This is a genomic window from Pseudomonas sp. NPDC088322 (assembly GCF_044740745.1).
GTDB classification, from domain to species: Bacteria; Pseudomonadota; Gammaproteobacteria; order Pseudomonadales; family Pseudomonadaceae; genus Aquipseudomonas; species Aquipseudomonas shirazensis.
This window is the reverse complement of record NZ_JBIURK010000004.1, coordinates 401,396-516,342: the sequence shown is the minus strand read 5'-3', so window position 1 is coordinate 516,342 and position 114,947 is coordinate 401,396. Positions and strand designations below refer to the sequence as shown.

General features: G+C 62.2%; 100 protein-coding genes (2 of these 100 running past the window's edge). 46 read left to right on the top strand and 54 right to left on the bottom strand.

Annotated features, from left to right (window positions below; all coding sequences use genetic code 11):
• Positions 1–976 carry the beginning of a TonB-dependent siderophore receptor gene (locus ACIOAU_RS13110; protein ID WP_150572396.1) on the bottom strand. It extends 1,265 nt beyond the left edge of the window, so 976 of the gene's 2,241 nt are visible here — the first part of the coding sequence; it begins with the start codon at positions 974–976; the stop codon falls past the left edge of the window.
• 289 nt (positions 977–1,265) lie between these two features.
• On the opposite strand from ACIOAU_RS13110, the gene ACIOAU_RS13105 reads away from it, so the two are divergent.
• The gene (locus ACIOAU_RS13105) at positions 1,266–1,586 is read left to right on the top strand and encodes a transcriptional regulator (RefSeq protein WP_188036404.1); all 321 of its coding nucleotides are present in this window, start codon (positions 1,266–1,268) and stop codon (positions 1,584–1,586) included.
• On the top strand, positions 1,573–1,890 hold the full coding sequence (locus tag ACIOAU_RS13100; RefSeq protein ID WP_150570764.1) for a DNA-binding transcriptional regulator: 318 nt from the start codon (positions 1,573–1,575) through the stop codon (positions 1,888–1,890). Before ACIOAU_RS13105 ends, ACIOAU_RS13100 begins: the two co-directional genes overlap by 14 nt.
• Positions 1,891–2,006: 116 nt before the next feature.
• On the opposite strand, the gene ACIOAU_RS13095 is transcribed toward ACIOAU_RS13100, so the two are convergent.
• Positions 2,007–3,947, bottom strand: a complete 1,941-nt coding sequence (locus tag ACIOAU_RS13095; RefSeq protein WP_401182395.1) for a methyl-accepting chemotaxis protein — start codon at positions 3,945–3,947, stop codon at positions 2,007–2,009.
• A gap of 250 nt (positions 3,948–4,197) precedes the next feature.
• On the opposite strand from ACIOAU_RS13095, the gene ACIOAU_RS13090 reads away from it, so the two are divergent.
• Positions 4,198–5,478, top strand: coding sequence for a Y-family DNA polymerase (locus ACIOAU_RS13090; protein ID WP_401182392.1), 1,281 nt, complete (start codon positions 4,198–4,200; stop codon positions 5,476–5,478).
• A 2-nt stretch (positions 5,479–5,480) separates the two neighbouring features.
• Here the strand turns inward: ACIOAU_RS13090 and ACIOAU_RS13085 are convergent, their stop codons facing one another.
• Positions 5,481–5,912, bottom strand: coding sequence for a LexA family transcriptional regulator (locus ACIOAU_RS13085; protein ID WP_101321117.1), 432 nt, complete (start codon positions 5,910–5,912; stop codon positions 5,481–5,483).
• A gap of 102 nt (positions 5,913–6,014) precedes the next feature.
• Here ACIOAU_RS13085 and ACIOAU_RS13080 point away from each other — a divergent pair, with 102 nt between their 5' ends.
• The gene (locus ACIOAU_RS13080; RefSeq protein WP_401182389.1) at positions 6,015–6,719 is read left to right on the top strand and encodes an SOS response-associated peptidase family protein; all 705 of its coding nucleotides are present in this window, start codon (positions 6,015–6,017) and stop codon (positions 6,717–6,719) included.
• A gap of 41 nt (positions 6,720–6,760) precedes the next feature.
• Here ACIOAU_RS13080 and ACIOAU_RS13075 read toward each other — a convergent pair whose 3' ends face one another.
• From ACIOAU_RS13075 to ACIOAU_RS13050, 6 genes are all read right to left on the bottom strand, one after another.
• The gene (locus tag ACIOAU_RS13075; protein WP_101321121.1) at positions 6,761–6,970 is read right to left on the bottom strand and encodes a formate dehydrogenase subunit delta; all 210 of its coding nucleotides are present in this window, start codon (positions 6,968–6,970) and stop codon (positions 6,761–6,763) included.
• Complete coding sequence (gene fdhF, locus ACIOAU_RS13070; RefSeq protein WP_401182386.1) at positions 6,967–9,852, bottom strand: formate dehydrogenase subunit alpha; 2,886 nt, start codon at positions 9,850–9,852, stop codon at positions 6,967–6,969. Before fdhF ends, ACIOAU_RS13075 begins: the two co-directional genes overlap by 4 nt.
• Positions 9,849–11,402, bottom strand: coding sequence for an NADH-quinone oxidoreductase subunit NuoF (locus ACIOAU_RS13065; protein WP_101321125.1), 1,554 nt, complete (start codon positions 11,400–11,402; stop codon positions 9,849–9,851). The genes fdhF and ACIOAU_RS13065 overlap by 4 nt, the downstream gene beginning before the upstream one ends.
• On the bottom strand, positions 11,396–11,881 hold the full coding sequence (locus ACIOAU_RS13060; protein ID WP_150570755.1) for a formate dehydrogenase subunit gamma: 486 nt from the start codon (positions 11,879–11,881) through the stop codon (positions 11,396–11,398). The genes ACIOAU_RS13065 and ACIOAU_RS13060 overlap by 7 nt, the downstream gene beginning before the upstream one ends.
• Before the next feature lie 321 nt (positions 11,882–12,202).
• Positions 12,203–12,490 carry a DUF3077 domain-containing protein gene (locus tag ACIOAU_RS13055; RefSeq protein WP_188036408.1) on the bottom strand — a complete coding sequence of 96 codons (288 nt, stop codon included), beginning with the start codon at positions 12,488–12,490 and terminating at the stop codon, positions 12,203–12,205.
• Positions 12,491–12,514: 24 nt separating this feature from the next.
• On the bottom strand, positions 12,515–12,769 hold the full coding sequence (locus ACIOAU_RS13050) for a hypothetical protein (RefSeq protein ID WP_101321129.1): 255 nt from the start codon (positions 12,767–12,769) through the stop codon (positions 12,515–12,517).
• Between the two features lie 1,045 nt (positions 12,770–13,814).
• On the opposite strand from ACIOAU_RS13050, the gene ACIOAU_RS13045 reads away from it, so the two are divergent.
• From ACIOAU_RS13045 to ACIOAU_RS13030, 4 genes are all read left to right on the top strand, one after another.
• A complete protein-coding gene (locus ACIOAU_RS13045) occupies positions 13,815–14,378 on the top strand; it encodes a type 1 glutamine amidotransferase domain-containing protein (protein WP_401182382.1) in 564 nt (187 codons plus the stop codon).
• 405 nt (positions 14,379–14,783) lie between these two features.
• Positions 14,784–15,794, top strand: a complete 1,011-nt coding sequence (gene dusA, locus ACIOAU_RS13040) for a tRNA dihydrouridine(20/20a) synthase DusA (protein ID WP_401182379.1) — start codon at positions 14,784–14,786, stop codon at positions 15,792–15,794.
• 244 nt (positions 15,795–16,038) lie between these two features.
• Positions 16,039–16,965 (top strand): transaldolase, encoded by a 927-nt coding sequence (tal, locus tag ACIOAU_RS13035; RefSeq protein WP_401182376.1) that lies wholly within the window; start codon positions 16,039–16,041, stop codon positions 16,963–16,965.
• Between the two features lie 102 nt (positions 16,966–17,067).
• Entirely contained in the window at positions 17,068–18,945 is a 1,878-nt protein-coding gene (locus ACIOAU_RS13030) for an alkaline phosphatase D family protein (RefSeq protein WP_401182373.1), read from the top strand.
• Positions 18,946–18,979: 34 nt separating this feature from the next.
• Here the strand turns inward: ACIOAU_RS13030 and rssC are convergent, their stop codons facing one another.
• The 3 genes from rssC to ACIOAU_RS13015 form a co-directional block, all read right to left on the bottom strand.
• Positions 18,980–19,462 (bottom strand): anti-sigma factor antagonist RssC, encoded by a 483-nt coding sequence (rssC, locus tag ACIOAU_RS13025; RefSeq protein ID WP_101321154.1) that lies wholly within the window; start codon positions 19,460–19,462, stop codon positions 18,980–18,982.
• Positions 19,459–20,643: a two-component system response regulator RssB gene (gene rssB / locus ACIOAU_RS13020; protein ID WP_101321156.1), complete on the bottom strand. Its 1,185-nt coding sequence runs from the start codon at positions 20,641–20,643 to the stop codon at positions 19,459–19,461. The genes rssC and rssB overlap by 4 nt, the downstream gene beginning before the upstream one ends.
• Before the next feature lie 319 nt (positions 20,644–20,962).
• Positions 20,963–21,670, bottom strand: coding sequence for a VacJ family lipoprotein (locus tag ACIOAU_RS13015; protein ID WP_101321158.1), 708 nt, complete (start codon positions 21,668–21,670; stop codon positions 20,963–20,965).
• 190 nt (positions 21,671–21,860) lie between these two features.
• On the opposite strand from ACIOAU_RS13015, the gene ACIOAU_RS13010 reads away from it, so the two are divergent.
• Together ACIOAU_RS13010 and ACIOAU_RS13005 are read left to right on the top strand one after the other, a co-directional pair.
• Complete coding sequence (locus ACIOAU_RS13010) at positions 21,861–22,418, top strand: phosphonoacetaldehyde phosphonohydrolase-related protein (protein WP_101321161.1); 558 nt, start codon at positions 21,861–21,863, stop codon at positions 22,416–22,418.
• 122 nt (positions 22,419–22,540) lie between these two features.
• Entirely contained in the window at positions 22,541–22,804 is a 264-nt protein-coding gene (locus ACIOAU_RS13005; RefSeq protein WP_101321164.1) for a DUF4404 family protein, read from the top strand.
• 46 nt (positions 22,805–22,850) lie between these two features.
• Here the strand turns inward: ACIOAU_RS13005 and queF are convergent, their stop codons facing one another.
• Together queF and ACIOAU_RS12995 are read right to left on the bottom strand one after the other, a co-directional pair.
• A complete protein-coding gene (gene queF / locus ACIOAU_RS13000) occupies positions 22,851–23,681 on the bottom strand; it encodes an NADPH-dependent 7-cyano-7-deazaguanine reductase QueF (RefSeq protein WP_101321166.1) in 831 nt (276 codons plus the stop codon).
• 66 nt (positions 23,682–23,747) lie between these two features.
• On the bottom strand, positions 23,748–24,239 hold the full coding sequence (locus ACIOAU_RS12995) for a plastocyanin/azurin family copper-binding protein (protein WP_401182367.1): 492 nt from the start codon (positions 24,237–24,239) through the stop codon (positions 23,748–23,750).
• Between the two features lie 151 nt (positions 24,240–24,390).
• Between ACIOAU_RS12995 and ACIOAU_RS12990 the strand changes: the two genes are divergently transcribed.
• Together ACIOAU_RS12990 and ACIOAU_RS12985 are read left to right on the top strand one after the other, a co-directional pair.
• Entirely contained in the window at positions 24,391–25,071 is a 681-nt protein-coding gene (locus ACIOAU_RS12990; protein WP_401182364.1) for a heavy metal response regulator transcription factor, read from the top strand.
• Positions 25,068–26,471 carry a heavy metal sensor histidine kinase gene (locus ACIOAU_RS12985; RefSeq protein WP_401182558.1) on the top strand — a complete coding sequence of 468 codons (1,404 nt, stop codon included), beginning with the start codon at positions 25,068–25,070 and terminating at the stop codon, positions 26,469–26,471. Before ACIOAU_RS12990 ends, ACIOAU_RS12985 begins: the two co-directional genes overlap by 4 nt.
• Here ACIOAU_RS12985 and ACIOAU_RS12980 read toward each other — a convergent pair.
• From ACIOAU_RS12980 to ACIOAU_RS12970, 3 genes are all read right to left on the bottom strand, one after another.
• Entirely contained in the window at positions 26,449–27,693 is a 1,245-nt protein-coding gene (locus tag ACIOAU_RS12980; RefSeq protein WP_401182361.1) for a lipoprotein-releasing ABC transporter permease subunit, read from the bottom strand. The two genes, ACIOAU_RS12985 and ACIOAU_RS12980, sit on opposite strands and share 23 nt — an antisense overlap.
• A gap of 61 nt (positions 27,694–27,754) precedes the next feature.
• Positions 27,755–28,438: a lipoprotein-releasing ABC transporter ATP-binding protein LolD gene (gene lolD / locus ACIOAU_RS12975; RefSeq protein WP_178080783.1), complete on the bottom strand. Its 684-nt coding sequence runs from the start codon at positions 28,436–28,438 to the stop codon at positions 27,755–27,757.
• A 7-nt stretch (positions 28,439–28,445) separates the two neighbouring features.
• Positions 28,446–29,696 (bottom strand): lipoprotein-releasing ABC transporter permease subunit, encoded by a 1,251-nt coding sequence (locus ACIOAU_RS12970; protein ID WP_101321174.1) that lies wholly within the window; start codon positions 29,694–29,696, stop codon positions 28,446–28,448.
• Positions 29,697–29,789: 93 nt separating this feature from the next.
• Here ACIOAU_RS12970 and ACIOAU_RS12965 point away from each other — a divergent pair, with 93 nt between their 5' ends.
• On the top strand, positions 29,790–30,374 hold the full coding sequence (locus ACIOAU_RS12965) for a PilZ domain-containing protein (RefSeq protein ID WP_101321176.1): 585 nt from the start codon (positions 29,790–29,792) through the stop codon (positions 30,372–30,374).
• A 31-nt stretch (positions 30,375–30,405) separates the two neighbouring features.
• Positions 30,406–31,122: a glycerophosphodiester phosphodiesterase gene (locus tag ACIOAU_RS12960; protein WP_181107918.1), complete on the top strand. Its 717-nt coding sequence runs from the start codon at positions 30,406–30,408 to the stop codon at positions 31,120–31,122.
• A gap of 48 nt (positions 31,123–31,170) precedes the next feature.
• On the opposite strand, the gene sthA is transcribed toward ACIOAU_RS12960, so the two are convergent.
• Both sthA and ACIOAU_RS12950 read right to left on the bottom strand, forming a co-directional pair.
• Positions 31,171–32,565, bottom strand: a complete 1,395-nt coding sequence (sthA, locus tag ACIOAU_RS12955) for a Si-specific NAD(P)(+) transhydrogenase (RefSeq protein ID WP_101321180.1) — start codon at positions 32,563–32,565, stop codon at positions 31,171–31,173.
• Between the two features lie 338 nt (positions 32,566–32,903).
• Positions 32,904–34,367 (bottom strand): glyceraldehyde-3-phosphate dehydrogenase, encoded by a 1,464-nt coding sequence (locus tag ACIOAU_RS12950; RefSeq protein WP_101321182.1) that lies wholly within the window; start codon positions 34,365–34,367, stop codon positions 32,904–32,906.
• 168 nt (positions 34,368–34,535) lie between these two features.
• On the opposite strand from ACIOAU_RS12950, the gene mfd reads away from it, so the two are divergent.
• From mfd to ACIOAU_RS12935, 3 genes are read left to right on the top strand one after another with little or no spacing between them, the layout of a single operon-like run.
• Positions 34,536–37,985, top strand: a complete 3,450-nt coding sequence (gene mfd / locus ACIOAU_RS12945) for a transcription-repair coupling factor (protein ID WP_401182354.1) — start codon at positions 34,536–34,538, stop codon at positions 37,983–37,985.
• 10 nt (positions 37,986–37,995) lie between these two features.
• The gene (locus tag ACIOAU_RS12940; RefSeq protein WP_103438022.1) at positions 37,996–38,568 is read left to right on the top strand and encodes a CsiV family protein; all 573 of its coding nucleotides are present in this window, start codon (positions 37,996–37,998) and stop codon (positions 38,566–38,568) included.
• Positions 38,569–38,572: 4 nt separating this feature from the next.
• On the top strand, positions 38,573–41,872 hold the full coding sequence (locus ACIOAU_RS12935; RefSeq protein WP_401182351.1) for an SNF2-related protein: 3,300 nt from the start codon (positions 38,573–38,575) through the stop codon (positions 41,870–41,872).
• Between the two features lie 43 nt (positions 41,873–41,915).
• On the opposite strand, the gene nagZ is transcribed toward ACIOAU_RS12935, so the two are convergent.
• Positions 41,916–42,914 carry a beta-N-acetylhexosaminidase gene (gene nagZ, locus ACIOAU_RS12930; protein WP_220634181.1) on the bottom strand — a complete coding sequence of 333 codons (999 nt, stop codon included), beginning with the start codon at positions 42,912–42,914 and terminating at the stop codon, positions 41,916–41,918.
• Positions 42,915–42,995: 81 nt separating this feature from the next.
• A complete protein-coding gene (locus tag ACIOAU_RS12925) occupies positions 42,996–43,709 on the bottom strand; it encodes a TetR/AcrR family transcriptional regulator (protein WP_101321193.1) in 714 nt (237 codons plus the stop codon).
• A gap of 235 nt (positions 43,710–43,944) precedes the next feature.
• Here ACIOAU_RS12925 and lexA point away from each other — a divergent pair, with 235 nt between their 5' ends.
• Together lexA and sulA are read left to right on the top strand one after the other, a co-directional pair.
• A complete protein-coding gene (gene lexA, locus ACIOAU_RS12920) occupies positions 43,945–44,553 on the top strand; it encodes a transcriptional repressor LexA (RefSeq protein ID WP_101321195.1) in 609 nt (202 codons plus the stop codon).
• A 13-nt stretch (positions 44,554–44,566) separates the two neighbouring features.
• Positions 44,567–45,046 carry an SOS-induced cell division inhibitor SulA gene (gene sulA / locus ACIOAU_RS12915; protein ID WP_101321197.1) on the top strand — a complete coding sequence of 160 codons (480 nt, stop codon included), beginning with the start codon at positions 44,567–44,569 and terminating at the stop codon, positions 45,044–45,046.
• A 51-nt stretch (positions 45,047–45,097) separates the two neighbouring features.
• Here sulA and ACIOAU_RS12910 read toward each other — a convergent pair whose 3' ends face one another.
• The 7 genes from ACIOAU_RS12910 to ACIOAU_RS12880 all read right to left on the bottom strand — a co-directional run bounded on the left by ACIOAU_RS12910 (position 45,098) and on the right by ACIOAU_RS12880 (position 53,412).
• Positions 45,098–45,331 carry a hypothetical protein gene (locus ACIOAU_RS12910; RefSeq protein ID WP_101321200.1) on the bottom strand — a complete coding sequence of 78 codons (234 nt, stop codon included), beginning with the start codon at positions 45,329–45,331 and terminating at the stop codon, positions 45,098–45,100.
• Positions 45,332–45,381: 50 nt separating this feature from the next.
• A complete protein-coding gene (locus ACIOAU_RS12905; RefSeq protein ID WP_101321202.1) occupies positions 45,382–45,903 on the bottom strand; it encodes a DUF6586 family protein in 522 nt (173 codons plus the stop codon).
• Positions 45,904–46,075: 172 nt separating this feature from the next.
• Positions 46,076–48,688: a type I DNA topoisomerase gene (topA, locus tag ACIOAU_RS12900; protein ID WP_401182344.1), complete on the bottom strand. Its 2,613-nt coding sequence runs from the start codon at positions 48,686–48,688 to the stop codon at positions 46,076–46,078.
• 101 nt (positions 48,689–48,789) lie between these two features.
• A complete protein-coding gene (locus ACIOAU_RS12895; RefSeq protein WP_101321206.1) occupies positions 48,790–49,041 on the bottom strand; it encodes a DUF1653 domain-containing protein in 252 nt (83 codons plus the stop codon).
• 77 nt (positions 49,042–49,118) lie between these two features.
• Positions 49,119–50,294, bottom strand: coding sequence for an acetyl-CoA C-acyltransferase FadA (fadA, locus tag ACIOAU_RS12890; RefSeq protein WP_101321208.1), 1,176 nt, complete (start codon positions 50,292–50,294; stop codon positions 49,119–49,121).
• Positions 50,295–50,325: 31 nt separating this feature from the next.
• Positions 50,326–52,473 carry a fatty acid oxidation complex subunit alpha FadB gene (gene fadB / locus ACIOAU_RS12885; protein WP_188036424.1) on the bottom strand — a complete coding sequence of 716 codons (2,148 nt, stop codon included), beginning with the start codon at positions 52,471–52,473 and terminating at the stop codon, positions 50,326–50,328.
• Between the two features lie 501 nt (positions 52,474–52,974).
• Entirely contained in the window at positions 52,975–53,412 is a 438-nt protein-coding gene (locus ACIOAU_RS12880) for a hypothetical protein (protein ID WP_401182340.1), read from the bottom strand.
• Between the two features lie 109 nt (positions 53,413–53,521).
• Between ACIOAU_RS12880 and ACIOAU_RS12875 the strand changes: the two genes are divergently transcribed.
• Positions 53,522–53,962, top strand: coding sequence for a universal stress protein (locus tag ACIOAU_RS12875; protein ID WP_101321214.1), 441 nt, complete (start codon positions 53,522–53,524; stop codon positions 53,960–53,962).
• 49 nt (positions 53,963–54,011) lie between these two features.
• Here ACIOAU_RS12875 and ACIOAU_RS12870 read toward each other — a convergent pair whose 3' ends face one another.
• Complete coding sequence (locus ACIOAU_RS12870; protein ID WP_101321216.1) at positions 54,012–55,937, bottom strand: ATP-binding cassette domain-containing protein; 1,926 nt, start codon at positions 55,935–55,937, stop codon at positions 54,012–54,014.
• Positions 55,938–56,153: 216 nt separating this feature from the next.
• Between ACIOAU_RS12870 and ACIOAU_RS12865 the strand changes: the two genes are divergently transcribed.
• On the top strand, positions 56,154–58,082 hold the full coding sequence (locus tag ACIOAU_RS12865; RefSeq protein ID WP_181107910.1) for a transglycosylase SLT domain-containing protein: 1,929 nt from the start codon (positions 56,154–56,156) through the stop codon (positions 58,080–58,082).
• A gap of 59 nt (positions 58,083–58,141) precedes the next feature.
• Here the strand turns inward: ACIOAU_RS12865 and ACIOAU_RS12860 are convergent, their stop codons facing one another.
• Positions 58,142–58,945 carry an MOSC domain-containing protein gene (locus ACIOAU_RS12860; protein WP_150570739.1) on the bottom strand — a complete coding sequence of 268 codons (804 nt, stop codon included), beginning with the start codon at positions 58,943–58,945 and terminating at the stop codon, positions 58,142–58,144.
• 63 nt (positions 58,946–59,008) lie between these two features.
• Positions 59,009–59,944 (bottom strand): chemotaxis protein CheV, encoded by a 936-nt coding sequence (locus ACIOAU_RS12855; RefSeq protein WP_101321223.1) that lies wholly within the window; start codon positions 59,942–59,944, stop codon positions 59,009–59,011.
• 344 nt (positions 59,945–60,288) lie between these two features.
• Here ACIOAU_RS12855 and ACIOAU_RS12850 point away from each other — a divergent pair, with 344 nt between their 5' ends.
• The 3 genes from ACIOAU_RS12850 (at position 60,289) to ACIOAU_RS12840 (ending at position 62,650) form a co-directional block, all read left to right on the top strand.
• Positions 60,289–60,729, top strand: coding sequence for a histidine kinase (locus ACIOAU_RS12850; protein ID WP_150570738.1), 441 nt, complete (start codon positions 60,289–60,291; stop codon positions 60,727–60,729).
• Between the two features lie 375 nt (positions 60,730–61,104).
• On the top strand, positions 61,105–62,001 hold the full coding sequence (locus ACIOAU_RS12845; protein ID WP_150572375.1) for a sensor histidine kinase: 897 nt from the start codon (positions 61,105–61,107) through the stop codon (positions 61,999–62,001).
• The gene (locus ACIOAU_RS12840) at positions 61,991–62,650 is read left to right on the top strand and encodes a response regulator transcription factor (protein WP_101321230.1); all 660 of its coding nucleotides are present in this window, start codon (positions 61,991–61,993) and stop codon (positions 62,648–62,650) included. The genes ACIOAU_RS12845 and ACIOAU_RS12840 overlap by 11 nt, the downstream gene beginning before the upstream one ends.
• On the opposite strand, the gene yegS is transcribed toward ACIOAU_RS12840, so the two are convergent.
• On the bottom strand, positions 62,634–63,521 hold the full coding sequence (gene yegS / locus ACIOAU_RS12835) for a lipid kinase YegS (RefSeq protein ID WP_101321232.1): 888 nt from the start codon (positions 63,519–63,521) through the stop codon (positions 62,634–62,636). The two genes, ACIOAU_RS12840 and yegS, sit on opposite strands and share 17 nt — an antisense overlap.
• Before the next feature lie 291 nt (positions 63,522–63,812).
• Between yegS and ACIOAU_RS12830 the strand changes: the two genes are divergently transcribed.
• On the top strand, positions 63,813–65,270 hold the full coding sequence (locus ACIOAU_RS12830) for a mannose-1-phosphate guanylyltransferase/mannose-6-phosphate isomerase (RefSeq protein WP_220634076.1): 1,458 nt from the start codon (positions 63,813–63,815) through the stop codon (positions 65,268–65,270).
• Positions 65,271–65,327: 57 nt separating this feature from the next.
• Entirely contained in the window at positions 65,328–66,575 is a 1,248-nt protein-coding gene (locus ACIOAU_RS12825; RefSeq protein ID WP_150570735.1) for a glycosyltransferase family 4 protein, read from the top strand.
• Here ACIOAU_RS12825 and glp read toward each other — a convergent pair.
• Together glp and moaB are read right to left on the bottom strand one after the other, a co-directional pair.
• Positions 66,564–67,751, bottom strand: a complete 1,188-nt coding sequence (gene glp / locus ACIOAU_RS12820; RefSeq protein ID WP_401182554.1) for a gephyrin-like molybdotransferase Glp — start codon at positions 67,749–67,751, stop codon at positions 66,564–66,566. The genes ACIOAU_RS12825 and glp overlap by 12 nt on opposite strands.
• Before the next feature lie 22 nt (positions 67,752–67,773).
• Positions 67,774–68,313 carry a molybdenum cofactor biosynthesis protein B gene (gene moaB / locus ACIOAU_RS12815; RefSeq protein ID WP_101321240.1) on the bottom strand — a complete coding sequence of 180 codons (540 nt, stop codon included), beginning with the start codon at positions 68,311–68,313 and terminating at the stop codon, positions 67,774–67,776.
• A gap of 182 nt (positions 68,314–68,495) precedes the next feature.
• On the opposite strand from moaB, the gene ACIOAU_RS12810 reads away from it, so the two are divergent.
• Positions 68,496–68,717: a YgdI/YgdR family lipoprotein gene (locus ACIOAU_RS12810; protein WP_150570734.1), complete on the top strand. Its 222-nt coding sequence runs from the start codon at positions 68,496–68,498 to the stop codon at positions 68,715–68,717.
• 164 nt (positions 68,718–68,881) lie between these two features.
• Here the strand turns inward: ACIOAU_RS12810 and ACIOAU_RS12805 are convergent, their stop codons facing one another.
• Together ACIOAU_RS12805 and ACIOAU_RS12800 are read right to left on the bottom strand one after the other, a co-directional pair.
• Positions 68,882–70,498, bottom strand: coding sequence for a methyl-accepting chemotaxis protein (locus tag ACIOAU_RS12805; RefSeq protein WP_401182330.1), 1,617 nt, complete (start codon positions 70,496–70,498; stop codon positions 68,882–68,884).
• 192 nt (positions 70,499–70,690) lie between these two features.
• Positions 70,691–72,454, bottom strand: a complete 1,764-nt coding sequence (locus tag ACIOAU_RS12800; protein ID WP_401182327.1) for an ABC transporter transmembrane domain-containing protein — start codon at positions 72,452–72,454, stop codon at positions 70,691–70,693.
• Between the two features lie 266 nt (positions 72,455–72,720).
• Here ACIOAU_RS12800 and ACIOAU_RS12795 point away from each other — a divergent pair, with 266 nt between their 5' ends.
• Entirely contained in the window at positions 72,721–72,888 is a 168-nt protein-coding gene (locus ACIOAU_RS12795; RefSeq protein WP_178080784.1) for a PA1571 family protein, read from the top strand.
• Positions 72,889–72,977: 89 nt separating this feature from the next.
• Here ACIOAU_RS12795 and pdxB read toward each other — a convergent pair whose 3' ends face one another.
• The 5 genes from pdxB to ACIOAU_RS12770 form a co-directional block, all read right to left on the bottom strand.
• Positions 72,978–74,120, bottom strand: a complete 1,143-nt coding sequence (gene pdxB / locus ACIOAU_RS12790; protein WP_220634079.1) for a 4-phosphoerythronate dehydrogenase PdxB — start codon at positions 74,118–74,120, stop codon at positions 72,978–72,980.
• Between the two features lie 60 nt (positions 74,121–74,180).
• Positions 74,181–74,423: a sulfurtransferase TusA gene (gene tusA / locus ACIOAU_RS12785; protein WP_101321253.1), complete on the bottom strand. Its 243-nt coding sequence runs from the start codon at positions 74,421–74,423 to the stop codon at positions 74,181–74,183.
• Between the two features lie 75 nt (positions 74,424–74,498).
• Positions 74,499–75,902 carry an aspartate aminotransferase family protein gene (locus ACIOAU_RS12780; protein ID WP_181087653.1) on the bottom strand — a complete coding sequence of 468 codons (1,404 nt, stop codon included), beginning with the start codon at positions 75,900–75,902 and terminating at the stop codon, positions 74,499–74,501.
• Between the two features lie 114 nt (positions 75,903–76,016).
• Positions 76,017–77,339: an ATP-binding protein gene (locus ACIOAU_RS12775; RefSeq protein WP_103438045.1), complete on the bottom strand. Its 1,323-nt coding sequence runs from the start codon at positions 77,337–77,339 to the stop codon at positions 76,017–76,019.
• Complete coding sequence (locus tag ACIOAU_RS12770; RefSeq protein ID WP_101321259.1) at positions 77,336–78,010, bottom strand: response regulator transcription factor; 675 nt, start codon at positions 78,008–78,010, stop codon at positions 77,336–77,338. Before ACIOAU_RS12770 ends, ACIOAU_RS12775 begins: the two co-directional genes overlap by 4 nt.
• A gap of 182 nt (positions 78,011–78,192) precedes the next feature.
• On the opposite strand from ACIOAU_RS12770, the gene dsbD reads away from it, so the two are divergent.
• The 3 genes from dsbD to dsbG are packed head-to-tail and all read left to right on the top strand — an operon-like array spanning position 78,193 to position 81,501.
• Entirely contained in the window at positions 78,193–79,905 is a 1,713-nt protein-coding gene (dsbD, locus tag ACIOAU_RS12765; RefSeq protein ID WP_401182321.1) for a protein-disulfide reductase DsbD, read from the top strand.
• Positions 79,905–80,741, top strand: a complete 837-nt coding sequence (locus ACIOAU_RS12760; RefSeq protein ID WP_101321261.1) for a TlpA disulfide reductase family protein — start codon at positions 79,905–79,907, stop codon at positions 80,739–80,741. The genes dsbD and ACIOAU_RS12760 overlap by 1 nt, the downstream gene beginning before the upstream one ends.
• Position 80,742: 1 nt before the next feature.
• Positions 80,743–81,501 (top strand): thiol:disulfide interchange protein DsbG, encoded by a 759-nt coding sequence (gene dsbG, locus ACIOAU_RS12755; RefSeq protein WP_401182318.1) that lies wholly within the window; start codon positions 80,743–80,745, stop codon positions 81,499–81,501.
• 13 nt (positions 81,502–81,514) lie between these two features.
• Here the strand turns inward: dsbG and rlmM are convergent, their stop codons facing one another.
• Entirely contained in the window at positions 81,515–82,591 is a 1,077-nt protein-coding gene (rlmM, locus tag ACIOAU_RS12750) for a 23S rRNA (cytidine(2498)-2'-O)-methyltransferase RlmM (protein ID WP_401182315.1), read from the bottom strand.
• 243 nt (positions 82,592–82,834) lie between these two features.
• Here rlmM and acnA point away from each other — a divergent pair, with 243 nt between their 5' ends.
• The gene (acnA, locus tag ACIOAU_RS12745; RefSeq protein ID WP_220634082.1) at positions 82,835–85,576 is read left to right on the top strand and encodes an aconitate hydratase AcnA; all 2,742 of its coding nucleotides are present in this window, start codon (positions 82,835–82,837) and stop codon (positions 85,574–85,576) included.
• A 123-nt stretch (positions 85,577–85,699) separates the two neighbouring features.
• Positions 85,700–87,265: a PAS domain-containing methyl-accepting chemotaxis protein gene (locus ACIOAU_RS12740; RefSeq protein WP_150570726.1), complete on the top strand. Its 1,566-nt coding sequence runs from the start codon at positions 85,700–85,702 to the stop codon at positions 87,263–87,265.
• Positions 87,266–87,312: 47 nt separating this feature from the next.
• Here ACIOAU_RS12740 and ACIOAU_RS12735 read toward each other — a convergent pair whose 3' ends face one another.
• The 5 genes from ACIOAU_RS12735 to ACIOAU_RS12715 form a co-directional block, all read right to left on the bottom strand.
• Complete coding sequence (locus ACIOAU_RS12735; RefSeq protein ID WP_401182310.1) at positions 87,313–88,197, bottom strand: pseudouridine synthase; 885 nt, start codon at positions 88,195–88,197, stop codon at positions 87,313–87,315.
• 50 nt (positions 88,198–88,247) lie between these two features.
• Positions 88,248–88,553 (bottom strand): transcriptional regulator, encoded by a 306-nt coding sequence (locus tag ACIOAU_RS12730; protein ID WP_101321275.1) that lies wholly within the window; start codon positions 88,551–88,553, stop codon positions 88,248–88,250.
• A gap of 72 nt (positions 88,554–88,625) precedes the next feature.
• Positions 88,626–89,057 (bottom strand): D-Ala-D-Ala carboxypeptidase family metallohydrolase, encoded by a 432-nt coding sequence (locus ACIOAU_RS12725; protein ID WP_150573147.1) that lies wholly within the window; start codon positions 89,055–89,057, stop codon positions 88,626–88,628.
• A gap of 110 nt (positions 89,058–89,167) precedes the next feature.
• On the bottom strand, positions 89,168–89,404 hold the full coding sequence (locus tag ACIOAU_RS12720) for a glutaredoxin family protein (protein ID WP_101321279.1): 237 nt from the start codon (positions 89,402–89,404) through the stop codon (positions 89,168–89,170).
• 56 nt (positions 89,405–89,460) lie between these two features.
• Complete coding sequence (locus tag ACIOAU_RS12715) at positions 89,461–90,669, bottom strand: ammonium transporter (protein ID WP_401182305.1); 1,209 nt, start codon at positions 90,667–90,669, stop codon at positions 89,461–89,463.
• A 313-nt stretch (positions 90,670–90,982) separates the two neighbouring features.
• Between ACIOAU_RS12715 and ACIOAU_RS12710 the strand changes: the two genes are divergently transcribed.
• The 6 genes from ACIOAU_RS12710 to ACIOAU_RS12685 all read left to right on the top strand — a co-directional run bounded on the left by ACIOAU_RS12710 (position 90,983) and on the right by ACIOAU_RS12685 (position 97,958).
• Positions 90,983–91,297 carry a YqjD family protein gene (locus ACIOAU_RS12710; protein ID WP_101321284.1) on the top strand — a complete coding sequence of 105 codons (315 nt, stop codon included), beginning with the start codon at positions 90,983–90,985 and terminating at the stop codon, positions 91,295–91,297.
• Positions 91,298–91,306: 9 nt separating this feature from the next.
• A complete protein-coding gene (locus ACIOAU_RS12705) occupies positions 91,307–91,678 on the top strand; it encodes a phage holin family protein (protein ID WP_188036435.1) in 372 nt (123 codons plus the stop codon).
• The gene (locus ACIOAU_RS12700; protein WP_101321288.1) at positions 91,675–92,004 is read left to right on the top strand and encodes a hypothetical protein; all 330 of its coding nucleotides are present in this window, start codon (positions 91,675–91,677) and stop codon (positions 92,002–92,004) included. The genes ACIOAU_RS12705 and ACIOAU_RS12700 overlap by 4 nt, the downstream gene beginning before the upstream one ends.
• Positions 92,005–92,081: 77 nt before the next feature.
• Complete coding sequence (locus ACIOAU_RS12695) at positions 92,082–93,413, top strand: deoxyguanosinetriphosphate triphosphohydrolase (protein WP_101321290.1); 1,332 nt, start codon at positions 92,082–92,084, stop codon at positions 93,411–93,413.
• A 316-nt stretch (positions 93,414–93,729) separates the two neighbouring features.
• Positions 93,730–94,350 (top strand): response regulator transcription factor, encoded by a 621-nt coding sequence (locus tag ACIOAU_RS12690; RefSeq protein ID WP_101321292.1) that lies wholly within the window; start codon positions 93,730–93,732, stop codon positions 94,348–94,350.
• Positions 94,350–97,958, top strand: coding sequence for a response regulator (locus ACIOAU_RS12685; protein WP_401182551.1), 3,609 nt, complete (start codon positions 94,350–94,352; stop codon positions 97,956–97,958). The genes ACIOAU_RS12690 and ACIOAU_RS12685 overlap by 1 nt, the downstream gene beginning before the upstream one ends.
• Before the next feature lie 51 nt (positions 97,959–98,009).
• On the opposite strand, the gene ACIOAU_RS12680 is transcribed toward ACIOAU_RS12685, so the two are convergent.
• Positions 98,010–98,354, bottom strand: a complete 345-nt coding sequence (locus ACIOAU_RS12680) for a YggL family protein (RefSeq protein ID WP_101321297.1) — start codon at positions 98,352–98,354, stop codon at positions 98,010–98,012.
• 184 nt (positions 98,355–98,538) lie between these two features.
• Between ACIOAU_RS12680 and dacB the strand changes: the two genes are divergently transcribed.
• Positions 98,539–99,999 (top strand): D-alanyl-D-alanine carboxypeptidase/D-alanyl-D-alanine-endopeptidase, encoded by a 1,461-nt coding sequence (gene dacB, locus ACIOAU_RS12675; RefSeq protein WP_101321299.1) that lies wholly within the window; start codon positions 98,539–98,541, stop codon positions 99,997–99,999.
• Positions 100,000–100,064: 65 nt separating this feature from the next.
• Here the strand turns inward: dacB and ACIOAU_RS12670 are convergent, their stop codons facing one another.
• Both ACIOAU_RS12670 and rlmKL read right to left on the bottom strand, forming a co-directional pair.
• Positions 100,065–102,422 (bottom strand): diguanylate cyclase, encoded by a 2,358-nt coding sequence (locus ACIOAU_RS12670; RefSeq protein WP_401182298.1) that lies wholly within the window; start codon positions 102,420–102,422, stop codon positions 100,065–100,067.
• A gap of 101 nt (positions 102,423–102,523) precedes the next feature.
• Complete coding sequence (gene rlmKL, locus ACIOAU_RS12665; RefSeq protein WP_150570718.1) at positions 102,524–104,725, bottom strand: bifunctional 23S rRNA (guanine(2069)-N(7))-methyltransferase RlmK/23S rRNA (guanine(2445)-N(2))-methyltransferase RlmL; 2,202 nt, start codon at positions 104,723–104,725, stop codon at positions 102,524–102,526.
• Positions 104,726–105,271: 546 nt separating this feature from the next.
• On the opposite strand from rlmKL, the gene rmf reads away from it, so the two are divergent.
• Positions 105,272–105,487 carry a ribosome modulation factor gene (gene rmf / locus ACIOAU_RS12660; RefSeq protein WP_101321305.1) on the top strand — a complete coding sequence of 72 codons (216 nt, stop codon included), beginning with the start codon at positions 105,272–105,274 and terminating at the stop codon, positions 105,485–105,487.
• A 97-nt stretch (positions 105,488–105,584) separates the two neighbouring features.
• Here the strand turns inward: rmf and ACIOAU_RS12655 are convergent, their stop codons facing one another.
• Positions 105,585–106,610 (bottom strand): quinone-dependent dihydroorotate dehydrogenase, encoded by a 1,026-nt coding sequence (locus ACIOAU_RS12655; RefSeq protein WP_101321307.1) that lies wholly within the window; start codon positions 106,608–106,610, stop codon positions 105,585–105,587.
• Positions 106,611–106,748: 138 nt separating this feature from the next.
• Between ACIOAU_RS12655 and ACIOAU_RS12650 the strand changes: the two genes are divergently transcribed.
• From ACIOAU_RS12650 to cobA, 5 genes are all read left to right on the top strand, one after another.
• Positions 106,749–107,963, top strand: a complete 1,215-nt coding sequence (locus ACIOAU_RS12650) for a CmpA/NrtA family ABC transporter substrate-binding protein (RefSeq protein WP_401182292.1) — start codon at positions 106,749–106,751, stop codon at positions 107,961–107,963.
• An 11-nt stretch (positions 107,964–107,974) separates the two neighbouring features.
• Positions 107,975–108,550, top strand: a complete 576-nt coding sequence (locus tag ACIOAU_RS12645; RefSeq protein ID WP_101323076.1) for an ANTAR domain-containing response regulator — start codon at positions 107,975–107,977, stop codon at positions 108,548–108,550.
• A 193-nt stretch (positions 108,551–108,743) separates the two neighbouring features.
• The gene (locus ACIOAU_RS12640) at positions 108,744–109,955 is read left to right on the top strand and encodes a NarK/NasA family nitrate transporter (protein WP_101321311.1); all 1,212 of its coding nucleotides are present in this window, start codon (positions 108,744–108,746) and stop codon (positions 109,953–109,955) included.
• A 9-nt stretch (positions 109,956–109,964) separates the two neighbouring features.
• Entirely contained in the window at positions 109,965–111,635 is a 1,671-nt protein-coding gene (locus ACIOAU_RS12635; protein WP_401182288.1) for a protein kinase, read from the top strand.
• A gap of 26 nt (positions 111,636–111,661) precedes the next feature.
• Positions 111,662–112,411, top strand: coding sequence for a uroporphyrinogen-III C-methyltransferase (cobA, locus tag ACIOAU_RS12630; RefSeq protein ID WP_150570715.1), 750 nt, complete (start codon positions 111,662–111,664; stop codon positions 112,409–112,411).
• Between the two features lie 75 nt (positions 112,412–112,486).
• Here the strand turns inward: cobA and ACIOAU_RS12625 are convergent, their stop codons facing one another.
• The 3 genes from ACIOAU_RS12625 to ACIOAU_RS12615 all read right to left on the bottom strand — a co-directional run.
• Positions 112,487–113,521 (bottom strand): OmpA family protein, encoded by a 1,035-nt coding sequence (locus ACIOAU_RS12625; RefSeq protein ID WP_101321317.1) that lies wholly within the window; start codon positions 113,519–113,521, stop codon positions 112,487–112,489.
• Positions 113,522–113,631: 110 nt separating this feature from the next.
• Positions 113,632–114,198 (bottom strand): RNA polymerase sigma factor SigX, encoded by a 567-nt coding sequence (gene sigX / locus ACIOAU_RS12620; protein WP_101321319.1) that lies wholly within the window; start codon positions 114,196–114,198, stop codon positions 113,632–113,634.
• Positions 114,199–114,311: 113 nt separating this feature from the next.
• Positions 114,312–114,947, bottom strand: the 3' portion of a protein-coding gene (locus ACIOAU_RS12615; RefSeq protein WP_150570714.1) for a mechanosensitive ion channel family protein. 189 nt of this gene lie beyond the right edge of the window; 636 of the gene's 825 nt are visible here — the last part of the coding sequence; its start codon lies off the right edge, out of view; the stop codon is at positions 114,312–114,314.

Below are 114,947 nucleotides of genomic sequence, written 5' to 3'. Positions count from 1 at the left end.
TCAGGTCGTAGGTGCTGCGCTGCATGATGTTGGTCTCCTTGCCGTACAGGCTGGAGATCAGATCAACGTTGCCGCCGCCGTTGCTGTTCATGGTGTCGCCGGCGTAGATGTTGCCTTGGCGGCTGTAACCGCTGCTCATCTCGAGGCGATGCTCGTCGTTGAGCTTCCAGCTCAGCAGGCCATTGATGTCTTTGTTGCGCACACCTTCGCGGCCGCCCACGAGGGCACTGTTGGCCGCGTCGGCATTGATGTCGAGGTCATCGGCATCGGTCTTGGCCAGGCCGCCGAACAGACGGAAGCCAAGGTTTTCGGTCAGGCCACCGCTGAGGTTGAAGTTGGTCCGCCGGCTCATGCCCTCGGCGCTGTCTTCCGGCAGCTGGGTGTAGACGTTGACGTTGCCCTTGAACTCATCGGTCGGGCGCTTGGTGATGATGTTGACCACCCCACCCATGGCACCGGAGCCGTAACGCGCCGCCGCCGGGCCACGCAGGATCTCGATGCGCTCGACCGCTTCGGCCGGCACCCAGTTGGTCTCGCCACGGGTATCGCGGTCACCGTTCCAGCCGTAGCGCACGGCGTTGCGCGCATTGGACGGCTTGCCGTCGATCAGGATCAGGGTGTTTTCCGGGCCCATGCCACGCAGGTCGATCTGGCGGTTGTTGCCACGCGCGCCGCTGGCGCTGTTGCCGGTCAGATTGACCCCAGGCTCGCGGCGGATGATGTCGGACAGGTCATTGGCGGGCGGGCGGCGCTTGATGTCTTCTTCGGTAATGATCGACGAACCGAGCGCCTGACGCGCCTCACGTTCGGCGGTAACCAGAGTGTCCTGGATGATCAGTGCATTGCTGTCTAGCGGGACGTCCAGCACCTCGGCGTCTTGCTGCTCGTCGGCGTGAGCCGGCGCGACCAGCAGTGCTGGTGTAGCCAAGGCAACAAAAGCCAGGGCCAGGCCATTGGGTGAGGTTCTGGATTGCATCGACACATCTCCTGATCATGGGCAAATGCCAACCCCGACCAGGAAACCGAAGAGCCCACACCCTCCGGCCTCTCAAGCAGTACTTGGGGGGCCAATAGGGATGTGGAATATAACGATTCTCAAATGACTTTAAATCTTATTTACGAAATTTACAGATTGGGTGGGGAACTTGCGCAGGTTGCCGGCCTGCTGCGATCCAAGGCCGAGCAACTGCTCGATACAACATCGACCTTCCCTCGCCAGTGTTGTACCTCCCACTATCCCTACGTCAAAGACGTAGGGATGAGGTATGCTGACCATTATCGAATCGCCGCTTTTCTCCAGGCAGTGGCCGGATTACTGGACCGCCGAAGAGCATGGAGCTTTTATGGCGTACCTTGCTGCGGATCCAGAAGCTGGCGTCGTGATCGCCGGTTCTGGTGGGTGTCGCAAGGTGCGCTGGAGCATGGATGGGCAAGGGAAACGGGGCGCGGTCAGAGTCATCTACACGGCCCAACTCGCTGACGGTGCACTGGTTACACTGCTCGTGTACTGCAAAAGCGCTGTAGAAAATATACCTGCGCATGTGCTGCGCAAGATCATGAAGGAGCTGGACCATGCCGTTGAGTGAGACAGAGCTCATGCTTCGCGACGCCAAGCGCGACATCGGCGAAGAATTACTGCAGTCGATCCGCGATGTGAAAGCCGGCCGCTACGGCGCAGTGCATCAGGTTGAAGTGACTGAAGCCGCTGAGGCGCGTAACAAGACGGGGCTATCGCAGCTTAAATTCGCAGAACTGCTGGGTGTTTCGATTCGAACCCTTCAGGAGTGGGAGCAAGGGCGTCGAGCGCCTTCTGGTGCGGCTCGCTCGCTGCTATATATCGCGGCCTCTCGCCCGGACGTGTTTCGAGAGGTGCTGCAGAATCGCCACTGATACCCTGCCACGTGAAACCCCTTGGCGGGGCGGCAATCCAGTCGAAAGGGGCTGCACAGCAGCCCCGAAACCCAAATGGTTGCCCTAATCATCAAGCCAATGTACGGCCCTAGCTGTCAGGACTTGAATCGCCCAACCAACCCATTCAACTCCTGCGACAGCTGCGACAACCGCCCGGAGTCAGCCTGCGCCGAACTGGCCAGGCCCTCGACCAGCTGCGCTTCGTCATAGATCTGCTGAATATGCCGGTTGATCTCTTCGGCAACGCTGTGCTGCTCCTCCGCCGCTGCGGAAATCTGCAGGTTCTGGTCGCGAATTTCATTGACCGACAACTGAATCCCTTCAAAGCTGTCGCGCGCACTCTCGATCGACGACACGCTGGCCCGCGACAGATCCAGGCAGCTGTCCATCTTCTCCGAGACCTCTGCAGTCTTGCTGCCGAGGGTATTGAGCAGCAGGTCGATTTCGCCCGTGGAGTCAGCGGTACGCTTGGCCAGCGCGCGCACTTCATCGGCCACCACGGCAAAGCCGCGGCCCTGATCACCGGCGCGGGCAGCTTCGATCGCAGCGTTCAACGCCAGCAGGTTGGTCTGCTCGGCAATGGCGCGGATGGTGCCGAGGATCTGGTTGATGCTGCGACTGCCCTGCTCCAGCTCGACCATCGCCTGAGACGACTCGCTCAAGCGCATGCCGAGGCGGTTGACGTTGGCGGTGGTCTGCTCGATCTGCTGCTTGCCCTCAGCGACACGGCGGTGGCCGTTTTCGGCAGCATCGGCAGCGCTGCTGCACGAGCGCGCAACTTCGTTGGCGGTGGCGACCATCTCGTTGAATGCAGTGGACACCAGTTCGACTGCTTCGCGCTGACGCCCGGCGGCTTCGTTCATATTGCTCGCCACCTCGCTATTGACCCGCGAAGCGTCCTCAAGATTGCTCGACGCAGCGCCGATGCGCTGGATCAGCTGGCGAATCGCCGCAAGGAACTTGTTGAACCAGCCGGCCAGCTCAGCCGTTTCATCCTTGCCCTGCACCTGCAGATCTCGGCGCAGGTCACCCTCGCCTTCGGCGATCGACTGCAAGCCGGTGCTGACCTGGCCGATGGGCTTGACGATCAGCCTGGAGAACGCCGCCGCGATCACCGCAAATACCAGCGCCAGCAAGATGACGATGACTGCCGTGAGATAGCTCATGCGCGTGGCCGCAGCCATCACTTCCTGCTTCTCGATCAGGCCGACAAAGCGCCAGCCCAGGCCTGGAGAAGTCCATACGTTGGCCATGTAGTTGACGCCATCGATCTCGACTTCAGTCGAGCCCTGCGCGGTCGCTGCCAGATGCGCGTAAGGCTCGCCAAGGTCCTTGAGCTGCTTGAAACTGTGGCTGGCGTCGCGTGGGTCGACCAGCACCGTGCCGTCTTCGACCAGCATCACGTAGCCGCTGTTGCCGAGCTTGATGCTCTTGATCAGCTCGGTGAGGTTTTTCAGCGAGACGCTGACGACGAACACACCCTTGGGCTTGCCGGCGTCATCGAGCAATGCCCGCGCAGTGCCGACCAGCGCCACATCGTCCTTGTCGTAGTAATAGGCAGCGGTGCGCACGGTCTTGTTCGGGCTGGCCATGGCCGCCTTGTACCAGGGCCGCGTGCGCGGATCGTAGTTGGCAAGCTTGGGATCATCCGGCCATTTCGCGTAACTGCCGTCTTCCAGGCCGATGGACAGAATCGCCGCGGCCGGGTGAGTCGAACCATAGCGGGCGAATTGATCGATGACCTGCTGCGCCGCAGCCGGCATTGGCTGACTGGCGGCGTCGGTACTGGTGTACTGTTTTAAAGTACTTACTGAAGTGTATACAGGATCAGCGGACAGTTGATCGACGTTTTGCGTAGTTGCATCAAAGAACTGACGCATGTTGCCGTCTATCTGACGGATTTCCCGCGTGCTGCCATCGACAAACTGTTCAAGTGCATCGGCGCGGATATTCAGCACCGATATAACCCCGACCACGCTGACTGGGATAAAGGCTACCGAGACGAAGGCAAGGATCAATTTGGTTTTTATTTTCACTGTCACGACCATCCATGTAGGGCGGGGGCAAATGGCCGCTGCTGGGCAGTAGTGGCGACCTGCTACTCACACTGTTTCGGCCGCACGGATCTATATCTTTAGCTAATCTCCTGTACACAATTAAACCGGCGATTGGTGTTGATCCATCAGTCAACTTTACCAACGTCGCCGGGCCGGCGGTCGCGGCCAACTTGACCGTCCCAGACCGCAGCTGTTTACTGTATGCATATACAGCAAAAAGCCAGCCGCCATGCCAGCCGCCACCTCACCCGTATTCGCCCTGATCGACTGCAACAGCTTCTACGCCAGCTGCGAACGGGTGTTCCGCCCCGACCTGGTACGCACGCCGATCGTGGTATTGAGCAACAACGACGGTTGCGTCATTGCCCGCAGCGCCGAGGCCAAGCAATGGGTAAAGATGGGCCAGCCGTACTTTCAAGTGCGGGATGTGCTGCGCCGTCACGGCGTGGTGGCGTTCTCCTCCAATTACGCGCTGTATGGCGACATGAGCCAGCGAGTAATGACGGTGATCGAAGGCATGGTCCCGGCCACCGAGGTGTACTCGATCGATGAAGCCTTCGCCGACCTCAGCGGCGTGCCTGGCGATCTCGAGCAACTGGGCCGCGACATTCGCGAGCGTGTTCTCAAGCACACCGGCATTCCCGTCGGGGTCGGCATCGCCGGTACCAAGACCCTGGCCAAGCTGGCCAATCACGCGGCCAAGCGCTGGACCGCGCAAACCGGCGGAGTCTACGACATGCGCGACCCGGTACGGCGCGACTGGGTGCTGAAAAAGTGCCAGGCCTCAGACGTCTGGGGTATCGGCCCGCGCCTGGCGGCGCACCTGACCGCGCTGAACATCCGCAGCGCCTGGGACCTGGCTCAGGCCGACCCGTGGAGCCTGCGCAAGCAGTTCAGCGTGGTAGTTGAAAAAACCGCCCGCGAGCTGTCCGGCACGCCCTGCCTGGAACTGCAGGCGCAGGAGCCGCCGCGCCAGGAAATCTGCTGCAGCCGCATGTTCGGCGAGCGGGTCAGCGAGTTGCAGCCGATCAGGCAGGCGGTGGCGACCTACGTCATGCGCGCCACCCAGAAACTGCGCGCGCAACGCTCGCTGGCGCGCAAGCTGCGGGTGAGCATCCGCACCGGCATGTTCAACCCCGAAGAAGCCAAGTACGCCAGCGGCGTAGTGGTGCAACTGCCCTACCCCACCGACGACGTACGGCTGCTTACGCGCATGGCGCTGGAGGCGGTAGACACGATCTTTCGCCCAGGCTTTCGCTACAGTAAGGCCGAGGTGTTGTTGATGGACCTGTGCCAACCGGGGGAGTTTTCAGATGACCTGTTCGCCCCCAGACAATCGCCGACTTGTGATCGCCTGATGCAGGTGATGGATGACATCAACGGGCGCTGGGGCTCGGGCACCATGCGCGCGGCCAGTGTGCCAGCGGCACCGGATTGGGAGATGCGCCGCGAGTTGATGAGCCAGAGTTTCACCACCCAATTCAATGCTCTCTGGCGTGCCCGATCTTGAACTCAAGCCTTGGGATCGTGGCTGCGCACGCTGAAGGTGACCACGCCCCAGATCGCCAGCTCGTCGCCCTCGAGGATATGCCGCGGGGCAAAGCGCGGGTTGTCCGAGCGCAGCACCACCTGCCGGCCGACCCTGTGCAGCCGCTTGCACAATGGCTCGCCATTGACGGCGGCGATCACCACATGGCCGTGCTGGGCTTCGATCGAGCGATCGACCAGCACCAGGTCGCCATCGAAGATGCCCGCGTCCTGCATGCTGTCGCCGTCTATTCTCACCAGGTACATATGCGGCGCGCGCAGGTTGAACAGCTCGTCCAGCGAGATCGGCTGCTCCATGTGGTCCGCCGCAGGCGAGGGAAAGCCTGCCGGCACGCTGAACAGATAGCGTGACAGCGCGCCTGCGCCGGCTGCGATGGGGCCAAGGATGGTAGTCATGGGGCACGCCTTGCAATTAAACTGTACGGATATACAGTTAATCGGGCGCCACGGCTTTGGTCAATTTCGGCGTAGGAAATTTCGACAAGTGGGAGACCTGCAATGTGCGGACGCTTTGTTCAGTCGCAAGGCCTGGCCGATTATCTGCGTGAGCTGGACGCCGAGCAGGATGTCATCAGTGGCTACGACAACGTGCCGATCGACCGCTACAACGTCGCCCCGGGCAGCCGTGTACTGATCCTGCACAACGCCGACGGCCTGCGCATCGACCCGTGTCATTGGGGCTGGGCGCCGTTCTGGGCCACCGGCAAACGCCCAGCGCCGATCAATGCACGGGTCGAGACGGTGACTACCGGCAAGTTCTTTCAACCGCTGTGGCCGCAAGGCCGGGCACTGGTGATGGCCGATGGTTGGTATGAATGGGTGGTCGACCCGGCCGACCCCAAGCGCAAGCAGCCGTATTTCATCCGTTTGAAAAGCCGGGCGCCTATTTTCATGGCAGCGTTGGCGCAGGTGCAAGCCGGGCTTGAGCCGAACGAGGGCGATGGCTTCGTGATCATCACCGCGGCCAGTGATGAGGGCATGCTCGATATCCACGACCGCCGCCCATTGGTGCTGGCGCCGGAACAGGCACGGGCCTGGCTCGACCCGCAACTACCCGCCGAGCAGGCTGAACGGCTGGCCCGTGAGCAGTGCTTGCCGGTGGCTGATTTCGAGTGGTTTGCGGTCAGCAAAGACGTAGGCAACATGCGCAATGAAGGTGCCCAGTTGCTGGTGCTGGAAACAGTGCAAGGAACGCTGTTCTAGGCAGAACGCAGCGGCTGGACGCCGCTGCCTGCCTCCTCTGGTCAACCCTCCGCGAGGGCCTCACGCACCAGATCGTCCACGCCTTCGTCGGGATGTGCCTGCATCCACTCGACGATCTGTTTGCGCATCAGCGGGGTCCAGAAGCTGTGAATATGCTGGCGTACCCCCTGCACCGCCAGCGTCCGGTTGGGCTCGCTGTCAAAGTAGTGGGCGATCTGGTTGGCCATCTTGACCAGGCTGTCGACACTCATCGGCGTACCTCGGCAGTTTCCTGTTGCTCGCTGTTGCGCCGCTCCTGCAGCAGGCGCCGTTGTTCGTCACTGAACGCCTGATAACGCTGCTGCCATTGCGACGGCTGCGATACACGCACCACTTCTACCGCCGTAACCTTGTACTCGGGGCAGTTGGTGGCCCAGTCGGAGTTGTCGGTGGTGATGACGTTGGCGCCCGACTCGGGGAAGTGGAAGGTGGTGTACACCACCCCCGGCGCAACCCGGGTACTGACCTGAGCACGCAGCACCGTCTGCCCGGCGCGGCTGCCAATACCGACCCAATCGCCTTCGACAATGCCGCGGCTTTCGGCGTCGCTTGGGTGAATCTCAAGCCGGTCCTGAGCATGCCAGGCGACGTTTTCGGTACGCCGTGTCTGCGCGCCGACGTTGTACTGGCTGAGGATGCGGCCAGTGGTCAGCAGCAGCGGATAACGGCTGTTGACCTTCTCGTCGGTGGGCACGTAGCCAGTCAGCATGAAGCGGCCCTTGCCGCGCACGAACTGGTCGATGTGCATGGTCGGCGTGCCGTCTGGCGCGGCTTCGTTGCACGGCCATTGCAGGCTGCCGTGACGCTCCAGCTCGCTGTAGCTGACGCTGTGGAAGCTCGGTGTCAGCCGGGCGATCTCGTCCATGATCTCTGACGGATGACGGTAGTTCATCGGGTAGCCGAGGGCGTTGGCCAAGGCCATGGTGCCTTCCCAGTCAGCCTTGCCGGCCAACGGCTGCATGACCTTGCGCACCCGCGAAATACGCCGTTCGGCGTTGGTGAAGGTGCCGTCCTTTTCAAGGAACGAGCTGCCCGGCAGGAATACATGGGCAAACTTGGCCGTCTCGTTGAGGAAGATATCCTGCACCACCACGCATTCCATCGCCCGCAGCGCGGCCGTCACGTGCTGGGTGTTGGGATCGCTCTGGGCGATGTCTTCGCCTTGGCAGTACAGCGCCTTGAAGCTGCCATCCAGCGCCGCCTCGAACATGTTGGGGATGCGCAGGCCTGGGTCAGGCTGCAGGGTCACACCCCAGGCCTGCTCGAACTCGGCACGCACGGTGGCGTTGGAGATGTGCCGATAACCCGGCAGCTCATGCGGGAACGAGCCCATGTCACACGAGCCCTGGACGTTGTTCTGCCCACGCAGCGGGTTCACCCCTACCCCTTCACGGCCGATGTTGCCAGTAGCCATAGCCAGGTTGGCGATGCCCATCACTGCGGTGCTGCCTTGGCTGTGCTCGGTCACGCCGAGGCCGTAGTAGATGGCTGCGTTGCCAGCGCCAGCATACAGCCTGGCTGCCGCACGGATCTGCTCGGCTGGTACGCCACAGGTCGGGCCAAGGGCTTCGGGGGAGTTCTCCGGCAGGCTGACAAAGTCGCGCCAGCGAGCGAACTCCGGCCCTTCACAGCGGGCATCGATAAAGCCCTGATCAAGTAGCCCTTCGGTAACGATCACATGGGCAAGTGCGTTGAGCATGGCCACGTTGGTGCCGGGGCGCAGTTGCAGGTGCAGCTCGGCGCGGGCATGCGGCGAGTCGACCAGATCGATCCGCCGAGGGTCGATGACGATTAGTTTGGCGCCTTCACGCAGGCGGCGTTTGAGCTGCGAGCCGAACACCGGGTGCGCGTCGGTTGGGTTGGCACCGATCACCAGGATCACGTCGGCCTGCATCACCGAGTCAAAGCTCTGGGTGCCAGCGGATTCGCCCAAGGTCTGCTTGAGGCCATAACCGGTCGGCGAATGACAGACCCGTGCACAGGTGTCGACGTTGTTGTTGCCAAACGCCGTGCGCACCAGTTTCTGCACCAGATAGGCTTCTTCGTTGGTGCAGCGGCTGGAGGTGATGCCGCCGATCGAGTCGCGCCCGTACTTGAGCTGAATGCGGCGCAGCTCGCTGGCTGCGTAGGTGACCGCCTCGTCCCAGCTGACCTCTTGCCACGGATCGTCGATGTGCTTGCGGATCATTGGTTTGGTGATGCGGTCCGGGTGGGTCGCATAACCCCAGGCGAAGCGGCCTTTGACACAGGCATGGCCGTGGTTGGCGCCGCCGTTCTTGTCCGGGACCATGCGCACCAGCTGGTCGCCTTTCATCTCGGCGCGGAACGAGCAGCCCACGCCGCAATAGGCGCAGGTGGTGATCACCGCACGTTCTGGCTGGCCAAGTTCGACCAGGCTTTTTTCAGTCAGGGTTGCGGTTGGGCAGGCCTGCACGCAGGCGCCGCACGACACGCACTCGGAGGTGAGGAAGTCGCTACCGCCAGCCGCCGCCACTCGCGAGTCGAAACCGCGACCGGTGATGGTCAGAGCAAAGGTGCCCTGAATGTCTTCACAGGCGCGCACACAACGGCTGCAGACAATGCACTTGCTCGGTTCGTAATTGAAATATGGGTTGGACAGGTCCTTGGCGTCGGCAAGGTGGTTGGCGCCTTCGTAGCCATAACGCACCTCACGCAGGCCAACCTGGCCGGCCACGGTCTGCAACTCGCAGTTGCCGTTGGCCGAGCAGGTCAGGCAGTCCAGCGGGTGGTCAGAGATGTACAGCTCCATCACATTGCGGCGCAGGTCGGCCAGGCGTGGCGTCTGCGTGCGCACCACCATGCCCTCGGTGACCGGTGTGGTGCACGACGCCGGGTAACCGCGCATGCCGTCGACTTCGACCATGCACATGCGGCACGAGCCAAAGGCTTCGAGGGTATCGGTGGCACACAGTTTGGGGATGTTGGTGCCGAGCAACGCAGCGGCGCGCATCACTGAGGTGCCAGCGGGCACGCTGATGTCGCGGCCGTCGATACTCAGGCTGATCTGCACCTGGCTTTCACGCGCGGGGGTGCCGAGGTCGGCATCACTGGCAGGGTCGAAATAATTGATCATTGGGCGGCCTCCGGGCTGGCCAGACCGAAGTCGGCAGGGAAGTGCTTGAGGGCGCTGGCCACGGGGTATGAAGTCATCCCGCCCATGGCGCATAGCGAGCCGTATTGCATGGTGTCGCACAGGTCGTGCAGCAGGTTGGCCTGGTCGGCGCGGTAGGCCGGGTCGCTGCTGGCGATCAAGCGGTCGACCACCTCCATGCCACGGGTCGAGCCGATCCGGCACGGGGTGCACTTGCCGCAGGATTCTTCAGCGCAGAACTGCAAGGCAAAGCGCGCCATGTTGGCCATGTTCAGGGTGTCATCGGCGACGACCACACCGCCGTGGCCGATCATCGCGCCAAGCGCGGCGAACGCTTCGTAGTCCAGCGGCGTATCGAACTGGCTCGGCGGCACCCAAGCGCCCAATGGGCCGCCGACCTGAGCGGCTTTCAGCGGACGCCCGCTGGCAGTGCCACCGCCGTAGCCTTCGACCAGCTCGCGCAAGGTCAAGCCAAATGCGCGTTCGACCAAACCGCCATAGCGCACATTGCCCGCCAGCTGGAACGGCAAGGTGCCCAGCGAACGGCCCATGCCGAAGTCGCGATAGAACTGCGCGCCCTTGGCCATGATGATCGGCACCGAGGCCAGGGTGAGCACGTTGTGCACCAGCGTCGGCTGACCGAACAGGCCTTCGAGCGCCGGCAGTGGCGGCTTGGCGCGGACGATGCCGCGCTTGCCTTCGAGAGATTCGAGCAGAGCGGTTTCTTCACCGCAGATATACGCGCCAGCGCCGACCCGCACCTCCAGGTCGAACGCCACACCGCTGCCGGTGGTATCCAGATAGCCCGCCTCTCGGGCCAACAACACCGCCTCGTTGAGCGCGTGGACCGCATCCGGATATTCCGAACGCACGTAGATGTAGCCCTTGCTGGCACCCACCGCCAGGCCGGCAATGATCATGCCTTCGATCAGCAGAAACGGATCGCCCTCCATCAGCATGCGGTCGGCAAACGTCCCCGAGTCGCCCTCGTCGGCGTTGCATACCACGTACTTCTGCACCGCCGGAGCATCGCGCACCGTGCGCCATTTGATCCCCGCCGGAAACGCCGCGCCGCCCCGCCCGCGCAGGCCGGAATCGAGCACTGCCGCGACCACCTCTGCCTGCTCCAGCAACGCAGCCTTGGCCAGGCCTTCGAAGCCGCCGTGGTTGCGGTAATCCTCCAGCGACAGCGGCCGGGTGATACCGGCACGGGCGAACAGTAAACGCTGCTGACTGCTCAGATACGGGATCTGCTCGACCAGGCCCAGCGCCAGCGGATGCTCAGCCGGCGCCGCCGTCAACGCCTCGAACAGGCCCGCGACATCTTCGGCAGCCACCGGCCCAAAGCCCTGCCGGCCCTCAGCGGTTTCCACCTCAAGCAACGGTTCCAGCCAGTACAGCCCGCGCGAGCTGGTGCGCTGAATCTGTACCTCGACCTGCCGCCGTTGCGCCTCGGCGCTGAGCGCGTCGGCCAGTTGATCGGCGCCCACTGCACGCGCCACCGAGTCGCAGGGAACAAAGAGCTTCAGCATGGCTTCACCTCCTGCAGGCAGCCGCTGACCAGTGCGCTCAAGCGCTCCGGCGTCAGCCGCGCATGCACCTGGCCATCCAGTTCCAGCGCTGGCGAACAGGCGCAGGCCCCCAGGCAATACACCGGCCGCAGGCTTACCGCGCCGTCGGCACTGGTGCCGTGATCATCCACCCCCAACTGCTCGCGCAGCTGCGCCGCCAGCGTCTCGGCGCCACGGCTCTTGCAGGATTCGGCCCGGCACAGGCGCAGGATATGCCGCGCTGGCGGCGCGGTACGGAAGTCATGGTAGAAGGTGATCACCCCGCGCACCTCAGCCTGGCTGAGGTTGAGTGCATGGGCGATATCCGGCACGGCGTCATCGGGGATATACCCAACGCCGGCCTGGATCGCATGCAGGATCGGCAACAGCGCGCCGGGGGTGTCACGGTGGTGATCCAGCACACGCTGGATCACGGGCAGGTCAAGCGTCTCATCAGGCATACAGCGGACCTCGGCGTCGCGAGCGCAGGCAATACCTGCGCCCGACGTGTTCTGCTGCGGCGCACCGGCCACGTCACGGTTGCGTGGTCGCCGGACACCTCCTTGCCCACGGCCGCGCATCTACGTGCACTGGCGTCGAGGGCATCCTGACAGCATGGCACTCCTGCCAGTACAGGGATGTGCGCCAGCGACCAGACGTATCCTGAAACCGACGCGATGACCGACAGCGCTAGTCGGTCACTGCAGGAGCGGCCTTGTGTCGCGAAAGGGGCGCACAGCGCCCCCAAATTTCTGCCCGACAAATACCTTGAAGGGTTCCCTTCAAGAGTTTCTGTTAATGCCCATATGCGCATCATCCATCAGCGCTTTAGCCATTTCACCAAGAAAATGAGAGGCCCAAACCAGTGCAGGCTCATTGTCCATGACGCCAATAAACGAGGCCTTACGGGCGCTATCCATCAACACCGATGCCTGCGCCAAGGCGTGGTCACAACAGTTACCCGCTTCTACCCGAAACAGCCGCTTGCCCATAATGGCGCCTTCCAGGCAAGTCGCTGTGCCGACTGTCAAGCCCAGCCTGCCGATGCGGTCTAGCGGTTCTTTGTCCATGTGCAGTCCTCCGGCTTGGCTGATTCAGTGCAACGTCGGCTTGGTCGGCTCATCGAAGCGCTGTACCTGCGTGAGAGCCGTATCCACCAAAGCTCGGGCGGTTTCGAGCTCATGCATGATGGTCAGCATCATGATCGAGCCGGGCGTGCGCGGCAGGAGCAAGGCAGATTGATGGGCCACCGTCAGTGCGCACAGGACGTAATCTGCGGCTTGGATCAGGGTGTCTTCGAGGGCGTGGAGGGAGTTGGGATGGGGTGGGTCGGGGACGATTTTAATCATGGTGTGATCTCATCTTTGGACGATTGGACCACCACTTCACCACTTGCATTTGATGGGTGGCAGCTACGTACAGGTCTGCAAGACCGGAAGATGAGAAAACCGGCAGATCCAAAGATCTCCCATACGTAGCCACCATTGACCGAGGACACTGACATGCCTGAGCACAACAGTGTTTCGGAGGTGGGATTTCATCTTCGAGCTTGCAGGCCCGGTCGCAGGTTTGGCAGCGACAGGGCGAGACTAGAAGCTCAGAGAAACCACCGCAATGGCCCAAAGGCGGTAATAGGATGATTCGGAAATGGACTACAGGGAAGAGCGAAAATCTGATTAATTCACGTAGGAAGTAGGGCCGATATGAAACAAAATAAGACACGCGTCATATCGACCGAGCTGAGATTGAATCAAACCGCGAGATACACAAGCTTGCGCCGGCGTGGACTGCGGCGGAATCGCCACCACGGTTTCGCAGCCGCTGCAGACGCCCACAAGAATATCTCGCGCCTGGCCTTGGCCGTCGCTGAATGGCACGTCGCGACGCCCGTATACATACGAAATCCATCGTACATTACTGCAGTTTGGTCCAGCCCGCCTGTAGAGCCATCCCTTTTGAAGTGTTCTGAAAGTGCACTTGTCGTGAGGTCGTCGGGGGCGCTATGCGCCCCTTTCGCGACACAAGGCCGCTCCTACACAGACGGCGCCGTGCAGTAAATTTCGCCTACTGATCAAAATCAGGCTGCACGCCGCCCTGTAGGAGCGGCCTTGTGTCGCGAAAGGGGCGCGCAGCGGCCCCAGCAATCTCAAGCCAGACAAAAATTCAGATAAATGCAGAGCCCTTGAGGGAATGCCCTTCAGAGCGGAGCAACCAATGGTCGTCCATTGCATGCCTCTGACCTTAGATCGACACCGCTTGAGTCAGGCGCACCTGGCACCCGCGTGAATCCAGCTGAACTTTCGAAACCGCCCTGCCCTCCCATTTTTACGAGTCGGGGAAAAGCACCGACCGAACCATTTCCACCACCTTGATCGAGAGGACCGAGTGACCACCATGAGTAATCAACTGGCAGGCAAGAAGGTACTGTTCATCACCGCAAACACCGGCATCGAACGCGATGAGCTGGTCAAACCGCTGGAAGCGCTGAAGGCTCAGGGTGCGGAAGTCACCCACGGGTCGAGCGAGGGCGGCACAACGCAGACGTTCGTTGGCGACACCGAGAAGGATCGCACCGTCGAGTCCCAGACCGCTCTGCCTGGGCTCAAGGCGGCAGACTTCGATGCGCTTGTGATTCCAGGCGGTACGGTCAATGCCGATACGCTGCGATTGGACGAGAACGCTCAGCGTTTGGTGAGGGAGTTCGCCGATGCGGGCAAGGTGATCGCTGCGATCTGCCATGGCCCTTGGGTGTTGATCAATGCCGGGGTTATTCCGGGCAAGACCCTCACCTCGTACCCTAGTGTTAGGCTTGACCTTGAAAATGCCGGGGCTGAAGGTTGGGTCGATGCTGAGGTGAAACAGTGCGAGGCCAATGGCTGGACCCTGATTACTTCACGGACGCCGAAGGACATTCCAGCCTTCAATGACGCTATCGCTGCGGCGATTGAAGGGAAATAAGGTACGCACAGATGGTAGCCCGCGTGGGTTGCCATCATTCCCTGCTCGTTTTTTCCGCCATAAACGGCTGATGTAAGTCATATGGCACCCATCCGATCGGATGCATGCTCCAGCGCCCAGTGAACTGCCAAGGGCGCACATGCCATTTTTCGTAATCACTTCACCTCTAGTCGCCTCGTTCGAGCCTATCAAGGTGATCGCGGGCGAAATTGCGGGCTTCTTGGTAGACTACGGCATCCTTTCAGGCTGGTAAGGGCGATGCAGCTAACCGATCCGTCAGCCTTATTACTTGCTCTCATTGTTGCCATCTCGACGGAGCCGGCGCGCCCAGCAGTGGAACCGCTCTCTCCGCTGTCATAACAAGGCGCCTACTCGTAGAAATGGTACGGACATGCGTAGACCAGAATGCCCCTAGAATCAGCCTCAAACCCACAAACCAAGCGCCCTGAGCCGTCACGCCGCTTCAGCGTTGCACCGATGATGGATTGGACCGACCGCCACTGCCGGTACTTCCTGCGCCTGCTCTCCCAGCACACCCTGCTCTACACCGAAATGGTCACCACCGGCGCCCTGCTGCACAACGACGCTGACCGTTTCCTGCGCCATGACGTCTCCGAGCACCCGCTCGCCTTGCAACTCGGCGGCAGCAACCCGGCCGACCTGGCCGCGTGCGCAAAACTCGCGCAGGCAGCAGGCTATGACGAGGTCAACCTCAACGTCGGTTGCCCAAGCGACCGGGTGCAGAACAACATGATCGGCGCCTGCCTGATGGCCCATCCGGCGCTGGTAGCCGATTGCGTCAAGGCAATGCGCGATGCGGTGTCCACGCCGATTACGGTCAAGCACCGAATCGGCATCAACGGCCGCGACAGCTACGCCGAGTTGTGCGACTTCGTTGGCCAGGTGCGTGACGCCGGCTGCCAGAGCTTTACCGTACACGCGCGGATCGCGATTCTCGAGGGCCTCTCGCCCAAGGAAAACCGCGATATCCCGCCGCTGCGCTATGACGTTGCCGCGCAGCTGAAGACCGACTTCCCCGACCTGGAAATCATCCTCAACGGCGGCATCAAGACGCTTGATGAATGCCGCACTCATCTGCAGACCTTCGATGGTGTGATGCTCGGCCGCGAGGCCTATCACAACCCGTACTTGCTGGCCGAGGTCGACCAACAGTTATTTGGCAGCACCGCGCCGGTAGTCACCCGCAGCGAGGCGATGGCGCGCCTGCGGCCTTACATCGTCGCGCACATCGAAAGCGGCGGTGCGATGCATCACATCACTCGGCATATCCTCGGCCTCGGCCAGGGCTTCCCGGGGGCGCGGCGGTTCCGGCAGTTGCTGTCGGCAGACATCCACAAGACCGACCAACCGCTGGCGGTGCTGGATCAGGCGGCCGAGCTGCTGCAGGGCCGTTGAGCCGTCGGGCGGGAATGGATGGAACCCTGAGCACGGCTACGACTCGAACGTGCACACTTTCTTCAGCGCTGGGGCTGCGGCTCGCCGTCGGCCCCTGAGCTAACCCGCCGTCCCTCGTGTTTAGCTCTGCCTGATCAAGGTTTCGCGCTATTTCACGAGGGGCATGCTCGGCCTGCCCTGACGCCCCTTGAGCGCTGCTCCGGGCTCGGGTAATGTCGAGCCATTGCACAGGACAGAGCACGCCATGACTTCCAAGCTGGAACAACTCAAGCAGTTCACCACCGTGGTCGCCGACACTGGCGATCTGGATGCCATCACCCGGCTGCAGCCGGAAGATGCCACCACCAACCCTTCGCTATTGCTCAAGGCTGCTGGTATTGCTGGCTATGCCGACTTGCTCAAGCAGGTGAAGGCGGATGCCAAAGGCGATGTTGGCCTTGCCTGTGACAAGTTCTCGGTAGCGGTAGGTAGCGGAATCCTTAAAGTCATCCCGGGGCGGATTTCGACCGAGGTCGATGCGCGCTTGTCGTTTGACGAAGATGCGCTGCTGGCCAAGGCGCGCCAACTGATTGCGCTGTATGACGCAGCCGGTGTTGGCCGTGATCGGGTGCTGATCAAGCTGGCGTCGACCTGGGAAGGTATCCGTGCTGCCGAGAAGCTGGAGAAGGAAGGCATCCAGACCAACCTGACCCTGCTGTTCTCCTTCGCCCAGGCGCAGGCCTGTGCCGACGCTGGGGTATTCCTGATTTCGCCATTCGTTGGGCGTATCTACGACTGGTACAAGAAGAGCACCGGCAAAGAATATGTCGGCGCTGACGATCCGGGCGTGCAGTCGGTAACCCGTATCTACGACTACTACAAAACCAACGGCTACAACACCGTGGTGATGGGCGCGAGCTTCCGCAATATCGGCCAGATCGAGCATCTGGCCGGCTGCGACCGGCTGACCATCAGCCCTGAGCTGCTGCAGCAGTTGAGCGAAGACCACGGCAAGCTGCCGCGCATCCTCAAGCCTGGCAATGCCGGTGAAGCCAAGCAGCAACTGAACGAAAGCCAGTTCCGCTGGGCGATGAACGAAGACGCCATGGCCACCGAGAAGCTGGCCGAGGGTATTCGCCAGTTCGCCCGCGATCAGGAGAAGCTGGAAGCGCTGATGGCAGACAAGGCTTGATACAAATCTGCGCGTAAGCAACAGGCGGGAAATGCCGAGCATTTTCCGCCGTTTTTTTGCCTGTGAGATAATCCCCGGCTTGACCGAGCTGTTGAGTTGTCGATGACGCCCTCCCCTGAATCGTTACCCCTTGTCCTCGCTGGCCCGGTACTGCGCCGCCTGGAGCCTCAGCGCCTGGCGATCTGGCTGGTTGGAACGCAACCGCTGCAGCTGGACTTCGTCCTTGAACACCCCGGTGTCACTGCTCAGATTAATTGCCAGACCGTGCCCATCGGCAGGTCGGCTTTTATCCACCTGCTGGATATCCATTTCGACACCGCGCTGCCGTTTGACGTGGCCCTCGAATACGACTTGCTGCTCGATTCGGGCGAAGGCATTGCCAGCTGGGCGCCGCACCTGCTCTACCCCGGCGCCAGCCGACCGAGCCTGGTGCTGCGTGAGCGCATCGACCAACTGCTGCATGGCTCCTGCCGCAAGCCTCATCACCCGGCGGCCGACGGTCTGCTCTGCGCCGACCGTTTGCTGCAAGCGAACCCAAATCCGCAGCAGCGGCCTGCGGTACTGATGATGACCGGCGACCAGGTTTACGCCGACGATGTCGCCGGGCCGATGCTGCGTGCGATTCACAGTTTGATCGAGCGTCTGGGGTTATTCGAGGAAAGCCTGGAAGGTGCGCTGGTCGCTGACAGCGCCGAGCTCTACGGCCACCCTGCCTGTTATTACCACCGCGCCGATCTGCTGCCCGCACAGGAAGATAACGAGACCCTGCGTGAGCGCTTCTTTGGCGGCAAGCGCAAGCCGATCTTCTCCTCCAGCAACGCTGACAACCATCTGGTGACCTTCGCCGAGGTGATGGCGATGTACCTGCTGGTGTGGTCACCAACGCCCTGGAGCCTGGTGCAGATGGACATGCCGGCGGGGCTGACCGACAAGCGCCAGGCGCGCTATCAGGAAGAGCTGCCGCTGATCGAGGGCTTTGTTGCAGGGCTGGGTCAGGTCGCTAGGGTCATGGCGCATCTGCCGTGCCTGATGATCTTCGATGACCACGACATCACCGATGACTGGAACCTGTCGGCGCAGTGGGAGGAGACCGCTTATGGCCATCCGTTCTCGCGGCGGATCATCGGCAATGCCCTGCTCGGCTACCTGCTCTGCCAGGGCTGGGGTAACGACCCGGACAGTTGCGCGCCACTGCTGGAGCATTACTGCGGCCTGGCCGAGCAACATCTGGCCAAGCAAGCGCAGGATGCACTGATTGGCGAACTGCTGCGCTTTCAGGGCTGGCAGTTCAGCCTGCCGACCACCCCGCCGCTACTGGTGCTGGACACCCGCACCCGGCGCTGGCGTAGCGAGAACAGCCTGAGCAAGCCTTCTGGCCTGCTCGACTGGGAAGCGCTGTGCGAGCTGCAGCAGGCATTGCTTGACCACCCTTCGGCGATCATCGTGTCACCGGCGCCGATCTTCGGCGTCAAGCTGATCGAGGCGGTGCAGCGGGTGTTCAGCTGGCTGGGTTATCCGCTGCTGGTCGACGCTGAAAACTGGATGGCGCACCGCGGCGCGGCGCAGGTCATCCTGAATATCTTCCGCCACTCGCGCACCCCGGGGCATTACGTGGTGCTGTCAGGCGACGTGCATTATTCGTTTGTCTATGAAGTGATGATCCGCCATCGCCAGCACAACCCGCACCTGTGGCAGGTCACCAGCAGCGGCATCAAGAACCAGTTTCCGCAGCGTTTGCTGGATGTGCTTGATCGGCTCAACCGCTGGCTGTATTCGCCGCGCTCGCCCCTGAACTGGTTTACCAAGCGGCGCCTGATGGAAGTCGCACCACGCCTGCCGAGCCGCAGCAAGGCCGGCGAGCGGCTGTGGAACAGCGCGGGGCTGGGGCAGGTGTTTTTCACCGCTGACGGCCAGCCAGAGCGGGTGTTCCAGCTCAATGCGGATGGCTCAGAGGCTAATGAGTTCTTGCGTGATCAGTGAGCAGCTGCGGTGATCAGTTCACCGCAGTCGAGGCTCAGGAGCGCTCGAGCGCGCTGACCAGGTCATGGAAGGCTTCACGATTGGAGTCGTTCAGGCCCATGAGGATGCGGTGTGCTTCAAGCACCTTGGAGCGTACAACCTCTTCGCTCTGGTCTTGCGACGGCAGGTCGGTCAGGCACTCTGGGCAGGGGATCGGCCGACCCACAATGTTGAACACCTGATCGAAACCCATCGACTGCAGCAAGCGTGAGATATCCGGATTGGTGGTGACCACGGTCGGCAACAGACCCACCTTCTGCCGGGACAGAATGGACAATTTGGCCAACAGCCCCAGGGTGGTGCTGTCGATGCTTTCGGTTTCGGTCAGATCGATGACGATGGCCGAGAAATTCAGCGCAGTGAAGATTTTCTCGATCGTCGCATCCAAAGCCGAACACAAGGTCAGGCGTACTTCACCGACAAACTTCAGTACAAAGGTACCGCTTTGCTCGGCGAACTGGATTCTACCGGTACTCATTGAAGGTTCCTGCTTAACACCAATAGGGCGATATCATCCGGCATCTCCCCAAGCGTAGCCAATCCGAAACGTTGGCGCAGCCCATCCAGGCTACCCCCTGCTGCTTTGACGATCTCCGGCAAGGCAGCTTCTTTATCTTTGAGCGTGTTACCGGGCAAAAGGTCCAGAATCCCGTCCGACATCAGGCTGAGGCTGAACTGCGCGGGCAGTTCGACCACCAGATCCTGATAGGTGGCTTCTTCGAACAACCCCACCGGCAGGCCGCGGCCTTCGAGGTAGCGCGTGTGCTCTGGGGTATACAGCACCGGCATTGGCAGGTGGCCACCGACGGCGTAGGTCAAAAGGCCGGTGTCTTCGTCGATGACGCCACCGACCATGGTCACATGCTTGCCCAGCTTGCAGTTGATCAGGCCACGGTTGATGTGACTGAGCACTTCCGAAGGCTTGAAATCGCGCATCTTGCCGCCACGCTTGAATTCGAACATCAGGCGGGTGGTCATGAATTTCAATAGTACGGTCACGAACGCCGACGAAGCACCATGGCCGGATACGTCGGCCAGGTAGAACGCGATACGCCGCTCATCCACGCGGAAGTAGTCGGCAAAGTCGCCCGACAGGTACAGCGACGGGATGATCTGGTGCTCGAAGGAGAACTCGCCGGCTACCCACGGGCTCTCGGGCAGCATGTTCATCTGCACCTGGCGCCCTGCGGTCTGGTCTTCCTGCAGCAGGTGCAGGCTGGCCTCGAGCTCGCGATTGGCGGTTTCCAGTTTGTCGCGATAGCGCTGGTTTTCGACCAGCAGGCGCGAACGGTCAAGCGCACGGTGCACCGAGTGCTCCAGCACTGCCAGGTCCTCGAGCGGCTTGATCAGGTAATCGTCAGCGCCCAGGCGCAGAGCCTCGACAGCGTCGCTCATGACACCGGCACCCGACACCACGATCACCGGCAACTGCGGGGCCACTTCGCTGATCCGACGGATCAACTCAAGGCCGCCCATCTGCGGCATGCGCAGATCGCAGATCACGAGATCGGGCTGGTGTTGTTCGAAGACCTGAAGCCCCTGCTGGCCATTGCCGGCCTGGAGGACGCTAAAGCCGCTGTCTTCGAGATACGCGGCGAGGCTCGCACGGACCACGTCGTCGTCATCGATAATCAGCAGCGTTGCACTGGTTTTCTGCATGTGGGCGAACGGCGCCGGATTAGGTTTGCGTAGGATCGTCGCAATTGCGCCTATCACTACTGGAATACTGTTTGGCTGCTCTACTTATAGAGTTGTAGGACAAGAACCCTTGTCCGGCAACAGCAGAGGTGCCCTGTCAGGCGCAGACGGTACTCCCATCCGCCGGGGGTTTCAAGCATGCGCGAGTCGGCTTGATTACACAGCGTTTGGCAAATTGCTGGTAGTTATAAGAAATGTGTTTGAGGTAACCCGATGGATGGTCGCAAGGCCCGTTGCGGGCCCAGCTTTGGGGCTGCTTTGCAGCCCCAGCTACCCAGACTTAGAAGTCGTCTTCGACTTCGCCATCCTTGACCTTGAACTCGCGGTTCTGCAGGTAGGCGTTGCGGATGAACACGTACTTGTCGCCACTGATCAGCTTTTCAGCCGAGAGCAGGCTGGCACGGGTGTCAACCAGGTCTACCCCCAGCGTCGTGTTGCGGGTCGGTACATGATCGATGTAGCGGTACGGCTTGGTGTAGCTGTCCGGGTACTTGGCCAGGCCGTCACGCACGGTGCTCGGGCCGAGCAGCGGAATGACCACGTAGGGGCCACTTGCGACGCCCCAGTAACCGAGCGTCTGACCGAAGTCTTCGTCGTTGCGCTGCAGGCCCATGCGGGTACCCACATCGAACAGGCCGCCAATACCGAAGGTGGTGTTGACGATCAAGCGGGCAGTGTCGACGCCAGCAGCGTGGGGCTTGAGCTGCAGAATGTTGTTGGCCAGGTTGGTGACATCGCCGATGTTGCGAAAGACGTTGTGAATGCCGTCTTCGACGAACTGCGGGGTGATCGCCTGATAGCCTTGGGCCAACGGCTTGAATGCATAGGTGTCGATCGTATCGTTGAACCGGAAGATCGGCCGATTGACCGCCTCCCAGGGATCTTCTTCGGTAGCTGCCTGCGTAGCAGCCACGGGCGCCAGCAACAGACTGGCGCAGACACAGGCCTGGGTGATTCGCTCGATCACACTGGCGCCGATCCTATGCATAGATGTTTCTCCATCAAGATTCACGGTCGCAGATGCGCGTTTGCTCTGCTGAGTTTGGGCGACAGTATAAAGCGTCGACGGCTGATAAACAGCTTCGCTGAGTATTGCTCGATATTTTGTTAGTAACTGTTGCTACGTCATCTACGTGTAACAGTCGCTACTTAGTCTGACTATTTTCAGGGAAGTTGCCATGCACGACGCACCCGCCTTCACCGCTGTGCTTTTCGGGCTGCGTGGCTGCCTGGTGGAAACCGCCAATGACGTGTCTGCGCCAGCGCCTGGCGCGCTGGCCATGCTGGCTGACCTGCACAGCCAGCAGGTGCCTTGCATCTGGCTGGATGAGCCCGGCACCGGCGAGTCATTGACCAGGGTGCTGCCGAGTTGGCTGCCGGGGCATTCGACCCCTTCCCTGCCCTGGCCGGCACCGAATGCCTGCTGGCAGGCGCTGATGCAGCTCAACAGCGCGAAGCTCGATGGCAGCGTGCTGGTCAGCGGTGATCCGCGCTTGCTTGAATCTGCGCTCAAAGCCGGTTTGTGGACTATCGGCCTGGCGGCATGCAGTCCCCGCTGCGAGGCCTCGTCGAAGCGCTGGCAGGCGATGACCGCCCAAGACCAGCAAGCGAATCGCGGCAAGGCCACCCTTGAGCTGTTCAGGCTCGGCGCGCATTCGGTGATCGATCATCTGGAAGCGCTACAACCGTGCCTGGCAGATATCGCCCAACGCCGCCGCAAAGGTGAAAAACCCTGATACAGGCGGCTTGACGCGGATCATGCAAAGCCGTGGCGAGTGGATTACGCTTGAGGCATGCGCGAACCTTTGCCCAATGGCCGAGGTCCATGCTTTGCCAAGTCATAGAGGGAGAACACCTGATGCCTGCCCGCGAATTGCAAGAGCAGCTCGATAGCCTGCGCGATCAACTGGATCGCAACCCGCCGCTCACGCTGGAAGAGCGCGACAACCTGCACAGCCTGATGCAACAGATCGAGGCGCAGATCAAACTGGAAGAAGCCACCCAGGACACCAACCTGGTCGACGGCGTCAACCTCGCCGTCGAGCGCTTCGAGGTGGCCCACCCCGACCTTACCGCCACGCTGCGCAACATCGCCAACAGCTTGCACAGCATGGGCATCTGAATCAGGCGGGGCCGACGCGGCACTCATATGCCCCGTCGGCCCACTATTACTGCCGAACCAGACGCAGGTTTTGCGGGCTGATCGGCCCGGTGCTGCGGTACGGGTTGATATCCAGCCCACCGCGACGCACATACCGCGCGTACACCGTCAGGTGCTCAGGCTGCAGCAAGCGCTTGAGGTCCAGATAGATCCGCTCGACGCACTGCTCATGGAAGTCAGCGTGCTGGCGGAAGCTCACCAGATACGTCAGCAAGCTGGCGTGATCCAGCGCCAGGCCCTTGTACTTGACTACCACCGTGCCCCAGTCAGGCTGGCCCGTCACCGGGCAATTGGACTTGAGCAGGTGGCTGTGCACCGTCTCTTCCACTACTTGGGTTGAATCGCACTGCAACAGTTGCGGCTGCGGTTGCTCGTAGTTGCTGATCGCGACATCGAGTTCGTCAATGCACACCCCAGGCAATGCCACTACACCTTCACTCTGCACTTCTGCCAGGCTGCGCACGCGCACCGTCACTGGCGCGCCCGCGGCGGCAGACAAGTCTTTCTCCAGGCAAGCCTGCAGCTCAGCGCTGCTGGCAAAGGCCGTCTGGTTAAGCGAGTTGAGGTACAGCTTGAACGACTTCGATTCGATGATATTCGGTGACTGTGCCGGGATGGCGAACTCACCGATGGCCACCACCGGCTTGCCGGACGGCAACAGCCAGGACAGCTCGAAGCAGTTCCAGTAGTCAACGCCCTGCCACGGCAGGGCGTCGCCACTGACACCGAGCTCGGCCCACTTGGCCAGGCGCGGAATCGGGAACAGCAGCGACGGGGTGTAGGTTGCAATGTATTCACTGGATTTACCCAGCGGAGAGTCTTCGGCAGCGGGATGCATGGTCAGGACCTGGAAAAAACGGATGCGCCCAGTTTACCGGTTTTGCAGCCCGCCTTGGGTCCGAACTCACTCGATGGTCAGCGGCCCGACCATCCCGGCCTGATAATGCCCCGGCACGTTGCAGGCAAACTCGATCGGCGCAGCGCTACGGAAGGTCCAGGTCAGCTCACCGCGCTGGCCGGGCTGCAGCAGCAAGGTGTTGCCGCTGTCGTGGCCGTGTTCACCATGGCCCATCTGGCTGTGATCCATGCCCCCGGTGAACAGTTTGCCCTGCATCGCCACCATCTGTTTCTGATGCTCTGCGTGCATGGCCTTGTCGCCCAGGTTGAACTCGTGGGGCAACTGGCCCTGGTTGATCAGCACGAAACGCACGGTCTCGCCGGCCTTGACCTGCAAACTGCTGGGCTCAAAGGCGATGTCCTTAAGCACCACCTCAACCGTGCGAGTGGCCTTGGCCGCTGGCGCTGGCTCACCGAAAGCGAAGCTGGTGCGCTCGGCGTCAGCCCAGCCCGAGGTGCTGAACAGCGCGAAGGCAGCGGCGATGAACAGGTGTTTCATATCTACTCCGATAATGACGGCAATGGCGTGCCACTCTGCGCTGGCGCAGCTGGCAACTGGCTGACCGCAAGATTACAACTTTGTCAGCTTGGCTTGAGAGCGGGTTCGTCACGTATGATTTCCACTACTCCCTGACCGACGCAAAAACCTGATGAAACTGCTGATCGTCGAAGACCAGGTCAAGACTGGCCAATACCTGCAACAAGGCCTCACCGAGGCCGGCTTTGCCTGCGAGCTCAGCGCCGACGGCGAAACCGGGCTGCACCTGGCGCTGACCGGCGATCATGCCCTGCTGATTCTTGATGTGATGCTGCCAGGCCGCAGCGGTTGGCAGATTCTGCAGGCGGTACGCCAGGCAGGGCTCGCCACCCCAGTATTGTTCCTCACCGCCCGCGACGCTGTGGAGGACCGCGTACATGGCCTGGAACTGGGCGCAGACGACTATCTGGTCAAGCCGTTCGCCTTCTCCGAGCTGCTGGCCCGCGTGCGCAGCTTGCTGCGCCGAGGCGGCGCCGGGGTGCAGGACACCACCCTGGCCTTGGCGGACCTGCGCCTGGACTTGATCCGCCGCCGCGCCGAGCGTGCCGGCCAGCGCGTCGACCTCACCGCCAAGGAGTTCGCCCTGCTGGAATTGCTATTGCGCCGTCAGGGCGAGGTGCTGCCCAAGTCGTTGCTTGCCTCGCAGGTGTGGGACATGAACTTCGACAGCGACACCAACGTCATCGAAGTGGCCATCCGCAGGCTGCGGCTGAAGATCGACGACGGTCACGCCAGCAAGCTGATACACACGGTGCGTGGCATGGGTTATGTACTCGAAGAGCGCCAGGACTGATGCGCCGGATATCCCTCGGCAGCCGCCTCGCTCTGCTGTTTGCTGCCTGTACCGCGGCGGTTTCGCTTGGCGCCGGCGTGCTCTTCACCCAAGCCAGCGAGCAGCATTTCATCGAGTTGGATGAGCAGCTGCTCGACACTCGCCTGACGCAGTTACGCGAGCAACTTACCGGTCTCCAGACACAGCAGCAGGTAGTCGACAGGCTCCCCGAGCTACGGAGCCAATTCAACCTCCAGACCGATGTCGCACTGCGCATCAGCAGCGGCACGGGCGAAGCCTGGTTCGAAAGCCGGCCAGGTTTGCCCGATGCCAACCAGTCTGCACAACTGAAGACACTGCAGGCCGGCGGCGTCGACTATCACGGCTTGTCGGCGCCATTGATCGAGCATGACCCACAGTCACCGCAACTGACCGTGCTGCTCGACATCACCCATCACCAGCACTTCTTGCAGAGCATGCAGCGCTTGATCTGGCTAACGGTGGGTCTGTCGGCACTGGCCACGGCATTGCTCGGCGCCTGGGCGGTACGCCGCGGCTTGCGCCCGTTGCGCCAGATCGGCGCGGTGGCGGCGAGCGTCAACGCTCGTTCGCTGACCACACGTCTGCCAGTGGCGCAGATGCCCGAGGAGTTGGCTCAGCTGGCAGAAAGCATGAATGCAATGCTGCAGCGGCTGGACGATGCGTTTCAACGGCTGTCGGCGTTCTCCGCGGACATCGCCCATGAACTGCGCACGCCGTTGTCGAACCTGCTGACCCACACTCAGGTAACGCTAACCCGCCCACGCAGCCTGGACGAATATCGCGAGGCCTTGCATGGCAACCTTGAGGAGCTGCAATGGATGGCGCAGCTGGTCAACGACATGCTCTACCTGGCCAAGGCTGAGCACGGCCTGCTGGTGCCAGAACAGCAGGTGCTGGACCTTGCCTCGGAAGTGGATGCACTGCTGGAGTACTACGCGCCACTGGCTGAGGACGCTGGAGTGACCCTGCTCCGCGAAGGTGAGCTGGTGATTGAGGGCGATCGGCAGATGTTGCGGCGGGCGTTTTCCAACTTGCTGGAAAATGCGCTGCGGTTTGCTGGAGTAGGTGGCGTGGTGAAGGTGCATTTACAAGCTGGAGGGCAAGTTACGGTCGCCAATACCGGTGTGGCGATTGAAGCAGCGGCTGCGCAGCGCTTGTTTGATCGATTCTACCGCGGGGATTCGGCACGGGCCGAAGGAGGCGCTGAGCACGCCGGGCTGGGCCTGGCAATTACCCGTTCGATCGTCCTCGCCCATGGTGGCGGGATTCAGGTGGAGTGCGAAGCAGGATGGACGCGGTTTGTGATTGATTTCGGCAAGGGGCCGCACAGCGACCCCAAAGATACCAACGCCGCCCTTACTCGTAACGCAATGCCATAGCCGGCTCGATCTGCGAAGCCCGGTAAGCCGGATACACAGTCGCCAGGAAGCTCATCACCAAGCCCGCCGTACAGATCATCAGCACATCCCCCCACTGCAACTGCGAAGGCAAGCTGCTGATGAAATACACATCGGAGGTGAAGATGTGCTGGCCGCTGACCCGCTCCAGCCAGCCAACGATCTGACTCACGTTGATCGCCGCAATTACCCCCAGCACCCCGCCAATCAGCGTGCCGACCACACCGATCAAGCTGCCCTGAACCATGAACGTGCCCATGATCTGCATCGGCGTGGCGCCAATGGTGCGCAGGATGGCGATATCCGCGCCCTTGTCGTTCACCACCATCACCAGGGTGGCGATGATATTGAACGCCGCCACCGCGATGATCATCATCAGCAGCAAGCCGATCATGGTCTTTTCCATCTTCATGGCGCTGAAAAGGCTGCCCTGGGTGTGCGACCAGTCATCGGCGTGGTAGGCATCGCCCAACTGCCCGGCGATGGCCTTGGACACCTGCGGCGCCGCGTACAGGTCCTGAAGTTTGAGCCGCACGCCCTGCACGCTGCCCGGCGCCCAGCGCTGCATCTCGGCGGCGTCGGCCACGTTGATATAAGCCTGCGAGCCATCCAGCTCGGCACCCACTTTGAAGATGCCGACCACGGTCAGGCGCTGCATGCGTGGCGTGATACCACCCGGGGCCTTGCTGATTTCCGGCACGATCAAAGTCAGTTTGTCACCGGTGTTGAGCCGGAAGCGCCGCGCCGTCAGCTCGCCGATCACCACCCCGTATTCACCCGGGACCAGATCCTGCAACGCGCCCTGGACGATATGCTGGCCGACGATCGACACCTTGCCCTCTTCGGCCGGCTCGATCCCGCTGACCTGAATCGGCTGCATCGCGCCTTTGTACGAGAGCATGCCTTCCATTTCGGTGACCGGCGCCGCAGCGACCACTGCCGGGTTCCTCAGCGCTGCGTCAGCCACACTGCGCCAGTCGCTCAGCGGCTGCGCGCCAAGGATGCTCGCATGCGGCACCAGGCCAAGAATGCGTGAGCTCATTTCGCGCTGGAAGCCGTTCATCACCGACAGCACCACGATCATGGCCAGCACGCCCAGGGACAAGCCGATCATCGAAGTCATCGAGATGAACGAGATGAAGTGATTGCGGCGCTTGGCACGGGTGTAGCGAGCACCGATGAACAAGGGCAAGGGTCTGAACATGTACGAGAACACCCAATGAACAAAAGTTGCGGAGTGGAACATTCCACCCCGGGCAGTCGACTCAGATCGCCACCAGGTGGCCATCTTCCAGCTTGAGCACGCGATCCATCTGCCGCGCCAGGCTCAGGTCGTGGGTCACCACCAGGAACGCAGTGCGCGATGAGCTGGAAAGCTCTTGCATCAGTTCCTGAATGCCCTGCGCAGTGTGATGGTCGAGGTTGCCGGTCGGCTCATCGAGCATCACCAGCCCCGGCCGATTGACCAGAGCGCGGGCGATCGCCACACGCTGGCGCTCACCACCGGACAGCTCGGCCGGTTTGTGGCTCAGGCGATGGCCGAGGCCGACCCGCTTGAGCAAGGCCTCGGCACGCTCGCGCGCTTCCGGGATCGGCGTGCGCCCGATCAGCAGCGGCATGCACACGTTTTCCAGCGCCGTGAACTCGGCCAGCAGGTGGTGAAACTGATACACGAAGCCCAGCGCACGGTTGCGCAGCAGGCCACGGGCGCGCTCGCCCAGTGCCGACAACTCTTCGCCAGCCAGCCACACGCTGCCTTGGCTCGGCGTGTCGAGGCCGCCCAGCAAGTTGAGCAAGGTACTCTTGCCGGAACCGGAGCTGCCGACAATCGCCACCCGCTCACCCGGCAGCAGTTCAAGCTGCAGATTGGCCAGCACCTGCACCGACTCCGGGCCCTCGTCGTAGGACTTGCCCAGGTTGCGGCAACTCAGAACGGCTTTATCACTCATGCGCGACTCACTCATAACGTAGCGCCTCTGCAGGCTGGGTGCGCGCCGCACGCCAGGCCGGATACAGGGTGGCGAGGAAACTCAGGATCAATGCCGCGCCGCAGACCATCCACACGTCCTGGGCGATGATCTGCGAAGGCAGGTAGTCGATGAAGTACACATCGGCGTTGAGGAACTTGTGCCCGATCAGCTTCTCGATGCCGGCAATCGCCGCGCTGACATTGAGCGCTGCGAGAATGCCGACCACCGCACCAATCAAGGTACCGACCACGCCGATCACCGTACCCTGGACCATGAAGATGGCCATGATCTGCCCAGGCGTAGCGCCCAGGGTGCGCAGGATGGCGATGTCGCCGCGCTTGTCATTGACCACCATCACCAGGGTCGAAATGATGTTGAACGCCGCCACCGCCACGATCAGCAGCAGGAGCAGACCAATCATCGCCTTCTCCATGCGGATGGCCTGATACAGGTTGCCGTGGGTGCGGGTCCAGTCACGCGAGTAGAACTCCTGCTCGCCCAACTGCTGGGCGATGCTCCAGGCCACGCGCGGGGCTTCGAACAGGTCGTCGAATTTCAGCCGCAGGCCCTGCACCTGATCCGCTTTCCAGCGGTGCAGGCGCGACAGGTCGGCGATGTTGGTCAAGCCCAGGAAGCCGTCGATCTCGCCCGCACCGACATGAAAGGTGCCGACCACGGTGAAGCGCTTCATGCGCGGGAACATGCCCGCGGGCGTGACGCTGACCTCTGGCGCTACGAAGGTCAGTTTGTCGCCGACCTTGACGCCCAGTTTGGCCGCAGCCTTGTCGCCGATCATGATGCCCCACTCGCCCGGCGCCAGCTTGTCGATGCTGCCTTCGCGGATGAAGTTGTCGATGATCGACACCTCTCGCTCACGCGCAGGATCAATACCGTTGAGCAGCACCTTGCTGACCTTGCCGTCGAAGGTCAGCAGGCCCTGCATCTGGGTGAAGGGCGCGACCGCCACGACTTGTGGATTCTGCTTTACTTGTTGAGCAAGGGCAGGCCAATCATTGATCGGCTGGCCGCTCTCAAGCGTGGCGTGAGGGATCATGCCAAGCACGCGGGTACGCATCTCGTGGTCAAAGCCATTCATCACCGAGAGCACCACGATCATCACCACCACGCCCAGGGCGAGGCCGATCATCGAGGTCAGGGAAATGAACGAGACGAAATGGTTGCGGCGTTTGGCACGGGTGTAGCGAGTACCAATAAATACGAAAAGAGGTCTGAACATGTCGGGGCTTGTTCGGATGAAAGGGAACGTCCTTGTGGCGAGGCGCCTACGGCGGCTTTACACTCGGACCACCGCCGTAACCTTGGGTTCGCCATGACGACAATAGACGATGAAGATCGCCGCGAATACTACCGCATCGAAGACAGGATCGCACTGGAAATCACCCCGCTGAGCGCGGCTGAGGCCCTGGAGCCAGAACTGTTGCAGGATGATTCGCCGCTGTTCAACCTGCTCAGCGAACTGCATCTGTCGGACTTTGAATCGCAACATCTGCTGCGCCAGTTGAGCGACAAGGACCGCACCCTGGCGGCGTTTTTACGGGCCCAGAACAAACGCCTCGACCTGCTCAGCGCAGTGGTCGCGCACAGCCTGCTCGGCGAGATCGGCGCACCGCATCGGGTGATCCTCTCCGAGGGCGGCATCGAGTTCAGCCAGACCAGCGCGATCGCCGCCGGCACCCGGGTCAAGGTCAAGATGGTGTTGATGCCCCGCGCCCACGGTTTGCTGCTGCGCGGCCGGGTTACCCACTGCGACGCTCGCCCCGGCGGCGACTATGAAGTCGGCACCGAATTCACCGACATGACCGACGCCCAGCGCCAGTTGTTGGCGCGGTATATCCTGCAGCGCCAGCAACAGCAACGTCGGCAGGCACTGGAACAGAACGACCCCGCCTCCTGAGCTCCGCTCTTATTGATTTGAAGGAACGAACGTGACCCTGATCTACGGCCATCGCGGCGCCAAGGGCGAAGCACCTGAAAACACCCTGACCAGCTTCCGTCAGTGCCTGGAGCACGGCGTCAATCGCTGTGAACTGGACCTGCACCTGTCGGTCGACAACCAGCTGATGGTGATCCACGACCCGACACTCAAGCGCACCACTGGCCGCCGCGGCAAGGTGGTCGAGCACAGCGCCGCTGACCTGACCACCTATGACGCCCGTGCCGGCGGCCCCGGCCATGTACAGCCCTGCCCTATTCCACGGCTTGAAGAGCTGTTCGAGAAATGCGCATTCGAGCACTGGCAGCTTGAGGTCAAAAGCGCGTCGCGCACCCGTGCCGCCAGCACCGTGCTGGCCATCCGTGAGCTGGCGCAGCAATATGGCCTGCTCGACAAGGTCACCATCACCTCAAGCTCGCGTGAAGTGCTCAGCGCTGCGGTTGAGCTGGTGCCGGATGTATCGCGTGGACTGGTGGCGGAATATGCCTGGCTCGACCCACTGAAGGTCGCGCAGAACTACAACTGCCAGATGCTCGCCCTGAACTGGACGCTATGCACTCCCGAGCGCCTGATCAAGGCACAGCGCCAGGGTTTGCACGTGTCGGTATGGACGGTCAACGAGCCGGCACTGATGCGCCGACTCGCCGACTTTGGCGCTGACAGCCTGATTACAGACTTTCCCGGTTTGGCCAAGACCACCCTTGGGTAGGATTGAAACCGAGCTCCCCGACCGGCTCAGGCCACCGGTCGGAGCCGCTCAAAAAAGCCGGTTGAGGCCGTCGTAGGCCGCTACGCGATAGGCTTCGGCCATGGTCGGGTAGTTGAAGGTGGTGTTGACGAAGTACTTCAGGGTATTGCGCTCACCCGGCTGATCCATGATCGCCTGGCCGATGTGCACGATCTCCGAGGCCTGGTAACCAAAGCAGTGTACGCCAAGGATCTGCAAGGTCTCGCGATGGAACAGGATCTTCAGCATGCCTTGCGGCTCACCGGCGATCTGCGCACGCGCCATGCTCTTGAAGAATGCCTTGCCGACTTCGTACGGCACCTTGGCCTGGGTCAGCTCCTGCTCGTTCTTGCCGATCGAGCTGATCTCGGGAATGGTGTAGATCCCGGTCGGCACGTCGTTGACGAAGCGCCAGCTGCCATTGTCGACAATGCTGCCCGCTGCCGAGCGGCCCTGGTCGTGGGCGGCACTGGCCAGGCTCGGCCAGCCGATCACGTCACCGGCGCCATAAATGTTCGGCACGGTGCTGCGGTAGGCTTCGTCGACTTCGATCTGGCCACGACTGTTGACCTTGATGCCGATGTTTTCCAGGCCCAGCTTGTCGGTGTTGCCGGTACGGCCGTTGCACCAGAGCAAGGCGTCGGCCTTGATCTTCTTGCCCGACTTCAAATGCAGGATCACGCCGTTGTCGAGGCCTTCGACCCGCTCGTAGTCTTCGTTATGACGCACGGTGATGTTGTTGTTGCTGAAGTGGTAGCTCAGTGCCTGGGAGATTTCCGAATCGAGGAAGCTCAGCAACTGCCCACGGTTGTCGACCAGCTCGACCAGTACACCCAGGCCGCTGAAGATCGAGGCGTACTCGCAACCGATCACGCCAGCGCCGTAGACAATCAGTTTGCGCGGGGTGTGGCTGAGACTGAGGATGGTGTCGCTGTCGTACACACGCGGGTGGTTGAAGTCGATATCAGCCGGGCGGTACGGGCGCGAACCGGTGGCGATGATGATGTGCTTGGCCACCAGCTTTTCGACCACGCCATTGGCGCAGACCACTTCGACGGTTTGCTCGTCGGCAAAGCTGCCGGTGCCGACAAACACGTCGACGCGGTTACGGGCGTAGTAACCAGTGCGCGAAGCGACCTGCTTGGAGATCACCTTCTCGGCGCTCTTGAGCACGTCCGGGAACGAGAACCAGCGCGGCTCGCCGATGGCACGGAACATCGGGTTGGTGTTGAACTGCATGATCTGCCGCACCGAGTGACGCAGTGCCTTGGACGGGATGGTGCCCAGGTGGGTGCAGTTGCCGCCAACCTGGCGACGGCTATCGACCATCGCCACCTTGCGCCCTGCTTTGGCGGCGTTCATTGCCGCACCTTCTCCGGCCGGGCCGGAACCCAGCACCACTACGTCGTAGTTGTAGACAGCCATGCGTACTCCTTCAAAACTGGCCCGCCGGCCGGTTGGCCGCGGGGCGCGATCATGTCGCCGCGGCGCCATGGAAAAATTCGGGTGCAGTCTAATCAAGCGGGAACGCCGCGCACATTAACCCTTGGTCGCGTCGTAGGCGAATTTTGCCTTCACTACATATCGTGGCAAGCACGCCTGCGTGAGGCGGCCGAATGCCCATCAGTTAAGCAATGGGGCCGCTTTGCGGCCCTTCGCGGGTGAACCCGCTCCCACAGGATCGCGCCTATCTGTGGGAGCGGGTTCACCCGCGAAGGGCTGCAAAGCAGCCCCAAAATCAGCAAAACAATGCTATCGGCGGATCAGCGCGGGAAGGCTGGCGGGTTGACCCCGGCCATGTCTTCCATCACGCGCACTACCTGGCAGCTGTAACCGAATTCGTTGTCGTACCAGACGTACAGGACAACACGGTTTTCGTTACAGATGGTCGCTTCAGCATCAACCACACCGGCGTGGCGCGAGCCAACGAAGTCGGTCGAAACCACTTCCTGCGAGTTGACGTAGTCGATCTGCTTGTGCAGCTCGGAGTGCATCGCGGTCTGGCGCAGGTACTCGTTGATCTCTTCGCGGCTGGTGCCGGTTTCGAGGTTCAGGTTGAGGATGGCCATGGACACGTTCGGCGTCGGTACGCGGATCGCGTTGCCGGTCAGCTTGCCCTTGAGCACAGGCAGCGCCTTGGCAGCGGCGGTGGCAGCACCGGTTTCGGTGATGACCATGTTCAGCGGCGCGGCGCGGCCACGACGGCTGCCCTTGTGGAAGTTGTCGATCAGGTTCTGGTCGTTGGTGAACGAGTGAACGGTTTCGACGTGGCCGTTGATGATGCCGAACTTGTCGTTGACTGCCTTGAGCACCGGCACGATGGCGTTGGTGGTGCAGGAAGCCGCGGAGATGATCTTGTCATCAGCGCTGATTTCACCGTGGTTGATGCCGTGCACGATGTTCTTCAGCGCGCCTTTGCCAGGTGCGGTGAGGATCACGCGGGCAGCGCCTGGGCATGCCAGGTGCTGGCCGAGGCCGTCGGCGTCACGCCATACACCGGTGTTGTCGACGATCAGCGCATCTTTGATGCCGTACTGGGTGTAGTCGACTTCGCTCGGGCTCTTGGCGTAGATAACCTGGATCAGGTTGCCGTTGGCGGTGATGGTGTTGTTGGCTTCGTCGATGGTGATGGTGCCATCGAAGGGGCCATGCACCGAGTCACGACGCAGCAGGCTGGCGCGCTTGACCAGGTCGTTTTCAGCACCCTTGCGGACAACGATGGCGCGCAGACGCAGGCCGTCGCCACCACCGGTTTTTTCGATCAGGATGCGTGCCAGCAGACGGCCGATACGACCGAAGCCGTACAGCACGACGTCGGTGCCCTTGCGCGCCGAAACGTTTTGCTGACCAACCACGTCGGCCAGTTCTTCGCGGACGAACTGCTCGGCGCTGCGGCCATTGCCTTCAAGCTTGAACTTGTTGGCCAGCTTGCCCAGGTCGACCGAAGCGGCGCCCAGTTTCAGCTCGCTCATCGCCTTGAGCAAAGGGAACGTCTCGTGGACAGACAGTTCGGTCTCGTCGGTCTGACGGTGACGCGCAAAGCGGTGCGCCTTGAGGATCGAGATCACCGAACGGTTGATCAGGCTACGGCCATAGATCGAGCTCACCACATTGTTGTTGCGGTAGAGCTGACCGATAAGCGGGATCATGGCTTCAGCCAAAGCTTCACGATCAATCCACTCACCAAGACACTGGTCGGGCTTCTGAGTCACGGGAACCTTCCACATGTAGGGGTAGAAAAAAGGGGCTACATTATGACGCCCCACGGCGTATCGAGCAATGAGCGCCTGTCGTTAACGCTGCACACCGCTGCCTGAGCCCTCGCGAGCCTGACAGCTGGCACCGGCGTCGGTACAATCGACCTCTTTGCCGCAACGCTTGGAGTGCATTCTCCCGTGTCAGTTCTGCGCTTACCGCAATTGTCGGCCCAGGCCGGCAAACAAACCTGGGGCAACTTGCCCGGTGCCGCCCTCAGCCTGGCCATCGCCGAGGCCGCCAGTGGCGCCCGGCGCTTTACCCTGCTGCTGACCGCCGACAGCCAGGCCGCCGACCGTCTCGAGCAGGAGCTGCGCTTCTTCGCCCCGGACCTGCCGGTGCTGCCGTTCCCCGACTGGGAAACCCTGCCATACGATCTGTTCTCGCCGCATCAGGACATCATCTCGCAGCGTATCGCCAGCCTGTACCGGCTGCCGGAGCTGGACCACGGCATTCTTGTGGTGCCGATCACCACCGCCCTGCACCGCCTGGCGCCAACGCGCTTTCTGCTCGGCAGCAGCCTGGTCCTCGACGTCGGCCAGACCATCGATGTCGAGCAGATGCGCAGCCGCCTCGAAGCCAGCGGCTATCGCTGCGTCGACACGGTCTACGAGCATGGCGAATTTGCCGTGCGCGGCGCGCTGATCGACCTCTTCCCGATGGGCAGCAAGCTGCCGTTTCGGATCGACCTGTTCGACAACGAAATCGAGACCTTGCGCACCTTCGATCCAGAGACCCAGCGCTCGATCGACAAGGTCGAATCGGTACGCCTGCTGCCGGCACGCGAATTTCCGATGCAGAAGGAAGAAGTCACCCGCTTCAAGGCACGTTTCCGCGAGCGCTTCGACGTGGATTTTCGCCGCAGCGCGATCTTCCAGGACCTCGCCAGCGGGATCATCCCGGCCGGCATCGAGTACTACCTGCCGCTGTTCTTTGAAGAAACCGCGACACTGTTCGACTACCTTCCAGCTGACACCCAGGTGTTCTCGATGCCCGGCGTCGAGCAGGCTGCCGAGCATTTCTGGAACGACGTGCGCGGGCGCTATGAAGACCGCCGCGGCGACCTGACCCGACCACTGCTGCCGCCGGCTGAACTGTTCATGCCAGTGGAAGACTGCTTTGCCCGCCTCAAGCAGTGGCCGCGCGTGGTGGTCAGCAGTGACGACCTCGAACCCGGCGCTGGCCGGCAGAGCTTCCCGGCGCGCGAGCTGCCCAACCTGGCCATCGAAGCCAAGGCCAATCAACCCCTGGCGGCACTGTCGGCATTTCTTGAGCAGTTCCCGGGCCGGGTGCTGTTCACTGCAGAATCTGCCGGCCGCCGCGAAGTGCTGCTGGAGCTGCTCGAACGGCTCAAGCTGCGCCCGCAGACCGTTGACGGCTGGACCGATTTCATTACCGGCAAAGAGCGCCTGGCGATCACCATCGCACCGCTCGACTACGGCCTGTTGCTGGACGACCCGGCACTGGCGTTGATCGCCGAAAGCCCGTTGTTCGGCCAGCGCGTGATGCAGCGCCGACGCCGCGAAAAGCGCGGCGAGGCGGCCAACGATGCGGTGATCAAAAACCTCACCGAGCTGCGCGAAGGCGCACCGGTGGTGCATATCGATCACGGGGTCGGCCGCTATCTGGGCCTGGCCACACTGGAAATCGACGGCCAGGCCGCCGAATTCCTCACCCTTGAGTACGCCGAGAACGCCAAGCTGTACGTGCCGGTCGCCAACCTGCACCTGATCGCCCGCTACACCGGCAGCGATGACGCCCTGGCGCCGCTGCACCGGCTCGGCTCGGAAACCTGGCAGAAGGCCAAGCGCAAGGCTGCCGAGCAGGTCCGCGACGTGGCTGCCGAACTGCTCGACATCTATGCCCGTCGCGCCGCACGCAAGGGCTATGCCTTTGCCGATCCTGCAGCCGATTACGCCACCTTCAGCGCCGGCTTCCCGTTCGAGGAAACACCCGATCAGCAGAACGCCATCGACGCGGTGCGCGAGGACATGCTCGCTGCCAAGCCGATGGACCGTCTGGTCTGCGGCGACGTCGGCTTTGGCAAGACCGAAGTGGCCATGCGCGCGGCATTCATCGCCGTGCACAGCGGCCGCCAGGTGGCCGTACTGGTACCGACCACCCTGCTCGCCCAGCAGCACTACAACAGCTTCCGCGACCGCTTTGCCGACTGGCCGGTAACCGTCGAAGTGATGAGCCGCTTCAAGTCGGCCAAGGACATCGCCACTGCTGCTGCCGATCTGGCCGAGGGCAAGATCGACATCCTGATCGGCACGCACAAGCTGCTGCAGGATGACGTGCGCTTCAAAGACCTCGGTCTGGTAGTTATCGACGAAGAGCACCGCTTTGGCGTGCGGCAAAAAGAGCAGCTCAAGGCCCTGCGCAGCGAAGTCGACATCCTCACCCTGACCGCCACGCCGATCCCGCGCACCCTGAACATGGCCGTGGCCGGCATGCGCGACCTGTCGATCATCGCCACCCCGCCGGCGCGCCGGTTGTCGGTGCGCACCTTCGTCATGGAGCAGAACAACAGCACGGTGAAGGAAGCGCTACTGCGCGAACTGCTGCGTGGCGGCCAGGTGTATTACCTGCACAACGACGTCAAGACCATCGAGAAGTGCGCCGCCGACCTCGCCGAACTGGTACCTGAAGCGCGCATCGGCATCGGCCACGGGCAGATGCGCGAACGCGAGCTGGAACAGGTCATGAGCGACTTCTACCACAAGCGCTTCAACGTGCTGATCGCCTCGACCATCATCGAAACCGGTATCGACGTGCCCAGCGCCAACACCATCGTCATCGAGCGCGCCGACAAATTCGGCCTGGCCCAGCTGCACCAGCTGCGCGGCCGGGTTGGCCGTAGCCACCACCAGGCCTATGCCTACCTGCTCACCCCTGCCCGGCAGAAGGTCAGTAGCGACGCCGAAAAACGCCTGGAGGCGATTGCCAACACTCAGGACCTCGGTGCCGGCTTCGTGCTGGCCACCAACGACCTGGAAATCCGCGGCGCCGGCGAGTTGCTTGGCGATGGCCAGAGCGGCCAGATCCAGGCAGTCGGTTTCACCCTGTACATGGAAATGCTCGAACGCGCAGTCAAGGCGATCCGCAAGGGCAATCAGCCAAACCTGGAACAACCGCTTGGCGGCGGCCCGGAAATCAACCTGCGCCTGCCGGCGTTGATCCCGGAAGACTACCTGCCCGATGTGCATGCGCGGCTGATCCTGTACAAGCGCATCGCTTCGGCGGCCGACGAAGAAGGCCTCAAGGACCTGCAGGTCGAGATGATCGACCGTTTCGGCCTGTTGCCGGAGCCAACCAAGAACCTGATCCGCATCACCCTGCTCAAGCTGCAGGCCGAAAAACTCGGCATCAAGAAAGTCGACGGCGGCCCCAGCGGCGGCAAGATCGAATTCGAAGCCGAGACCCCGGTCGACCCGCTGACCCTGATCAAGCTGATCCAGGGCCAGCCCAAACGCTACAAGTTCGAAGGCGCTACCCAGTTCCGCTTCCTGGTGCCGATGGAACGCCCGGAAGAACGCTTCAATACCGTGGAGGCGCTGTTCGAGCGCCTCACCCCACAGCCTGCTTGAAGGAAGTTACATGCGTGCCATTCGTTGCCTGACCTTGCTGTTGACGCTGTGTGCGCCGACGGCGTTTGCTGATGGCTTGTATCAGGTGGAAATGCTGCTGGTGCGGCAAAACGATGTGCCGGCGGTGACCAGCCAGTTCGCCCCGGAAGACTGGCGCGCCGGCGCGCCGCGCTTGAGCAAGGAAGCCGAACGGCCACCGGTGCTGACCGACGAAGCGACCCGCCTCGAGGCCACGCCGAGCTACACCGTGCTGCTGCACAAGGCCTGGCAGCAACAACTCGGCAGCGAGCCCAGCAGCATTGCTCTGGGCGCTGGCGAGGAGCAGTTCGGTCACTTCCCGATCGAGGGCAACCTGAGCCTGGCCGACGGCCGCTTCATCGCCGTGCAGGCGAGCTTCTGGGTCAACCAGCTCGATGGCAACGGTAACGTGCTGCGCAGCGAGCATTTCCAGCAGAGCAATCGCAACATGAAAAGCGGCCAGCTGACCTTCCTCGACGGTGGCCACCTGGCACTTCTGCTCAAGGTCGCACCTGTCGGCGCGCGCAAACTGCCGGAGATGACTCCGGAGATGATGGAGCAGTGACACCGTGACCTCCGACGCAGTCGCCCTGGTGCGCAGCAACATCAGCTGGAAACGCGCCTTCTCCGCTGCGGTTTTGCAACGCGGCCAGCGCTACGCCGAAGAAGACCGGGTACAGATCCTCGACCATGACGACACGCGGATTGAAGCCACCTGTCGCGGTAGCGGCAGCGGCATCTATACCCAGCGCATTTTCATCACTGCGGCAGCTGGCCAGTGCCATGTGCGCGGCTACTGTTCGTGCCCGGTCAGAGAGAACTGCAAGCACTTTGCTGCGGTGCTGTTCGCCCTGCTCGACAGCAGCGCGCCGGCTGACAGCGACGCCCTGCCCCATCATCTACAGCACTGGCTGCAAGGGATGCAGCAACCGGCCACCGTCAGCCTCGGCGCAGATGACAAACGCGGGCGGATGGTCTGCTATCAGCTGGTACTCCATGAAGACCGCAGCTGCAGCCTGCGCGTGCGCAAAGGCACCGACGATGAGCGTGGCCTGCGCTTCAGCCGGGTGCAGTCGCTGTATGACTTTTTGTATGACACGCCGCGCTTCGTCACAGCTGAAGACCTGCGCATCCTGCGCCAGTTGAATGGACAGAACATCCCTTACGGCCAGGACCGCGGCTACGCACTCAAAGGCCAGGAAGGCGGCGAATTGCTGCAGCGCGCACTGGACACCGGCCGCGTCCTGTACAGCGACGACCGACCACTGCTGCGCCAGGGCCCGGAACGCGAGGCCGAGTTCCGCTGGGTGCGCCAGAGCGACGCCACCTATTGCGGCAGCTGGTTCAGCGGCGAGGAGAAGCTGTTCGTGCTGGCACTGGCGCCGCTGTTCTGGCTGGATGTACGCGCCGGTGAAATTGGCCGTGTCAGCCACTCACTCGACCCGCATATTGCCCTGCAACTATCACTGGCACCACCGGTACCCGAGCATCTGGTAGTGCCGCTGAGTCACAAGCTCAACGCCCTCAACCATCAAGTGCCGACCCCGACCCAGGTCAAGCAGCAGTTGCTCGAAGATATCCAGCCGACCCCGCGCCTGACCCTGGGCAGCCTCGAGTTCAGCGCTTACACGCCCAAGACCGGGCGCATGCAGCGGCAGATGCAACACCGCGCCGCACTGGCGTTCGACTACGACGGCGTGCTGGCAATCGGCAACGACGACAAGCCCCTGACCCGCCTGGTTGGCGCCACCAGCCAGCGCATCCGTCGTCAGCCACAGGCCGAGCAAGCCATGCGCAAGACCCTGCGCGAGCTGGGCTTCAAGCTGGCCACCCGGCAAAGCAAAGCGTTGCCCGACAGTGCCGGCGACATGCATCAGCTTGCCGACGACGAAGCGTGGCTGACATTTGCCCGCGACGGCTTGCCGCGCCTGCGTGAGGCCGGCTGGCACATCGATGTGCACCGCGACTTTGCCTTCAACTTGCAGGAGGTCGAAGACTGGTACGCCAGCGTCGACGAAGCGCCTGGCCACGAATGGTTCGACCTTGAGCTGGGCATCGTTGTCGATGGCCAGCGTCACAGCCTGCTGCCGATCGTGTTGCAACTGCTGCGCAGCAATCCGGAAATGCTGCGCCCCAGCGAACTGGCCCGGCGCAGTGACGATGAGCACTTGCTGCTGGACCTCAACCGCGGCCGCCTCGATAGCCCGCCGCTGCGCGTTGCCCTGCCCTATGGCCGGATCAAGGCCGTGATGGCGACCCTCGGCGAGCTGTACCTGCATGAACATGCAGGCGGCCCGGCGCTGCGCCTAGACCGCGCCGATGCCGCGCGCCTGAGCGACATGGAACACATGCCGCTGCTGTGGGAAGGCGGCGAGCACGTGCGCGGCCTCGGCCGGCGCCTGCGCGATGCACGGGATATCCAGGTCGAGCCGCCGCTCGCGCTCAACGCCACCCTGCGCCCGTACCAGCAACAGGGCTTGAACTGGCTGCAGGCGTTGCGCGAGATCGGCACGGGCGGGATTCTGGGCGACGACATGGGCCTGGGCAAGACTCTGCAGACCCTCGCCCATCTGCTGCTGGAGAAACAACATGGACGCCTGCTGCAGCCAGCCTTGGCGGTGATGCCGACCAGCTTGATCCCCAACTGGATCGACGAAGCTCAGCGCTTTGCCCCCGACCTGCGCGTGCTGGCCCTGCATGGGCCGGCGCGCAGCAAGCACTTCGCCAGCCTTGACCAATACGACCTAGTCCTGACCACCTACGCGCTGGTGCCGCGCGATATAGAGCAGCTGCGCGGGCAGCACTGGCACACGCTGGTGCTGGATGAAGCGCAGAACATCAAGACCAGCACCAGCAAGGCCGCCGTCGCCGTCGGCGAGCTGCAGGCAGGCCAGCGCCTGTGCCTGACCGGTACGCCGATGGAAAACAACCTCGGCGAGCTCTGGTCGCTGTTTCACTTCCTCATGCCCGGCTGGCTGGGCGACAGCAAACGCTTCAATCAGGAATACCGCACCCCCATCGAGCGCCACGGCGATCAGGACCGCCTGGCCCACCTGGCTGGGCGCATTCGCCCGTTCCTGCTGCGTCGTACCAAAGAGCAGGTGGCCAAGGAGCTGCCAGCCAAGACCGAGATGGTGCACTGGGTCGAGCTCAGCGACGCCCAGCGCGACACCTACGAGGCGGTGCGGGTGGCGATGGACAAGAAGGTCCGCGACGAACTTGCCCGTAACGGCGCAGCACGCAGCCAGATCGTGATTCTCGATGCCCTGCTGAAGCTGCGCCAGGTGTGCTGCGACCTGCGCCTGGTCAAGAGTGTCGAGAGCAAGGGTAATCAAGCCGACAAGGGCAAGCTGGGCAGCCTGCTGCAGATGCTCGAAGAGTTACTCAGCGAAGGCCGCCGGGTCCTGTTGTTTTCCCAGTTCACCTCGATGCTGGCGCTGATCGAGCAGGAGCTGATCAAGCGTGACATCCGCTACAGCCTGCTGACCGGCGACACTCGCGATCGGCGCGCACCGGTGCAGCAGTTCCAGCAGGGTGACAGCGAAGTGTTTCTGATCAGCCTCAAGGCCGGCGGCACCGGGCTCAACCTGACCGCCGCGGATACGGTGATCCACTATGACCCATGGTGGAACCCGGCAAGCGAAAACCAGGCGACCGACCGTGCCTACCGGATCGGCCAGGACAAACCAGTGTTCGTCTACAAGCTGATCACTCGCGGTACCGTCGAAGAGAAGATCCAGTTGCTGCAGCAAGAGAAGGCAGCACTCGCCGCCGGCCTGCTCGATGGCGGCCATAGCGGCCAATGGCGTCTGGGTGATGAAGAGATTGAAGCGCTGTTCGCGCCGCTGCCGGGCAAGCGCAGCCGTTAGGTGAGCCGGGCTGACCTGTCACCTAGGTCAGCTCGGCATTTGCTCAGTCGATCAACTGTGCTTCTTTCAAAGCGCCAAGCGCCTCCAGCCAGCGTGGCTGCTGGCGATACTCGGTGCTGGCAAAACCTTGCCCGCGCATGCCGGCAACCCGTGGCGAAGGCTTGACCTTAAGCCGCTGCGCTGCACTCAAAGCCAGCTCTGCCGCGGCCCGGTCATTACACACCAGGCCCATGTCACAGCCGGCGCTCAAGGCCGCTTCGATCCGGTTGGCGGCATCGCCGACCACATGCGCACCGGCCATCGACAGGTCGTCACTGAAGATAACCCCGGTAAAGCCCAGCTCGCCACGCAGAATGTCCTGCAACCAGCGGCGCGAGAAGCCAGCAGGCTGATTGTCGATCTGCGGGTAGATCACATGCGCGGGCATGACCGCAGCCAACTGACCGCGCAGGCGGGTGAACGGCACCAGGTCAGCCTGGCGCAACTGCTCGAGGCTGCGCTCGTCGGTGGGGATGGCCACGTGCGAGTCGGCCTCGGCCCAACCATGCCCCGGGAAGTGTTTGCCGCAGGCAGCCATGCCGGCTGAGTTCATGCCGCGGATGAACGCGCCGGCCAGTTGCGTGGCCCGCTCCGGATCGCCTTCGAAGGCGCGGCTGCCAACCACTGCGCTGCGCTGATGATCAAGGTCGAGCACCGGCGCAAAGCTCAGGTCCAGACCGACCGCCAGCACTTCAGTGGCCATCAACCAGCCACATTGCTCGGCCAGGTACTCGGCATTGCGGTTGTCGGCTATCGCGCGCATGGCCGGCAGGCGCACAAAGCCCTGACGCAAGCGCTGCACGCGCCCGCCCTCCTGATCGACAGCCAGAATCAGGTCAGGCCGGATCGCCCGAATCGACGCACACAACTCACGCACCTGGCGCGGGCTGTCGATATTGCGGGCGAAGATGATCAGGCCAGCTACTTCAGGCTGGCGCAGCAACTGCCGGTCCTCGGCAGTCAGCCAGGTACCGGCGATGTCGATCATCAGGGAGCCTTGCAGGCTGGCAGTCATGAAAAGTCCTTCAGGGAATGTCGTGCAGTGAATTATCTGCGAAGCCTGTGCCCGCGCGCCAGTGCCGGCTCAGGCTTTGGCCGGCGTGCCAGCAGGGCTGGTCTTGCTGCGCGGGCGCAGTTGCGCGGCAGCCATGGCCTGGTCGGTGACGCCGCTGTCGGCACGCATACCGGCTGCGAGGAACGGCACCATCAGGCGCATGACCTGCTCGATCGAGGTGTTGATACCAAAGTCGGTTTCGGCGATAGCGCGCAAGGCCTTGATCCCGGACATGCTGAACGCCGCCGCGCCAAGCATGAAGTGCACCCGCCAGAACAACTCGATCGGCGGGATACGCGGCGCGGCATCATTGACCAGCAGCATGTAGCGGCGGAACACCTTGCCGTACATGTCTTCAAGGTAGCGGCGCAGGTGGCCCTGGCTCTGGCTGAACGCCAGGCCGAGCAGGCGCATGAAGATCGACAGGTCATTATTGCTGCGCGGCTGCACCACCAGCGCTTGCTCAACGAGCATCTCCAGCAGCTCTTCAAGGCTCGGCTTGAGTTCCGGCCGGCCCTGGCGGCGCTCGAGTTCACGCTCAAGGCTTGCGCAGAACGGCCCGAGGAAGCGCGAGAAGACCGCCTGGATCAGCGCCTTTTTCGAGCCGAAGTGGTAGTTCACCGCTGCGAGGTTGACGCCAGCCTTGCTGGTGATCAGGCGCAACGAGGTTTCCGCGAACCCCCTTTCCGCGAATAGCTGCTCGGCAGCATCGAGAATGCGTTCAACGGTTTCCGATTGGGCCATGACTACTCGCTACTCCGGGGTGGGGGCCTGACAAACAGTTGTTTGAAACATACGTTTCAGGCTTCTATCTGTCAAGGTTGGCTGACTCACCGGTCGCCATTAAAACACAGCCTCGCGTACCGAGCTGCAGGCCACGCCGTGCGTAAGACCGAGCATCTTCTGCGGCAAGATGCTTGCAGCCAGCCTTCTACTGTATATAATCCCAGTCACTGTATAAAAAGACAGAGCGATCGCCATGTTGAAACTGACGCCACGCCAAGCCGAAATCCTGGCTTTCATCAAACGCTGCCTCGACGACAACGGCTATCCGCCGACCCGCGCGGAGATCGCCCAGGAGCTGGGCTTCAAGTCGCCCAACGCCGCTGAAGAACACCTCAAGGCCCTGGCGCGCAAAGGCGCCATCGAGATGACTCCGGGCGCGTCCCGCGGCATCCGCATCCCTGGCCACGAAGCCAAGGCCGAAGAGAGCGGCTTGCCGATCATTGGCCGCGTCGCTGCGGGTGCGCCGATCCTGGCTGAACAGCATATCGAGCAGTCGTGCAACATCAACCCGACCTTCTTTCACCCGCCCGCTGACTACTTGCTGCGCGTACACGGCATGAGCATGAAGGACGTCGGTATCTTCGACGGCGACCTGCTGGCCGTGCATACCTGCCGCGAAGCACGCAATGGCCAGATCGTGGTCGCACGCATTGGCGACGAAGTCACCGTCAAGCGCTTCAAGCGTGAAGGCAACAAGGTCTGGTTGATGGCCGAGAACCCCGAATTTGCCCCGATCGAAGTCGACCTCAAGCAACAGGACTTGGTGATCGAGGGCTTGAGCGTCGGCGTCATTCGTCGCTGATCCAGGAGGCGTCATGCAGCAAGCAATCCACGTACCGCAGTCAATTCAGTTGCCATTATTCGAAGCGTTTCTGGCCGAACCGGTGCTGCCTGGCCTCAAGGCCAGCGCCCAGGCACGGCAAAAAAACAGCGACCCCGAGCGGTTCAGCGAACTGGCCCTGCGCGGTGCGCCGGGACATTGCCAAAGCCTGCTGGCGCCGGTACTGCGCGACCTGAGCGAAGAAGTGGATGCGCGCTGGCTGACGCTGATCGCCCCGCCGACCAGCCTGACACAGGCCTGGCTGCGCGATGCCGGGCTCAACCGCGAGCGCATTCTGCTGCTGCACCCCAGCAGCAACAAAAGCGCCTTGCAGCTCACTTGCGAAGCCCTGCGCATGGGCCACAGCCATACCGTAGTCAGCTGGCTGGGTAGCCTCAATGTCACCCTGCGTCAGCAGCTGATCCGCGCCGCCACGGTCGGAAACGCACAAAGCCTGAACATCCGCCTCGGCTGATGTTCAGGCTTCGCCTGTTCTCATCGTGATCGTGTAGGGGTCTGGCACTACTCAGTGCAGAACGCGCGGCCCTTCGTCACGCTCCAACTCGCCTTCCACCAGCTTGCCAGCCATTTGCACGCCGACGCTGAGCATGGCCTTGGCCACTTCGACGTGTTGACCCTGCAAAAACACCTTGGCGTCCTCGGAGAAATCCAGGGTTACCAATGAGCCTTCATCTTCGGCGCGACGCAGCTCGATCCGGCCATCAGGCAACTCTACAATTTCAAGAAAGGACGTCGACATAAAAGGCTGTTCTCCACGAAAGGCGAGCATTGTACCAGCCAAGTGCCTGCTCAGCACTCACTCAACGCATCACGAAAGCGCCTGGCCAGGTCTTTCAAATTGCTCCGCCACTGCTCGAGCTCTGCCCGCGAAAGCGCAGGCTGCTCGGGCTCGTCGAGGTTGATGGCCTGAATCAACGGCTGGGTGACGTCAGTTTTGGCGGTTTTTTTCGCGACAGGTGGTCGGAACAAATCTGCATAAGCGGTCAACATCTGCGCCAGCCAGGTTTGCCGATTGTCTGCCAGTTCGATCAGCTCGGCCAACTCCGGGATGGCCATGCCGGCCAGCACTTCGGCGTCCAGTAGCTGTTCAGCGCGAGCAGCGCCCGCTTGCGGCAGGCGGTAGAAGCCGGCGATTTCGTGACATAACCCAAGCAGCGCACCGTACAGATGAAACTGCGCCGCTTCGCGCTCAGCCTGCACCAGCCCCTGGGCGTTCATGGCCTGGCTTTGCTCGGCCTTGGCCATGGACTCCAGCGCGAGGCCGGCGAAGAACAGTTTCTGGTTGGTGCGGGTATAGAGTTCCTGGGCCATGGCGGTTGGCCTCCTGAGGGCAGCGTGGCGATCAGCAAGTTTCAGCTATCGCCGGGCACTCTCGCAAGCACAAAAGCCGCAAGCCAAAAGCAGCGCGGGGCAAGCCTGCTGCTGCGCCTCACCCTGAGGACACAACAGCGGGCTTGCCCCGCGCAGGTGCTGCGGCGCCGGATCAGCGCTTGTCTTCGACCTTCCAGGCCTTGCCGTCGTAGAACGCCTTCCAACCGGTCGGCTTGCCGTCAACTTCGGACTGCACGTACTGCTCCTTGGTCTTGCGGCTGTAGCGGATCACGGTCGGGCGACCGTCTGGATCCTTGGCAGGCGCTTCACAGAGGAAGTGGTACTTGGGATCGATCTCATCCTTGTGCGGGATGATTTCTTTCACCAATGGCGCGCGAGTTTCGCGGTTTTTCGGGAACTGGCTGGCCGCCAGGAACAAGCCCGAGGCACCGTCACGCAGCACGTAGGTGTCATCGACCTTCTCGCACTTGAGCTCAGGCATTTCCACCTTGTCCATCTTCGGTGGCGCTGCTTCGCCGTTCTTGAGCAGCTTGCGAGTGTTTTTGCAGGCCGGGTTGGTGCAACCGAAGAACTTGCCGAAACGGCCGGTCTTGAGCTGCATTTCGCTGCCGCACTTGTCGCACTCAAGGCTCGGACCTTCGTAGCCCTTGATCCGGTAGCTGCCCTGCTCGATTTCGTAGCCAACGCAATCCGGGTTGTTACCGCAGATGTGCAGCTTGTGCTTCTCGTCCAGCAGGTAGGCATCCATCGCCGTGGCGCAGATCGGGCAACGGTGCTTGCCGAGCAGCACGCGCGATTCGGACTCACCCTCGTCGTCCGCGGCGATTTCGTCGCCGGGCACCAGGTTGACGGTCGCCTTGCAGCGCTCTTTCGGCGGCAGGGTGTAACCCGAGCAACCGAGGAACACGCCGGTAGAGGCGGTACGAATCATCATCGGCCGGCCACATTCCTTACAGGCGATGTTGGTCATGGTCGGCTGGTTGGCGCGCATGCCGTTCTCGGGAGACTCAGCGGTTTGCAGCTTTTTGCTGAAATCGCCGTAGAACTCGTCGAGTACGTTTTTCCAGTCACGTTCGCCCTGGGCGACGTCGTCGAGGTTCTCTTCCATGCCGGCGGTGAAGCCGTAGTCCATCAGGTCGGAGAAGCTCTCGGACAACCGCTCGGTAACGATGTCGCCCATCTTCTCGGAGTAGAAGCGGCGGTTGTGCAGGGTGACGTAGCCGCGGTCCTGGATGGTGGAAATGATCGCTGCATAGGTCGACGGGCGACCGATACCGCGTTTTTCCATTTCCTTGACCAGGCTGGCCTCGGTGAAGCGCGCCGGCGGTTTGGTGAAGTGCTGGCTTGGATCAAGTTTGATCAACTTGAGCACTTCGCCCTGGCCCATCTCAGGCAGCACGTCATCTTCGCCTGGCTTGCTCTGCTGCGGCAGGACGCGGGTGTAACCGTCGAACTTGAGGATGCGGCCCTTGGCGCGCAGCTCGAAGTCACCGGCCTTGACCGTGACGCTGGTCGACAGGTACTGCGCGGGTGGCATCTGGCAGGCCAGGAACTGGCGCCAGATCAGCTCGTACAGGCGCTCGGCATCGCGTTCCATGCCAGTCAGCTTGCTTGGATGGGTCGCCACATCGGACGGACGAATCGCTTCGTGCGCCTCCTGTGCGCCGGCCTTGCTGCCGTAGACGATCGGCGCTTCCGGCAGGTACTGCTTGCCGAACTCGCGCTCGATGTAGCTGCGGGCCATTTCCACGGCATCGGCAGAGAGGTTGGTCGAGTCGGTACGCATGTAGGTGATGTAGCCGGCTTCGTACAGACGCTGGGCCATCATCATGGTCTTCTTCACGCCGTAGCCGAGGCGATTGCTCGCCGCTTGCTGCAGGGTCGAAGTGATGAACGGCGCCGACGGCTTGCTGCTGGTCGGCCGGTCTTCACGCTTGGCGACGGTGTAGCTCGACGACTTGAGCTGATCCAGGGCAGCCATGGCCTGGGCTTCGTTCAGCGGCTTGAAGGCTTCACCCTTCTCGCGCGCTACTTCAAAGCGGACCTTGGCGTCCTTGGCGGTGCCGAGGTCGGCGTGTACTTCCCAGTACTCTTCCGGGTTGAACGCACGAATCTCGCGCTCACGCTCGACCACCAGCTTGACCGCTACCGACTGCACACGGCCGGCAGACAGGCCACGGGCAATCTTCGACCACAGCAGTGGCGAGACCATATAGCCCACCACACGGTCGAGGAAGCGCCGCGCCTGCTGGGCGTTGACCCGGTTGATGTCCAGCTCACCTGGCTGCGAGAACGCCTCCTGGATGGCCTTTTTGGTGATCTCGTTGAACACCACGCGCTTGTAGCGGGTGTCATCACCACCGATGGCTTCACGCAGGTGCCAGGCGATTGCCTCCCCTTCGCGGTCCAAGTCGGTCGCGAGATAGATGGTGTCGGCATCTTTGGCCAGGCGACGCAGCTCTTCGATGACCTTTTCCTTGCCGGGCAAGATCTCGTACTTGGCTTTCCAGCCAGCGTCCGGATCGACACCCATGCGCGAGACCAACTGGCGGCGAGCCTTTTCTTTCGGCGTCAGTACCGGTGCCTCAGCCGCAGCTGCCTTGCCACGTTTGGCCGCCGGCTCCTTACTGGCGCTGGCCGAACCGCTGGTGGGAAGGTCACGGATGTGGCCGATACTCGACTTCACCACGTACTGGTTGCCCAGGTACTTGTTGATGGTCTTGGCCTTGGCCGGGGATTCCACAATGACCAGCGATTTGCCCATGGATCGGTGTATTCCTGAATCTGAAAATTAAAAATCGCGTCAGGTGCCGCACGCGGCACCGCTATATATAGTGGCTACAGGGTCAGGTCAAGCGCGCTCGACTAACCGCTGGCCTGTTCGGACGGGCCAAAACGCCCCTCCTCGGCCGTGACCAGAGCAAAGCGCGGGACCTGCTCGCCGTCAACTTCGACCGATTCGACAAACATTGCCAAGGGTCGCACCCACAGCCCGTAATCACCATACAGGCATTGGTAGAACACCATCCACTCTTCGCTTTCAGAATGGCGGGCTGCGCCGAACACGCGATACTCAGGCCCTTTGTAATGCCGGTACACGCCTGGCTGTATGTGCATGTTGCTGACCCTCGAGATAAATCCTGTAAAAAACAAAAACCGGGGCACATGGCCCCGGCTGCTGTCTTGCGCCGCGATCAGACGCGTTCGAAGACAGTGGTGATGCCTTGGCCCAGGCCGACACACATGGTGGCGACGCCGAGGGTACCGCCATTCTGCTTCATGACGTTGAGCAAGGTGCCGGAAATTCGCGCACCGGAGCAACCAAACGGATGACCCAGGGCAATGGCGCCGCCGTGCAGGTTAACCTTCTCATTCATCTTGTCGAGCACTTTCAAATCTTTCAGCACCGGCAGGGCCTGTGCAGCGAAGGCTTCGTTGAGCTCGATGAAGTCGATATCGGCCATGCTCAGGCCGGCACGCTTGAGCGCTTTCTGCGTCGAAGGCACCGGGCCGTAACCCATGATAGCCGGGTCGACACCGGCCACCGCCATCGAGCGAAGCACCGCCAGCGGCTGGATGCCCAGGTCCATGGCGCGCTGACCGGACATGACGATCATGCACGAAGCGCCATCGGTAATCTGCGACGAGGTACCGGCAGTGACGGTACCACCTTTGGGGTTGAACGCAGGCTTGAGCGAGGCCAGGCCTTCGAGGGTGGTTTCCGGACGAATGGTTTCATCGAAGTCAAAGACCTTGAGGAAGCCATTCTCGTCATAGCCCTGCATCGGGATGATCTCGTCCTTGAACTTGCCCTCGACCGTGGCCTTGTGCGCCAACTGATGCGAACGCACGGCGAAAGCATCCTGTTGTTCGCGGCTGATGCCGTGCATCTTGCCGAGCATCTCTGCAGTCAGACCCATCATCCCGGAGGCCTTGGCAGCGTGCAAGGACATGTGCGGGTTGGGATCGACACCGTGCATCATGCTGACGTGACCCATGTGTTCGACACCGCCGATGACGAATACGTCACCGTTGCCGGTCATGATCGCCTGGGCAGCTGTGTGCAGTGCGCTCATCGACGAGCCGCACAGGCGGCTGACGGTCTGCGCCGCCGAGGTGTGCGGAATCTGGGTCATCAGCGAGGCCATGCGGGCGATGTTCCAGCCCTGCTCCAGGGTCTGGTTGACGCAGCCCCAGATCACGTCCTCGACTTCTTTCGGGTCGACCTTGTCGTTGCGCTCGAGCAACTTGCTGATCAGGTGCGCCGACATGTCTTCGGCGCGGGTGTTGCGGTGCATGCCACCCTTGGAACGACCCATCGGGGTCCGACCGAAGTCGACAATCACCACGTCTCTTGGATTCAGGCTCATATCAATACTCTCGCTCTAACTCGTTGGGCGCTCAGTTGAAGAAACGCTGGCCGGTCTTGGCCATTTCGCGCAGCTTCGCGGTGGGGTGGTACAGCGGCCCCAGGTCGGCGTACTGGTCAGCCAGGGCGACGAACTCGGCAACCCCGATCGAGTCGATGTAGCGCAATGCACCACCGCGGAAGGGAGGGAAGCCGATACCGTAGACCAGGCCCATGTCGGCCTCGGCTGCGGTTTCGACAATGCCGTCTTCCAGGCAGCGGACGGTTTCCAGGCACAGCGGGATCATCATCCAGTTGATGATGTCCTCGTCGCTGACTTCACGCTGCTCGAAGACAATCGGCTTGAGCACTTCGAGCACGCTCTCGTCGGCAACCTTTTTCGGCTTGCCGCGCTTGTCGGTCTCGTAGGCATAGAAGCCCTTGCCGTTCTTCTGGCCCAGGCGTTTGGCTTCGTACAAGGCATCGATGGCGGTGCGGCGATCGTCCTTCATGCGGTCCGGGAAGCCTTCCGCCATGACGTCGCGACCGTGATGGCCGGTGTCGATGCCGACCACGTCCATCAGGTACGCAGGACCCATCGGCCAGCCGAATTTCTCCATGACCTTGTCGATGCGCACGAAGTCGACACCGGCGCTGACCAGGCGAGCAAAGCCGCCGAAATACGGGAACAGTACGCGGTTGACCAAGAAGCCTGGGCAGTCATTGACCACGATCGGGTTCTTGCCCATTTTCTTGGCATAGGCAACGGTGGTGGCCACGGCCACTTCGCTGGACTTCTCGCCACGGATCACTTCCACCAGCGGCATCATGTGCACCGGGTTGAAGAAGTGCATGCCGACGAAGTTCTCCGGACGCTTGAGGGCCTTGGCCAACAAGTTGATGGAGATGGTCGAGGTGTTGGAGGCGAGAATCGCGTCCTCTTTGACCTGACCCTCGACTTCGGCCAGAACGGCTTGCTTGACCTTGGGGTTCTCGACTACAGCTTCGACCACGATGTCGACATTGGCGAAGTCGCCGTAGGACAAGGTCGGGCGAATCGCATTGAGCGCCTCGGCCATTTTCGCCGGGGTCAGGCGACCCTTCTCGACACGATTGCCGAGCAGCTTGGAGGCTTCGTTCAGGCCCAGCTGGATGGCATCCTCGCGGATATCCTTCATCAGGATCGGGGTGCCTTTGACCGCCGACTGATAGGCGATACCACCACCCATGATGCCAGCGCCGAGTACGGCAGCCTGCTTCACGTCATTGGCGATCTGGTCGTGCGCCTTGGCCTTGCGCTTGAGCTCCTGGTCATTCAGGAACAAGCCGATCAGGCTGGCAGCGACGGGCGTCTTGGCCAGTTTGGCAAAGCCTGCAGCTTCCACTTCCAGCGCTTTGTCACGACTGAAGTTGGCGGCTTTCTGGATGGTCTTGATCGCTTCGACCGGCGCCGGGTAGTTCGGCCCGGCCTGGCCGGCAACAAAACCTTTGGCGGTTTCGAAGGCCATCATCTGCTCGATGGCGTTGAGCTTGAGTTTTTCCAACTTGGGCTGGCGCTTGGCCTTGTAGTCCAGTTCACCGCTGATGGCGCGCTTGATCAGGTCCAGCGCTGCAGCCTGCAGCAGCTCTGGGGTGACGACGGCATCAACGACGCCAACCTTGAGGGCATCTTCGGCGCGGTTTTCCTTGCCCGAGGCAATCCACTCGATGGCATTGTCCGAGCCGATCAGGCGCGGCAGGCGCACGGTACCGCCAAAGCCTGGGTAGATGCCCAGTTTGACCTCCGGCAGGCCGATCTTGGCGGTGCTGGACATCACCCGGTAATCAGCTGCCAGGCACATTTCCAGGCCGCCACCCAGTGCGATGCCGTTGATCGCGGCAACAGTAGGTACGCCGAGGTCTTCGAAATCATTGAAGATGCGGTTGGCTTCCAGGTTGCCAGCGACCAGCTCGGCCTCGGGCAGCTTGAAGTTGTCGACAAACTCGGTGATGTCGGCGCCGACGATGAACACATCCTTGCCACTGCTGACGATGACGCCCTTGACCGAGGCGTCGCTCTTGATGGCGGCCACGGCCTGACGCAGATCGTCCAGGGTCAGGCGGTTGAACTTGTTGACGGACTCACCCTTGAGGTCGAACTTCAGTTCGACGATGCCGCTTTCAAGAGCCTTAACCGTGATGGCTTTACCTTCGTAAATCATCAACTGATCTCCACGATATGGAAGCTAAACTGTACACGCCGGACGCTGGCTAAACCCTGTCACAACAGCGGCTTGGTCAGGCACACCCGTCAGCGCGATAGTCGGGATTGGCATGAACGGCGCAACATACAAACGCTCAATTCATACGCCCGTTTGATTTGGGTACGCACACATTCTCCGAAAAGGTCGGCGTTGTCAAATCCTCCCTGAGGAGGTGAAAACGCGACTTTCCGGTCATTTTGTAGCGACTAGGTATCAACCTTGATGACAGTGATCGCCAGCCATTCATGCCAGCGATAAGCCCTTGGCGGGCAGCAGAAGCTGCGCCAGGCACCCGGCAAAAACTGCGCAGCAGGCTATAGTCACTCTCGCAAGCAAAGTATCCCGGCCTGCCTGGCCTTTCTGCGGCAGCAGAACGCATCGCGGGGCACCCCTGCCGATCCGCCACCTGAGCATGGGTGGCGGATCGGCAGGGGTGCCCCGCGATGTCGTTACGAAGGGTTAAGCGAGGTCTTCGAGGGTTTGCGCAATGTTCTGCAACACAGATTCATCACCGCGCTCGCCCCAGTACAAGGCAATCATTTGCGTGGTGGCCTCAATCATGTAGACATTGCTCGGCAACACCGCCAAGGCCTTGGCCAGGCGCGGATCTTCGCAAGGCTCACGCCACTTGTTCCACCACACCCCAGGGCTGACCTGCCAATACGCCCAGCAGTCATCCCGGCCCTTGCGCCGCGGCCGATGGTACTGCGGGCACGGGCTCGGCGGCTGCTGTGCGAGCCAGTGCGGCCACTGCTGCGGCGCCAGCTGCATGGCCAGGCCAATGCGCCTGCCGGCCAGGCGCAGGCTCATCTGCTCGCTCTGTTTGCGTGATGGACGCAGCCAGGCAAGTGGGCTGAGAATCAGCGCAAGGATTGACACCACCAGCCATACCGTCATATCTGTAGATCCCATAAAGCGTTGCAAATGAGCTGGTTAGCCAGGTTTCACGGTAAACCGCCACAAAGCGACCATACTTCTACTATCGCGATTGTCAGGAGCACCTCCAATGTCCTACGAACATCTTCTGGTCGCTGTCGACCTCACCGAAGAATGCGATCCGGTGATCAAGCGCGCCAAGGCAATCGCTTCGGCGAGCGGCGCCAAGGTATCGCTGGTGCATATCGTCGAACCGATGGCCATGGCCTTTGGCGGCGACGTACCGATGGACCTGTCGCAGCTGCAGCAACAGCAGTTCGACCAGGCCAAGGAACGCATGGATCGCCTGTTCAACAAGTACCCGGATATCAACCGGGGTGACTCGCACCTGGTCTACGGCCAGCCGCGCCAGGAAATCCACCAGTTGGCCAAGGATCAGAAGTGCGACCTGATCGTGGTCGGCAGCCACGGTCGCCACGGCCTGGCGCTGCTGCTAGGCTCCACCGCCAACGATGTGCTGCACGGCGCGCCGTGTGATGTGCTGGCAGTACGCCTGCTGAAGAAAGACTGAAAAATGCACTGACGCCATCGCGGGCAACCCCGCGATGGCTGATGGCCGCTTAGCCTTCCAGCTCTGCCCAGCGCTCGACCAGAACATCCAACTCGCCCTGTAGCTTCTCGAGCTTGGCCAGCACCTCGGACGTCTCGCCGATCGGGCGCTGGTAGAAGTTCGCCGAAGCCACTTCTTCCTGAAGCTTGGCCATGGCTTTCTCGATCACGTCGATCTGCCCTGGCAACGCCTCCAGCTCACGCTGCAGCTTGTAGCTGAGCTTCTTCTTGCTCGCCTCTACCGGTGCAGCAGCAACTGGCGCGGCCACATCGGCAGCCTTTTCGACCACGGCGCTGTTGAGCTCGGACTTGCCACCCTTGCTTTCGGTGACGCCCAGCAGCTTCGGCGAGCCGCCCTGACGGATCCAGTCTTCGTAGCCGCCGACGTATTCCTGAACCTTGCCGCCGCCTTCGAACACCAGGGTGCTGGTCACCACGTTGTCGAGGAAGGCCCGGTCGTGGCTGACCATCAGCACGGTGCCCTTGTAGTTGCACAGGACTTCTTCGAGCAGCTCGAGGGTTTCCACATCGAGGTCGTTGGTCGGTTCGTCCAACACCAGCAGGTTGGCTGGCTTGCTGAACAGCTTGGCCAGCAGCAGACGCGCCCGCTCACCTCCGGACAAGGCTTTGACCGGCGTCCGGGCACGCTGCGGGCTGAACAGGAAGTCGCCCAGGTAGCTCAGCACGTGACGGTTCTGGCCGTCGATTTCGATGAAGTCGCGCCCCTCGGCGAGGTTCTCGATGACAGTCTTTTCCAGGTCGAGCTGGTGGCGCATCTGGTCAAAATAGGCCACTTCCAGCTTGGTGCCGCTCTCGACCTTGCCCGACGTCGGCTGCAAGTCACCCAGCATCAGTTTGAGCAGGGTGGTCTTGCCGGTACCGTTGGCGCCGAGCAGGCCAATCCGATCCTGACGCTGCAGAACCATGGAGAAGTCCTTGACCAGCATCGGCCCGTTCGGGTGCGAGAAGCTGACGTTCTCCAGCAGCATCACTTGCTTCCCGGATTTTTCCGCGGTGTCGATCTGGATGTTGGCCTTGCCCTGACGCTCACGGCGCTCACCACGCTCGACGCGCAGCTCCTTGAGCGCACGCACGCGGCCTTCGTTACGGGTGCGGCGGGCCTTGATGCCTTGGCGAATCCACACTTCTTCCTGGGCCAGGCGCTTGTCGAACAGCGCGTTGGCGGTCTCTTCGGCCGCCAGCGCGGCTTCCTTGTGCACCAGGAAGCTGGCGTAGTCGCCGTTCCAGTCGATCAGCCCACCGCGGTCCAGTTCAAGGATGCGGTTGGCCAGGTTTTGCAGGAAGGAACGGTCGTGGGTGATGAACAGCACCGCGCCGCCAAAGCCGCTCAAGGCTTCTTCCAGCCAGGCAATCGCACCGATGTCCAGGTGGTTGGTTGGCTCATCGAGCAGCAGCAGGTCAGGTTCGGAAACCAGCGCCTGGGCCAACAGCACACGGCGACGCCAGCCACCGGAGAGCTCGGCCAGGGTCTTGTCGGCAGGTAGCTGCAAGCGGCTCAGGGTGCTGTCGACCACTTGCTGCAAACGCCAGCCATCGCGCGCTTCGAGCTCGTGCTGGACGTGCATGAGCTTGTCCAGATCTTCGTCGTTATGGATGTTCTGGCTAAGGTGGTGATACTGCGCGAGCAGCTCGCCTACGCCGTCCAGGCCAGCCGCGACCACGTCGAACACGGTCCGCTCGTCGGCCACCGGCAGTTCCTGCGGCAGCTCGCCGATTTTCAGCGCAGGTGCGCGCCAGACCGAGCCGTCATCAGGCTTTTGCTCGCCCTTGATCAAGCGCAGCATGCTCGACTTGCCGGTACCGTTGCGGCCGATGATGCACACCCGCTCACCTCGGGCGATCTGCCAGGAAACCTTGTCCAGCAGCGGCATCGCGCCGAATGCAAGGGACACATCGCTTAATTTAAGCAGGGTCATGATCATCTCCAAAAACTGGGCGCGTATTCTACCTGACTTGACCCTCGCCAGCACTAAGTCAGCGTGTGTATCAAGGCTTTGCGATATCCGGTCGCCGATAACACCCCGATACAACCGCAGTGCTTTCGCCGGTAGCCGGCAACCGGCTAAGCTAACGCCATACAACAGTGCTGGCACCGCCGTCACTTTCCCATGGTTCAACTGCCCGGACGTATCATGCGCAGCCGCCTGTTACAGATTGCTTCATGCCTGCTGCTGACTGCCGCCACCGCGAGTGCGGCACAGGCCATCGACCTTAGCCAGCAGCGTCAGTACTACGACGAAGCCAAACGCGCCCTGGCCAAGGGCGACAAAGGTCCCTACCTGCGCTACTCGCAGGCCCTCAGTGACTATCCGCTGACCCCGTATCTGGCGTACGACGAACTCACTGCTCGCCTGAAGAGCGCCAGCAACGAAGAGATCGAGGGTTTTCTGGCCCAGCACGGCGACCTGCCACAAGCCAACTGGATGAAACTGCGCTGGTTGCGCTGGTTGTCCGAGCGCGGCGAGTGGGCCACCTTCGCCAAGTACTACGATCCCAAGCTCAACTTCACCGAGCTGGACTGCATCAACGGCCAGTACCAGCTCAGCACCGGCAAACGCGCCGAAGGCTTTGCCAGCGCTGCCAAGCTGTGGAACGTGGGCAAGTCGCAACCTGCTGCGTGTGACACGCTGTTTGCGATGTGGGCGGCCGAAGGTCAGCTCACCGAAGCCAGACGCTGGGAGCGAGCCAAACTGGCCGCACAGGCGCGCAACTACCCATTGGCGAACAATCTGGTCAAGACCCTGACCACCCTCGCCCCCCAGGGCCAATTGCTGATCGATGTGGCGCAGAAGCCCGAGCTGCTCAATCAGCCGTCGCGTTTCACCCCGGTCAACGAGGCAATGTCCGACGTGGTCAGCCTAGGCCTGCGCCGGCTGGCACGCCAGGACCCCGAGCGGGCCATGGCGCTGCTCGATGACTATGCCCAGCGCATGCATTTCTCGCGCGACGAAAAGGTTGCCATCGCCCGCGAGATCGGCCTGACCCTGGCTCGCCGCTACGACCCGCGCGCGCTCGACCTGATGACCCGTTACGATCCGGAGCTGCGGGACAACACCGTCAGCGAATGGCGCCTGCGCCTGCTGCTGCGCCTGGGCCGCTGGGAAGATGCCTACGAGCTGACCAAGCGCCTGCCGCAGGAGTTGGCCGCCAGCAGCCGCTGGCGCTATTGGCAGGCGCGCAGCCTGGAACTGGCACAGCCGAACAACGCGCAGATCCCGTTGCTGTACAAAGCGGTCGCGCGTGAGCGTGACTTCTATGGCTTCCTGGCCGCAGATCGGGTGCAGACGCCCTACCAGCTGAACAACAAACCGCTGGTGCTCAGCCCGCAGCTGGTCAACAAGGTGCGCAACACCCCGGGCGTGCGCCGCGCACTGGAATTCCATGCCCGCGGCCAGATCGTCGAGGGCCGCCGCGAGTGGTACCACGTCAGCCGCCACTTCAACCGCGACGAAATGGTCGCCCAGGCCCGCCTGGCCTACGACCTGCGCTGGTACTTCCCGGCGATTCGCACCATCAGCCAGGCGCAGTACTGGGACGACCTGGATATTCGCTTCCCGATGGCGCACCGCGACACCTTGGTGCGCGAAGCCAAGGTCCGCGGCCTGCACTCGAGCTGGGTGTTTGCCATCACCCGCCAGGAAAGCGCCTTCATGGAAGACGCTCGCTCGCCGGTGGGCGCCAGTGGCCTGATGCAACTGATGCCAGCCACCGCCAAGGAGACTGCACGCAAGTTCAGCATCCCGTTGGCGTCACCGGCTCAGGTACTCAACCCGGACAAGAACATCCAGCTCGGCGCCGCCTATCTGAGCCAGGTACATGGTCAATTCAACGGCAATCGGGTGCTGGCATCGGCCGCCTACAATGCCGGGCCAGGGCGCGTGAGGCAGTGGCTCAAAGGCGCCAAGCACTTGAGCTTCGATGTCTGGGTCGAGTCGATCCCGTTCGATGAAACCCGCCAGTACGTGCAGAACGTGCTGTCGTACTCGGTGATCTACGGGCAAAAGCTCAATTCACCGCAGCCGCTGGTGGACTGGCACGAGCGTTACTTCGACGACATGTAATCGAGCCCCCCTAAGCTCAAACCCGCCGCCATCGGCTGCAGCGGGCTTGAGCTGGCGGCTTACTCCAGCACTTCTACCGGCATGCCCACGGCAATCTCACCCGGCCCATCCACCGCCAGGTTCTGCCCGAACAGCACATCGCCATCACGTTCACGAAATGTCTTCAGGGTGGCCAGCGGTTCGCGGTCAGCACTGCGCTCGCCCGTGTGCGGGTCAAGGGTAGTGAATATGCAACGAACGCTCGGTTTGAGGATGCGATAAGTCAGCGCACCGATGCGGATCCGCTTCCAGCCGTCTTCGGCAAACGCTGCGCTGCCCTGCACCACCAGATTGGGCCTGAAACGCAGCATTTCCATCTCCCGGCCAACCCGCCGGCTCAGCTCATCGAGTGAACCCTGGCCGATCAGCAGCAACGGAAAGCCATCCGGAAACGCCGCACGGTCGCTGTTCAAGCCATAGCCGCTGGGCAGGTAACGCGCGCGCGGCTCGGGGCAATACACCAGCCGCACCGGCTTGCCGAGCAGTTGGCTCAACCACTGCGCAGCAGCGTCGCCTGCATCTGGCACGCGCAAGGTGTCGCGCCAGATGGTCACACCGCGCAAGTCTTCGTCGTCCGCCGGCACGGTGACCAGCAGCGGCGCCTGCCCTGGCGTCTCCAGCAGCAGATCACCACTGGCAGCGACCGTGGCACTGAGCTGACTCAGCAGTGGCCAGGCGCGCTGGGTCAGGAAGCGTCCGTTGTTCTCCTCTACCACCAGCCAGCGGCGGTCGCCTTCCAGGCCGAGCAGACCTACCGGCGAGGCCTGCAGGCTTTGCGCCCGACACGACTTCACCGGATACCGATACAACTCACTTACAAACATCCCTGCCCGCCTCATGCCAGTGCAAAAACGCCTAGCTTATACCCAGCAGGACGCGCGCAGGTATCAGGCCGGCGCGTGATCAAGCATCAGGCGCTGCCGCACCACCTCTACCAGACGGTCTGGCTGGAATTTGGACAGGAAATTGTCACAGCCGACTTTTTTCACCATCGACTCGTTGAAGCTACCCGACAACGAGGTATGCAGCACTACGTACAGGCCACGCAGACGCGGATCGCTACGAATCTCGGTGGTCAGGCGATAGCCGTCCATTTCCGGCATTTCGGCGTCGGTGAAAATCATCAGCAGTTTTTCACACAGGTCTTCACCGGCATCTGCCCAGGCCTTGAGCATGCGCAAGGCCTTCAGGCCATCGCTGGCCACATGCAGTTTTACGCCCAGTTGCGACAAGGTATCGCGCAACTGCGCCAAGGCCACGGTGGAATCGTCGACCAGCAATATCTCGCGGCCGCGCGCCTTGGCCAGTACCGGATCGGCAAGCTTGTCGCCGGACACCTTGGCGTTGTACGGCACGATCTCGGCCAGAACCTTCTCGACGTCGATGATTTCGACCAACTGCTCTTCGACCTTGGTGATCGCCGTCAAATAATGCTGGCGACCGGCACTGGTCGGCGGCGGCATGATGGCTTCCCAGTTCATGTTGACGATGCGATCGACACCGCCGACCAGAAACGCCTGCACCGAGCGGTTGTACTCGGTGACGATGATGGTGCTGTCCGGGCCTGGTTGCAGCGGGCGCATGCCAATCGCCTGGGACAGGTCAATCACCGGCAAGGTCTGCCCGCGCAGGTTGACCACCCCACACACATAAGCATGACGCTGCGGCATCAAGGTCAACTTGGGCAGTTGCAGCACTTCCTGCACCTTGAACACGTTGATGGCGAACAACTGACGGCCCGCCAGACGGAACATCAGGATTTCCAGGCGGTTCTCACCTACCAGTTGCGTACGTTGGTCTACAGTGTCGAGAATGCCAGCCATTGGAAGCCCCCAGGCGCGTATCGGGAAAATGTAATCATCTGCTCTGTATCGGCGGGTAAACCGGCAGCTTGACCCTCGTCAGCAAATCCAGACCAGGCGATTGATATCATTTTACCATCATGCTTTACTGCTTCGACACTTTCAGCAACACCTGTTACGGCGGCGTAACCAGCAACGCCCCTCAGGGTTTCCCCTATGCCGCGATCAGGCCTAACCTGATGTTCGCGATATCCATTAGCCATTAATGTGACGCCATTCTCATTGCATGAATGGAGTCAGGCTTTTGCTAGCAATCGTTTCGGTGTTGCCCAGCCCGCTCCAGCCCACCGTGCTGGAGGCTCAGGATGGATAGCCGCGTGCCGCCCGGCGCCGAGCTGCCGGAATTCCTGCGGGATGCACAGCGCTTGTTGAGCCAGGCGCAGGAGTGCCTGCTACACCTGCAGCTGATCGACAATGATCCAGATGCCTGCCGGTGCCTCAACGACACCCTCACCAAGCTGGCCAAGCGCGCCGAGCAACTGGGCCTTGACGAGGTCGCCCACTATAGCTCCGCCCTGCACCATCTGCTCGCACCTGCCTGCGGCCAGCGACACCTGCATAGCACAGCACTGCCGGCAGTCGAAGCCTGCCTGAACCTGCTGGACTGGCAACTGGAGCTGGTCGATGCCCAAACCGGACAGCTGAACCTGGACCGCAGCGAGCAGGCAGTGCTTCTGGATGATCTGGCCAGCGCCCTGCAAGGGTCAGCCAGGTCGCCATCGGAATCACCGCCAAACGTACAGTAAGTTCGGCATTCGTCTGCAACTAAGTCAATCAAGCTGTATTTATCAGCCAGACACTTGGCAAGTTCCGACTGGCCGCTTGAGTAATAGTCGTTAGTTGCAGTGCTCGATTATGCACGCACTCGCCAATGCTGGCTTTTTGATAGTTATGCCAGACCCGGCCAGATCGTTTTGAGCCCGTGAATACGGCGGTTTGAGACCCCTGAGCAAGGCGACCAAACACAACTTAAGTGATACCATGCGCGCCAATGAATGCAGCCCATGCAGATAGCCGTCAATTGAACAGATGCTTTTAATTGATTGTGAGCAGGACGCCAAAGCCGCTGACTAGACACGTGCAAGGCCTCCAATAGCATTAACTCAGTGGCTTTCCAATTTATGTTCCCACGTTTGAATCTTACCCCGCGCCACTGCTCTCGCAGCGCCGTGGCGCGCTGGACGACCGCAGCGCTATGCGTGGCGTCACTGAGCGCTAACGTGGCACTGCACGTAAAAGCCTTGCCGATGCCGATCGGCCTGATCCTGCTGCAGATGGCGGCCCTGCTTGGCGCCGCCTGGCAATGGCACCAGTGGGCCCGCTCGATCAGCCTGCGCCCCGCAGAACTGGCCGAGCGCATGCTCAAGGTCCAGGAGAACGAACGCCAGCGTCTGAGCCGTGAATTGCACGATGATATCGGCCAATTGCTCACAGCTGCGAAGCTGCAGTTGGACTGGCTCCAGCGGCGCCTGCCAAGCGAGCTGCTGAGCCATGCCAGCAGCTTGCGCAGCACCCTGGATGAGGCCTTGAACAGTGTGCGTGATGTTGCCGCCCTGCTTAATCCGCGCCAGCTGGCAAGCCTCGGCTTGGAAGCCAGCCTGCGCGAGCACCTGCTGCGCACGCTGAACGATAGCGAGGTGCAGTGGAGCCTGGAGTGCAAACAGCGCCTGACCGGGATCAACGACGATATCAGCATGGCTGCGTTTCGCATCACCCAGGAGGCTGTCACCAACATGCTGCGCCACGCCAGCGCGCGCAATCTGCGGGTGCAGTTGCAGCGCACCGCTGCGGGGCTGGCCTTGACCATCGAGGATGACGGCTGCGGATTCATCCCCAACAGCGATCCGGCTGCGGCCGGTCAGCGCGGCATGGCCGGCATGCGTGAACGCGCCCACGCGTTGCACGGTAGCCTGAGCGTGTACAGCCAACCGGGACGGGGCGCCCGCATCGAGGCCATGCTGCCGTGGCCAGCCCGCACTCAAGAACGCGCCAGGACCTTTGCCAGCCATGACCTGTAGATTACTTCTGGTCGATGACCATTCGCTCATTCGCGCGGGGGTGCGCGCGCTCGTGGCGGACATCGCTGGCTATACGGTGGTTGGTGAAGCGGATGACGGCGGCCAGCTCAACGCGCTTGTCGAACAGCTGCAGCCGGACATCGTCCTGCTGGATATCTCCATGCGCTCTACCAGCGGCCTTGACGCCTTGACCCAACTGCGTGCCAGCGGTCATCCCTGCAAAGTGCTGATTCTGTCGATGCACACTGATCCGGAGCTGATCATGCGTGCGCTCGAATGCGGTGCGCATGGCTACTTGCTCAAAGACACCAGCGCTGTTGAACTGGAGCAGGCGCTGAGCGCCTTGCGTGGGGATGAACGCTATCTCAGCCCAGCGATCGCTCACACCGTGATCAACCAGGCCTTGCTGCGCGCGCAGAACAGCCGCCAAAGCATCAACGACCGACTTAACCTCACTGCACGCCAGCTGGAAATCCTGCGCTTGATCGTACGCGGCAAATCAACTCGGGAAATAGCCGGCGGCCTGGGCCTGTCGATCAAGACCGTGGAGACCCATCGCTCCCAGATCATGAAGCGCCTGCAGATCTACGACGTCGCAGGCCTGGTGCTGTTTGCCGTGCGCGAGAAGATCATCAGCCTGGACGACTGAGCAACGGCGAATCGGCTGGCAGGTGCACACGCAGTGCTGCTGGGACGGCTTCGAAGCGCAGACTTTCGCCGTGCATCGGCTCACCATCCAGGTTGATATCCAACCCCTGCGCACTTTTTATTTCGACCCACGGCAGGCGCGCGCGCACGTACAAGCCCTCACCACCGATCAGCTCTTTCAGCGCACCGACCACCTCCTGCGGTGCGGGCAAGATGCCGATATCGAGCAGGCCGTCGTCAGCCAGCGCCTCGGGGCACAGCTCATGCCCACCTCCGGCCTGCCGGCCATTGCCGATCCCCAACGCCAGCACATCGCCTTGCCAGTGAAAGTCCGGCCCGGTCAGCTCGACTGCAGCGGCCTGCAGCTCACTGAAGCGCGACAGCCCGGTAAACAAGTAGGCCGCTGCGCCCAGGACTTTCTTGAGGTCCTCGGAAGTGTTGGCCGTGACCTGGCTGCCGAAGCCGCCAGTAGCCATGTTCAGAAACAACTGATCACCGGCCCGACCCAGGTCGATGGCGCGTGCGGGCTGGTCCAGCAAGGCCAGCGCCTGGGCTGGCTCCAGCGGTATTCCGGCCGCTTTGGCGAAGTCATTGGCAGTGCCCAGTGGCAGCAGCACCAGGCTGGCCTGTGTCGCGGCCAGGCCCATGGCTTCGGCGATATCGCGAAGGGTGCCATCACCACCACCGGCGATGATGTGGCTGTACCCTGCTGCCAGGGCTTCAGTGACCAGCCGCTGGGCGTCGCCGCCCTCCCAGGTCAGGCGCACATCGAGCTGCCAGCCTTGCTCGCGCATGGTGCCCACAGCGGCTCTGACATCCTCGTTCATGGCTTGCTTGCCATGCAGCACCAACATCGCCTTGCGCTCGCTCATCCGTTCCACTCCGCAAAAATACCTATCCCAATCTCGACCATGGCCGAGGGCAAATTGCTGCATACAAAGAGCGCTTGCGTCAGAAAATAAGCGGGTTTAACACAAATGCCATTGAAAGCCGGCGCGAGCAAGCGCATCATCGACAAATAATTGGCCATCACGGAGGATGCCGCTAATAAATGTCGGTTTTTTGACTTATTGCCTCGCCGTACATCTGACAGATCGCCTGAGTTTATGGCGAAGTCCCTTTGATCGCGCTGCCCTCAGCGCCCCCGCTTCGAGGCTGTGATAATGAGCGTTCTGATCCCTTGCATCATTGCTGGCGGTGCCGGCACCCGATTGTGGCCGGTTTCCCGTGAAGCCATGCCCAAACCGTTCATGCGCCTGGCCGATGGTGAAAGCCTGCTGCAGAAGACCTTCGTGCGTGCCAGCGCCCTGCCGGGTGTCGAGCGCGTGCTGACAGTGACCAACCGCGACGTGCTGTTCCGCACCCAGGATGAATACAACCGGGTCAACAGCTTCAATGTCGCGCTGGACTTCATTCTCGAGCCATGTGGCCGCAACACTGCGCCGGCCATCGCTGCCGCCGCGCTGCACTGCGCCAAGCAGTATGGTGAGGATAGTCTGCTGCTGATCTTGCCGGCAGATCATTTGATCGAAGACATCCCAGCCTTCGAACAAGCGGTCGCCCAAGCGGCCCAGCTCGCCCATGACGGCTGGTTGAGCACCTTCGGCCTGCTGCCCAGCCGTGCTGAAACCGGCTTTGGCTATATCGAGCAAGGCGAGACATTGGGTGAGCGCGCGTACAAGGTCGCACGCTTTGTCGAAAAACCGGACGCCGCGACCGCTCAGGCCTACCTGGACGGCGGCCGCCACCTGTGGAACGCCGGCATGTTCTGCCTGCGCGTCGACGCCGTGCTGCGCGAGTTGCAGACCCACGCGCCCGAGGTGCTGGAAACCGTCGCCCATTGCCTTGAGCAGAGCGTCAGCAAACAAGGTGAGCGTGCCCTTCAGGTAGAACTGGACCCGGACACGTTCGTTCTGGCGCCGGACATCTCCATCGACTACGCGTTGATGGAGCGCTCCAGCCAGGTTGCAGTGGTACCGTGCGAGCTGGGCTGGAGCGATATCGGCAGCTGGGAAGCAGTACGCGAACTGCGCCAGACCGACGCTCAGGGCAACTACGCCAATGGCGAGACCGTACTGCATGATGTGAGCAACTGCTACATCGACTCGCCGCGGCGCCTGGTCGGTGGCGTGGGCCTGGACAACCTGATCATCATCGACACCCCCGATGCGCTGCTGATCGCCGATGCGGCGCGCAGCCAGGAAGTCAAGATCATCGCCCAGCAGCTCAAGCGCGAGGGCCACGAAGCCTATCGCCTGCACCGGACCGTGACCCGGCCGTGGGGCACCTACACCATCCTCGAGGAAGGTGCGCGGTTCAAGATCAAGCGGATCATGGTCCGCCCCGGCGAATCGCTGTCGCTGCAAATGCACCATCACCGCAGCGAGCACTGGATCATCGTCAGTGGCATGGCCTGTGTGACCAACGGTGACGAAGAGTTCCTGCTCGACACCAACGAGTCGACCTTCATCAAGCCAGGCCGTACCCACCGCCTGACCAACCCGGGGGTGATCGATCTGGTGATGATCGAGGTGCAGAGCGGCGAGTATCTGGGCGAAGACGACATCGTGCGCTTTACTGATATCTACGGACGCGTCCCGGAAGAAGCCGCCATCGGCTGAACCTGTGCGGGCGTGCCTTGCCATCCATGACCCAACCGTCAGCGAGGATTTGGGGCGATGCGCATACTTTGGACTTTGCCCTACCTGCCCTGGCCAACCACCAGTGGCAGCAAGACCCGGCAATACCACCTGCTGCGCGAACTGGCGCAGCGTGGTCACCGGATTACCTTGCTGGTGCAGTCCAAGGTGCCCCTCGGCGACGCCGCCCGCACTGCCCTTGAACCCCTGCTCGAGCGCCTGATCGTGCTGCCCAGGCGCGCGTTGCACAGCCCACTCAACCTGCTTGCTTCGCCGATCATCGATTACCCCATGCGGGCGATCATCCATGGCCTGGCTCCTGCCCTGCGTCATCAGTTCGAACAACTGCTGGACGAGCCCTGGGATGTTATCCAGATCGAGCACAGCTACAGCTTTCAGCCCTTCGAAAAAGCTCTGCAGGCCCGCGGCTTGCCCTACATGCTCAGCGAACACACGCTGGAGTCGGTGATGGGTGCGGCCTGTCACGACCGCCTGCCGCTGTGGCTCAGGCCTCTGAACGCATTCGACCGTTGGCGCTACCGGCGCTGGGAGCAGCGGGTGCTGCGCCAGCCCTCGGAGGTGGTCGCGGTGAGCCCGCATGATGCCGAGTTGATCAGCCAGATCAGCGGCCGGCCGGTCAATGTGGTGGTCAACGGCGTTGATTGCGACTACTTCGAACAGGTGCGCCCCGCCGCGCACAGTCAGCGCCTGCTGTTTGTCGGCAATTTCGAGTACGGCGCCAACCTCGAGGCTATCGAGTGGGCGCTGGAAGAAATCCTGCCGCAGGTCTGGCTGAGCAACCCCGCCGTGCGCCTGGCGATTGCCGGGCACGCCCTGCCGGCGAGCTGGAAGCTGCACTGGAACGACCCGCGTATCGAATGGATCGGCTACCGCCCCGACCTGCGCGAACTGCAGCGCCGCTCCGCGCTGTTTTTTGCCCCGCTACGGTATGCCGGCGGCTCCAAAGTGAAGATTCTCGAAGCCATGGCAGCCGGCCTGCCGGTGATCACTACCAGCAAGGGTGTGTCGGGACTGGCGGTCAACAACGGCGAGCATTATCTGGGCAGCGATGACAGCGGCCAGTTGGCGTTACAGATCACCCAGTTGCTCAATCAGCCGTGGCGGATGTGTCAGCTGGGCGAAAGCGGCCGCCAGTTCACCCGCCAGCGGCATGACTGGAGCGTCGTCGCGCAGCAGCTGGAGAGCGTGCACACGCGCTTGACCCAGACGCTGCCAAGCACCGCCCCAGCGCCAGCGGCGGTGATTCTGAGGCGCTCAGCCAAGTAGTTCGCTGAGGGGGATGAAACTGACGTTGTCGCCCTGTTGCGGGGTGCTGCCTTCGCGCACTTCGACCAGACCTTCAGCCCACGCCGCGCTGCGCAGCACACCCGAACTCTGGTTCTTGTAAATGCGCACGCGGCCGTCTTCGATACGGGCGCGCAGATACTCGCGGCGCGTCCCGGCCTTGGGCCAATCGAACCCGGCTGGCACGCTGAACTGCAGCGGCGTGACATTTGCCACGCCCTGGCGACGCAATAGGTAAGGTCGCGTCAGCAGGCCAAAGGTGACCAGGGTCGAGGCCGGGTTGCCAGGCAAGCCGATCACCGGCACACCGCGATAATGGCCAAAGGTCAGCGGCTTGCCGGGCTTGATCGCCAGCTTCCACAGCGCCAGCTCGCCAGCTTCACGCAGGGCGATGCCGAGATAATCAGCCTCGCCTACCGAAACCCCGCCCGTCGAAAGAATCAGGTCAACGTCAGCCAACCGCGTCAGGCAGTCGCGGGTCAGTTGCAGGTCGTCAGCCAGGATACCGGCATCGACCACTTCGCAGCCCAGCCGTTGCAGCCAACTGGCGAGCAGGCGACGATTACTGTTGTAGATCTGCCCCGGCCCCAGGGGCAAACCCGGCTCGACCAGTTCGTCACCGGTCGACAGCAGCGCCACGCGCACCTTGCGCACCACTTCGAGGCGCGCATGCCCAAGCGTCGCCGCCAGGCCAAGTTCAATCGGCCCAAGCCGAGTGCCAGCGCTCATGACCTGCTCGCCAACGCGGGTTTCCTGGCCCTGCGGACGAATATTCTGGCCCACCCGCAACGGCTCGCCGAAGGTTACCCGGCCGTCATCCAGCACTTGGGCGTTTTCCTGCATTTCGACACAGTCGGCGCCCTCGGGTAGCGGCGCACCGGTGAAAATCCGCGCGCAGGTCCCGGCCTGGAGCGGCTGCGGCGCATGCCCGGCAAAGATCCGCTGGCTGACCGCCAGCGGCTCGCCGTGCCAGTCGGCCAGGCGCAGGGCGTAGCCGTCCATGGCGCTGTTCGGCCAGGGCGGCAGGTCCAGTGCGGCCACCAGTTCGGTGGCCAGCACGCGGCCTTCAGCGTCCGCCAAGGCAACCCACTCGGCGTCCTTGATTGGCGCAGCTTCGGCCAAGGCCAGCAGGCGTTGCAGGGCCTCTTCGACCGGCATCAATGGCCGGCTTGGGGCGGGTTCAACCACGGCTGTCACAGGCCGCTGCCTGCTTCAGATGAGGGACAAAGTTGCACGGGCGATGACGCGCGTCGAGCTGTTCGGCAAGAATGCCGTCCCAGCCGGTGCGCACGGCATTGGTCGAGCCCGGCAGGCAGCACACCAGCGTGCCATTGGCCAGACCAGCCAAGGCCCGGGACTGGACGGTAGAGGTGCCGATGTCGGCAAGCGATATCTGCCGGAACAATTCGCCAAAGCCATCGACCTGTTTATCCAGCAGGCAGGCGACCGCCTCGGGCGTGCTGTCACGGCCGGTGAAACCGGTACCGCCGGTGATCAGCACCACCTGCACCTGGTCGTCGGCAATCCAAGTCGCAACCTGAGCGCGAATCTTGTACAGGTCATCCTTGAGCAGCACCCGCGCGGCCAATTGGTGACCAGCCTCGGTGAGACGGTCGACGAACACCTGGCCAGAGGTGTCGGTTTCGAAAGTGCGGGTATCGCTGACCGTGAGCACGGCAATGTTCAGCGGCACGAACGGGGTGTCTGCCTTGGCTTTCATAGGGGCTCCAGCGCAGGGAAGGAAGAAGATGGCGCCTGTTATATCACAGCCCGCACAGCGCCGAGCGCGACGCTTGTTCTCGGTCAATGTCAGCCTGCTGTGACTATGCTGCACTGGCTGAGGAACTTGCGCGGACACACCGCGTCATAAAACCATCAAGCACCATCGACAGGAGAGACACGATGATTCAACGGACCCTTCCCGCCTTTATTCTTGCACTTGGCCTCGGCGCCCTCGCCGGCTGTGCTTCGCCAACGGTGATCACCTTGAACGACGGCCGCGAAATTCAGGCGGTAGATACTCCAAGCTATGACGACGATTCCGGCTTCTATGAAATCGAGCAGCTTGACGGCAAGCGTACCCGCATCAATAAAGATCAGGTTCGTACTGTCAAAGAGCTCTGATCTGCGCTAATGCTAAATCGCTGGGGCCGCTACGCGACCCTTTCGCGACACAAGGCCGCTCCTACAGAGACCGCGCATTCAGGTAATACGCGGTCGGCGTAGGAGCGGCCTTGTGTCGCGAAAGGGCTGCGTAGCGGCCCCGGCAATTCTGAGTCGAACAAAGTTCACACCCCCAGCCGCGCCGTCACCTGCCCCAACTGCCCGGACAATCCATGCAAACGCTGCCCAGCCTGCTCGGTATGTTCCACGGCCCGTTGATTGGCGGTCGCGATGCGAGTGATTTCGATCAAGTTGCGCGAGATGTCCTCGGCCACGCTGGTCTGTTCCTCGGCTGCCGTTGCAATCTGCCGATTCATATCGCGAATCGCCTCGACCGCCTGGGTAATCCGCTGCAGCATCTGCCCCGCATGCTGGACTTGTTCGGCGCCCTCCTCGCTGCGCCGCTGGCCGCTCTCGATCGCCTTGACCGCCTGCACCGCTCCTGATTGCACCGCGTCGATAATCTGATTGATCTCGGCAATCGAAGCCGCCGTGCGCTGGGCCAGGCTGCGTACTTCATCGGCGACCACGGCAAATCCGCGCCCGGCCTCTCCGGCACGCGCCGCTTCAATCGCGGCATTGAGTGCCAGCAGGTTGGTCTGTTCGGCGATCCCGCGGATGACTTCAAGCACTTTGCCAATGCGCGTGCTGTCGTGCTCCAGGTCGCGAATCACTGCAGCGGTACCGGCAATCTCGCGGTTGACCCCGGCAATAGTGTCGATGGTTGCCTGCATCACCTGCTCGCCCGCCTGGGCACTGTGATCGGCATCGTCGGCAGCGTGGGCGGCCTGGGCAGCATGGCGCGCGACCTCCTGCGCAGTCGCCGACATTTCATGCATGGCCGTGGCCACCTGATCGGTGCGCTGGAACTGATCCTGGGTGCCCCGCGCCATATCGCCGGCAAGGTTGCGCAACTGGCCACTGGCGCCTTCCAGTTCTTCGGCGTTGTCCTTGAGCCGGCCGATGGTCTCGGCAAGAAAATCACGCAAGGTATTGGCCGCACGCGCCAGGCGCCCGAGCTCATCTTTACGGCGATCATCAACGCGGGCGGCGAAACGTCCTTGGCTGAGCTGGGCCACATAGTCGATCAACTTGCGGATTGGCTCGATCAGGCTGCGGTTGACCAGCCACAGGCTGAGCAACCCCACCAATATGGCTGAGCCGAGCATGACCAGCAGACCGATCCACACGGTACGCTGGGCGCTGTCATTGATGATCGCCGCACGCTCGCGGGCCGCACTGCGCAGTTGCTCGACCAGCGCACTCATCTGCTCACTGGCGGCGCGGTCGACACCCTTGACCGCCGCATCGCCTGCCACCGGGTCACCGCCGGCGGCCAGAAACGCCTCACGCCCCTTGCTGTAGGCCTGGCCCAACTGGCGATGGCTGTCGCGCAACTGGCGCAGTGGCGCCGTCAGCTCGCCATCGCTGTCTGCCAGCAACTGCGCCAGCAGGCTCTGCACCTGCTGCTCGCGGCTCTGAAACTGTTGCCAGTACTTGTCCAGCTCGGCCGGTTGGCGGCCGCGCAGCAGCACGTTCTTCCACTCCTGCACCTGGATCTTGAATTGCAGATTGGCCTCGTCGATCAACTGTGACGCGCGCAATGGGCCATCGACCAGCTCGGCATAGCTGCGCACGCTGGACGACAGGAACTGGAAGCAAACCAGCGCGATCAGCAGCATGGCGATCAGGCTGCCGCCCAGCAGAGAGAGAATTTGCACGCGAAGGGATGTACGCAACATGCGGGTCTCGAGAACAAGGAGAGAAGAAAACGGCGCTGCAGGCAGCACCACGACAGACATCCATGTCCTCGTTCGCAGGGCAAAAAAAAGCTGCCATCAGTCGATAGCAGCCAGGTCGAGCACTTACGCTGAGGCAGATAGTCTCAGGCCATTGCTACAGAAATGTGACAGATCAGCGACGTGCCTCCAATTTCAGCTCGAGGTGAACTGCAACTGCGCCAACCGCGCATACAGTGGGCTTTCTTCGATCAACTGGCGATGACTGCCCACCGCCACAATCTGGCCCTTGTCGATCACCGCGATGCGGTCAGCATGCTGCACGGTGGCCAAGCGGTGCGCGATCACCAGGGTGGTACGGCCCGCCATCAGCGTGGGCAGCGCCTGCTGGATCAGGTGCTCGCTCTGGGCGTCGAGGGCACTGGTGGCTTCGTCGAGCAACAGGATCGGCGCATCCACCAGCAGCGCCCGGGCAATCGCCAGGCGCTGGCGTTGACCACCGGACAAGCCGACCCCGCCTTCCCCAAGCAAGGTCTGATAACCCTGCGGCAGCTGCTGGATAAACTCCTCGGCATGCGCCCCGCGGGCCGCGGCCTGCACCTCGGCGAAGCCGGCATCGGGGCGGCCATAGCGAATATTGGCCTCAACCGAGCCGCGAAACAGCGCAGGGTTCTGCGCCACCATCGCGAACTGGCTACGCAACAACAGTGGGTCGAGACTGGTCAATGCCTGGCCATCGAGGAGGATGCTGCCTTGTTGCGGGTCATAGAAACGCAGCAACAGGTCAAACAACGTCGACTTGCCGGCGCCGGACGGACCAACCAGCGCCAGGGTCTGGCCCGGTTCGATCAGCAAGCTAAGGCCATCGAGCGCCGCCACGGTCGGCCGCGACGGGTAGGCAAAGCGCACCTCGCGCAGCTCGATGCGACCGCTGGCGCGCGCGTTGGCCAGGCCCGCGCTCAGCGCCGGCGGCAGGATCGTACTCTGCGCTGCCAGCAACTCGGCGATCCGCTCTGCCGCTCCAGCCGCGCGTTGCAGCTCGCCGATCACCTCGCTGAGGGTGCCAAACGCGCTGCCGACGATCAGGCTGTAGAACACGAATGCGGCCAGCTCGCCACCGGAGATACGCCCGGCGATCACGTCCATGCCGCCCACCCAGAGCATTACCCCGACAGCGCCGAGCACCAGCACGATGACCAGTGTGATCAGCCAGGCCCGCTGGGCAATCCGCTGCCGCGCCACATCAAAGGCCGCCTCGACCGTGTCGGCAAACCGTTCACGGTCGAGGTTTTGGTGGTTGTAAGCCTGCACGGTCTTGATCTGGCCGAGGGTCTCTGCGACATAACTGCCGACATCGGCGACCCGGTCCTGGCTCTGCCGCGACAGGCTACGCACCCGTCGGCCAAACAACAGGATCGGCGCCAGCACCAGCGGCAGTGCCAGCACGACGATGCTGGTGAGCTTGGGGTTGGTGATGAACAGCAACACCACGCCGCCAATCACCATCAAGGCGTTGCGCAGGAACATCGACAACGACGAGCCGATCACCGATTGCAACAAGGTGGTGTCAGCGGTCAGCCGCGACTGGATTTCCGAACTGCGGTTGTCCTCGAAAAAGCCCGGATGCAGGCCGACCAGGTGGTCGAACACGGCGCGGCGGATATCGGCCACGCAGCGCTCGCCGATCCACGACACGAGGTAGAAGCGACTGAACGTGCCGATCGCCAGTGCCAGCACCAGCAACATGAACAAGCCGAGGGTCTGGTTGAGCTGGTGCGCAGAACCGGTCATGAAGCCTTGATCGACCAGCAGGCGAATGCCCTGGCCCATCGACAACGTGATCGCAGCGGTGACGACCAGCGCGAGCAGTGCCAGTACCGCCTGCTTGCGGTAGGGACGCAGAAACCGCCAGCTAAGGCGCAAGGCGCGGCGCTGACGTGAGGAGACAGGTTCGGTCATGACTCAGATCATTCAGGCGAAGAAGCAGCAAGCCTACCATCCATCTGCACAGGCTGAACTTTGCAGCGGTTGTCAGGATCGCAGAAAAGGACATGCCATTGGCCAGCACAGCAGAGCACAGTAGCAATAGCTTATGGTTCTAAAGTGCTGGTGGAGCTTTGCCGAGCTTTCTGTTGGACTAGAGCAGTCGTGGCGGCACAGACAATGTCATACGCCAGTCACGACCCGTGGATAGGCTTGGTTTGAACCTGATGAGGAGACAGCACATGCAGCAGCACAGTGAAACGCACGCCAACCAGCAAGCGCAACCGCAGCCGATTTGCGGCTCGATCATCGACGACCAGGGCCGCGAAGTGGCAATTACCCCTGAGATGATCAAACAAGCGTGTGAAGAGCTGGAAAAAAGCCGAGTGGCGCTTGCCGAGAAGAATTGATTGGATCACAGCAGCGTGGCGCTCAGTTAGCTAGTTGAGCGCTGCGCGGGCTGGATTGGGGCCGCCAAGCGGCCCCTGCTTTACTACTGCTAAACCAGCACCGCCCCCAGCGCATTGATCATCTGCGCCAACTGCGCCGACTCGCCGCGCAACTTCACTGCCAACCCTTCGATTTCCCTGCGCACGGGGTAATGCTTGCGCAGCAGGTCAAAGGTTGCTCGCTGTTCGATCGGATCCTCGCTCAAGCTACGGCGCATGTCGGCATCGTCGCGGCGCGGGTCGTAAACTGCTCGGCAGACCGTCGCCAAGGCCACGGCCGGATCACTGGCCGCATTCAGTTCTATCTGGACCAGGTCGCGTTCCGGCAGCAGATCGGCCAACTGCACAGGCGCCGGCACGCCGCGCCACTGGCAAAATGCCTGATAGATCTGCGCCGTACCGCGCTGCTTGCCGTCGAGGCTGTAACCGGCAATGTGCGGCGTCGCCAGCGTGCACAGGTCGGCCAGTTGCAGGTCAACCTGAGGTTCACCCTCCCACACATCCAGGACCGCGTGCAGATCGTCGCGCTGCAGCAGCAACTCACGCAGCGCCTGGTTATCCACCACCGGCCCGCGACTGGCGTTGATCAGCCACGCGCCCGGGCGCAACCGCGCCAGTTGCGGGGCGCCGAGCAAGTGCCAGGTGGGGTGTTCGCCGTCGCGCTGCAGCGGAGTGTGCAGGCTGATCACATCACACTGCTCGAGCACGCGATCGAGGCTGACGAAATCGCCGCCTTCCGCCGCCTGTCGCAGTGGGTCACACACCAGTACTTTCCAGCCCAGGCCATGCAGCACCCGTACCAGACGCTCACCAACCTGCCCGGCACCGACCACGCCATAGACCCGCTCGGCGAGGTTTTCACCCTCGAGCTCGGCCAGGGTCAGCAGGCTGCCCAACACATAGTCGACCACGCCACGGGCATTGCAGCCCGGGGCGCTGCTCCAGCGGATACCGGCCTCGGCGAAGTAGTCCAGATCCAGGTGATCGGTGCCGATGGTGCAGGTACCGACAAAGCCGACCTTGCTGCCTTGCAGCAGTTGCCGATTGACATCGGTTACCGAGCGCACCAGCAGCACGTCGGCATCTTGCACGCACTGAGCATCGATGCTGCGGCCAGGGTAGCGGCGGATCTCGCCGAATCCGGCAAAAAACGCGTCGAGCAGCGGGATGTTTTCGTCGGCAACTATCAGCATGGCGCTCTCCTGTCAGGGGCCCGCAGTGTAGGCCCTGCGCCGGGCGCGATCCAGCGCGGCTCAATCGGCCTTTTTGCGAATCCAATACAGATAAGTGCCAGCCTGTTCCTGCTGCTCAAGCAACTGATGGCCGAGGAAGGTGCAGAACTTGGGGATGTCACGCTGGGTCGACGGGTCGGTGGCGATGACCTTGAGCAGGCCGCCGGCAGCCAGTGCGCGCACCTGTTGATGCAGCATCATCACTGGCTCCGGGCAGTTCAGGCCGCTGGCGTCGAGGACGGCGTCGGGGGTGTAATCGGTCATGGGCTACTCCGTGAATGGCCGACCATTGTCGCTCAAGCCCGCCCCCAGAACCATCCTCGACGCATTTTCGGCGAATTAGCCGCAGCTCCCCAGCGCAGCCTGCAAGGCCTCGGCAAAGCGCTGCGCGACCTCGTCGACCTGCTCGGCAGTGATGATCAGTGGCGGCAGGAAGCGCACCACTGCGCCATGCCGACCGCCGAGTTCGAGAATCAAACCGCGCTTGAGGCACTCGCGCTGCACCTTCGGCGCCAGCTCGCGGGCCACCGGCGGATGCCCGCGGGTGTCGAGTGGCCCATTCGGCTCGACCAGCTCGACGCCCAGCATCAGGCCACGCCCGCGGATATCGCCAAGCTGCGGGTAGCTGCGCTGCAACTGCTGCAGGTGGCCACGCAGACGTTGGCCCATGGCCTCGGCGTGGTCTGCCAGGCGATGCTCGAGCAAATAGTCGATGACTGCCGAGCCCGCCGCCATGGCCATCTGATTACCGCGGAAGGTGCCGGCATGGGCGCCCGGTTTCCACGTGTCGAGCCAGTCGCGATAGACCACCACGGCCAACGGCAGGCTGCCGCCAATTGCCTTGGACAGGGTCACCACGTCCGGCACGATGCCGGCATGTTCAAAGGCAAACATCTTGCCGGTGCGGGCAAAGCCGCTCTGGATCTCGTCGACGATCAACGCCACACCGGCCTGCTCGGTGATGCGCCGCACGCCCTGCAGCCATTCGATATCGGCGGGGATCACGCCGCCCTCGCCCTGTATCACTTCGAGGATCACCGCTGCCGGCAGCGGCACGCCGCCCTCCGGGTCAAGCAGCAGATTCTCCAGATAATGCAGGTTGGCGCGCACGCCTGCGGCACCGCCGAGGCCAAACGGGCAACGGTAGTCATACGGATACGGCATGAACTGCACACCGTTGCCCAGCAACGCGCCCAGCGGTTGCTTGGGCCCGACGCTGCCCATCAAGCTCAGCGCCCCCTGCGACATGCCGTGGTAGGCACCCTGGAACGCCAGCACCGTGCTGCGACCGGTCGCCGTGCGCACCAGTTTCAGCGCAGCTTCCACCGCGTCGGTGCCGGTCGGGCCACAGAACTGGACCTTCGCCTCACGCCGCAAGGCTTCGGGCAGAATGGCAAACAGGTCCTGGACAAAGCGGTCCTTCACCGGTGTGGTCAGGTCGAGCGTATGCAGGGGCAGTTCATCGGCCAGCACACGCTGGATCGCCGCCACCACCACCGGGTGATTGTGGCCCAGCGCGAGGGTACCGGCCCCGGCCAGGCAGTCAATGAACTGCCGCCCTTCGACGTCCTCGACATAGATCCCGCGGGCGCGCTTGAGCGCCAGCGGAATCCGCCGCGGATAGCTGCGCGCATTGGACTCCTGCTGCTGCTGGCGCAGCAGCAACGGTGATTCGGCGAATTCATACAACGGCTGCGGCGTGGCAAGCGGCAGGATCTGGGCAAGGCTGGAAGCGGTCGACATTGAAGAGTCCCTTGCAAGCGAAAGGTGGCATCGCTTGAAATACGCTTCAGCCCGTCACGGATTTACAAACATTTTGCGCCTGGGCCAACCCAGGCCAAGGCGCCGCCGGCAAACTCAGTTGTCCGCCCGAGTCGGCACCTGCAGCCAAACCCGCAAACCATCGCTGCGGCTGTCAAAGCGCAGGCTGCCGGCACAGCGCTGGACAATCGCCTGCACAATCGCCAGGCCCAGGCCGCAACCGCCACTCTGGCTGTTGCGCCAGAAACGCTCGGTCATGTGCTGCAAATCGCCTGCGCTGATGCCCGGGCCATGGTCACGCACCAGGAACCCGGCCTGGCCGTCGGCCATCTGCACTTCCAGCTCCACGGCGGCATCACCGCCATGGCGCAGTGCGTTGTCGAGCAGGTTGCGCAACGCCGCCACCGCCAGCGGGCCGGGCATGCTCAGGTAAACCTCGGTGGCGTCCTGCGGCAGGCGTACGGTGATCCGCCGACTGTCACCGGCGCCGACATCCTGCACGGCCTGGCGCGCCACTTGCTCGGCAGTGCACTGCACCCCGTCGTCAAACGACAGGCTGCCCTCGACCCGCGCCAGCATCAGCAACTGCTCAAGAGTGCGGTGCATGCGGTCGGTGCCCTGCTCGGCGTGCTCGAGTGCCTGCTCGCGTACGGCGCCGTCGGTCATGCGTGCCACCTGCAGGTGCGTCTTGATCGCGGTCAGCGGGCTGCGCAGCTCATGGGCAGCGTCGTCGGTCAGGCGCCGCTCGCGCTCAAGGGTCTGGGCGATGCGCTGGAACAGCTGATTCTGGGTTTCCACCAACGGCTGCAGTTCACTCGGTATGCCACTGACCTGCAGCGGCTCGACGCTGTCGACACGACGCTTGCGCAACGCATCGCGGATCCGATTGATCGGCTCCAGCCCTTTGCCCAGACCGATCCACAACAAGCCCAGGCTGCCCAGCAAGGCCATCAGCACCGGTGCCGAAGCCGCCAGCAGGATCGATTGATTGAGCGCCTCGCGCTCTTGATGGCGGTCCGCCGTGGTGATGCGGATATCACCGCGGTGGTAGGTGAACGTGCGCCAGCTTGCACCGTCGATGGTTTGGTCACGAAAGCCGCTGTACTGGTCGTCCATGGTGCCTTCGTGCTTGTGGTTGCTGGCGATGATCTCGCCGCGCAGCGAACTGACCTGGCAGGCCATGCCATCCGGCACGCTGAGCTGGTCAGCGGCAAAGCGAGTTTCTTCACCCTTGCCCGCCAGGGGCTGGGGCAACTGGTCGATCAGCCCGGCAACCATCCGCGCGGAGGCCACCAGGCGCTGGTCAAGGGAGAACATCATCTGCTGGCGCAGGTCGCGCAGCATCCAGGCCGCGGCAAGCGCCCAGATGACGATGAAGGCGCTGCCCAGAATAAGCGACAGGCGTACACGCAGGCTCATGGTGCGGGCACCTGCGCCGGGCCCAGCCGATAACCGAGGCCGCGCACGGTCTCGACAATGCCGTTGCCCAGCTTGCGCCGCAGGTGATGGATATGCACGTTGAGGGCATTGCTCTCGACTTCATCGCTGAAGCCGTAGACGCAGTCTTTGAGTTGTTCACTGGAGAGCACCCGCCCCTTGTTCTGCAGCAGTGCCTGCAGCAGCGCCTGTTCACGCCGGGACAAGTCAACAGGCTGGTCGCCCAGATAGGCTTCGCAGCTACTCGGGTCGTAGCGCAGCGGCCCGTGCTCGATCATGTTCACTGCGCGCCCGGCCATGCGCCGCAGCAAGGTGTGCAGGCGCGCCGCCAGCTCGCGCAGGTCGAACGGCTTGAGCAGGTAGTCGTCGGCGCCCGCCTCAAGGCCGGCGACGCGATCAGTGATCGCATCGCGGGCGGTCAGTACCAGCACCGGCAAGCTCTCGCCCTGCTGGCGCAGCCGCCGTAGCAACTTGAGGCCGTCTTCGTCAGGCAAGCCAAGATCGAGAATCATCACGTCGAACTGTGCCGCCTGCAGCAGCGCGCGGGCGGCCGAGGCACTGGCAACCCGATCCACGGTCAGGCCCTGGGCGGTAAGCCCGGCGCAGATGCCGCTGGCGATCAGGTCGTCGTCCTCGCAGAGCAGTACGTGCATGGTCAATCTCCAATAGGCGATGAGCTATTGCGCCATGGCCTGATTAAGTCAGGATTATGGACTGTGCGGCTGGATTAGTCGCCTGCGCCTGGCTGTAGGACGGCTCGTGTAGGACCGGGTTAACCCTCGGTTAATCAGGCCAATCCAGCATGGCCATTCTTCTGCACTGCCAAGGCCCAGACATGCGCGTTTTTCTGTTGCTGCTGACATTCTTCATGAGCGGGCCATTGCTGGCCAATCCATTCGAGGTCAAGCCTGACTTTCTCCCGGTGGAACAGGCGTTCATGCTCACCCATGAGCGCTTGCCGTCAGGCGAACTGCGCGTGCAGTTTCAAATCAAGGACGGCTATTACCTGTACCAGAAGCGGCTGAAATTCGACGGCCTGGATACAACGCAGCAACCGCCGCTGCCAGCGGCACTCAACCATCACGATGAATTCTTCGGTGACAGTGCGGTGTACCGCAGCGAGCTTGAGCTGCTGATCCCGGCGACGGCCAGTGGCCAGCTGCGACTGGGCTGGCAGGGCTGTGCCGACGCCGGCCTGTGTTACCCGCCGCAAACCACCGTTATCGACCTTGGCGGCAGCACGCCTGCTGCGAGCGCAGGCCAGGCGGATGACCAGGCGCTGGCAAGTGATCTGCAGCAGGGCCAGTTGGCCTGGGGCCTGCTGGCGTTCTTTGGCCTGGGGCTGCTGCTGGCCTTTACCCCCTGCTCGCTGCCCATGCTGCCGATCCTGGCCGGGCTGGTGTTGGGCAACGGCGCCAGCGCTCGCCGCGGCTGGCTGCTGGCGGGCGTCTATGTACTGAGCATGGCTCTGGTCTACGCCGCACTGGGTGTGATCGCCGCACTGCTGGGCGCCAGCTTGCAAGCCTGGCTGCAGCAACCGTGGTTGCTCGGCAGCCTGGCGGGGCTGTTCATTTTGCTGGCGCTGCCAATGTTCGGCGCCTTCGAGCTGCAATTGCCTGTCGCCGTGCGCGACCGCCTCGACCGGGCCGGCCAGGGCACCCGCGGTGGCAACCTGTACGGTGCAGCCCTGCTCGGCGCGTTGTCCGGGCTGTTGATGGGCCCATGCATGACCGCGCCGCTGGCCGGTGCACTGCTGTATATCGCGCAGAGCGGCGATGTCGTGCAAGGCGCTCTGGTGCTGTTCAGCCTTGGCCTGGGGATGGGCGTGCCACTGCTGTTGCTGGTCACCCTCGGTAACCGCTTCCTGCCGCGCCCCGGCGCCTGGATGAACCGGGTCAAGGGCCTGTTTGGCTTTGTCTTCCTGGCCATGGCCCTGTACACCCTCCGCGGCTTGCTGCCAGCGCCTCTACTGCTGGGTCTGGCCGGCAGCTGGCTGATTGCCCTGGCCTGGGCCGCCTGGCCCGCACTGCAGCGCTTGCCGGCGCTGCGCGTGCTGCCACTGCTCGGCGCGCTGTGGGGTGGCCTGCTGCTGGTGGGCGCCGCTGCTGGTGGCAGCGAGTTATGGCAGCCGCTGCATCCGTTTACCGCCGGTGCGCCAAGCTCAGCGGGTAAAACCGAAGACGCCTTCATCACCGTCAGCCAGCCGCAGGACCTGCAACGCGAACTGCAAGCCGCCAAGGCCCGTGGCCAGTGGGTGCTGGTCGACTACTATGCCGACTGGTGCGTGTCGTGCAAGGTCATGGAGAAACAAGTCTTCGCTCGCGCTGATGTACAAGCCAGCCTGGCCGGTGTGCACCTGCTACGGCTGGATGTCACCGCTGACTCGCAAGCCAGTCGCGAGTTGCTGCAACACTACAAGGTACCGGGCCCACCCAGCCTGATCTGGATCGGCCCAGAGGGTGACGAACGCCGCCCCCGGCGCATCACCGGTGAAGTCGACGCGGCGACATTCTTGCAACACTGGGCACAGACAAGGAGCCAAGGCTGATGCTGAGCGTGACCCTCGGGCCATTGACCATGGCCCTGAACCATCTGCTGATGCTGGCGGCGCTGGCGATTGCCTGCGTAGTTGGCTGGGCCGTCGCCCGACGTGGTGGCCAGAGCCCGGAGTCGGCACTATTCAACCTGTTCCTGCTGGGGGTACTGGGTGCACGCGTGACCTTCGTGCTTGCCTACTGGCCGATGTACCGCGATGAGCTGCTGCAGATCATCGATATCCGCGATGGCGGCTTCTTGCTCTGGGGCGGCTTGCTGGCGATCGTGCTCGGCACCCTCTGGCAGGGCTGGCGCCAACCCGGCCTGCGCCGGCCGCTGGGCTGGGCGCTGGCCAGCGGCGGTGTGTTCTGGGTGCTGGCCAGCCTGGGCAGCCACCTGTACAGCAAGGGCACCGAGCTGCCGCAGCTGACCTTGCGCACCGCCAGTGGCCAGTCGATGGCGCTGCACGACTACCGCGGCAAGCCACTCGTGATCAATATCTGGGCGACCTGGTGCCCGCCTTGCCGGCGCGAGATGCCGGTGCTGCAACAGGCCCAGCACGAATACCCACACGTGACCTTCCTGTTCGTCAACCAAGGGGAAACCCCGGAAAACGTCAGCACCTTTCTTGCTACCACCGGCCTCAGCCTGACCCATGTGCTGTTCGACGGCGCTGGCCAACTGGCCCAACGGGTCGGTTCGATGGCCTTGCCCACCACCCTGTTCTACAGCGCCGACGGCAGGCTGGTCGGCAGCCACCTGGGCGAGCTGTCCCGGGCCAGCCTGAGCCACGCGCTGCAATCATTCGAGCGGGACGATGTGCCCGCCTCCGCTGCAAAAGGAAATTGACATGCGTTTGACCGCACTCCTGCCATTGACCCTCGCTCTGCTCGCCGCGCCCTTGCTGCAGGCCGAAGAACTGCCAAAAGCCATCCAGCAACTGCAGGCCAAGGGCGCCGTGATCAAGGGCAGCTTCGCCGCTCCAGACGGTATGCGTGGCTACGCAGCCGAGTACCAGAACAACGGTATTGCCCTGTATCTCACACCAGACGGCAAGCATGTGCTGGTCGGCAGCCTGTTTGACGAGCAAGGCCAGGATCTGAGCGCTGAACCACTGGAAAAACTGGTCTATGCGCCGATGAGCAAGGCGATCTGGGCAAAGCTGGAAAAGTCGGCGTGGATTGCCGATGGCAAAGCCGATGCACCGCGCACGGTCTACCTGTTCAGCGACCCGAACTGCCCCTACTGCAACATGTTCTGGCAGCAGGCACGGCCGTGGGTCGAGTCTGGCAAGGTGCAGCTGCGGCACATCATGGTCGGCATCATTCGTGAAGACAGCCCAGGCAAATCGGCAGCCCTGCTGGCCGCCAAGGACCCAGCCAAGGCCCTGCTGCAGCACGAGAGTTCTGGCAAGGCCAGCACCCTCAAGGCGCTGGACAAGATCCCCGAGAGCATCCAGCAACAGCTCGACAGCAACCTGGCGGTGATGGAAGAACTCGGCCTGTCGGCAACCCCGGCGATCTTCTACCAGGACGCGCAAGGCCGCCTGCAAAGTCAGCAAGGCGCACCACGGCCGGACAAGCTCGGCGAAATTCTCGGCAAGCGTTGATCCCGGCAGAGCCTCAGCCGCGCGTGTTGCGCGGTTTGAGGTCAAGCCGGCGCAAATGGCAGGTGACTTCTTCGCGGTCGTGATAGAGCTGCTTGCAGGCGATCGAGACCCTGACCTTGCGCTCCTTGAAGCCCGCTTCGATGCGGTCCAGCAGGCGCCGGACTTCGGCGTAGCGCTGCTTCATCGGCAATTTGAGGTTGACCACCGCCTCACGGCACAAGCCCTCGCCCAGCCACGTCTCGATCAAGGCAGCACTGCGCGCAGGCTTTTCGACGATGTCGCAGACCATCCAGTCCACGGTGTGCTTGGGCTTCCAGGTGAAGCCATCGGCCATCAGGTGCTGCACCAGGCCGGTGTCCATCAAGCTTTCGGCCATCGGCCCGTTATCGATCGCGGTAACCAACATGCCGCGCTTGACCAACTGGTAGGTCCAGCCACCCGGTGAGGCACCCAGGTCGACACCGGTCATGTCATCCTGCAAACGCTCTTCCCACTGATCGCGCGGGATGAACTGATGCCACGCCTCTTCCAGCTTGAGGGTCGAACGGCTGGGCGCCTCGCGGGGGAATTTAAGGCGCGGAATGCCCATTGGCCACAGCGCCGAGTTGTCCGCTTCGGCAAGGCCGACAAACACCCGTCGACCACTGATGAAGCTCAACAACAGGCGCGGCCGCTGAGCGTCTTCGACCAACCGGCCAGCCTTCTCCAAAGCCTTGCGCAACGGCCCTTCGAACTTGCGGCAGAACGTCGACAGCTCTTTGCCGTCATTGGTATCAAGCACCTCCAGCCACAGGCTGCCGGCGACCGGCAGTGCTGCCAGATACTCAAGCAACACGCTGATGCGGTCGGTTTCGGGCAACTCGATAAATTCACCACGCGCCCATTGGCGAGGGAAGATCAGTTTGTCGAAGCGCAGTTCACGCATCAGGCGCTCGGCGGCACCCGGCTCGCTGCAGACGAACTCGGCACTGGCGCTCTGCGCTTTACCTTTGGCATAGCCGGCCACCCCAAGCTGGGCGGCGTGTTCGCTGATTTCGGCGCAGACCTCGCCTTCGAAACCAGGCCGGCAATGCATGAACAGGGTATTCATTTGTCACTCCACATCGCTGACGGCGATCGTCAGCCTTGATCCAGCGCACAACACGCACCGGCACGGCGGCGATGATAAAGGAAGATCGGAACCAGCGACATGCCCCGCCTGTCCAGTACAGGGTCATGGCCGCAATTTCGGCCTAACCTGACTACTCAGCCAGGTCCGTGCCGTGCGGACCTATTCAGAGCGGTGACACCGGCATGCACAAGAGGCCGGGCACCGGCGCAGAAGGAGTTGGCAATGCCCTCGCTCGATAGCCTGAACACCCTCAAGACCCTGCAGGTAGGCGACCGCGCCTATCAATACTTCAGCCTCGACGAAGCAGCACAGCAGCTAGGCGACCTGCAACGCCTGCCGATGTCGCTCAAGGTTCTGCTGGAAAACCTGTTGCGCTGGGAGGACGGCAAGACCGTCACCGGCACCGACCTCAAGGCGCTGGCGCAGTGGCTGGACACGCGCAGCTCCGACCGCGAGATCCAGTACCGCCCTGCCCGGGTATTGATGCAGGATTTTACCGGCGTACCGGCCGTGGTCGACCTGGCAGCCATGCGCGCGGCGATGGCCAAGGCCGGTGGTGACCCGCAGCGGATCAATCCGCTGTCGCCCGTGGACCTGGTCATCGACCACTCGGTGATGGTCGACCGCTACGCCAGCGCCGATGCCTTCGAACAAAACGTCGATATCGAAATGCAACGCAACGGCGAGCGCTATGCCTTCCTGCGCTGGGGCCAGAATGCGTTCGATAATTTCAGTGTGGTGCCACCGGGTACCGGCATCTGCCACCAGGTCAACCTGGAATACCTCGGCCGCACCGTCTGGACCCGCGAGGAAGACGGCAAGGTCTACGCATTCCCCGACACCCTGGTCGGCACCGATTCGCACACGACCATGATCAACGGCCTCGGTGTACTTGGCTGGGGCGTGGGCGGCATCGAGGCGGAGGCAGCCATGCTTGGCCAGCCAGTGTCGATGCTGATCCCCGAAGTGATTGGCTTCAAGCTCACCGGCAAGCTGCGCGAGGGCATCACTGCAACCGACCTGGTGCTGACCGTCACGCAGATGCTGCGCAAGAAAGGCGTGGTCGGCAAGTTCGTCGAGTTCTATGGCGACGGCCTTGCCGAACTGCCCTTGGCCGACCGCGCGACGCTGGCCAACATGGCGCCGGAATACGGCGCCACCTGCGGTTTCTTCCCGGTGGATCAGGTGACCCTCGACTACCTGCGCCTGTCAGGCCGGCCGCAAGCCACGGTCGACCTGGTCGAAGCCTATTGCAAGGCCCAGGGCCTATGGCGCATGCCAGGCCAGGAGCCACTGTTCAGCGACAGCCTGGGGCTCGACATGGACACCGTGGAAGCCAGCCTGGCCGGCCCGAAACGGCCGCAGGACAGGGTCGCTTTGGGTCAGGTCAGCCAGGCCTTCGATGACTTCCTCAAGCTGCAGGTCAAACCTGCCACCAAGGAAGTCGGCCGGCTCGAAAGCGAAGGTGGTGGTGGCGTTGCAGTGGGCAATGCCGACCAGACCGGGCAGATCGACTACAGCCACGAAGGCCAGAACTACACCCTGCGCGACGGCGCGGTGGTGATTGCCGCGATCACCTCCTGCACCAACACCTCCAACCCCAGCGTGATGATGGCCGCCGGTCTGGTGGCGAAGAAGGCGATCGAGAAGGGTTTGAGCCGCAAGCCTTGGGTCAAGAGCTCGCTGGCGCCTGGGTCCAAGGTCGTCACCGATTACTACAATGCTGCCGGCCTCACCCCATATCTCGACCAACTGGGTTTTGCCCTGGTCGGCTACGGCTGCACCACCTGCATCGGTAACTCCGGGCCGCTCGATGAAGCTATTGAAACGGCCATCGGTACCGCTGACCTGAGCGTTGCCTCGGTGCTCTCGGGCAACCGCAACTTTGAAGGCCGGGTGCATCCCCTGGTCAAGACCAACTGGCTGGCCTCGCCACCCTTGGTGGTGGCTTACGCGCTGGCTGGCAGTGTGCGCGTCGACCTCACCCAAGAACCATTGGGCGTCGGCAAAGATGGCCAGCCGGTGTACCTGCGCGACATCTGGCCGAGCCAGCAGGAGATCGCCGATGCGGTAGCCAAGGTCGATACCGCGATGTTTCACAAGGAATACGCCGAGGTATTCGCCGGCGATGAACAATGGCAGGCCATCGAAGTGCCCCAAGCGGCAACCTATGTCTGGCAGGCTGACTCGACCTACATTCAGCACCCGCCATTCTTCGAGGACATCGGCGGGGCGCTGCCCGAGATCGTTGATATTCAGCAGGCCCGTGTGTTGGCGTTGCTCGGAGACTCGGTCACCACTGACCACATCTCCCCTGCCGGCAACATCAAGGCCGACAGCCCTGCCGGTCGCTATCTGCGCGACAAAGGCGTGCAGCCCAAAGACTTCAACTCCTATGGCTCGCGCCGCGGCAACCATGAGGTAATGATGCGCGGCACCTTCGCCAACATCCGCATCCGCAACGAGATGCTCGGCGGCGAAGAAGGCGGCAACACCGTGCACGTGCCCAGCGGTGAAAAACTCTCGATCTACGATGCCGCCATGCGTTATCAGGCCGAAGGTACTCCGCTGGTGGTGATTGCCGGGCAGGAATACGGCACTGGTTCCAGCCGCGACTGGGCAGCCAAGGGCACCAACCTGCTCGGGGTCAAAGCAGTGCTGGCCGAGAGCTTCGAGCGCATTCACCGCTCGAACCTGATCGGCATGGGCGTGCTGGCTTTGCAGTTCATGGCAGGTGACAGCCGCAAGACGCTGAACCTGACCGGCACTGAACGCATCGATATCCTCGGCTTGAGCGACGCGCAGATCCGCCCGGGCATGACCCTGACCCTGCGCATCCACCGTGAACACGGCGAGCAACAGGACATCCAGGTGCTGTGCCGGATCGACACCCTCAACGAGGTCGAGTACTTCAAGGCAGGCGGCATTCTGCACTATGTGCTGCGGCAACTGATCGCCAGCTGATCGCCATCTCATCAACCCAGGGGCGCACTGCGCCCCTTCTCTCGCCCGCCGCTGGTTAAATAATCATTCAATAAAACCGCAGCCATGCCGATAGCCATGGAAAGCCTTGCGGACCGAGCAGCCATGCGTAACAACCAGCCGATTACCCAGAGAGAACGGACTTTCCCTGCCCAACAGCGGTTGATCTCCACCACCAATGCCAAAGGTGTGATCAGTTACTGTAACGATGCCTTCGTCGAAATCAGCGGTTTCTCACGCGAGGAATTGATCGGCGCTGCGCATAATCTGGTCCGCCACCCCGATGTCCCCGCAGCAGTGTTTGCCCACATGTGGCAGACCCTCAAGCAAGGCCTGCCGTGGATGGGTATCGTCAAGAACCGCTGCAAGAGCGGCGATCATTACTGGGTCAACGCCTACGTAACGCCGATTTTCGACAACAACCAGGTAGTCGGTTACGAATCGGTGCGGGTCAAACCTACCGCTGAACAGATTCGCCGTGCCGAAGGCCTGTACCAGCGCCTCAACCAGGGCAAGTCGGCGATTCCTCGCCGCGACCGCTGGCTGCCGGTGCTGCAAGACTGGCTGCCGTTCATCCTGGTCAGCCAGGTCGGCTTCCTGATCGGCAACTGGCTGGGCCATTCCTGGGGCTTCGCCCTCGCCGCCGGCCTGTCAGTACCGTTGGGCCTGCTCGGTTTGAGCTGGCAGCAACGCGGCCTCAAGCGCCTGCTCGGTCTGGCTGAGCAAACCACCTCCGACCCGCTGATCGCGCAGATGTACACCGACAGCCGCGGCGTACAGGCGCGTCTTGAGATGGCCATGCTCAGCCAGGACGCGCGGATGAAAACCTGCCTGACCCGCTTGCAGGACAGCGCCGAACACCTGAGCGATCAGGCGCGTCAGTCCGATGTCCTGGCTCACCAGAGCTCATCGGGCCTGGAACGCCAACGGGTAGAAACCGAGCAGGTCGCAGCTGCCGTCAACCAGATGGCCGCGACCACCCAGGAAGTTGCCAATCACGTGCAGCGCACTGCCGATGCCACCCAGGAAGCCAATCGCCTGACCAGCCAGGGCCGGCAGATCGCCGGGGAGACCCGCGAGGCCATTGCTCGCTTGTCCACCGCAGTCGGCGAAACCGGGCAAACCGTGACCCAACTGGCCAAGGACAGCGACGAGATCGGCGGCGTGGTCGATGTGATCAAAGGCATTGCCGATCAGACCAACCTGCTGGCCTTGAACGCGGCCATCGAAGCCGCCCGCGCCGGCGAAATGGGCCGCGGTTTTGCCGTGGTGGCTGATGAAGTGCGCCAGCTGGCGCAACGCACTGCCGAATCCACCGGGCAGATCCACGGCCTTATTGCCAAGCTGCAACAGACGGCCAGCAGCGCCGTGTTGACCATGGAAAGTGGCCATCGCCAGGCGCAGGAAGGCGTTGCCCGGGTTATGGAAGCGGATCAGGCGCTGATCGGCATCAGCGAAGCAGTGGCCAATATCACCGACATGGCGACCCAGATCGCAGCGGCAACCGAAGAGCAAACCGCCGTGGCTGACGAAATCAGCCGCAACATCAGCACCATTGCCAGTCTTGCTGACGAAACCGCCGAACAAGCACAGCACTCGGCTTTGCTCAGCGAAGAGCTGACCGGCACGGCGGGGACTCAGTACTCACTGGTGGAGCGCTTCAACCGTTGATGTGCTGACGGAGCCGTTATCGCTGGGGAACCTGCGGTAACGGCCGTTTACCAGTCCAGCGCCAGCCGCGTTTCGAAACAGCGCTCGCTGCCGTCCAGCGGATCGGCAAAGAGCAGGCTCTGCGCCAATAGTTTCAAGGGCCGCTGATAGTCATCCTCGACCGCCTGCAGCTGCGGGTAAAACGGGTCGTTGCAGATGCCCGCCCCCAACGCGGCCATGTGCACGCGCAACTGGTGCGTCTTGCCGGTTACCGGCGACAGGCCATAGCGCCAGCAATCACCATTTTTCTCGATCACATGCGCCAGCGTCTCGCTGTTCTCTGCGCCGGGGACCTCGTGCATGCGGAAAAACGGTTCGCCGTGCACCAACCTGCTGCGTCGCACCAGCGGGAAGTCGAGTTCAGGCAGTGCAGCGGCAATCGCCTGATACTGTTTGTCGATACGCCGTTCGGGGAACAGGCGCTGATAGGCGCTGCGGGTCTCAGGGTTGGCCGAGAACATGACCAGTCCTGCCGTATGCCGGTCGATGCGATGCAAGGGCACCAGGTGCGGGTTGCCCAGCCGGCGGATGAGCCGACGGAGCAAAGTCTGCTCGACGTATTCGCCTGTGGGCGTCACCGGCAGAAAGTGCGGCTTGTCGGCGATGACCAGGTGCTCGTCCATGTGCACAATCGATTCGTGCACCGGGATCGGTTTCTCGTTGGCCACTTCACGAAAATAATGCAGGCGCATGCCGCGTCGGTAAGGCAAATCTGCGCCAATTGCACGCCCTTCAGCGTCCAGTACCCGACCGCGAGCAAAACGGTCAAGCCATTGCTCGCGATCAATCGCCTTGAAGTGCTCACACAAGCAATCAAGCACCGTCTTCCACTCGCCAGGCGGCAGGCACACCGTGCTGGCTTGTTGATGTGCGGGGTCGAAAGGTGCGCTCATGTCAGGCTCAGGCAGTCAGTAAGCCGGCATTATCACCGATGGCCTGCGGCTCAGCCAGCTTCGGCCGTCTCGCAGCGCACCTTGAGCCAGCGCAGCACCTGCACGGCGTCCCAGCGGCCAGGATCGTACAGCGCATAAACCAGGCCTTGATAGCCGACGACATCCAGCGGTCGGTGAAAACCGGCCCGTTGAAACAACGCCTCGACTTCAGCGAAGCAGGTATTGAAGTGGACCTTGCCAAAGGGCGTCCGGTCATCCGTGACCAGGCCCTCGAGACGCAGCTCCAGAACGGCGTCGGCTACACGCTCGGGCGCCATCCTGTTGATGCTGTATTTCAGTTGCTCGACATTGAGCATCGCTCCACCCTGATACTGTATTTATATACAGCATACGAAGTTGTTCCGGCTTTCGTCAAATGGCAGGCGTTGTCAGACGACGCCCGGTAGGTAGCCGCCGCCTCGTTGAATAGTCAGTATCTGACGGCGTGGATGCTCGATCGAGACAGCCAGGTGGACCCAGCTGTCGAACTCGAGAATCAACTGATCGAATATGACGTCACTGTCGCGAATCCGTATTGCAACTTGGCGTGCGGGAATGTTCAAAGCCGTGAAGTCAGCCGCCAGCCCCAGTACATGAGCGCTTTGCGCTGTGCCGCCGACCTTCTGGTTGAGCGCCTGGCTACGAAAGCCGCTGGTAATCGTCAGTGGCACCTGGAGCAGACTACGCACCTGCTCGAGTACGCCGCATAACAGGCCCAGGTTCGTCAACGCCGCGGGTGGCGGCGTGTTATCCAGACCTGCAAGCGCTGCTGTGCTGGAAGCGGTCATTTCGGCTAGCGTGAAGTGGGGGGTGATGAACATCACGGACCTCTGCGTGGCTGATGGCAAGGCTCGCTCATGGCGGGCCAGGGCCGATCATCTGTCACCCCACAGATTTGCACACGAGGGACGCGCCGCCGCTGGTGCGATCATTACCGGAGGAAAGCCACCACCTGTTCGCTATCGAACGGCCAATGCAACTCATCGCCTGAATCGCACCGACGGAGCACCGGGATGATCAATCCATAGCGCTCGAACAAGGCCTGCTGCTCGCTGATATCGACCAACTCCACCAGCAGGCCGCGCTCGACGAATGGCATCAGCACGGCTTCGGCGACTTCGCACAGGTGGCACCCAAGGGTGCCCAGCAGTTGGCATTCCGGAAGCATGGCGGGCCTGCGCACAATGGAGAGGTGGACTTATTGTAAAGTCCAGCCCGCACGCGTCAATCCTGGCTGGTGGCACCGATTCGATGCAGCGACAGGTCTGCCCCCTGAAACTCCTGCTCATGGCTCAGACGCAAGCCCAGCGTAGCCTTGAGCAAGCCATACACGACCAGGCCACCGGTCAATGCCACGAGTACACCACCGAGGCTGCCGATCAGTTGACTGATCATGCTCACCCCGCCCAAGCCAGCCAGGCTCGGTTGGGCAAAGATCCCGCAGGCGATGCCGCCCCACACACCGCAAACGCCATGCAGTGGCCAGACGCCGAGAACATCGTCGATTTTCCAGCGGTTCTGCGCAGCGGTGAAACACCAGACGAACAGCCCACCCGCCACTACGCCGGTGAGCAGCGCGCCAAGTGGATGCATCAGGTCGGAGCCGGCACAGACCGCCACCAGCCCAGCCAACGGACCGTTGTGCAGAAAGCCTGGGTCATTGCGCCCGGCCAGCAGCGCTGCCAGGGTGCCGCCCACCATTGCCATCAGCGAATTGATCGCCACCAGGCCACTGATCCCTTGCAGGCTCTGCGCGCTCATGACGTTGAAGCCGAACCAGCCGATGATCAGGATCCAAGAGCCCAACGCGAGAAACGGAATGCTCGAGGGAGCAAAGGCGATCAGTCGCCCGTCACGATAACGCCCACGCCGTGCGCCAAGCAGCAACACCGCTGCCAGGGCCAGCCAGCCGCCCATGGCATGCACTACCACCGAGCCAGCGAAGTCGTGAAACGGCGCACCGAAGCGCTGTTGCAGCCAGTCCTGCAAGCCAAAATTACCGTTCCACACAATGCCTTCATAGAACGGGTAGACGAACGCCACAATCAGTGCTGTCGCGCATAACTGCGGGGCGAAGCGGGCACGTTCGGCGATGCCGCCGGAGATGATCGCGGGAATGGCCGCTGCGAAGGTGATCAGGAAAAAGCACTTCACCAAGGCGTAGCCATGATCGCTGGCCAGCGTCGCTGCCGGCTGCAGGAAGGTCACCCCATAAGCAACCCAGTAACCGACGAAAAAGTACACCAGCGCCGAAATGGCAAAGTCGCTGAGGATCTTCGACAGTGCGTTGACCTGATTCTTGTGGCGAACCGTACCAACTTCCAGAAAGGCAAAACCGGCATGCATCGCCAGCACCAGAATGGCGCCCATCAGTAAGAAAAGCGTGTTGGAACCGTGGACCAGAGAGTCCATTGCGCTGTTGGTGTTTTCCATGAAATTGGCAGACCTGCTGAAAAAGGCACCATGACAGTTCAAGAACCGGCATCCCTGCACCGAATCGGTGCCCGCCCCGCTGCCCTGTTCTGGTGAGGCCTGGCGGAACGTGCGTGGTTTTTTCTTGGGTTTGTCGTGGATTGGGTTAAGGTTTATCGGTATGTGCAGACGTGATGCGCGAAATCGTCGCAGCCGCTGCAGGCACGCCCCAATACTTAACAAACACTTAGCAAACGCCATACCAGCAACTGCAGTGAACCTTCACAACAGCCATCACTCGAATTATCCACATACCTAAACAGGGAGAGACCCAATGGCCAGCAAATCGGCAAAGAATGCTCAAGAGATATTGATGGCTGACTTTCAGGCGCTAGTACGCGACACCGAGCGGCTGCTGGCGGACACGGCCAATCTGGCGGGTGATCAGGCTGACGAATTGCGCGAACAGATCCATGCGCGCCTCGAAGAGGCTCGTGCCAACCTGCAGGTGACTCAGGAATCGGTGCGCGCCCGCGGTCAGGAGGCGGTTGTTCAAGCCGAAGCCTATGTCCAAGAAAACCCTTGGCAGGCTATCGGCATTGCTGCAGGTGTCGGCCTGCTGATCGGGCTGCTGGCCAATCGCCGCTGAGGTAACTTCATGGAAAATGACGCCTCCACTAGCGCAACCGGCAAGCGCCTCGGCGCTGCCGTGCTTGGCCTGCTGCACAGCCACATCGAGCTGTTCGGCATCGAGCTGCAGGAGCAGAAAGGCCGTACCTTGAAGCTGCTGCTGTTCGCAGGCATGGCATTGGTATTTGCCCTGCTGTTGCTGTCGGCATTGTCTGGTCTGCTGCTGGTACTGGTCTGGGACAGTTATCGCCTGGCCGGGATCATCGGTCTGTGCGTGTTCTACTGCCTCGCCACGCTGTACTGCGCTGTTCGCCTGAAAGCTGCGGTATTCGATGAGTCTTCACCGTTCAGCTCCACACTTGAGGAGCTTGCCAAGGATCGGGAGCGACTGTTGCCATGAGCCTGCCTGAACTTCCCAATACGCGTAATCCGCGCGAGCTGCGCAAGGCGCTGTTGCGTCTGCGCCTCGAAATGCACCGCCAGGAAATCCGCCAGGAATCGGCGCAACTGCTCGAGCCAGTCCGTCGCCTGCGCGGCATAGGTAGCTCTGTGCAGCAAGGGCTGGGGATCAAGCATGCGCCGTTATGGGGCATTGCCGGCGTGGTTTTGATGGGCTTTCTGACTGGCAAGGGTGCCCGCGGTGGTGGCCTTACGCGCTTGCTGCGCCTGGGCGGCACGTTGCTGCCCTTGGCCAGACTGTTCCTGCACAACGGTCGACGCCGCTAGCAGCGGCTGCGCCTGCCCCTTGCGCAGGCGCAGCGCTACCCTGAAGCTATGGCGATTATCCGATCGGAGAGCGAGCATTGGACTGGGATACCCTGCTGACCCGTGAGCGCCTGGGCAAGGCCCTGTACAGCCCTGAGGAACTAGGGCGCAGTCCCTTCCACAAGGACCACGACCGGATCATCTTTTCCGGTGCGTTTCGCCGGCTTGGACGCAAGACTCAAGTCCACCCGGTGTCGAGCAACGACCATATTCATACCCGCCTGACCCATTCGCTGGAAGTGAGCTGCGTCGGCCGCTCACTCGGCATGCGTGTGGGCGAGACCTTGCGCGACGAGCTGCCGGCCTGGTGCGAGCCAAGCGACCTGGGCATGATCGTGCAGTCGGCCTGCCTGGCCCACGACATCGGTAATCCGCCGTTCGGCCACTCTGGCGAAGACGCGATCCGCTCCTGGTTTCAGCAGGCGGCAGGTCGCGGCTGGCTGGACGGCATGAGCGACGAGCAACGCGCTGACTTTCTCAATTTCGAAGGCAATGCGCAGGGCTTTCGGGTGCTCACACAGTTGGAGTATCACCAGTTCGATGGCGGTACCAGGCTGACCTACGCCACCCTCGGCACCTACCTTAAATACCCGTGGAGCTCGCGTCACGCCGATGCGCTGGGCTACAAGAAGCACAAGTTCGGCAGCTATCAGAGCGAGCTGCCGTTGCTCGAGCAGATCGCACGCAAGCTGGGCCTGCCGCAGCTCGAGGAGCAACGCTGGGCACGCCATCCGCTGGTGTACCTGATGGAGGCTGCCGACGATATCTGCTACGCCTTGATCGACCTTGAAGACGGGGTCGAGATGGAGCTGCTGCAATATGCCGAAGTCGAAGCGCTGCTGCTGGACCTGGTCGGTGACGACCTGCCCGAGACCTACCGCCAGCTCGGCGCCAACGACTCGCGCCGACGCAAGCTGGCGATCTTGCGCGGCAAGGCTATCGAACACCTGACCAATGCGGCAGCCGAAGCGTTCGTCGAGCAGCAACGGGCGTTGCTCAGCGGTCAGTTAGCGGGCGACCTGGTCGAGCACATGCACGGCCCTGCCAAGCGCTGTGTACTGCAGGCCAAGGACATGGCGCGCAAGAAGATTTTCCAGGACAAGCGCAAGACGCTGCACGAGATTGGCGCCTACACCACGCTGGAAATCTTGCTCAACGCTTTTTGTGGCGCGGCTCTGGAACAACACGGCGGGCGCACCCCGTCGTTCAAAAGCCGGCGAGTGCTCGACCTGATTGGCAACCATGCGCCAAGCCCTGATGACACGTTGCACAACGCCTTCCTGCGGATGATTGATTTCATCGCCGGCATGACCGACAGCTATGCCAGCGAGATGGCTTGTGAGATGACTGGGCGTTCCAGCCCGACCTGAATACGGCAAACTTAGGCAGATCTCAGCCAGTATTGGGGCCGCTGTGCGGCCCCGGCTATGCGAAGGTTAGCAGTGTAGATAGATGAACCAATCTCACGCCTATCGATTAACCAACCCCAACTAACAGCCACTCACACCACGTTACTAATTTCTTGCTACATATAAACATCTCGTCTCAAGAATCATCGGCTATGTAGTCTCTTACTGTAGTCCATTTCCCATATACGACTGACAAACGCTTGTTGCCTGCTTCCTGCCGCCCATCTGGGTTAAGGTGCGCTCTGTTCACGCCATCTGTCCCAATGGAATGTTAACTATGCAATCCGTATTTATTGTCGACGACCATCCGGTTATTCGCTTGGCCGTACGCATGCTACTGGAAAACCAGGGTTACAAGATCGTCGGCGAGTCTGACAACGGCGTCGACGCGATGCAGCTGATTCGCGAGGCACGCCCCAACCTGGTCATCCTTGACATCGCTATCCCGCGACTGGATGGGCTCGAAGTGCTGGCGCGTTTCCAGAGCATGGCCCTGCCCATGAAGGTGCTGGTACTAACTGCCCAGTCACCCGCGCTGTTCGCCATTCGCTGCATGCATTCGGGCGCATCGGGCTATGTCTGCAAGCAGGAAGACTTGAGCGAACTCATCAGTGCAATCAAGGCAGTACTTGCTGGCTACAACTATTTCCCCAGCCAAGTCCTGCAGGGTGAGACAGAAAGCAGCAGATCGGAATTAGGTCTATTCCGACAGGTCAATGATCGAGAACTGATGGTGCTGCAACTTTTTGCCCAGGGTCGAAGCAACAAGGAAATCGCTTCAGGCATGTTTCTCAGTAACAAGACAGTGAGCACCTACAAAAAACGCCTGATGCAAAAACTACGGGTAAGTACTTTGGTCGACCTGATTGACGTGGCCAAACGGAACGCGCTGGTGTGATGCTGCGAGTGGGGCATTACTTGACCTGTTTGTGCCTTTTCCTGGCCGCCACCGGCTTGTCGGTGGCGGCGGAGCAGGAGCCTACGACACTGACCTTGCTCAAACGTACGTCAGCACAACCAAGCCGCCCACAGCTCAGCGCCGAGCAGCGCAATTGGCTTGAGACAAAGCAACAACTGACGCTAGGCACCTCTTTCCCCGATTACGCCCCGTTCGATATCACCAGCGGTGGCCGTGACTACCAGGGCATTACCGCCGAGTACGCTGCGGTGATCAGCAGCGCGCTCGGGCTGCCGGTGAAAGTATTGCGTTTCGATAATCGCCTGGATGCCGTCGAGGCGCTCAAGCAAGGGCGGATTGACCTGTTGGGCAGCGCTAACGGTTTCGAAGCCGCTGCGCAAGGGCTGGGGCTGTCGGTCCCGTATGCGGTCGACCAACCCGTGCTGGTGACTCGCGAGGACGAGGCGCGCCCGCTGAACAACGGCCTCAATGGCATGCGCCTGAGCATGCTGTATCACTACCTGCCGCCCAAGGTGGTACGCGAGACCTACCCCAACGCTTCACTGCTGACGTTCGGCTCGTCGACCCAGGCACTCAATGCGGTTGCATTTGGGCAGGCCGACGTCTTCATCGGCGATACCATTTCCACCTACTTTCAACTCAATCAGGGCCACCTGCCGCGCCTGCGTATGGCCAATTTTGGCCAACATGAGGCCATTGGCTTCAGCTTCGCCATGCGCCGCGACGCATCGATGCTCAGAGGGTTGATCAACCTCGCGCTGCAAGCTCAGCCAGTGGTGGTGCAAAGCAACATTCTCAAACGCTGGAGCGCCGGTAGCGACATTCTGCTGAGCGAGCGCAAGCTGCAGCTAAGCCCAGCAGAAGAACAGTGGCTAAGGCAGCGTCCATTGTTGCGGGTAGTCATCGACGAAACGGCGGCCCCGGTGTCCTACTTCGACGCGGCCGGTCAGTTCCGCGGCATTACCGCCGACCTGCTGGAAATGCTCCGGCTGCGCACAGGTCTGCATTTCGAGATTCAGCGTGCGGGAAGTGTTGACGACATGCTCGCGCGGATTGCCGATGGTCGCGCCGATGTCATTGCAGCACTGCCGATGCAAGAGCAGCACAACCCGCAACTGCTGGTGACTCGGCCGTATCTGGAAAGCTCGCTGGTGCTGGTCACCCGACACAACGAAACGGCCAGCTCATTCGAGCAACTCAACGGCAAGCGGGTTGCCGTCACACGTGGCAGCGCAGCAGCGCAACTGCTTGCCCAGCAGTACCCGGATGTCATGGCTATCCAGACCGAAAGCCCGTACTACTCCCTGGCGCTGCTCAGCAGCAGTGCCGTCGACGGCGCTGTCAGCACGCTGATCGATGCCAATCATGCGCTGGCCAGCGACCCGGATCTGGTGATTCGCAATACGGTGGGCATCGAGCCCGCCAGCTTCGCGATGGCGAATGCCAGCAATGCGCAGCCGCTGGCAGCTATCCTCGACAAGGCCTTGTTGAGTATCTCTCCAGAAGAATTCGGCGTGATATACAACCGCTGGAGCGGCCTCAATGCGCAAGACGATGCCTATTGGCGGAACCTGCGGCATCTGGCTCTGCAGATTGCAGTGGGGATCTGCTCTTTACTGCTGCTGGCGCTGGTCTGGAACGCGCATCTGCGCCGCCAGATTCGCCATCGCCAACGCGTCGAACGAGCCCTCAACGACCAACTCGAATTCATGCAGGTGATGCTCAATGGCACTCCTCATCCGCTGTTTGTGCGGGGTCGTGATGGCAAGTTGCAAAGCTGCAACGACAGTTACCTGAAGGCGATGGACGCCTGTGCGCAAGACGTCATTGGCAAACGCCTGGAAGAGAGCCTGGGCAGCCAGCATGCCTGTACGCATCAGATCGAAGCCGACTATCAGCAGGTCATGGCCGCCGGCGAGCCGTTGATCCTTGATCGCCAGCTCCGCCTGAAAGATCGCGAACTGACGGTGTACCACTGGGTCCTGCCCTATCGTGACTCGTTGGGTGAAGTGCAGGGCATCATTGGCGGCTGGATCGATATCAGCGAGCGCCGCCAGCTGGTGCAGGAGCTGCGCCTGGCAAAACAGCAGGCCGATGATGCCAACCGTGCCAAGAGCACCTTTCTGGCAACCATCAGCCATGAAATTCGCACGCCGATGAACGCAGTCATCGGCATGCTCGAACTCGCCGTCAGGCACGCCGATCAAGGCCGCGTGGACAAACCGGCACTGGAAGTCGCCTACCATTCCGCTACCGACCTGCTGGGCCTGATCGGAGATATCCTGGATATCGTGCGGATTGAATCCGGGCACATGAGCCTGGCGCCAGAACCGGTCGAGCTGGCTGCTTTGATCAAATCCGTAGCGCGGGTATTTGAAGGCCAGGCACGTGAAAAGGGCCTGGCACTGGAAGTCCAGATCGAGCCGAGCGCACAACGTCACGTACTGCTCGACCCACTGCGTTTCAAGCAGGTACTGAGCAATCTGCTCAGCAATGCGATCAAGTTCACCGACATTGGCCAGGTCCGCGTACACGCACAGCTGCACCGGTCAGCTTCTGCGCCAACCACCCAACTGGAACTTGAGGTGCGCGACAGCGGCATCGGCATTCCCGAGCACGAAATACAAGGGCTGTTCAGTCCCTTCGTGCAGGCCAACACCCAGAGCGACGGCGCACGCTGCGGCACCGGGTTGGGCCTGACCATCAGCCGCACCCTGTGCGAAATGATGGGTGGCACACTGACCCTGCGCAGTTTGCAGGGGGTAGGCACCCAGGTCCGCCTGAGCATGCCGGTCTGCCCAGCCGGTGCACCGGTGGCAGCCGAGGCGGCGATACGCCAGGTCGACGCGCTCAATCCCAACTTGCGCGTACTGGTCATCGACGACCACCCCGCCAACTTGATGCTGATGGCGCAGCAGTTGAATTTCATGGGGCTGCGCCACACCAGTGCCCGGGATGGCAATGAAGCCTTGCAATGTTGGCACAGCGATACGTTCGATGTGCTGCTGCTCGACTGCAACATGCCCCACATGAACGGCTATCAGGTGACGCGAGCCATCCGCGCTGAAGAGCGCGCCAGCAACCGGCCACCCTGCGTCATTTTTGGCTACACCGCCAATGCCCAACCCGAAGTTCGCCAGCGCTGCCAGGATGCGGGCATGAACGACTGCCTGCTCAAGCCGATAAGCCTGCGTACGCTGAGTGAGCACCTCGCCAACGTCACTCCATTACCCGAATCCGCGGCGCTACAGCCCCGCCGAGCGGCGTTCGACGTCGCCAGTGTGAGGAGGGTTGCTGGCGACGACCCGGCAGATCAACAGCGTTTTCTGCAGCTGTTGCAGCAGAGCCTGAAGGATGACTGCACAGTGCTGATGAGCCTTGATCCAGAGCAGCAAGCCCTGGCCATTGTCGAGCAGGCACACAAAATCCTCAGCGCCGCACGGATGCTGGATGCTCAGGCAATGATGGAGGTGTGCGAGCTGCTCGCCAGTGGCGAACTGACGCTGAACGAGCTGAAGCTGAAGCGGCAGGCCTTGGCCAGGCACATGCGCAGAATTGAAAAAGCCCTGAGCCGTCAGCTGGGCTGAGCGTTCAGGGCTTTGGCATGGCGGCGCGCCGACAGCGCCCGCCAGGCTGGATCAGGAAGCCGAGTTGATCGGCTTTTCCGGATACCAGGCGTCGAGCAGCGGGCTGACTTTGACTTCGGTCAGCTCGTTACGGCCCTTGAGCCACGCTTCGACAGCAGCACGCTGCTCTTCGCTGACCGAGCCACGCTCGGCCAGGCAGACCAGACCGAAGTCATCGCCGCCGACGTAGTCCAGGCCGTTGGCGTCCATGGCTTCTACCAGGAAGGCGTCGAGGAAGGCATCGATGGCTTCTTCAGACAGGTCTTCCTTGAAACCAAGGTTCAGTTCGAAGCCCAGCTCCTGGAATTCATCTACGCAGAGTTTTTTGCGCAGACGGCGGGAACGGTTGGTAGCCATGAAACAATCCTCTTAAGTAATTACGGGCGGCACTTTACCAGTTTCCGGGGCGCAGCGGCGCTTTTGTGTCGAACCCGGCACATACAGGACGCGCTTGGGGCATAATGCCCGCTATATTTCGATCTGGGGCCACCATCTTTTACAGCCCCGTTATTTCCCCCTCGCCCGCAGGGTTTTCGTACTTATGATCAAAGCGCTCCGCCCACTGCTGCTCGCCGGCCTGATGCTGCCTCTGGCCATGCCCACTCAGGCCGCCGTCAACACCACCTTGCCGCCCAAGGTGCAACAGGCTCTCAAGACCAACAAATTGCAGGACAACGCCCTGTCGCTGGTCATGCTGCCCCTCGATGGCCCCGGTACGGCAACGGTGTTCAACGCCGATGTGTCGGTCAACCCGGCCTCAACCATGAAACTGGTTACCACCTACGCCGCCCTCGAGCTGCTTGGCCCGACCTTTCAATGGAAAACCGAGTTCTACACCGATGGCACCCTGAGCAATGGCGTGCTCAACGGCAACCTGTACCTCAAGGGTGGCGGCGATCCCAAACTGAACATGGAAAAGCTCTGGCTGCTGATGCGTGACCTGCGCGCCAACGGCGTGCGCACCGTCACCGGTGACCTGGTGCTGGACCGCAGCCACTTCGTGCAGCCCAACCTGCCCCACTTCGACGATGACGGCGGCGACACCAACAAGCCGTTTCTGGTCAAGCCAGACTCGTTGCTGGTCAACCTCAAGGCGCTGCGTTTCGTTGCTCGCAATGACGGCGGCAAGGTCATGATTGCAGTCGAACCGCCGATTGCCAGCATCCGCATCGACAATCAGGTCAAGGCGGTCGCCTCCAAGCAGTGCGCCGGTGAGGTCCGCTATAACCCGCAGGTCAGACCAGACGGTGTCACCGTAGTGGTCAGCGGCCAATTGGGCGAAGGCTGCAACTCGCAGACCTATCTGGCCCTGCTCGACCACCCCGCCTACGCGGCAGGTGCCGTTCGCGCAATCTGGAACGAACTGGGCGGCACCATCCAGGGTGGCGATCGCATCGAGAACGTGCCGAAAAGCGCCCGAGTACTGGCGCGGGCATTCTCTCCCGACCTGGTCGAGGTGATCCGCGACATCAACAAATACAGCAACAACACCATGGCTCAGCAGCTGTTCCTGAGCCTGGGCGCGCAGTTCCGTACCGATGCCGACGGCGATGACGCGCGCGCCGCACAACGGGTCGTGCGTCAGTGGATGGCGAAAAAAGGTATCACCTCACCGCACCTGGTGATGGAGAACGGCTCTGGCCTGTCCCGCGCTGAACGTGTCAGCACACGTGAAATGGCCACCCTGCTGCAGGCGGCCTGGAACAGCCCGTACGCTGCTGAATTCATCAGTTCGATGCCGCTGGTGGGCATGGACGGGACCATGCGCAAGCGCCTTAAACGCACTGCCATGACCGGCCAGGCGCATATCAAGACCGGCACTTTGAATACCGTGCGCGCAATCGCCGGCTTCAGCCGCGACAGCAACGGCCACACCTGGGCAGTGGCGGCGATCCTGAATGATCCCAAGCCATGGGGTGCGTCACAAGTGCTTGATCAGGTGCTGCTTGAGCTGTATCGCCAGCCGAAACTGAACACTGGCACCGCCGCATCGGGGCTCTGAACCAAGCAGTCTGAGCAGCGCGTGCCAGCCGCCGCGGCGCTGCTCGGCAGGCAGATCAGGCCGACTTAAGGCTGCACTACTTCAACTCGGTCGCGGCCACCCTGCTTGGCCGCGTACACCCCGGCATCGGCGCGCAGCAGCAGCGCATCGGCGCCCTCCCCAGGGTGCCAGGCAGCCACGCCGAAGCTTGCCGTGACCTTGCCGACCCCGTTGATCACCAGACTGCGTACCCCCTGCCACAGCTCCAGCGCCAGGGTGCGCGCCTGCGCGATATCGCTACCTGGGCACAGCACCATGAACTCCTCGCCGCCGAGCCGGCAGAACACGTCCGTACGGCGCAGACGATGGCTGATGTGCTGGCACAGGCTGCGCAGGACATCGTCACCTACCGCATGCCCATGCTCATCGTTGATGCGCTTGAAGTGATCGACATCGAGCATGATCACCGCCAGCTCCAGGCCATCACGCGCTGCGCGATCAAGCTCGATCTTCAGCCGCTCCTGGAAGTAGCGGCGGTTGTGAATACCGGTCAACACGTCGGTAATCGATAGCGCCCGCAGCTCGTGCTCGACCCGCTTGGGCTCGGAAACATCGGTCAGATAGCCATGCCACAAGGTGCATCCCGCCTCGCCCAGTTCAGGCGTGGCCTCACCGCGCACCCAGCGCAAACCGGCCCGCGGCAGAATCACCCGATACTCTTCGCGCCACGGGGCAAGGTGCTCTGCCGAGTAACGGATCGAGCGCAGCACCCGCTCCAGGTCATCAGGATGAATCCGCTCGGTAATCGGCGCCGCATCCTCACGCAGCTGATGCAGGTCGATCTCGTAGATGTCGAACAAGCCCTGACTGGCGTAGGGGAAACATGTATGTCCAGACGCATCCAGACGGTACTGATAGATGCCTCCAGGCACTTCAGCACTGAGCTTCTCCAGCAGCCGATCACGCACCGCCAGTGCCTCATGCACGCGGCGCCGTTCAGTGACATCAATGCAGATTGCCAGGTAGCCGACCCAACGGCCGTGCTCATCGAGCACCGGGCTGACCAGCATGGTCGCCAGCAGCTGGCTGCCATCGCTACGTTGCAGGGTCCATTCGCCAGGCTGGTTGTCCGCGGCCTGCGCCGCATCGGCAAAGATTGCCTGAGCGCAGCTGATGTCGCGGCCGTGCTGCTGGCTCAGGGCCTGGGCGCGCTGGTGCAACTCGTCGGCCTGAATCAGCGCGGGCAGATCAAGCCGGCCGACCACTTCGCTGGCGGCATAACCCAGCATGCGCTCGGCGCCAGCATTGAAGGTGATGATCCGGCCCTTGAGGTCAGTGGCGATAATCGCCACCTGAGTTGCCGCATCGAGCACGCTGCGCAGTTGGTTATGGGTGCCCCTGAGGGACTGCTCACTGATGCGCAATTCGGCCGTGCGCTGCTCGACCAGCTTCAATGCGCGCTGGCGCTGGCTGAGCACGCTGTACAGCAAAGCGCCGAGCAGCACGCTCAGCAGCGCCCCAAGTAGCGCGACCGCCGGCACCAACGATGAACGATTGGCGTGCACGAAGCTTTGGCTGGGACGAATCAGCATCTGATAGGGATAACCAGCCAGCTGCAGTTGACGGGCACTGGCCATTGCCAGCGGCGCTGCCGGGTTGAGCGACTGGTACAGCAGGTTTTGCCCGCTGCCATCGCTGATGCGCACCACCAGGTCGTCGTCCGTTGCAGCTGACACACCCTCGCTGACCAAGCGCTGCAAGTCGAGCAGGACAATCACATAACCACTGGGTACACCGTCGCCTGCAACATTGGCGAAGACTGGAGCAAGCATCATCAGCACTACCGCCGCAGGCTGCTCTGGCAACTGCCATGGCGCGGACACCGCCATGCTGCCTGGGGTAGTCGCGCGCACCAAAGTGCTTTGCACGCGTCTCAGGTTGAACAGCTCCAGGCCAGAAGGCAGCCCAGCCAGATTGGAAGTTTGCACAAAGCGTATGGGGTAGGCGTGGCCGCGTAATGCTAAGGGCTGTACCTGCGCCTGGCCGCCAGCATCAGGGGACGCATTGTGGACAGCCAGTTCGGCACTCGCCCCCCACCTGGCGGTGGCAACGGCGGGCGCCCAGGCGTAGGCCAAAGTGCGCTGCAACAGCGGTTTGACGTAACCCTGAAATTCGCCTGCGGTGACGTTATCGGAATAACTGAAAAAGCGCCGCAGGCTATCCAGGCGCTGTTGCTGGTCTGCCAGGCGTTCGGCAATACGGCTGTAGCGGTCTGCGGCCAGCAGCTCGAAGCGCTGGCGCAGTTGCTGTTTGGAGAAGCTGTACGCGGCGGTCGTCAGCGCCGCCGTGAACAAAGCGCCGCTGATTACCGCCAGCAGCGCCAACGCCCAGGCCGGTAATGCCTGATAGAGCAGGCCAAACACATTCGCACGCACCTTCGACATAGAGCGATCTCGTCACGTCAGCGTCCTGCGAATTTTTCAACCCTGACTATTTATAGCTATTGGCCATTAGCGGCGCAACTCCGACATTACCCAGTGCCACTTCAGCGCAGCTGCAAGCGCCAGGCACGGTGGATCTTGCTGTTGCGAGCAAAGTCCGGATCAACCGTCTGCGCGCTTATTTCTTCCACGGCATACCGCGCGCTCACGCTCTCGTCGAGCTGGAACTTGCGGAAGTTGTTGGAGAAATACAGCACACCGCCAGGCGCCAACCGGGCCAGGGCCAGGTCAAGCAACTGCACGTGGTCGCGCTGCACGTCGAACACCCCTTCCATGCGCTTGGAATTGGAGAACGTCGGCGGGTCGATGAAGATCAGGTCGTAGCTCTCGCGGCAGCTCTCCAGCCAGGCCATGACGTCACCCTGCTCCAGGCGATGGCGATCGGAGTAGCCATTGAGCGAGAGGTTGCGCCGCGCCCAGTCCAGGTAGGTCTTGGATAGGTCGACGCTGGTGGTCTCGCGTGCGCCCCCCTTGGCCGCATGCACAGTCGCCGTGGCGGTGTAGCAGAACAGGTTGAGGAAACGCTTGCCGGCCGCCTCGCGCTGGATGCGCATGCGCATCGGACGGTGATCGAGGAACAGCCCGGTATCGAGATAATCGGTCAGGTTGACCAGCAACTTGACGCCGCCTTCGCTGACTTCCTGGAAGCGCCCTTCAGTCGCTTGACGCTCATACTGGCGAGTACCGCTCTGACGCTGACGGCGCTTGAGCACAATACGCTGCTGATCGATGCCCAGTGCCTGCGGGATCGCTGCAAGCACATCGAGCAGACGCCCTTGGGCCTTTTCTGGATCGATGGTACGCGGGGCGGCGTACTCCTGAACGTGCACCCAATCCTGGTAGAGGTCGATCGCCACAGCGTATTCGGGCATGTCGGCGTCATACAGGCGGTAGCAGTCGATATGTTCGCGGCGGGCCCACTTGCCCAGCTGCTTGAGGTTCTTCTGCAAGCGGTTGGCAAACATCTGCGCACCTTCGGAAAGGCGCGCCGGCTCGTTGACGACTGCCACCGGGCGATCGCTGTCAGCTTCCTGGGCCTCGACAGAACGACGCTCGCCGGAGACACCCGTGACGAACTGATCAGGCTGGATCTTGAACAGCAGCAGTTTGCACGGCAACGCGCCGTTCCAGAACGCGTACTGTTTGTGGCTGCGCACACCCATACGCTTGCCCAGTTCAGGCGCGCCGGTGAACACCGCCGCCTCCCAGCCCAAACACGCCTGGCGCAGACGCTCGCCCAGGTTCTGGTAGAGGTAGAGCAAGCTGGCCTCATCGCCCAGACGCTCGCCGTAAGGCGGGTTGCTGATGACCAGGCCTTTCTGGTTCTGGTCCGGACGCGGTTCAAACGTGCCGACCTCACCCTGGTAGATCTTGATCCAGTCGCTCAGGCCGGCCCGTTCGACGTTGTTGCGGCCCGGCTGAATCAGCCGTGGGTCGGCTTCGTAACCGCGAATCCACAGCGGCGGCTTGGCCAGGCCGGCTTCGGCGCGCTGGGTTGCTTCGTCATGAACCTTGCGCCACAACGCCGGCACATGGCCAAGCCAGGCGCTGAAGCCCCAACGCTCGCGCTTGAGGTTGGGCGCAATATCGGCGGCAATCATCGCGGCCTCGACGAGGAAGGTACCGACACCGCACATCGGGTCAGCCAGCGCGCCGCCTTCGGCAGCAATGCGCGGCCAGCCGGAACGAATCAGCACCGCTGCGGCGAGGTTTTCCTTGAGCGGCGCGGCGCCCTGCTGCAAACGATAGCCGCGCTGGTGCAGGCTGTGCCCAGAGAGGTCGAGCGAGAGGATCGCTTCACCACGATCCAGGCGCAGGTGCACACGCATGTCCGGATTCAGCTTGTCGACCGACGGGCGCAGGCCGTCTTTGTCGCGCAGCTTGTCGACGATGGCGTCCTTGACCTTCAGCGCACCAAAGTGGGTGTTGTCGATGCCCGAGCCATGCCCGCTGAACTCCACGGCCAGCGAGCCATCGGCGAGCAGATGATCCTGCCATTCGACGGCATTGACGCCGTCGTAGAGGTCATCGGCATTTTTCATCGCAAAACGTTTGAGCACCAGCAGTACGCGGTTGCCCAAGCGGGACCACAGGCACAAGCGGTAGGCGGTTTCCATGTCGGCCTCGCCACGAATGGCCGAGGTGTGCTCACGCACGTCCTCAAGGCCGAGGCCTCGGGCCTCATCGGCGAGCAGGCCTTCTAGGCCCTTGGGGCAGGTGAGGTAAAGTTCGAAACGGTCCGACATGAGTAATCCAGTGCCTATGGCTATTTGAGTGACGGGACGACGCATCGTCCGTCAGGGTTTTCCCGAGCGCCCTTTTCAGGCGCTCGGGTGGCCTTGCGTGATTCGCGAAGGCCTGGCCGCCCGACAATTGTGCATGCACCCAAGGGTGAAAGCAGCCTTTGATCGTCGAGCAGTACGAAAAATTCTTGCGCCAGGTCATTAAAGTGACCCTTCGTCGCATTTCAAATTAATTCAGCCGTTTTTTGACGACGCTGGCTAAATAGCGGCCAGTGCGGCTAAACCCCGATCACAGCGGGCATTTGCCCAAACAAGGTTGAGTCGCATTTATTTACTTATCACTTCACCTACAGAAACGTTACGTCCTTATGACAAAACGATCATTCACACTGTGACTTTCATTGGTTAGAACTGACCACAGGCCGCTTCGCAACGAAACGGCACTTCAAGCTCGCCACGCCGGCAGCGAGCGCAAACCGGCAGAAAGATTCTGCCCGGCCTCTGTGAGGCCGACGGGACATTACAGTCAACAAGTGAGGGCAACACCCTATGAGAAGACTTAAGCGTGATCCGTTGGAAAGAGCATATTCACGTGGCTACCAGTATGGGGTCACCGGCAAATCTCGCGAACTTTGCCCCTTCACCCTAGCATCTGTACGTCAGGCCTGGATAAACGGCTGGCGCGAGGGTCGCGGAGATAACTGGGACGGCATGACCGGCACTGCTGGCATTCATAGACTCAACGAAAATCACGCCGTTGGCTGATCAAGGAATCTGAATTCGAGTCACCATGCACGCCCCATCCGGGCGGCGGGCTGCGGCCCAGGGGCCCCTTAAAGGGGCCCTTTTTTATGCCCGCTGATCAGCCCCGTGGCATTGCTGCAATGGCATCGACTGCTTCGCGAATCAGCGCCGGGCCCTTGTAAATGAAGCCCGAATAGATCTGTACCAGGCTGGCACCGGCAGCGATTTTCTCAGCTGCGTGACGGCCTTCGGTGATCCCACCTGCGGCGATGATCGGCATCCGCCCGGCCAACTCCCCTGCCAGCACCTTGACCGTATGGGTACTCTTGGCCAGCACTGGCGCACCCGACAGGCCACCGGCTTCAGCGCCATACGGCAGGCTCTCGACGCCTTCACGGGACAGCGTGGTGTTGGTTGCGATCACTGCATCCATGCCCGACTCCAGCAGCGCCGCAGCTACCAGCGCGGTTTCTTCGTCGGTCATGTCCGGGGCAATCTTGATCGCCAGCGGCACACGCTTGGCATACTCAGTGGCAAGCTGCTCGCGGCGCACCGCAAGTGCATCCAGCAACTGCTTGAGCGAGTCACCGAACTGCAGCGAGCGCAGGCCCGGGGTATTCGGCGAGCTGACATTGACGGTGATGTAGCTGGCGTCGTTGTAGACCTTCTCCAGGCCAATCAGGTAATCGTCGACCGCGCGCTCGACCGGCGTGTCGAAGTTCTTGCCGATGTTGATCCCCAGCACGCCATCGAAGCGCGAGGCACGCACCCGCTCCAGCAGGTGATCGACGCCCAGGTTGTTGAAGCCCATGCGGTTGATGATCGCCGTTGCCTCAGGCAGACGAAACAGCCGCGGCTTGGGGTTGCCCGGCTGCGGGCGTGGCGTCACGGTACCGATTTCGACAAAGCCGAAGCCCAGCTGGGCAAAGCCATCGATGGCCGCGCCGTTCTTGTCCAGACCCGCCGCCAGCCCGACCGGGTTGGCGAAGTTCAAGCCCATCACCGTCACTGGCGATGGCGCCGGCTGCTTGCACAGCAGGCCATTGAGCCCCAGCCGGCCACCGGCACCAATCAGGTCCAGGGACAGGTCGTGGGAGGTTTCCGGAGAAAGCTTGAACAGCAGCTGGCGGGCCAGGTTATACATGGGCGGGCAAGACTCGGGGATGAGTGAGGGGGCGATTATAGCCAGCACGCCGCTGGTGCGACAGGCCTTTGCTGACCGTCTGGCATATGCCTTGCTTCAACAGCAGGCACAGCCTATTCGGTACAGGCGAGGATTTTTGTGAATACAGCTCCCCACGCAACACCTCTGGCCTGGGTCAACGGTAGTGACGCGCCGGAAAAACCCAGCCTCGATATCGGTTTCATGGCCCTTACCGACTGCGCTTCGGTAGTGGTTGCCGCCACTCAGGGCTTCGCCCAGCAGCAAGGCCTGACCCTCAACCTCAAGCGCCAGGCCTCCTGGGCCGGCATGCGTGACAAGCTGGTCATTGGCGAGCTGGATGCAGGGCATTGCCTGTATGGCCTGATCTACGCCGTGCACCTGGGCATCGGCGGCAGCGCCCGCCGCGATATGGCCGTGCTGATGGGCCTGAACCAGAACGCCCAGGCCATCAACCTGTCACCCGCCCTGCAGCGCAAAGGTGTGACCAGCCCTGAAGCACTGGCAAAACTGGTGCACCAATCAGGGGCGAAGCTGACCTTTGCCCAGACATTTCCTACCGGCACCCACGCCATGTGGCTGTATTACTGGCTGGCCAGCCAGGGCATTCATCCGCTGCAAGACGTCGCCAGCGTCGTGGTGCCGCCCGCGCAAATGGTCGCCCATGTACAGGCCGGTCGCATCGATGGCTTCTGCGTCGGCGAACCGTGGTCAGCCCAGGCGGTGGCCGAGGGCCAGGGCTTCACCCTCGCCACCAGCCAGTCGATCTGGCCGGACCACCCGGAGAAGGTCCTTGGCTGCGCGCGAGCGTTCGTCGAGCTGTACCCCAACAGCGCCCGTGCACTGGTCAAGGCGATATTGGCCGCCAGCCAGTTTATCGAGCAGAGCCAGGAGAATCGCCGTAGCACGGCTCATCTACTGAGCGGCAGTGCCTACCTGGATACTGCAGTGGCGACGATTGAACCGCGCCTGCTCGGCGACTATCAGGACGGGCTGGGCAATCACTGGCAGGACCCCCACGCACTGCGCTTTTATGACCAAGGCCGGGCCAACCAGCCCTACCTGTCCGATGGCATGTGGTTCATGACCCAGTTCCGCCGCTGGGGTTTGCTGCGCGAAGACCCCGACTACCTGACGGTCGCCAACCAGGTGCAGCAGCTAGCCCTGTACCGCGCTGCTGCCGCTGAGCTCGGCTTGCCAGGCGACGTATCAGCAATGCGCAGCAGCCTGTTGATCGACGGCATCCGCTGGGATGGCAGCGACCCGCATGGCTACGCCCGCAGTTTTCACCTGCACGCCATGACACCGGCGCCTAGCGCCCATCTCGCTCGGTGAAGGGGCTGAACATGCTACGGATCCTGTTGATCGACGACACAGAAAAAAAAGTCGGCCGGCTCAAGCTGGCACTGATCGAAGCCGGCTTCGAGGTCATCGAGGCCACGGGCCTGACCATCGACCTGCCTGCCTGCGTCGAAACGGTGCGCCCGGACGTGGTCTTGATCGATACCGAGTCACCGGGGCGTGATGTCATGGAGCAGGTGGTGCTGGTCAGCCGCGATCTGCCGCGGCCGATTGTCCTGTTCACCGACGAACACGACCCGGATGTGATGCGCCAAGCGATCCACGCCGGGGTCAGTGCCTACATCGTCGAGGGCATTCAGAGCAGCCGCCTGCAGCCGATTCTGGATGTAGCGATGGCCCGCTTCGAGAGCGACCAGGCGCTCAAGGCCCAGCTGTTGGCGCGCGACCAGCAACTGGCCGAGCGCAAGCGTGTGGAGCATGCCAAGGGCTTGCTGATGAAGATGAAGGACTGCAATGAAGAGCAGGCCTACACCCTCATGCGCCGCCAGGCCATGAGCAAGCAGCAGAAGCTCATCCAGGTGGCGGAGCAGATCATCGCCATGCACGAGTTGCTCGGCTGACACGGATGCCTCCCAAGGGGTTGGCCCGGCTTTTGCTGTGCAATCACTACAGGTAGCCAACGGCGGTTGCCACAGTTTCCGACAAAGACGTCGCTCACCCCTCCATCAAGATGGATCGGGTAGCGGCGTCTTTTTCGTTCCAGCCCAGCACAGCCTGGGCATGACAACCGTTGCAAGCCGCGTGAGGTGTTCGATGAATACGAGCTTCTGGAAATCCGGGCATGTGCCTACCCTGTTTGCTGCATTCCTGTATTTCGACCTGAGTTTCATGGTCTGGTACCTGCTCGGCCCGATGGCGGTGCAGATTGCCACCGACCTGCAGTTGACCCCACAAGAGCGCGGCCTGATGGTCGCCACGCCCATCCTGGCCGGCGCCCTGCTACGCTTCGGCATGGGTCTGCTGGTCGATCGTCTGTCGCCCAAAACCGCTGGACTGATGGGCCAGGTGGTGGTGATCGTGGCGTTGGCCTGCGCCTGGCACTGGGGCGTGCACAGCTACGAACAAGCCTTGCTGCTGGGAGTTTTTCTCGGATTTGCCGGCGCTTCGTTCGCCGTGTCACTGCCGCTGGCCTCGCAGTGGTACCCGCCGCAGCATCAGGGCAAAGCGATGGGCATCGCTGGCGCCGGCAACTCCGGCACCGTCTTCGCGGCGCTGCTGGCGCCGGCCCTGGCCGCAGCCTATGGCTGGAACAACGTGTTCGGCTTCGCCCTGATCCCGCTGCTGCTGACTCTGCTGGTGTTTGCCCTGCTGGCCCGCAACGCGCCGCAACGACCAAAACGCAAAGCCATGGCCGACTACTTCAAGGCGCTGGGTGATCGCGATAGCTGGTGGTTCATGTTCTTCTACAGCGTCACCTTTGGCGGCTTCATTGGCTTGGCCAGCGCCCTGCCGGGCTACTTCAGCGACCAATATGGCCTGAACCCGATCACTGCCGGCTACTACACCGCGGCCTGCGTGTTTGGCGGCAGCATGATGCGCCCGCTGGGCGGCGCTCTGGCCGACCGCTTTGGCGGCATCCGCACCCTGCTCGGCATGTATGGCGTAGCTGCGGTATGTATCGCCGCGGTCGGCTTTAACCTGCCTAGCGCCACGGCTGCGCTGGCTCTTTTCGTCAGCGCCATGCTTGGCCTGGGCGCCGGCAATGGCGCAGTGTTTCAGCTGGTGCCGCAGCGCTTCCGCCAGGAAATCGGAGTAATGACTGGCTTGATCGGCATGGCCGGCGGCATCGGTGGCTTCCTCCTGGCCGCAGGGCTGGGCATGATCAAGCAGCACACCGGTGACTACCAGCTGGGTCTGTGGCTGTTCGCAAGCCTGGGCCTGCTGGCCTGGTTTGGCCTGCATGGGGTCAAACTACGCTGGCGCACCACCTGGGGCTCGGCTGCGGTTACCGCAGCGCGGGTATAGGGCAAACCCATGAGCCTGCAATTGCGCTTCGCCCAAGCCAGCGCCACCGGTCCGCGCAGCGAAAACCAGGACGCTCTGCGCCTGGTGACACCGGCGCCGGAATTGGCAGCGAGCAAAGGCTATCTGGTCGCACTGGCCGACGGCGTCAGTCAGTGCGCCGATGGCGGCCTGGCCGCGCGAGCCAGCCTGCAGGCGTTGGCGCTGGACTACTACGCCACGCCGGCTACCTGGCCGGTCGCGCAGGCGCTGGATCGCCTGCTGCTGGCGCAAAACCGCTGGCTGCGCGCCCAAGGCAGCGGCCAGCCGCTGCTGACCACCCTCACTGCGCTGGTCCTGCGCGGGCGCCGCTTCACCCTCGCCCACGTCGGTGACTGCCGTGCCTATCGCTGGGATCAGGGCCGCTTGCTGTGCCTGAGCGAAGACCATGTCTGGGATCAGCCGGGCATGCAGCATGTCCTCAAGCGCGCGCTGGGCCTGGACCAGCATCTGTTGGTGGACTACCTGGACGGTGAGCTGGTTGCCGGCGAAACCCTGCTGCTGCTCAGCGATGGTGTCTGGGCCTGCCTTGGCGAGCAAGCGATTGCCGCCATCCTCAGAGATCAACCTGACCTGCAGGACGCCGCCGACATCTTGGTCGCCAGCGCCCATCATGCCGGTAGCCAGGACAACGCCAGTGCCGTGCTGGTGCAGATCGAACAGCTCGGCCCGAGCAACTTCAGCGACACCCTGGCGCAACTGCAGCAATGGCCAGTGCCCGGGCCGCTGCGCCCCGGGCAAGCCATCGATGGCTGGCAGGTCGATGCTCAATTGGCCCGCAGCCGCCAGTCGCTGCTGTATCGGGTGCATGACAGCCAGGGCCAGGCGTGGCTGCTCAAGACCCTGCCCGGCGCCGCCGAAGCAGATCCGGGTGCCGCTCAGCGCTTGCTGCAGGAAGAGTGGTTTCTGCGGCGGGTGGCCGGTCGGCACTTCCCTGAGGTGCATGCGGCCAATCACCGTCAGCATGTGTACTACCTGATGCGCGAATACCCGGGCCAGACCCTCAGCGCCCTGTACAACGTGCAAGGCCCGCTACCCCTGGCGCAGTGGCTGGAAATCGCCCGGCAGCTGCTGCAGGCAGTCGGCGTGCTGCACCGGCGCAACCTGCTGCATCGGGATATCAAGCCCGAGAATCTGCACCTGGGCACAGACGGCCAGTTGCGCCTGCTCGACTTTGGCCTTGCTTATTGCCCAGGGCTGTCTGAAGACGCCCCCCATGACCTGCCCGGTACGCCGTCGTTCATTGCCCCGGAGGCGTTCGACGGGCAACTGCCGCAGGCGCGCCAGGACCTCTATGCCACGGGTGTAACTCTTTACTACCTGCTCACCGGGCACTACCCCTACGGTGAAATCGAGGCCTTCCAACGGCCGCGCTTCACCCACCTGGTCAGCCCCGGCCGTTATCGCCCGGACCTGCCTGAGTGGCTGCAACGCAATCTGGAGCAAGCCGTCGCGGCCGATCCCCGGCAACGTTTCGAAACCGCCGAGCAATGGCTGCTGTTGCTCGAACGTGGCGACCGCCAGGAACTGAGCGAGCGGCCACGGCCATTGCTGGAGCGCGAGCCGCTCAAGGTCTGGCAGACGCTTGCCGTGCTGTCTCTGCTGTTCAACCTGATATTGCTGTTCAGCCTGTTCAAGGGCTGAGCGCGCTGCTTGATGAGGAACATCTGATGAACGCAAAAATCTGGTTGGTTGGTGCCGGCCCCGGCGACCCTGAACTGCTAACGCTGAAAGCGGTGCGGGCCTTGCGCGAGGCGCAGGTGGTGATGATCGATGACCTGGTCAATCCGGCTGTGCTTGAGCATTGCCCAGGGGCACGGGTGATTGCCGTGGGCAAACGCGGCGGTTGTCGCTCGACGCCGCAAGCGTTCATTCAGCGCCTGATGTTGCGCCATGCCCGCCAGGGGCGCTGCGTGGTGCGCCTGAAAGGCGGCGACCCATGCATCTTTGGCCGTGGCGGCGAAGAAGCACTGTGGTTGCAGCAGCGCGGTATCGAGGTGGAGTTGGTCAACGGCATCACCGCTGGACTGGCCGGTGCCACTCAGTGCGGCATCCCCCTCACCCTGCGCGGGGTCAGCCGTGGCGTGACCTTGGTGACTGCACATACCCAGGATGACAGCGAGCTGAACTGGGCAGGCCTGACTCAGGGCGGCACCACCTTGGTGGTGTACATGGGCGTGGCTCGGCTGGGGGACATTCGACGGGGTTTGCTCGAGGCCGGCATGGCGGTAGACACGCCCGTCGCCATGATCGAAAACGCTTCGCTACCGAGCCAGCGCGAGTACCGCAGTACGCTGCTGGAGATGGCCATGGATGCGACCGCCTTTGCCCTGCGCAGCCCAGCAGTGCTGGTGATAGGCGAAGTGGCGCGGCAAGGCGCGGTGGCCGAGCTGGTGACCGCAGCCGTAGGCGTTGCCTGAACGCGGCACAGCGCACTTTTTTACAGGCAAAGAAAAACCCGGCCTAGGCCGGGTTTTTCCTGAATCTCAGACCAATTACTTGGCTTGAGCTTCTACTTGCGCTTCAACGCGACGGTTAACAGCGCGACCTTCTTCGGTGGCGTTGTCAGCAACCGGACGGGTTTCGCCGTAGCCAACCGAGTCAACACGGCTCGATTCTACGCCGTACTGCTGGGTCAGAACTTGCTTAACGGCGCTAGCGCGACGCTCGGACAGCTTCTGGTTGTAAGCGTCTGGACCTACGGAGTCAGTGTGACCTTCGACAGTGGTAGTAGTCGATGGGTACTGCTTCATGAAGTCAGCCAGGTTCTTGATGTCGCCGTAGCTGTTAGGCTTGACAACCGACTTGTCGAAGTCGAACTTGACGTCCAGCTCAACACGTACGACTTCGGCAACTGCTGGGCAGCCGTCGGCGTCAACGGTAACGTTGGCTGGGGTGTCTGGGCATTTGTCGACGTTGTCGCAGACGCCGTCGTTGTCGCTGTCGGAGCACACTTCAGCAACTGGAGCTGGAGCGACTTCAGCAGTCTTCGGGCTACCGCCGAAGTTCAGGCCGATACCAACGCTTGGCGCCCACTCGGTGTCGCCTTGGTCGATGTTGTACTGAGCTTCAACGCCAGCACGAGCGTAGAACATGTCGGTGATGTACCACTTGGCACCAGCGCCAACGTTGGCGAAGGTGGACTGGTTACGACCACCACGGCCGGTCTGGCCGATGGACTGGTGGGAGAAACCAGCCGACACGTACGGACGGATTGCGTCGTACGGGTTGTTGAAGTGGTACAGAGCGTCCAGAGCGGTGTTCGAGCCCTTGATGTTCTTGCCATCTTCGCCACGAGCGTTGTGGACTTCGTCGTAGCCCAGACGCAGTTCAACGTCGTCGGTCAGGAAGTAACCGATCGAGCCGCCGAACAGGTTGCCGTCGTTCTTGAAGTCACGCTGGCTGTCGAAGAATTCTTTCTTGTAGAAGCCTTCGACTTCTACAGCGCCTGTGCCTTGTGCCAGAGCGCCGAACGAAGCAGCGGCAACGAGCGAGCCAATGGCCAAGCCCAAAGTGTTTTTCAATTTCATCCGTTAAATCCCCATCGTGTGATAGATAAGCAGTCCCACCAAAAACCGGGGGACAACTCGACGGCAAGTCTAGCAGAACTCACCGGTGGTTTAGAGACATTTGCTGGCCACTAAGTTTCAACCTCGCCAGCAAATTTCTCTCTGAGCTTGTCGAGCGCACGCTTGTAGCGCATTTTCGTTGCGCTCAAGCCCATGTGCATGATATCGGCGATCTCCTGGAATTCCAGCTCTGCGACAAAACGCAGCACCAGGATCTCGCGGTCAATCGGGTTCACATGCACCAGCCACTTGTCCAGGCCGCCCTTTTCTTCAGGTTTTGGTGCCTTGTCCTCTGACGCCTCTTCTATAGGGTCAAGGCTCAAGGCATCCATCAGCCTGCGTTTGCGTCGCTCCTTGCGGTACTGGGTGATGCACTCGTTGTAGGTGATGCTGTAGAGCCAGGTCTTGAACTTGGATTTACCTTCGAAGTTCTTCAACCCGTACAGCACTTTCAGCATCACCTCCTGACAGACATCGTCAGCGTCGCGGTCGTTCCCCAGATAACGTGCACAAACGTTGAACAGGGTCCGTTGGTACCGGCGCATGAGTTCCTCATACGCCCGGGTAACGTGAAACAGCTCCTCATGCGAACGCGCCACCAACTCCTCGTCGGTGAGTTCGTGTGGGTCATAGCGCATGGGCGGCGAATGAACTTTATTCAAAACGAATCTGGCCGACAGTCAGGTCAAGTCGCCGCACGCACCCTCAGGGCGCGTTTTCGCGGCGACATACAGTAACAGCTTTTACCCGGTTAGCGGCTATCGACACGCTGTTCGAGCAAGCTGCGGTTGGCCAACGACACCAATTCACCTTCGTCGGTCAGCACTGTCGTCTTCACCGTGCCGATCTCTTCGATCTGGCCTTCAACCTCTCCAATCCGGACCTGCTGGCCGACCTGATACAGCTCGCGCACGTAAATCCCAGCCAGAATCTGCCCGGCAATTTCGCGGCTGCCCAAGCCCATCGCCAGGGCAATTGCCAGACCAACGGTAATCAAGCCAATGACGATTACGTGGTTGAGCAGGTCGGTCTTGACCTCCAGCTGGCTGATAGCCACCGAGATCGCAATGATGATCACCAGGCCTTGAGCGATGCGCCCGACGCCTGCAGCGTACTCCAGGCCGATGCCTTCCGCGGCGCCGCGGACCAGGCCATTGACCAGTTGCGCAAGCATGACCCCGGCCAGCAGCACCAGGGCCGCGCCAAATACCTTGGGCAGATACAGCGCGAGCATGTCCAGCGTTGCCGAGACCCGCTCAAGGCCGAGTGACTCAGCCGCAGAGACGAGGAAGATCAGCAGCACGAACCAATACACGATCTTGCCGATCAGGGTCGATATCGGCACCTGAATGCCGCCGCGGCTGAGCATCTTGGTCATGCCGGTACC

Coding starts and splice junctions, on each gene's coding strand:
- ACIOAU_RS13105 (WP_188036404.1), top strand. CDS start 1,266: ATGCTGACCATTATCGAATCGCCGCTTTTCTCCAGGCAGTGGCCGGAT.
- ACIOAU_RS13100 (WP_150570764.1), top strand. CDS start 1,573: ATGCCGTTGAGTGAGACAGAGCTCATGCTTCGCGACGCCAAGCGCGAC.
- ACIOAU_RS13090 (WP_401182392.1), top strand. CDS start 4,198: ATGCCAGCCGCCACCTCACCCGTATTCGCCCTGATCGACTGCAACAGC.
- ACIOAU_RS13085 (WP_101321117.1), bottom strand. CDS start 5,912: ATGACTACCATCCTTGGCCCCATCGCAGCCGGCGCAGGCGCGCTGTCA.
- ACIOAU_RS13080 (WP_401182389.1), top strand. CDS start 6,015: ATGTGCGGACGCTTTGTTCAGTCGCAAGGCCTGGCCGATTATCTGCGT.
- ACIOAU_RS13075 (WP_101321121.1), bottom strand. CDS start 6,970: ATGAGTGTCGACAGCCTGGTCAAGATGGCCAACCAGATCGCCCACTAC.
- fdhF (WP_401182386.1), bottom strand. CDS start 9,852: ATGATCAATTATTTCGACCCTGCCAGTGATGCCGACCTCGGCACCCCC.
- ACIOAU_RS13065 (WP_101321125.1), bottom strand. CDS start 11,402: ATGCTGAAGCTCTTTGTTCCCTGCGACTCGGTGGCGCGTGCAGTGGGC.
- ACIOAU_RS13060 (WP_150570755.1), bottom strand. CDS start 11,881: ATGCCTGATGAGACGCTTGACCTGCCCGTGATCCAGCGTGTGCTGGAT.
- ACIOAU_RS13055 (WP_188036408.1), bottom strand. CDS start 12,490: ATGGACAAAGAACCGCTAGACCGCATCGGCAGGCTGGGCTTGACAGTC.
- ACIOAU_RS13050 (WP_101321129.1), bottom strand. CDS start 12,769: ATGATTAAAATCGTCCCCGACCCACCCCATCCCAACTCCCTCCACGCC.
- ACIOAU_RS13045 (WP_401182382.1), top strand. CDS start 13,815: ATGAGTAATCAACTGGCAGGCAAGAAGGTACTGTTCATCACCGCAAAC.
- dusA (WP_401182379.1), top strand. CDS start 14,784: ATGCCCCTAGAATCAGCCTCAAACCCACAAACCAAGCGCCCTGAGCCG.
- tal (WP_401182376.1), top strand. CDS start 16,039: ATGACTTCCAAGCTGGAACAACTCAAGCAGTTCACCACCGTGGTCGCC.
- ACIOAU_RS13030 (WP_401182373.1), top strand. CDS start 17,068: ATGACGCCCTCCCCTGAATCGTTACCCCTTGTCCTCGCTGGCCCGGTA.
- rssC (WP_101321154.1), bottom strand. CDS start 19,462: ATGAGTACCGGTAGAATCCAGTTCGCCGAGCAAAGCGGTACCTTTGTA.
- rssB (WP_101321156.1), bottom strand. CDS start 20,643: ATGCAGAAAACCAGTGCAACGCTGCTGATTATCGATGACGACGACGTG.
- ACIOAU_RS13015 (WP_101321158.1), bottom strand. CDS start 21,670: ATGCATAGGATCGGCGCCAGTGTGATCGAGCGAATCACCCAGGCCTGT.
- ACIOAU_RS13010 (WP_101321161.1), top strand. CDS start 21,861: ATGCACGACGCACCCGCCTTCACCGCTGTGCTTTTCGGGCTGCGTGGC.
- ACIOAU_RS13005 (WP_101321164.1), top strand. CDS start 22,541: ATGCCTGCCCGCGAATTGCAAGAGCAGCTCGATAGCCTGCGCGATCAA.
- queF (WP_101321166.1), bottom strand. CDS start 23,681: ATGCATCCCGCTGCCGAAGACTCTCCGCTGGGTAAATCCAGTGAATAC.
- ACIOAU_RS12995 (WP_401182367.1), bottom strand. CDS start 24,239: ATGAAACACCTGTTCATCGCCGCTGCCTTCGCGCTGTTCAGCACCTCG.
- ACIOAU_RS12990 (WP_401182364.1), top strand. CDS start 24,391: ATGAAACTGCTGATCGTCGAAGACCAGGTCAAGACTGGCCAATACCTG.
- ACIOAU_RS12980 (WP_401182361.1), bottom strand. CDS start 27,693: ATGTTCAGACCCTTGCCCTTGTTCATCGGTGCTCGCTACACCCGTGCC.
- lolD (WP_178080783.1), bottom strand. CDS start 28,438: ATGAGTGATAAAGCCGTTCTGAGTTGCCGCAACCTGGGCAAGTCCTAC.
- ACIOAU_RS12970 (WP_101321174.1), bottom strand. CDS start 29,696: ATGTTCAGACCTCTTTTCGTATTTATTGGTACTCGCTACACCCGTGCC.
- ACIOAU_RS12965 (WP_101321176.1), top strand. CDS start 29,790: ATGACGACAATAGACGATGAAGATCGCCGCGAATACTACCGCATCGAA.
- sthA (WP_101321180.1), bottom strand. CDS start 32,565: ATGGCTGTCTACAACTACGACGTAGTGGTGCTGGGTTCCGGCCCGGCC.
- ACIOAU_RS12950 (WP_101321182.1), bottom strand. CDS start 34,367: ATGTGGAAGGTTCCCGTGACTCAGAAGCCCGACCAGTGTCTTGGTGAG.
- ACIOAU_RS12940 (WP_103438022.1), top strand. CDS start 37,996: ATGCGTGCCATTCGTTGCCTGACCTTGCTGTTGACGCTGTGTGCGCCG.
- ACIOAU_RS12925 (WP_101321193.1), bottom strand. CDS start 43,709: ATGGCCCAATCGGAAACCGTTGAACGCATTCTCGATGCTGCCGAGCAG.
- lexA (WP_101321195.1), top strand. CDS start 43,945: ATGTTGAAACTGACGCCACGCCAAGCCGAAATCCTGGCTTTCATCAAA.
- sulA (WP_101321197.1), top strand. CDS start 44,567: ATGCAGCAAGCAATCCACGTACCGCAGTCAATTCAGTTGCCATTATTC.
- ACIOAU_RS12910 (WP_101321200.1), bottom strand. CDS start 45,331: ATGTCGACGTCCTTTCTTGAAATTGTAGAGTTGCCTGATGGCCGGATC.
- ACIOAU_RS12905 (WP_101321202.1), bottom strand. CDS start 45,903: ATGGCCCAGGAACTCTATACCCGCACCAACCAGAAACTGTTCTTCGCC.
- topA (WP_401182344.1), bottom strand. CDS start 48,688: ATGGGCAAATCGCTGGTCATTGTGGAATCCCCGGCCAAGGCCAAGACC.
- ACIOAU_RS12895 (WP_101321206.1), bottom strand. CDS start 49,041: ATGCACATACAGCCAGGCGTGTACCGGCATTACAAAGGGCCTGAGTAT.
- fadA (WP_101321208.1), bottom strand. CDS start 50,294: ATGAGCCTGAATCCAAGAGACGTGGTGATTGTCGACTTCGGTCGGACC.
- fadB (WP_188036424.1), bottom strand. CDS start 52,473: ATGATTTACGAAGGTAAAGCCATCACGGTTAAGGCTCTTGAAAGCGGC.
- ACIOAU_RS12880 (WP_401182340.1), bottom strand. CDS start 53,412: ATGACGGTATGGCTGGTGGTGTCAATCCTTGCGCTGATTCTCAGCCCA.
- ACIOAU_RS12875 (WP_101321214.1), top strand. CDS start 53,522: ATGTCCTACGAACATCTTCTGGTCGCTGTCGACCTCACCGAAGAATGC.
- ACIOAU_RS12870 (WP_101321216.1), bottom strand. CDS start 55,937: ATGACCCTGCTTAAATTAAGCGATGTGTCCCTTGCATTCGGCGCGATG.
- ACIOAU_RS12865 (WP_181107910.1), top strand. CDS start 56,154: ATGCGCAGCCGCCTGTTACAGATTGCTTCATGCCTGCTGCTGACTGCC.
- ACIOAU_RS12860 (WP_150570739.1), bottom strand. CDS start 58,945: ATGTTTGTAAGTGAGTTGTATCGGTATCCGGTGAAGTCGTGTCGGGCG.
- ACIOAU_RS12855 (WP_101321223.1), bottom strand. CDS start 59,944: ATGGCTGGCATTCTCGACACTGTAGACCAACGTACGCAACTGGTAGGT.
- ACIOAU_RS12850 (WP_150570738.1), top strand. CDS start 60,289: ATGGATAGCCGCGTGCCGCCCGGCGCCGAGCTGCCGGAATTCCTGCGG.
- ACIOAU_RS12845 (WP_150572375.1), top strand. CDS start 61,105: ATGTTCCCACGTTTGAATCTTACCCCGCGCCACTGCTCTCGCAGCGCC.
- ACIOAU_RS12840 (WP_101321230.1), top strand. CDS start 61,991: ATGACCTGTAGATTACTTCTGGTCGATGACCATTCGCTCATTCGCGCG.
- yegS (WP_101321232.1), bottom strand. CDS start 63,521: ATGAGCGAGCGCAAGGCGATGTTGGTGCTGCATGGCAAGCAAGCCATG.
- ACIOAU_RS12830 (WP_220634076.1), top strand. CDS start 63,813: ATGAGCGTTCTGATCCCTTGCATCATTGCTGGCGGTGCCGGCACCCGA.
- ACIOAU_RS12825 (WP_150570735.1), top strand. CDS start 65,328: ATGCGCATACTTTGGACTTTGCCCTACCTGCCCTGGCCAACCACCAGT.
- glp (WP_401182554.1), bottom strand. CDS start 67,751: ATGCCGGTCGAAGAGGCCCTGCAACGCCTGCTGGCCTTGGCCGAAGCT.
- moaB (WP_101321240.1), bottom strand. CDS start 68,313: ATGAAAGCCAAGGCAGACACCCCGTTCGTGCCGCTGAACATTGCCGTG.
- ACIOAU_RS12810 (WP_150570734.1), top strand. CDS start 68,496: ATGATTCAACGGACCCTTCCCGCCTTTATTCTTGCACTTGGCCTCGGC.
- ACIOAU_RS12805 (WP_401182330.1), bottom strand. CDS start 70,498: ATGTTGCGTACATCCCTTCGCGTGCAAATTCTCTCTCTGCTGGGCGGC.
- ACIOAU_RS12800 (WP_401182327.1), bottom strand. CDS start 72,454: ATGACCGAACCTGTCTCCTCACGTCAGCGCCGCGCCTTGCGCCTTAGC.
- ACIOAU_RS12795 (WP_178080784.1), top strand. CDS start 72,721: ATGCAGCAGCACAGTGAAACGCACGCCAACCAGCAAGCGCAACCGCAG.
- pdxB (WP_220634079.1), bottom strand. CDS start 74,120: ATGCTGATAGTTGCCGACGAAAACATCCCGCTGCTCGACGCGTTTTTT.
- tusA (WP_101321253.1), bottom strand. CDS start 74,423: ATGACCGATTACACCCCCGACGCCGTCCTCGACGCCAGCGGCCTGAAC.
- ACIOAU_RS12780 (WP_181087653.1), bottom strand. CDS start 75,902: ATGTCGACCGCTTCCAGCCTTGCCCAGATCCTGCCGCTTGCCACGCCG.
- ACIOAU_RS12775 (WP_103438045.1), bottom strand. CDS start 77,339: ATGAGCCTGCGTGTACGCCTGTCGCTTATTCTGGGCAGCGCCTTCATC.
- ACIOAU_RS12770 (WP_101321259.1), bottom strand. CDS start 78,010: ATGCACGTACTGCTCTGCGAGGACGACGACCTGATCGCCAGCGGCATC.
- dsbD (WP_401182321.1), top strand. CDS start 78,193: ATGCGCGTTTTTCTGTTGCTGCTGACATTCTTCATGAGCGGGCCATTG.
- ACIOAU_RS12760 (WP_101321261.1), top strand. CDS start 79,905: ATGCTGAGCGTGACCCTCGGGCCATTGACCATGGCCCTGAACCATCTG.
- dsbG (WP_401182318.1), top strand. CDS start 80,743: ATGCGTTTGACCGCACTCCTGCCATTGACCCTCGCTCTGCTCGCCGCG.
- rlmM (WP_401182315.1), bottom strand. CDS start 82,591: ATGAATACCCTGTTCATGCATTGCCGGCCTGGTTTCGAAGGCGAGGTC.
- acnA (WP_220634082.1), top strand. CDS start 82,835: ATGCCCTCGCTCGATAGCCTGAACACCCTCAAGACCCTGCAGGTAGGC.
- ACIOAU_RS12740 (WP_150570726.1), top strand. CDS start 85,700: ATGCGTAACAACCAGCCGATTACCCAGAGAGAACGGACTTTCCCTGCC.
- ACIOAU_RS12735 (WP_401182310.1), bottom strand. CDS start 88,197: ATGAGCGCACCTTTCGACCCCGCACATCAACAAGCCAGCACGGTGTGC.
- ACIOAU_RS12730 (WP_101321275.1), bottom strand. CDS start 88,553: ATGCTCAATGTCGAGCAACTGAAATACAGCATCAACAGGATGGCGCCC.
- ACIOAU_RS12725 (WP_150573147.1), bottom strand. CDS start 89,057: ATGTTCATCACCCCCCACTTCACGCTAGCCGAAATGACCGCTTCCAGC.
- ACIOAU_RS12720 (WP_101321279.1), bottom strand. CDS start 89,404: ATGCTTCCGGAATGCCAACTGCTGGGCACCCTTGGGTGCCACCTGTGC.
- ACIOAU_RS12715 (WP_401182305.1), bottom strand. CDS start 90,669: ATGGAAAACACCAACAGCGCAATGGACTCTCTGGTCCACGGTTCCAAC.
- ACIOAU_RS12710 (WP_101321284.1), top strand. CDS start 90,983: ATGGCCAGCAAATCGGCAAAGAATGCTCAAGAGATATTGATGGCTGAC.
- ACIOAU_RS12705 (WP_188036435.1), top strand. CDS start 91,307: ATGGAAAATGACGCCTCCACTAGCGCAACCGGCAAGCGCCTCGGCGCT.
- ACIOAU_RS12700 (WP_101321288.1), top strand. CDS start 91,675: ATGAGCCTGCCTGAACTTCCCAATACGCGTAATCCGCGCGAGCTGCGC.
- ACIOAU_RS12690 (WP_101321292.1), top strand. CDS start 93,730: ATGCAATCCGTATTTATTGTCGACGACCATCCGGTTATTCGCTTGGCC.
- ACIOAU_RS12685 (WP_401182551.1), top strand. CDS start 94,350: ATGCTGCGAGTGGGGCATTACTTGACCTGTTTGTGCCTTTTCCTGGCC.
- ACIOAU_RS12680 (WP_101321297.1), bottom strand. CDS start 98,354: ATGGCTACCAACCGTTCCCGCCGTCTGCGCAAAAAACTCTGCGTAGAT.
- dacB (WP_101321299.1), top strand. CDS start 98,539: ATGATCAAAGCGCTCCGCCCACTGCTGCTCGCCGGCCTGATGCTGCCT.
- ACIOAU_RS12670 (WP_401182298.1), bottom strand. CDS start 102,422: ATGTCGAAGGTGCGTGCGAATGTGTTTGGCCTGCTCTATCAGGCATTA.
- rlmKL (WP_150570718.1), bottom strand. CDS start 104,725: ATGTCGGACCGTTTCGAACTTTACCTCACCTGCCCCAAGGGCCTAGAA.
- rmf (WP_101321305.1), top strand. CDS start 105,272: ATGAGAAGACTTAAGCGTGATCCGTTGGAAAGAGCATATTCACGTGGC.
- ACIOAU_RS12655 (WP_101321307.1), bottom strand. CDS start 106,610: ATGTATAACCTGGCCCGCCAGCTGCTGTTCAAGCTTTCTCCGGAAACC.
- ACIOAU_RS12645 (WP_101323076.1), top strand. CDS start 107,975: ATGCTACGGATCCTGTTGATCGACGACACAGAAAAAAAAGTCGGCCGG.
- ACIOAU_RS12640 (WP_101321311.1), top strand. CDS start 108,744: ATGAATACGAGCTTCTGGAAATCCGGGCATGTGCCTACCCTGTTTGCT.
- ACIOAU_RS12635 (WP_401182288.1), top strand. CDS start 109,965: ATGAGCCTGCAATTGCGCTTCGCCCAAGCCAGCGCCACCGGTCCGCGC.
- cobA (WP_150570715.1), top strand. CDS start 111,662: ATGAACGCAAAAATCTGGTTGGTTGGTGCCGGCCCCGGCGACCCTGAA.
- ACIOAU_RS12625 (WP_101321317.1), bottom strand. CDS start 113,521: ATGAAATTGAAAAACACTTTGGGCTTGGCCATTGGCTCGCTCGTTGCC.
- sigX (WP_101321319.1), bottom strand. CDS start 114,198: ATGCGCTATGACCCACACGAACTCACCGACGAGGAGTTGGTGGCGCGT.